Here is a 100,784-nt window from a genome sequence, read left to right as displayed (position 1 = left end):
CTACCGAGTGGATCGACTTGGATTTTGTGGAGCGAGAGCGGACACCCCGCGAGATCATTGAAAAGGGTATTCGGTACCATCTTGCGGGACTGTCACTTTCGAATACAGTTACGCTTCTTGAGGATTTGGGTGTCGAACGGAGTCGCGTCGCTGTGCACAACTGGGTGCAGAAAGCCGATCTACAGCCATCTGCTGGTGAACGTCCGGTTCGGGTTGCGGTCGATCAGAAGTCGATCCGAATCAACGACGAGCAGTATTGGCTGTACGCCGCTGTCGATCCAGAGACGAACAAGTTCCTGCATATACGGCTGTTCCCGACGTATACAATCTCGATTGCTCGTGAATTTCTGACCGAGTTAGCCGAGAAACACGACGTCAAAGACGCCGTGTTTCTCGTCGATAACGCTGACGATCTGATCGGTGGACTCCGCCGAGAAAGACTCAGTTACCGCGTCCAGCAACACGGCTTCAGAAACGCAGTCGAACGTGTTTTCAGAGAAGTAGAACGCAGAACATCTTCATTTTCAAACTGTTTCAGCCACGTCGATCCAGCAACTGCTGAAACGTGGTTACAAGCCCACGCCGTCTGGTGGAACCATGCCTAAGTTAACACGACCGCACGACCGGACTTTATGCCGATCCCGCCCGAACCCCCGATCATGTTCCAGAACCGTCACGACGCGGGCCGACAGCTCGCAGATCTGGTCGCCGAGCGCGTCCCGGACGCGGACCTCGTGCTCGGCATCCCGCGGGGTGGGCTGCCGGTAGCCCGTCCGGTCGCCGAACGGCTGAACGTACCGCTGGACATCGTCGCCGCGAAGAAGATGGGGATGCCCGGCAACCCCGAGCTCGCCATCGGCGCCGCCGCGAGCGACGGGAGCGCCTGGGTCGACGACGACGTTGTCGAGCGGTACGACATCGAATCGGAGTACCTTGAAACGGAGCGGAAGCGCGCAGCCGAAACCGCCCGCGAGAAGACCGAGACCTACCGCGACGGCCGGTCCGCCCCCGAGATGGCGGGCGAGACCGTCGTGATCGTCGACGACGGCGTCGCGACCGGCGCCACCGCGCGGGCCTGTCTCCGCCAAGTCACCGACGCGGACGCCGAGCGAGTCGTCCTCGCGGTCCCGGTCGGTCCGCCCGAGTCGCTGGCCGATCTGGCGAGCGAGGCCGACGAGGTGGTGGCCGTCGAGGAGCCGGAACGGTTCGGCGCGGTCGGCGCCCACTACCGGGAGTTCGGGCAGGTGTCCGACGAGGAGGCGGCCGACTACCTCGACTGGGAGCCAGCGGAGTAGCTAGCCGAGGTGGTCGACGAACCAGTCGGCCGCGTGGTCGGCGACCTCCTCCAGTTGCCCCGGGCCCTCGAACAGGTGGCCCGCGCCCTCGACGATTTCGAGGCGCTTCTCACAGGTCAACTCGGCCAGCGTCTCCTCGTTGAGTTCCAGCACGTCCGTGTCCTCGCTGCCGACGATGAACAGACACGGGGCGTCGATATCCATCGCCGCATCGCCGGCCATATCGACCCGGCCGCCGCGGGAGATGACGGCGTCGACGTTGGTCTCGTCCTCGCTCGCCGCCCGGAATGCTGCGGCGGCGCCGGTGCTTGCACCGAAATAGCCCACTGGGAGGTCGTCCGTCTCGGGGTGGTCAGCGACCCACTCGGTCGCCCCGGCGAGGCGCTCGGTGAGCAGCGGGATGTCGAACCGCGTCTGCCGGACCACGTCCTCCTCCTCGGTCAGCAGGTCGAACAGCAGCGTGGCCAGTCCGTCCTCGCGCAGGCGGTCGGCGACCGCGTTGTTCCGTGGGCTGTGCCGGCTGCTGCCGCTCCCGTGGGCGAACAGGACGATTCCCTCGGGCTCCTCGGGGACGATCAGTTCGCCCTCCAGGGCCACCTCGTCCAGCGGTATCTCGACGACCTGTTGGAAACGCGTCATACCGGTAGATCGGTCGGCAGCGTCGAAAAACCGACGGCCGCTGCGCGGCGTTCGCAGGGGTCAGAGCCCGTGCGGGTACAGTTCGGGGATGCGCTCGCGGTCGGGGTGGAGTTCCACCGGATGGAGCGCGCCGGTCTCGTCGACGTGGATGAACGCGTCGTACCGGTCGGGCAGTACCGTCGGCACGTAGTTACCCGCCTCGTGGTTCGGGTGGTAGACGACACCGATGGCGCGGTGGCCCCGCGGCTCCGCTAGCGGGCCGTCGTCCGGCAGGTCGTCGCTGAACAGCAGCACGTTTTCCGGGTCGCCGTGGTGGAACACGTGTTCATAGCTCCCGTCCCTGCCCGGCGGCACGTCCTTGGTCCGCATCTCCGAGCCCCAGGAGTTCGCCGCGATTACCTCGCCGCGGTGGGTGCCGAAGCCGACGACGTACGTGTCGCCGATCGTCTCCTGCTCCCGGACCAGTTGGCCGATGTTGATCCGGTCCTGCTGGGGCATATCCGTCGCCCGGGCGTCGCCGACGTGGGTGTTGTGGGCCCAGACGATGCCTTTCGCGTCGTCACCGTGGTGGTCGAACAGGCGATTCAGCGTCTCGGTCATGTGCCGATCCCGGACGTTCCAGGAGTTCTCCTCGGCGGTGACGGTCGCACGGTAGTACGCCTCCGCGTTGTGAGTCACCAGCGCGTTCTGCTCGGCGTCGAAGCGGTCGTCGGGCGTCGCCTCGCCGTACGTCGCCGCGCGCTCGCGCACGTCGAGCAGCAGGTCGATCACCTCCTCCTGACAGGACTCGGGCACCGTCCGCAGCGCGCGGGCGTACCGCTGGGCGTCGCGGCCGTACGGCTCGAAACACCGGGCGGCCTCCCGGGCCTCTTCGGCGGCCTCGGGGTCGACCTCCTCGAGGTAGTCGACGACGGCCTCCAGCGACTCGTAGAGGCCGTAGACGTCCAGTCCGTAGAACCCCGCCTGCTCGTCGACAGGGCGGCCGTCGTTGAGCGTGTGCAGCCACCGGAAGAACCCCTCCATCTCCCAGTTTCCCCACATCCACGTCGGCCAGCGGTCGAACGCCGACAGCGTCTCGCGGGCGTCGGGTGCGGCGTCGGGGTAGTCCTTCACGAACCGGTTGGCCTCGTAGCAGCTCGTCCAGTCGCCCTCGACGGCGACGAAGTCGAAGCCGTAGTCCCGGAGTAGTCGGGCCGTGAGCTGTGCGCGCCAGCGGTAGAACTCTGAGGTGCCGTGGGATGACTCCCCCAGCAGCACGCAGTCGGCGTCCGCGAGGCGGTCGACGAGCACGTCGAGGTCGCGGGGGCCGTCGACCGCGTGGGCGTGTCGGTTCACCGCGGCGACGGCGCGGTCCGCCTCTGTCGGCCCGCGGAACGAGCCGCGTTGGTCCATGTCGGTCATCGTTGCTACCCCTTGGGTTCGAGAACCGAGGCGTATTGATCCGGGAGTTGGGCCTCGGCACGCTCGTGTTCGGGCGCGGTCGTCACCTCCCCTTCGGCCTTCCAGATGTTCGCCGCGTAGTGTTCGGGCAGGTTCTTCGCGATCTCGCGGCGGTCGCCGGGGGAGACCGGCGCCCCTAGCGCCTCCAGCGTCGCGCTGATCGTTCGGTCCGCCGCCTTCGTCGACTCGCAGGCCAGGCCGAGACGTTCGGAGTCTGACATCCCGCTAGTGTTTTGACTCGCATCGTCCTTAATTGCTTCAGCCGACCCTTTCGGAACGGGGACGTTCGGCCGGCGATGCCGACGGTTCCGCGACCCAAGCGATGAACTCCCCCACGCCCAAAGACCGGGTATGGGTGAACTTCTCGTACTCAACAAGGACGAAGACACCGTCGACTACCTCGACGCCGACACCGGCGAGACGCTCGCCACCGTCGAGACCGACTTCAACCCCCACGAAGTCGCCATCTCGCCCGACTGCGAGACGGCCTACGTCACCTGCTCGCTGGGGAACTCGCTGCTCTTTCTCGACAACGAGGCCCGCGAGGTCCGGGACCGCTTCGAGCACGAGCTGTTCGAGTTCCCCCACGGGCTCGCAGTCCGCGAGTCCGCGGGCGAACTCTGGCTGGCGTCGACGTACAGCAGCCAGCTGTTCGTGTTCGACATCGAGACGGAGGAACTCCTGACGACGTTCCCGACCCACCAGGAGTACTCCCACATGGTCACGTTCGGGCCCGACGAGGCGACGGCCTACGTCGCCAACATCGGGAGCGACTCGGTGACCGTCGTCGACGCCGACGAGCGTCGCGTCGTCGCCGACCCGCCCGTCGGCGAGGGGCCGGAGGGGTTCGCGGTCGACCCGGACACGGGCGAACTGTTGGTGGCGAACCAGGACGACGACGAACTCTCCGTCCTCGACGGCGAGACCTACGAGGAGACGAGCACCGCGATGCTCGGGACGACGCCGGTCAGGCTGGTGTTCGACCCGGAGGGGCGCTACGCGCTGACGGCCAACCGCGAGGGCGACGACGTCTCCGTCGTCGACACGGAGTTCGTCCGCGACGGCGAGCGCCGACCCTGGGAGGTCAAGCGCATCCCGGTCGGGGTCTGGCCCGGCGGCACCGTCTTCGAGCCCTCGGGCGATCGGGCGTTCGTCGCGAACAACAAGACCAACGACGTCTCGGTCATCGACACGGAAGCGTTCGAGGAGGTCGAACGCTTCGACGCGGGGATCCACCCTGACGGCATCGCCTACCTGGCTGACTGACGGCGAACCCCCGGTCGCTCGGGTGCTTCGCCATGCTTTTGAGAACGCGGCACCGACGTACTGGACATGAGCGCAGACGAGGACAAGTATCCCGCCGAATCCGGGCGACGGCGGTTTGTCAAGGGCGTCGTGGGCGGCGCTGGGCTGGCCGCCGTCGGGACGACCGGCGCGGTCGGTATCAACTCCGCGACCCAGTCGCCGGGGTCGGGCGGTGGCTCGACGACGGCGATGGCCATCGAGAACACCGCGGGCCCCGCACCGCGTGGGATGCCCCAGATCCCGGTCGAGATCGACGACGAGGGCTACCTCAAGGGCGTCTGGCCCGAGGTCAAGGAGGTCGACCAGGGCGGCCGGACGATCGAGGTTGCCCAGACCGACATGGGCGGCCAGACCTACTCCTCCGAGTGGTTCCAGTACTGCGGCGTCGAGTCCTACCAGGGGATCGTCCCGAGCTACGAGTCGGATAACTACTTCCGCTCGGACTCGGGCCCCGCCTACGACTGGCAGAGCGAGGAGCTCGAAGGCGGTGACCGGCTCAACGTCGACATGTTCGAGAACTACGAGGAGTGGGGCAACGGGGTCGGGCAGGCCGGCCTCGGCAAGCCCGCGACCGGTCGCTGGCGCTCCGAGGACACCGAGAACACCATCCCGATCCAGGTGATCCGGAGTCCGATCATCGAGGACATCGCCAACGGCAACACCGACGCCGAGCAGTCGATCGTCGACTGGCTCAGCGCCAGCACGCAGAAGGGGTTCATCGCGTGGCTGAACAAGTGTACTCACTTCTGTTGTGTGCCCGGCTACAAGCAGACCCAGTCCTCCGCCTCCTTCGGCGGCGAGGACGGCGTCTACTGCGCCTGCCACCAGTCGGTGTACGACCCGTTCAGCATCGTCCAGACGCTGTTCGTCGCCCGACCGCGCCCCGACTGATTCCCGTGGTCGACGACACCCGCGAGGACGGCGACGACGAGCACGCTACTGACGCCGACCACGATGCCGGTAGCCGTGGAGACGAGGAGTTCGCCCGCCGCGTGGAGGAGGCCCGCGACCTGATCGGCGAGGACGCCACCGCCCTCTACGTCGGCGTCGTCCGCGAGGGCCGGGAGGTCGACTCCACCTTCGCCCAGCAGGCCGACGATCACCAGCAGGAGGGGATGCAGGCGCTCTCCCTGCTCGCCTCGCACATCCGCCTCGTCTCCGACGAGGCCGGCGTCGACTACACCACCGTCGCCGCCGACGCGGTGACGCTGGCCGAACAGCTGGACGAGTCCGAGTAGCCCGGTCGTCGACGCCACGCGACACGGACTGCCGGGCTGCAAACGCTCGGTCTCCGACCGCGTCGTTTGACAGGACTTTTTGTTCACACGGTACGGACAGTGTCCACGGACGACCCGCCGGCGTCGGGGGCGACTCCCAGATCATGAGCGAGTTCGACATCATCCCACCCGAGGCGATCGAGTCAGGCGACGCGACGGACGCCTACTTCGACCGAACGGCCGAGACTCTGCAGCACGCGGGGCGGAACCCCCATGTCGTCGCCGAGGTCACGGCCGACCAGTTCCCGACGGGCGAGTTCGAACTCCTCGCCGGAGTGCGAGACGCCGGCCACCTGCTCGAGGGACTGCCCATCGACGCCGACGCGCTCCCCGAGGGCACCCTCTTCGACGGCGGCCCGGTGCTCCGAATCGAGGGAAGCTACCTCGACTTCGCGCGGTACGAGACGGCGCTGCTGGGCTTTCTCTCCCACGCCTCCGCGGTCGCGACCCACGCGCTCCGGACGCGGCGGGCGGCGCCGGACTCGACGGTTCTGAGCTTCGGCACCCGACACGTCCACCCCTCGATCGGCGCGATGGTCGAGCGGTCGGCGCTGGTCGGCGGCCTCGACGGCATCTCCAACGTCGCCGCGGGCGAAGTGCTCGATCGCGAGGCCGGCGGCACGATGCCCCACGCGCTGCTCATCTGTTTCGGCCGGGGCAACCAGGCGGACGCCTGGCGCGCGTTCGACGCCGCCGCCGCCCCGGACGTGCCCCGGGTCGCGCTCTGTGACACCTACTCCGACGAGGTCGACGAGGTGCTCCGCGCCGTCGAGGCGCTGGGCGACGATCTCGACAGCGTCCGCCTCGACACGACGGGCTCCCGCCGCGGGGACTTCCGGCACATCGTCCGGGAGGTGCAGTGGGAGCTCGACGCCCGCGGGCACGCCGACGTGGACGTGTTCGTCAGCGGCGGCATCGACCCGGCGTCGATGCGCGAGCTGCGGGACGTGGCCGACGGCTTCGGCGTCGGCGGCTACGTCAGCAACGCCGACCCCGTCGACTTCGCGCTGGACATCGTCGAGGTCGACGGCGAACCCGCGGCGAAACGCGGCAAGCTCTCGGGGGCGAAGGCGGTCTACCGCACGCCCGACGGCGGCCACCATATCGGTCTGCGCGGTCGCAAGGGTCCCGACGACGCCGAGTCGCTCATGGAGCCGCTGCTGCGGGACGGCGAGCTGGTCCGGGAGTTCGACATCGACGCCGCGGCAGAGCAGGCACAGGCCGACGCCGAGCAAGCTAGCTTCCCGCGCGAGGACTAGGGCGGGACCGACGCGACGAAGAACGTGCCGTAGACCGACACCCCGAGCAGCAGGACACCCACGAGGAGGAGGACGACCCCGCCGAACCGGAACGTCCACCGCCGGTGCTCGCGGGTGTCCTCGTAGTAGTCGGGGTGTTCGGAGGGCGGTGCCCAGCTGAGCCGTTCCGCGACCCGTTTCTGGAGGGCGAGTGCGGTCTCGGTCCGGAACACGAAGGTGGCGCCGACGCCGAGCGTGGCGAGCGCGAGGAGCCAGAGTGCGACCTGTGTCGGTGCCACCATCTCGGTCCCTCCGTCGGCGAGAACCGTGTTGAAACCCCCGGCTTAGCGACCGACTCGTCGCCGGAGCGCTACCCGCCGCTGACCGGCGGGAACAGCGCCAGTTCGTCGCCGGCGGCGACGGTCGCGTCCGCGTCGACGTTCTCGCCGTTCTTGAGGAGGTTCACGTCCCCGCGGAGCTCGCCGTCCTCGTTCAGCGCCCGGTCGCGGAGCGCCGGCTTCGCGGCCAGTAGCGCCTCGAGCGCGTCGCCGACGCTCGCGTCGTCGTCGACGTCGACCGCGACGGTGCGCTCGCCGGCCGCCTCGGCGAGATCAGCGAAGAGCTTCCACTGCATACCCGCGGGTCGGCGGCGGGCGGAAAAGAGGGTTGCGCTCACCCACTACGCGCCCGCTCCTCCAGCGACCGCAGCACGTCCGGCCGGCCGATGGCGTACACCGAGTCACCCGGCTCCAGCACGCGCTCCGAACCCGGCAGCGCGTCGATCGCCCCCCGCCCGCTCCGGACCGCGACGACCGTCGAATCGAGGTCGCCGACCGTCGTGCCGCCGAGCGGGCTCCCCTCGGGGATCGGCACCACGCCCAGCGTCTCGTCGACGCCCCGCAACAGCGACGCGAACTCCTGGTCGGCCCGCGTGCTCACGGGGAGCGTCACCAGCCGATAGCGCTCGTCGGGCGACAGCGCCGCGGCGTCGGTCTCGTCGACCACCAGCGTCACCGTCTCGCCCGCGGTCGCGCGCAGTTCCGCGGTGGTTACGCGACGCGGCGACGCCGACTCGGTCGTTGCCTGCGGGCTCGCGTCGTCGGCGTCCTCGGCCGTGGAGGACGCGGCGGCGGGCGTCGTCCACACCTGCACGATGTCGCCCGGGCCGGCGTCGGTCGCGGGGTCGGCCTCGACGGCGACGGCGCAGGTGCCCGGGCCGAGCGTGGGGCCGATCCCCGACAGCCGCGAGCCGAGCGCGAGGTAGGTCACCGTCCCGTCGGCCGCGAGTTCGGCGTCGACGTAGCCGACGCCGTAGTCCTCCTTCAACCGGGTCACCAGCCGCTCCCGGAGCGCGTCGGGGCTGGACCGCGGGAACAGCAGCGTCTTGCCGCCCAGTTCCGACTTCACCTCCGCGGGGACGGGGTCGTGGCTCTGCATGTCCTCGATCGCCTCGGCCGGGGGGAGCTCCACCGCCGAGAGGCGGGCCACGCCGCGGAGCGCGCGCCCCACGCTGGCGTTGACTTCGCGAGCGCCCGCGGCGGTGGCCAGATCCGTCCGGAGCGCGTCGCCGAGCCGGCGGCCGGGGGCGGTCGCGACGAACGCCACGAGCAGCGTGAGCAGGTCGACGCCGATCCCGGCCGCGTCGAAGGGGTCCGCCCCGGGCGTGCCGATCACCCGGCCCAGGAGCCCCACGGTGTTGAGGTAGAGCGCGACGGCGGCGACGCCGAACAGCGCCGCCAGCCCCCGCGGGATCGGCTCCCGGAAGTACCAGCGGTACCCGAGCGAGGCCGTCCCCGACACCAGGAAGGCGAGCACGGAGAGCCCGAACAGCTGGCCGACCGCCGGGAGGAGGTCGATCTCCCCGAGCAGCATCTGGAGGATCACGCCGCCACCTCCGCGAACGCGTCGAGGTCGGCGGCCGTGCCGACGACGAACAGTTCCTGCCCGGCCTCGGGGACGTACCCACCACCGGGGACGAGCGTCCAGCCGCCGTCGCCGCGGGCCGCGAGCACGACGACGCCGTACTGCGAGTGGACGCCGACCTCGCCCAGCCCGTGGCCGTCGAGCGCGCCGCCCTCGCGGACCGTCACCCGGCGGAGCCGCTTGCCCGAGCGCCGCAGCAGCGCCAGCAGTTCGAACTCCCGGCGCTCGCCCCGGGAGCGAACGGTGAGGCCGGTCACCTCGCGTTCGAGCAGCGCCCCCGCGGCCTCGCGGGCCACCGCGACGGTCACGCGGTCACGCCCCCCCGCGGCGGTCTTGGCTGCGGGCGTCGAGGGTGCCTCGACTTCGGCACCCCCGTCTGTCACGGCGGGTAGCTCGCCGCTCTCTTTCGCCGGACGGACGCTGACGACGGTCCCCTCGTACGTCGATTCGGCCGTACGGATCGCCACCTCGTCGCCGGCAGCGGTGCCGGTTGGGACCATCGTCGTCAGCGACACCGCACGCTTGCCGGCAGGGACGCGCTTGGAGAGGCCGGCGGTCGGTGGCGCCGCGGCGACGCTCGCGTGTCCGCGCTCGTCGATCCGGACTGACACGTCCGCGAGGTCGAAATCGCTCCGGAGGCGGTCCTCGGCGCGGTGTTCGAGTTCGGAGATGGGCAGGTCCGCCGGCAGCGCGATCGACGCCTCCCGGATCTCCCGTCGGAGTTCGGTGGGCAGCGGCGGGTACCCCTCCACGTCTCCCACCTCGCCGGTGATCTGCAGGTTCACCTCGCCGCGGCCGCCGACGAAATCGACTACGTCGGCCGAGAGCGTGCGGTCGGCGAGCTTCTTCAGCGTGAGCCGTTTGGGCGTCGCCGCCCCCATCTGGTCGCCCTTGGCGTGGGCGTACATCGACAGCATCAGCACGACGACGATCGCGACGAGGACGGCGACGCCGTTGGCGCCGCCGACGATCGCCCGGTCGTTGAGCGCGAGCAGACCGCCGTTGACGCCCGCGATGGCGAGTGCGAGCACGATCACCCCGAAGCCGGGGATGGAGACGTTGGTGAAGTACTTGAACGTGAAACCGAGCACCCACGCCACCAGCGCGGGCACGATCCCCGTCACCAGCCCGAGATACACCCCGAGCAGGATCTGGAGCGGGAACGAGGCCATACAGCGAGGGAGCGGCGGCGAGTGTATAGACGTACCGGCGGCGGCGACCGAATCGGCTGCCCATTTAAGCCCACGGCCCGTTTCCGCCCGTGTATGCAGTGGGACCGGGATTGGATTGGCGTCCGCGCCTCCATCTGGCTGACGTTCGCGGTGGCCGCGCTCTCGGTGGCGACGGGGATCATCAACATCTCGACGACCACCGTCGCCGGCCCGCTCGCCGAGTACGTCCCGCCGATGGTGCGCCAGACGGCGGGCTTCACGGGCGTGCTGACGGGCTTTCTCACGCTCGCCGGCGCGTTCATGCTCCGGAAGCGCTACCGCGCGGGCTGGTACCTCACCGTGGCGATGTTCCCGGTCACGGCCGTCCAGGGACTGTTGCAGGCCAGCAACTACTCCTACCCGCTGGTGGCGCTGTCGCTGCTCGCGCTGCCCGTCGTCGCGCTCAACTACCGGACGTTCGACCACGAACTCGACCTGACGACCACCCAACTCGCGGCGCTGGGGGCGCTCGTGGCCGCGCAGGTGTACGGCACCGCGGGCACCTACGCGCTCCGGGAGGGGTTCCAGGGCGTCAACAGCCTCATCGACGCGTTCTACTACACCCTGGTCACCGGCAGCACCGTGGGCTACGGCGACATCTACGCCCAGACGCAGCAGGCGCGGCTGTTCGCCATGTCGGCGATCCTGCTCTCGGTGGCCTCGTTCGCGATCGCGCTCGGGGTGGTGCTGACGCCGATGATCGAGGCCCGATTCTCCGCGGCACTCGGACGCATGACCGAACAACAACTCGACACGCTCGAGAACCACGTGCTGGTTCTCGGCTACGGCGACCTGACCGAACCGATCCTCGAAGAACTCGAATCCCAGACGAAGTTCGTCGTCGTCACCGAAGACGAGACGGTGACGCGGCGACTCACCAACCACGACGTCCACGTGTTGACGGCCAACCCCAGCGACGAGGAGCCGCTGAAGAGCGCCGGCATCGATCGGGCTCGGGCGGTCATCGCCGCCACCAACAACGACGCCAACGACGCGCTCTCGATCCTCACCGCGCGCGAGCTCAACCCCGACATCCACATCGCGGTCGGGGTGACCCAGCGCGAGAACGTGAGCAAGCTCAAACGCGCCGGCGCGGACACCGTGATCAGCCCCGCGGTCATCGGCGGCCACCTGCTCGTCGAGGCGGCGATGGGCCGGGGCGACAGCGAGCGCGAGGCCAGCGATCTGTTGGGCGAGTCGGAGTGAGCACTCACCGCCCCGCCTCGCCCCGATCCACGACGGCCACGTCGCAGTCCACGTCCCGGAGCTGGCGGAACGTCGGCGGCGAGATCAGCCGGGACGCGGTCGACCGCTCCCCTGAGGAGCCGAGCATCACGAGGTCGTAGGCCTTGGCGTTCTCCTGGATGTACGCCGTGATCTCGGCGCGGGCGACCCGGGTCTCCACCGGCGCGTCGAACGCCTCGACCACGTTGGCGAGCCGGTGTTCCGCCCCCCGACGGGCGTTCTCGGTGCCGATACACGTACAGACGCTGACCCGGCCGTCGTCGCCGGCGAGCCGGGTCGCGAAGTCGACCATCGCGTGGGCGGTGTCGCCGGGGCGGGCGACGGGCACCATCACGCGCCGCCAGTCGGCCGCCCCGGTCGAGCGGTGGGCGACGGCGTCGACGGGCCCCGAGAGCACCCGCCGGACGTACGGCGAGAGCGCGCCGTCCTCGGTCTCGTAGGGCGTCACCACGAGGTCGCAGTTGGCCCGGTCGGCGGTGTCGAGCGTCGTCGATGCGGGGTCGCCGCTGGCGACGATCACCTCGCAGGAGACGCCCGTCGCCTCCCGGAGTCGGGTGGCGGTTTCGTCCAGTCGCTCCACGGCCTTCCGGACGCGTTCGGCGCCGGCCTCGTCGACGGCCGCGGGGTCGCCCTCGCCGCGGTGGGCGGCCAGCACGTCCGGGTCCACCCCCTCCAGCACGTCGAGCAGGACCACCTTGCCGGCGTCGTGGGCGGCGGCGATCCGGGCGGCCATCGTCGCCGTCTCGACGCCGTCGTCCCCGCGCATCGGGACGAGCACGTGGTCGTCGCCGTGGGTCGTGCCGTAGAGGTACGTCGCCCGGCGCTCGTAGAACGTCTTGTCCCAGACGACGAAGGCGGCGGCGACGAGCGCCGTCGAGAGCAGGACGCTGAGGACGTAGGCCGACCGGGGCGAGAGCCGGATCACCAGCAGCGAAAGCGGGCGGAGCGTGATCACGCCGGTGCCCATCTCGACGACCAGCACCAGCAGCGCCGAGGAGAACGCCGACGGCTCCTCCAGGTCGAGGGCCCAGGTCACGATCGCCGTGAGCGCGATGGCGCCGGCCGCGGCCGCCGGCGGGACGGTGAACGCCGGCGCCGCCGGGAACAGTCGCTCGGCGGCGATAAACGCGATCCAGCCACAGAGCGCGCCGAGCGTGATGCCGCCGACGAAGCGCCGGGGCGAGGCGTAGCGGCTCTCGGGGCGGACGAACAGCGTGTACGCGCCCGACGCCAGCGGCGGGAAGAGGAGGTACGGCAGCGCCTCGACCGCGTTCGAGAGCAGCGTCACCAGCCCGATCAGCAGCGGGACGAACACCAGCACCGAGAGGTGGACGAGGTTGTCGGTGTTCTCGACCCACCGGAGGAACTCGCCCACTTCGCGGCGCTCGGCGGACCGGAGTCGGCGAAGCGCGGCGCGAACTCGTTCCCGGCGCCGACCCATCCTCAGAGCGCGGCGACGGCGTCGAGGGCGATGCCGATGGCGCGCTCGACGTTGTTCTTCGCCTTCTCGGGCAGCTCCTCGCCCTCGGTCTCACCCTTCTGGGTGCCCTTCACGAGGTTGCCGTCGACGGTGCAGATGGCGCCCGCCTGCATCCCGCGGCGGCGAGCCAGCGAGAACACGGCGGCGGCCTCCATCTCGATACAGAACAGGCCGGCGTCCTCCCAGTCGGCGACGAACTCGTCGCTCTCGTTGTAGAACGCGTCGTCGGAGACGATCGGCCCCACGTGCACGTCCTCGTCGTTGGCCTCGGAGGCGTCGACAAGCCGGGAGAGCACGTCGTAGTCCGGCACGGCGGGGTAGGTCGCGGACTCGTAGCGCTTGCTCGTCCCCTCCTCCTTGGCGGCGCCGGTGGCGACGACCATGTCGCCGATCTCGATGTCCTCCTGCAGCGCGCCCGTGGTGCCGACCCGCAGGACGGTCTCGACGCCGACGTTGTGGAGCTCCTCGATCGCGATCGCAGCGGAGGGACAGCCGATCCCGGTCGAGCAGATGGTCAGGTCGGTGCCCTCGTACTCGGCGTTGACGACCTTGTACTCGCGGTTCTCGGAAACCTCCTCGACGTTCTCACACTGTTTGGCGATGCGGTCGACGCGCCCGGGGTCGCCCGGGATGAGCGCGATCTCGTTCACGTCACCCTCGCCGACGAGCAGGTGGGGCTGTTTGGCCATACTCGCGGTTGCCGGCGGCGTCGTCAAAAACACCGCGGTCCGGCCGCTCCGCCCGGGCAAGCTTTCTTGCCCCCCGCCGCCGTGCTCGGACCCATGTCGGCACGCGAGCCGCGTCGCTCCCGCGCGCTGCGGGCGTACTTCCGGCCGCGTCCGCCCGACCGCCTTGAGCGACTGCTGTTCGACTCGGGGCGGCCCGGGCGCCCGAGCCTCGGCGAACGCCTGCTCGCCCGCCTCGACGAGCTCCTGATCGTCGCCGGCCTCCGCCTGCTCGCGATCGCGCTGTTCGTCGATCTGGTCACCCAGGAGTACCTCGCACTCACCGCGTTCAACGTGGCGATCAGCCTCCCCGTGTTCGCGCTCGCGACCTACCAGTTCGTCGCGGACTCGGGCCACGGGATGCTGGAGGGCTCGGTGCGCTCCCGCCTGCGGCGCTGGGGGCGCGATCGCGAGTGGTACAGCAAGCGCCGCCGCGGTCGGCTCTAGCCCATAATCGAGAACAGCAGCAGGTTGTGCGCGGCCGGGCCGAGCCCCACGGCGGCGACGAACACGAGCAGCAGGCGACCCTGCCGGGGCACCTCACGCACTGACTCGGCCAGCAGCGCGGTGATCCCGGCGCCGAGCGCGAGTTTCACCAGCACGAACAGCCACGCGCTCCCGAGCAGGTCCGCGGTCGGCAGCGTCGCGCCGAACTCGATGATCGTCCGCGAGAGCGGCGTGCGCTCGGTCGCGCCGAGCACGTCGATCCCGATCGCGGTCGAGATCCCGTCGAGGCTGTGGGCGGTGACTGCCAGCGCGCCCGCGGCGCCCGCGTCGCCGACGCCGGGGTACGCGCGCCGGAGGCCGCGCCAGACCGCGATTCCGACGACGACGCCGAGGACGGCCGCGACGGCGGGCCACGCGGGCGAGAACGTGCCCTCGGCGACCCCCCACTGGATGCCGACCGCGAGAACCAGCGCCGCGACTCCCGTGCCGGCCGCGGCGAACGCTCGCTCGGTGGCGACGTCCCGGGCGTCGACGGCCAGCCAGACGGCGCCCGCGAGGATCGCCGTCGTGAGGTAGGCCGCGGGGGTGCCGAGCAGCGGGTCGATCCAGTCGGGTGCAGCGCCGACGACGTGGAGGACGTGGAGCCACGCGCCCGCGAGCATCCACGGCACGAGCGCGAGCACGAGGCGGTCCGGGACCGAGGGGTCCCGGCGCCACAGCGCGGCGACGACGGCGCCGCCGGCGAGCAGCAGCGCAAGCAGGTACGGCAGCGGCGGCAGCGCGAAGCCGGCGGGGAGTACCATGGTACTCGGGCGGAGCGGCCGGGCGGAAAGCGTTTCGGAGCGCGCGGAGCGGCGGTGTTTTTCACCTCGGCGGCCCCAGCGGGGGGTATGCACCGCGACGAACTCGCCGCCCGGATCGACCACACCGTCCTCGGCCCCGGGACGACGTGGGCCGACACGAAGCGCGTGCTCGACGAGGCGGCCGAACACGGCATGAACGCCTGTATCCCGCCGTGCTACGTGGCCGCCGCCGCCGAGTACGCGCCCGACGTGACGCTGGCGACGGTGATCGGCTTCCCGCACGGCCAGCACGCCCCGGCCGCCAAGCGCGAGGAGGCGGTCGTCGCCGACGCCGACGGCGCCGACGAACTCGACGTCGTGATCAACGTCGGCCGGCTGCAGGCCGGCGAGACCGACGCCGTCCAGGAGGAACTGGGGGGGATCGTCGCCGCGACGCCGCTGCCGGTGAAGGTGATCATCGAGACGGCGCTGCTCTCCGACGACGAGAAACACGCCGCCTGCGAGGCCGCCGAGGCCGCGGGCGCCGACATGGTGAAGACGTCGACGGGGTTCGCCGACGGCGGCGCCGCGGTGGCGGACGTGGAACTGATGAGCGAGTACCTGCCCGTGAAAGCCTCCGGCGGCGTCGGTAGTTACGAGGACGCGATGGCGATGCTCGACGCCGGCGCCGAGCGCATCGGTGCGAGTTCGGGCGTGGAGATCCTCAGCGGCGCGCCGGAGTAGCTACTCCAGCGCGAGCAGGCGCTCCTCCCCGCTTCCCGAGTCAGTCACGCCGGCGAACAGCGCGCCGTCGGCCGGCGTCACCCCCATCGCCGCGGCGTCCTCACCGATGCCGTACCGGAACCGCGCCGCGTTCACCCGGCTCCCGCCGACGCCGATCCCGCCCGAGAGCGGCCGTGCGATCACTGCGCCGTCGGCGCCGACGTAGAGCGTGTCGCCCGCCGCCGCGAGGGCGTAGGTGTCGTCGCCGAGCTGCCAGTCGTGGCTCCCGTCGTCGGCGTCCAGGCGGTCGACGCCCGCGAGGTCGCCGCCGAACACGGCGCCGTCGGCCAGCACGAGCGCGCCGTCGGCGACCGGCCCGTTCTCGGCGTGCCAGGCGGTTCGCCCCGCGTGGGCTCCCGTCCGGAGTTTGAGGACGCCGCCGCCGAACGTGGCCACGAACAGGTCGTTCCCGCTCTGCGCGGCGATCGCGGTCACCTGGCCCGGGACTTTCTTCCGCCAGAGCCCGCGGCCTTGGTACAGCGTGAACACCTCCCCGCCGCTGGTGGCGGCGGTGACGCCGGCGACGGTGGGCGTGACCAGGTGGGTCACCTCGCCGTAGACGGTGGCTCGCCACTCGATCTCGCCGTCGTCGCGGACCTGGAGCACCTCCCCATGGTCGCTCCCGACGTAGATGGGGTCCCAGTCGTGGCCGGGCGCCGGCGACGCGGTGACGTTGCCGTCGGTCTCGACGCGCCAGTTCTCCTCGCCGCTCGCGGCGTCGATGGCGACCAACCCGGCCTCGGTGCCGGCGTAGACGACGCCGTCGTGGGCCGCGGGCGGCGGGTAGTAGCTGGCGCCCTCGTCGCCCTCGGCCCGGTAGGTCCACAGCTTCTCGCCGCTCTTGGCGTCGATCGCCTCGATCCCCGCCCACGTGGACTGGAACACGCGGCCGCCGGCGACGATCGGTCGCCCGCGCGGCGTGCCGTCGAGGGGCGTCTCGAAGCGCTGTTCGGGCGCCGAGCGCGGTGCCGCGGCGTCGGGCACGGACGCGCTCCCGTAGCGGTCGTAGTTGCGCATCGGCCACTCGGTCGACTCGTCGGTGCCGGGCGAGGGGGCGGCGCCGTCGGCGCCGTCGAGACAGCCGGCGACGCCGAGGGCGGTGCCGCTCGCGACTGCAGCCAAGTAGGCGCGTCTGGAGGGCATCGTGATCCGTTCGTTCTGCCGGAAATTTAACCTCTTCGTGACCCAGGCGGCCTCACGCACGAACCTGCCCGCGTCGGTCTGCCGGAGGCCAAAGTAATTGTACCGGGGTCGAGATAGCCCGCGTATCCAGGCATGCGTCTCGTTCGCATCCTCGTGCGATACGAGGACCAGTACAAGCTCACGTCGGTGCTCGAGTCGAAGGACGTCGACTTCGTCCTTACCCCGACTGAGAGCCCCCAGAACTACTGCGTGGTGGAGTTCCCCGTCCCCGTCGGCGCCGTCGAGGACGTCCTCGACGAGGTGCGGGCACAGGGGATAGATGTCGGGAAGTACACCGTGGTGACCTCCCTGGAGACGGCGACGACGCGACACCTCTCAGAGCTCGAGGAGGAGTACGTCGAGGAGTCGTCGGGGGTGAAGCGTATCTCCCACGCGGAACTGCGCGTCGAAGCGCAGGAGCACAAACCCCAAATCTGGACGTTCGTCATTCTCTCCACGTTGAGCGCGATGGTCGCCGCCGCCGGACTGCTCCTCGACTCCGCTATCGTCATCACCGGGGCGATGGTGCTGGCGCCGTTTCTCAGTACCATCGTCTCGGGGAGCGTCGGGCTCACGATCGACGACCGGTCGCTCATCGTCGAGAGCATGACCCACCAACCGATGGGGCTGGGGATGGCGATCCTCGGCGGCGGCGTTGCGGGCTTTGTCTTCCGGTACATCGACGTTGTGCCCGGGACGCTGTCCCTCAGCGCGCTCGACCAGATGACGAGTTTCAGCACGCCGAACGCGATGATCGTCACCATCGCGATCATCGCCGGGGTCGCGGTCGGGCTTACGGTCGCCGCCGACATCTCCTCGGCCTTCGCCGGCATCGCCGTGGCGGCGGCGATCGTCCCGTCGGCGGCCACCATCGGTATCGGCCTCGTGTGGCGCACCCCATCCGTCGCGTTCGGCGCGCTCGTGCTACTGCTCGTCAACGTCGCGACGGTCAACGTCGTCTCGTTTCTCACGTTCTTCGCGCTCGGGTACCGATCGGAGATCCTTCGCAACATCCAACCCGGGTTGACGCTGTCACTTCGGACGACCGGGATCATCCTGGTCGTGCTCGTCATGGTGCTGGTGCTCGGTTTCACGGCGGCCGCCACGTACCAGTACGTCGCGTTCGATCGGGCGGTCAATCAGGAGGTTGAGGCGGTCCTCGAGCAGCCCGCGTACGCGGAACTGCAGCTCGTCGAGGTCAGCACTGAGAACCAGCTGGCTCTCTCCGGGGCCAACCCGGGAGTCACGGTTGTCGTTTCCACTGAGGGCGGCGGTCGGTACCCGGCGTTGCCGGCCGTCCTGCAACGGGCGGTCGAATCGAACGTCGAGCAACGTGTCCACCTCCGCGTCCGCCTGATCGAGTACCGCTCCCCCGCTCCGGCGGCGAAGGTATCCTCCCACGGGTACGCTGGCGGGGAGCTCGCTACCGTACTCTGACGCCGACCACTCGCGTGACCCGGCCCCCTGTACAGCACGCCGAAAACGCCCGTTAGCGCGACCGCGGGTCCAGCCACGCGCTCGCGAGGTCGCAGACGATGCTGCCGCCGATGCCGACCGCGACGAGCACCATCGTCGCCCCGAGGATCAGCGGGATGTCGTTCTCCTGCGTGGCTTCGTAGGTGAGCCAGCCCACGCCCTCGATCCCGATCAGCGACTCGAGCACGACCGCCGAGAGCACGAGCACGGAGAACAGTTCCGCGGCGGTCATCGAGAGCACGGGCACGACCACGTTCCGGAACACGCGGCGGTCGATGCCGCGGTCGGTGAGCCCCTTCGCCCGGAGGTAGCGCACGTAGTCGGCGTCGAACTCGTCGACGCTGCGCGAGCGCGTCAGGCTCACCTGGCCGGCCAACAGCGCCGCGGCGACGGCGCCGCCGGGGACGATCACGGTGCGGGTCAGCGGGCCGCCGCCGTCGAGGGCGACGAGCGCGACGGCCGCGAGCCAGAACCCCGGCAGCCCGAACAGGACGTACGTCGCCAGTCGGCCGAGCCGGTCGAACCGGCTCCCGCGCTCCCGGGCCGACCGGATGCCGACCGCGACGCCGGCGATCCACGCCGTCACCGCGCCGGGGACGAGATACTTCGCCGTCTCGAGGGTGGCGGCACCGACGACCTGGGTCACCGGTTCGCCCATGCTCGCGGAGAGGCCCCAGCGGAACAGGGTGATGTTGACGACCCAGTCGAGGTAGCGCCTGTACAGCGGCTGGTCTCGGCCGCGAGCCGCGATGTACGTCTCGCGCATCTGCTCCATCTCGGCGGGGGAGGCGCCGGACCACAGCGCGGTGCCGAGCATCCCGCGGAGGTTGGTGTCCGGCGTGAGCACGACGACGAGGAACGTCAGCGTGATCACGAGGTACACCGCGACGACGGCGAAGCCGAACCGGGCGAGCAGCCGTGACCGGAAACTCATCGGTCGCGGATCCGGCGGAGGGGGGACTGGCGAACGGGCACGCTCACTGCGTGGGGCGACTGGCTGTTAAACGTTACCGACCGCGAAGGTTTATCACGGGCGAACCGAACTACACCGTACCGTCAATGTCCCCGTCGCTTGACTGGCGACGCCGCCGGATCCCGCTCTCCATCGTGGTGCTGGCCGTCGTCGCCGCCTTCGCCCTCTACGACACGCAGGTGAACGACGGCTACACCGTCGGCACCTGGCTCGCGTCGCCGCTGGACTGGCTGTTCGTCCTCGCGAACGTCGTGTTGCTGTTCTACGGCGTGCTCCCGATCCTCGCGGACCGCGAGCGGGCGGCGACGCTGTGGCAGCGCTTCCGCGAGAAGCCCGAGGCCATCGCCGGCGCGGTGTGGCTCGGGGTGGTGTACCTGCTCGGCACGGTCGGCCTCATGCTCGTGCCGGCGCCGAAACTGGACTTCCTCTACGGGAACCAGCCGCCGATCTGGGGGACGATCCCGGCCGACCGGCTCCCGCACAACTGCGCCGGCCCGGTCGTCGACGGGCTCTGCCACGGGAGCTGGCAGTACCCCCTCGGGACCGACATCAACGGCTACGCGATGGAGATCCTGCTGTTGCAGGGGCTGCACGTCACGCTGTACGTCGCCGTCATCGCGCTGGCGCTGATCGTGCCGCTGGCGCTGGTGGTCGGCACCGTCGCCGGCTACCACGGCGGGCTGGTCGACAACGTGTCGATGCGCGCCGTCGAGGTGCAGGACGCGGTGCCGCCGCTGGTGATGTACCTGCTGCTGATCTGGATCACCGGCGAGTCGCTGCTGGTGATCATCCTGCTGTTCGGCTTCCTCGGCTGGGGCGGCGCCGCCCGGGTCGTCCGGAGCGAGGCCCGACGGCTGCGCGACACCGAGTTCGTCCAGGCCGCGAAGGTGCTCGGCGGCGACGACCGCCACGTCCTGCGGAAACACGTTCTCCCCGCGGTGTCGGTCGTGGCGATCCCGACCGCGACCCAGCAGGCGCCCGTGCTGCTGTTGACGGAGGCCGGGCTGGCGTTCTTGGGCTTGGAGGCGTTTGACCTCCAGTCGCTGGGGAACGTCATCGCCCGCGGGCTCACCGGCGAGGTGCCGATGACGACGAAGTGGTGGGTGTCGGTGTTCCCGGCGTTCGCGCTGGCGGCGACGGTGGTGTCGTTCAAACTCGTCGGCGACGCGCTGGTCGAGGCGCTGGATCCGCGGCTGGGCTAGCCAACGCCCCGAACGGCGGGTGGAACCGTCGCCCTTTTGCGCGCCGCTCGCCCAGTTCCGACAGGCATGGCCCGTTACCACATCGAGACGTACGGCTGTACGTCGAACCGGGGTGAGAGTCGGTCGATCGAGAGCGCGCTGCGTGACGCCGGCCACTACCGGGTGGACGGGCCCAAAGCCGCCGACGTGTCGATCCTCAACTCCTGTACGGTCGTCGAGAAGACCGAGCGGAACATGCTGCGGCGCGCCGAGGAGCTCGACGAGCAGACCGCCGACCTGATCGTCACTGGCTGCATGGCGCTGGCCCAGAGCGAGGAGTTCCAGCAGGCCGACATCGACGCGCAGGTGCTCCACTGGGACGACGTGCCCGAAGCGGTCACCAACGGCGAGTGCCCGACGCCCGGGCCGGGCGTCGAACCCGTCCTCGACGGCGTCGTCGGCATCCTCCCCATCGCCCGGGGCTGCATGAGCAACTGTTCGTACTGCATCACCAAGCAGGCAACCGGCCGGATCGACTCGCCCTCGATCGAGGAGAACCTCGAGAAGGCCCGTGCACTCGTCCACGCCGGGGCGAAGGAGCTCCGCGTCACGGGACAGGACACCGGCGTCTACGGCTGGGACGACGGCGAGCGCGACCTGCCGGAGCTACTCGACCGCATCTGCGACATCGACGGCGAGTTCCGGGTCCGCGTCGGGATGGCCAACCCCGGCGGCGTCCACGGGATCCGGGAGGAACTGGCCGAGGTGTTCGCCGCGAACGAGAAGCTCTACGACTTCCTCCACGCGCCCGTCCAGTCCGGCAGCGACGAGGTGCTCGAAGACATGCGCCGCCAGCACCGCGTGGACAAGTTCCTCGACATCGTGGAGACGTTCGACGGGACGCTCGACCACTGGACGCTCTCGACGGACTTCATCGTCGGCTTCCCCACCGAGACCGAGGCCGACCACGAGCAGTCGATGGCGCTGTTCCGCGAGGTCCGCCCGGAGAAGGTAAACGTCACCCGGTTCTCCAAGCGGCCCGGGACCGACGCCGCGGAGATGAAGGGCCTCGGCGGCCAGACGAAGAAGGACCGCTCGAAGGCGATGAGCGAACTCAAGCGGGAGGTCGTCGCCGAGGCGTACGAGGAACTGATCGGCACCACCCGCGAGGTGCTGGTCGTCGAGGAGGGCACCGGCGACTCGGTGAAGTGCCGCGACTCCGCCTACCGGCAGATCATCGTCCAGAACGCCGACGAGCACGGCCTCGAACCCGGCGACTTCGCCGAGGTCGAGGTGACGAGCCACCAGACCGTCTACGCGTTCGGGACGCCGGTCTGAGGCGCCGTCGCCGACCGACCCTGCGGGCGCCCACAAGGCTTGTTACGGTCGGCGCCCCCACTTTCGGGTGATGCCCTCCACCAGACGACGGTTCCTCGCGAGTAGCCTCGGCGTCGCCGCGGCGCTGGCGACCGCCGGCTGTATCGGCGACTCGCCCGGGACGAACACCGATTCGCCGACCGACTCGCCGAACGGGTCCCCGTCCGAGACCGAGGTCCCGCCGCCGGCGTCGTCCGATCGAACGGTCGGCGGCGACGCCGTCGCCGTGTTCGACATCGTCGCCGAGAAGGCCGTGACCTACGAGTCCATCATGGGCTCCGGCGGCGTCGTCGCTCCCGAGGGGCGGCAGTTCGTCGTCGCCTCGGTCCGCAGCGACGCCGAACTCGAGACGGACGCGTTCAGCCTCCACGCGGGCGGCGAGACGTGGGCGGCGGTCGATCCGGGCGACGAAGGCGCCCAGAACTACGCCGTCGCCGGACACGAGGGCGGGATCGTCGGGAGCCCCGACCTCGCCGGCGGCGACGCCCCGCGCTACGTCGCGTTCGAACTCGACTCGCCGCTCGATGCCGAGGACCCGCGGATCGTCCTCGAACGCGGCGGCGAGTCGGCGGAGTGGTCCCTGCCCGACGACGCCCGCGAGACGCTGGCGGCGTCGGCGCCGACGTTCGAACTCGACTCGCTGTCGGCGCCCGAGAGCGTCCAGCAGGGCGAGGCGATGACTGTCGAACTGACGGTGACCAACACCAGCGACACGGACGGCCGGTTCCTCGCGGCCGTCTACTGGCCGACCGAGCTCATCGCCGACGACGACGAGTCCCACCTCGTCGAGGAGACGGTCGCCGCCGGCGCGTCGACGACGGCGACGCTCGACATCGACACGGCCTACACCACCGACGAGGACGGCCCGATCACGCTCCGCGTCGAGGGGCACGTGAGCGCGGAACGGGAGATCACCGTCGAGGACGCCTCGACGCCGGCCTGATCGCTCAGCTTCGGAAGTACTCCCCGTGGAACCCGAACGGGACGACGTGAGGCAGCGGCGCTCGCGCCAACTCCGTCAGCTCCCCGTCACAGACCAGCAGGAACGACCGTTCGGCGTCGGCGTCGAGACAGAGCGAGAGCACGACGCCGTCCGCCTCTTCGGTGCCGTCCGGGTGGGGGACGAAGATCGGTTCACCCGAGTAGACCCCCGCTTCTTCCCACCGTTCTGCGACGCCGGCGTCGTCTCCCGTGCCGTCGCCCGCGTCCACGCGAACCAGCGCGTTGCCGCCCTCCATCTCCGTCGACTGCGCGAACACGTGCTCGTACTCCCGGGTGTGGACCTCGGGAGAGAACCGCGGCATCTCCACGTCGTCGGCGAGGTGGTCGTACGCGGGATCGCCCCCGTCGAGCGGGAGCCGGTAGCGCCGGAGTTCGCCCGAGGGGAAGCCGGCGTCCCCGCCCCGGAGCGCCGCGATCGAGAGGTCCGTGACCGCGCTGTCGTCGTCGTAGGCCACGAGATCGACGACGAGTGCCGTGGCGTCGTCGTTCTCGCCGGCCGTCTCGAACGCGTTCGCGGTGTGGAACGTGAAAAACGCCGGGACGGTCGCCTCGCGGACCAGTTCCCCCGAGTCGCGGCGGAAAACCAGGAACCGCGTCCCGCGGTCGGGGTGCCAGTCGTAGTTGTCGATGAACCCGCCCGAGCCGGGGAGCAGGAACCTCGCCGGATGGGTGGTCAGCGGCGGCTCGACCAGCACCGCGTACTCGGCGGTGAGGGCGAAGCTGTGCATGTACGCCGGGCGGTCGACGGCGACGCTCGCGACCTGCTCGCGGCGGGTGGTGCCCTCGGGGATCCGGAAGAGGACGTACTCGGTCGTCCGGCCGAACCGGGTGAAGTAGCCCCAGTGATCCCCCGTCTCGGGATCCCGTCGGAGGTGGGCGGTGACGTGGTGGGCGGTGAGGTCGTCGCCGTACGTGATCGTTCCCCGGTTTTCGAGGCTCTCGGGGTCGATCCGGAGCCAGTTCGGGGTCTCGGTCAGCGCGACGAGGTCGCCGCCGAGCCGGGCGACGTGGACGTTCGCGTTGTCGGTCGACTCGCCGGCGAGCATCGACTTCACCCGGGCGAGGTAGCCGTCGGTCGAGGAGAACTGCCCGGCGAAGCTCTCCTCCTCCATCGCGGCGCGGTAGGCGCTCGTCCGGGGGAATCGGTTGGTGTACCGCACCCCGCCGTCGTCGAACTCGAACCGGGTGAGGTGGGCGAGCCCGTCGAACCAGTGGTCGGCCTCGGCGTCGCCGACCGACCAGCGCGCCGGGCCGTTCCGGTAGAGCGCGCCGTCGAGCCAGTCCGGGATCGACCCCTCGACCGGGAGGTCGCGGTCCCGGTGCTCCTCGGTCAGGTCGCGAAAGCCCGCCTCGTAGCCGCCCATGGGGGTGCTGGGGTGCGGAAGCGAATAAGCGCTGGCCCGCGGAACCCGCGGCTCGCGAGCGCTGGCCCGCTCACTCGCGGCTCACGCGCTCGTCGCGCCAGCGGTCCTCCTCCTTCCACTCGCCGAGCTCCTTCGGGTCGACGTGGACGAACGCGTCGTCGACCTCCGGGAGCTCCCGGATCGACTGGATCACCGCCGTCTCGATGTCGTGGGCCTCCCGGAGCGTCATGTCGCCCTCGACCTCGATGTGGAGGCTCACGTCCACCTCGGGACCGACGTAGTGGGCGACCACGTCGTGGGCGCCCTGTACCTCCGGGTGCGAGAACGCGGCGTCGACGATGTCCTGTCGGAGGTCCTCCGGCGGCGCGGCGCCGACGAGGTAGCCGACGTTGTCCCGGACGATGTCGACGCCGGTGAGGAACACGCCGATCGCGACGACGATGGCGGCGATCGGGTCGAGCACCGGGTAGCCGACCGCGGCGCCGCCGGCGCCGACCAGCGCCGCGAGTGCGGTCAGTACGTCCGTCCGGTTGTCCTTCGCGGTCGCGACCAGTGCGGGCGAGTGGTGGGTCTCGCCGACGCCCAGACAGTAGCGATAGAGCGCGAACTTCGCGACGGCGCCGACGCCGAGGACGACCGCCGCGAGCGGCGGGACCGCGGAGTACGACCCCGCGAGCAGCGAACTGATGCCGGACCACGCCACCGCGACGCCGGCGCCGAGGACGCCGACGGCGACGAACAGCGAGACGAACGGCTCGATGCGCTCGTGGCCGTGTGGGTGCTCGAAGTCCGGCGGTTGGGTGGTGAGGTAGAGGCCGGCGACGACGACGGCGCTGTACAGCGCGTCGGAGCCGCTGTTGACCGCCTCGCTCACCAGCGCGAGGCTGCCGGTCTCCAGCCAGACGCCCGCCTTCAGCACTGCGAGCCCGAGGTTGGCGAGGAGGACGACGACGCCAACCCGGCGGACGACCTGCGTGCGCTCCATTCGGGTAGAGTGGGTGCGCCGTCGTACTTGAAAGGTGGCTCTGCAAACCGGCAGTAATTTGTAGCAGAGGCCTGCCTTGCGGAGACATGGCACAACGAGAAACATGGACGACGCGCGCGGGGTTCATCCTCGCTGCGGTCGGGAGCGCAGTCGGGTTGGGGAACATCTGGCAGTTCCCGTTCAAAACCGCCACGAACGGCGGGGCGGCGTTCGTGTTCGTTTATCTACTCGCGGCGGTGCTGATCGGTCTACCGACGATCCTGGGCGAGTTCGCGATCGGCCGGCGGGCGAAGATCAACGCCGTCGAGGCGTTCGAGCGGCTGGACCACCCCGCCTGGACGGTCGTCGGCGGGCTCGGACTGTTCACGGGGCTGTGGATCCTGTCGTACTACAGCGTCGTCGGCGGCTGGGTGATCCGCTACACGATCGGGAGCCTGACCGGCGGCTACTTCACCGACACCGCGGCCTACTTCGGCGCCGTCTCCACCGGCTGGGAGGCGATCGCGTTCCACGCGCTGTTCATGTCGGTTACCGCCGGCATCGTCGCCTTCGGCGTCGAGGACGGCATCGAGAAGGCGACCAAGCTGATGGTTCCGTCGGTGGTGCTGATGCTGCTCGGCCTCGCCGTCTACGCGGTCACGCTCGACGGCAGCGGCCCGGCGTACGGCTACTACCTCTCGCCGGACCTGGATTTCCTCGCGAACAACCTGGGATCGGTGGTCCCCTTCGCTGTGAGTCAGGCGTTCTTCTCGCTCTCGCTGGGGATGGGCGCGATGATCACCTACGCCTCATACATCGGTGAGGACGAGAGCCTGCCCGCCGACGGCGGGCTCGTCGTCGGTCTCAACACCGCCATCGGCGTCCTGGCGGGGCTGGTCGTGATCCCGCTCCTGTTCGTCCAGTTCGGGACGTTGCCGGAAGGCGCCGCCGCCGGCGGTCCGGGAGCGCTGTTCGTCTCGGTCGCCCAGGCCTTCGCGAACCTGGGGGTGGCGGGCCGGGTCGTCGGCGCGCTGTTCTTCTTCGTCGTGCTGATCGCGGCGCTGTCCTCGGCGATCAGCCTGCTCGAAGTGGTCACGTCCTACTGCGTCGACAAGTACGAGTGGGACCGCAAGGCGACCGCCTTCGGCTTCGGCGGCGTGTTGTTCCTGCTCGGCACGCTCTCGGCGTGGAACACCGCGTGGCTGGGCTGGTTCGACACGCTGGCCTACAGCGTGCTGCTGCCGGCGTCGGTGCTACTGGGCGTGATCTTCGTCGGCTGGGTGTACGGGCCCGAAGCGATCGACGAGGTCCAGCAGGGTTCGAACGCTAACGCGGTGTACGCCCGCCTCTGGGTCTGGTGGCTCCGAACGGTCGTGTTCGTCGGCGTGCTGACGACGCTGTACCTCGGCGTCACGTCGATCTACGCCTCGCCGGGGTTCCCGTTCCTCTAGTCGAACCGGAGCGCTAGTTGCTCTCGTCGAACCGGAGTTCGACCGCGTCCGTTTTTTCGACACCGTCCGTCGACGCCGGCAGCGCCGCGAACGCCTCGTGGAGCTTGTCGTAGCTCGCCTCCAGCGCCTCGACGATCACTTTCGTGTCCGAGACGATCGGCATGAAGTTCGTGTCCCCCTCCCAGCGCGGGATCAGGTGGGTGTGGAGGTGGTCGCCGATCGAGCCGCCGGCGGCGGCGCCGCCGAGGTTCTCGCCGGCGTTGACGCCGCTGGGGTCGAAGCCGGCCTCCAGCGCGTCGATGGCCGCGACCTTCAGCTTCGCGTGATCGAGCAGTTCGGCGTCGGCGAGGTCGGCCCACTCGCCCGTGTGGCGGTCGGGGATGACCATCACGTGCCCCGGGGCGTACGGGGCGTTGTTGAGGATCACGAAGGAGTGCTCGCTGCGGGCGACGATGCGGCTCTCCCGGTCGGCGTCGCGCTCGGGGAGGACACAGAACGGGCAGCCGTCGATCTCGTCGTCCTCCGGATCGCGCTCGACCCAGTCGATTCGCCACGGGGCGAACAGTTGGTCCATGCCCGGAGGATCGGCCGGCCGGCGGTTAGTGGTTCTGTTCGATTCCGCTCCCCCGGTCGAATCGGCGTTAAACGCGGTTAACTCGGCCCCAACCCGGCTGTAGCGCTTGCCCGGTTTATTCCCCTCCCGCCCGTGGACCGATACGCAATGAACTCGAAACTCATCGTCGGCGCCCTCGGGGCGCTCCTGCTGCTGAGCGTCGTCGCGATGCCCGCGGCAGCCGCGCCGGGGGCCGTCGACGGCCCGGCCGAACAGGTCAACGACTGCGAGAACGCCGAGAACGGCCCGGACGGTGACGGACCGCCGGGGTTCGTCGCTGATCTGGTTCCCGACTTCGTCTCGGGGCTGATGGGCGACCTGCCGGTGCCGAACTTCGTGAAGTCGGCGTTCGGTGCCGAGACCTGCTGACTGACGGTATTTTTCGACGCCAGCGGTCGTCACGCGACGCGATTCCGGAGCGACGCGTCGGACTGGTACTGGTGGAAGATTTCCTCGACGAGTACCGCGAGGTCGGAGTGGTACTGGTTCGTGGTCGACCCCTCGTGGGGGGAGACGAGCACCTCTTCGAACCCCCACAACGGCGAGTCCTCCGGGAGCGGTTCGGTCTCGAACACGTCGAGGCCCGCGCCGGCGATCGTCCCGGCCTCGAGCGCGTCGACCAGCGCGGCCTCGTCGACGACCGGCCCCCGAGCGACGTTGACGAGGTAGGCGTCGTCGCGCATCTCCTCGAACTCGGGGCGGGAGAACATTCCCTCCGTCTCCGGCGTCTGCGGCACGGCGAGGACGACGAACCGGGCGTCGTCGATGGCCGCGTGCAACTCCGCCGGCGAATACACCGTCGACACGCCGTCGACCGGCGCCCCCGACCGACGCACGCCGACCACGTCCATTCCCAGTCCCCGTGCTCGATCCGCGACGCCCCGGCCGATGGTCCCGAGGCCAACGACACACACCATCTCCCCGTCGACGGTGAACGGTTGCTCGTACGGCGGGTCGTACCACTCCCGCCGGTTCTGGTGGTCGCGGTAGACGTGCAGGCGCCGGGCGAGCGTCAGCATGTAGCCGGCGACCAGTTCGCCCACCGTCGTGTCGTGGATGCCCGTGCTGTTCGTCAGCGGCGTCCCGGCCGCCGCGTAGCGGTCCGTGTCGAACTCGTCGTAGCCGGCGCGGAGACAGTGCACCCACCCCGCGTCGACGAACCAGTCCCGCGGGCGGTAGGTGGCGACGGCGTCGCCCTCGCCGACTGCGTCGTCGTCACCGACCACCTCGACGGGGACGGGGAGATCCGAGAGGGCGTCGACGAACGCCCCGATCGGGACTTTCTCGTCGGTGCTCTCGTGGACGCAGAGTCGGTCGAGTGGCTCGCGGGGCATCTCAGATGACGTCCCGTTCGCGCAGTCGGTCGTACGTCTCGCCGTCCAGCGATAGCTCCTCGCGGAACACCTCGTCGTTGTGCTCCCCCCGTTTCGGGCCCGTGTGTCGCACCGACCCGGGCGTTCGGGAGAACTTCGGGAGCGTGGCCGCCATCCGGACGGTCCCGAGGTCCTCGTCCTCGACGGCGATTATGTCCCCACGGGCGGCGTACTGCTCGTCCTCGAAGATGTCCGAGACGTCGTGGACCGGCCCGACGACGGCGTCGGCCGCCTCCATCTCCTCGATCGCCTGCTCGGTCGACCGCTTGCGGGTCCAGGCCTCGATGACCTCGTCGAGTGCGTCGTTGTGTTCGACCCGGGCGTCGTTATCGGCGAACCGCGGGTCGTCGACGAGGTCCGGGCGGTCGATGGCGTCCATCAGGTTCTCGAAGATGCTCTGTGAGGAGGCCGACAGCGTCATGTAGCCGTCCTCGGTCTCGTAGACGTTCCGTGGGGCGGCGCTGGCGTGATGGTTCCCGGTCCGTTCCGGCACTTTCCCGAGTCGGTCGTACCCCGCGACGTCGCCGACGAACAGCCGGAACAGCGACTCGTAGAGGCTGACGTCGATGACCTGGCCCTCGCCGCTGCCGCCGCGGCCGACGTCGCGTTCGAAAATCGCGAACATAGTCGCCTGCACTGCGAACTGCGCGGCCGTCAGGTCGGCGAGGCTGATCGGCGGCAGGAGGGGTTTGCTGTCCGGGAACCCGTTGACCGCCGCCCAACCGGAGAGCCCCTCGGCGACCGTACCGAACCCGGGTTTCCGGGCCCGCGGCCCGGTCTGGCCGTAGCCCGAGAGCCGAACGACGACGAGTTCCGGGTTCTCCGCCCGCAGCGTCTCGGGGCCGACGCCCCACTCCTCCATCGTCCCCGGACGGAAGTTCTCGAACAGGACGTCGGCGTCCTCGACGAGGTCGAGGAGGAGCGCGCTCCCCTCCTCGGTACTGAGGTCCAGGGTTACGCAGCGCTTGTTCCGGGCCAGCGACTTCCACCACAGCGACTCGCCCTCGTCGAACGGCGGCCACTCGCGTATCGGGTCCGGGTGTTCGGGGTGCTCGACCATGACCACGTCGGCGCCGAAGTCGGCGAGTTGGACCGTCGCGAACCCGCCGCTGATCATGCCCGAGCAGTCGATGACGCGCAACCCGTCCAGCGGACCGCTAGCGTGTTCAGAAGACATTGAAAGAAGCGTCGGTTGGCCCCGGTCAGGCCTCCACTTGGTCGTCAGGCTGGTCGCCGCGGCGCGTGCTGTGGGCGACGGTGGTCCCCGTCGCACCGTCGAACAGGTAGGAGCGTTCGACGTCGACGGCGACGGTGTCGCCCTCCTCGATGGGGGTTCGCTCGATGTCGACGACGGCGCGGATCTCGCCGACCTCCGTGTCGATATAGAGGATGTTCTCGTCGCCGACGGCCTCGACCAGCGCGACTTCCCCGCCGAGGCCGTCTAGGTCCTCGACGGGTTCGACGTTCGTGTGTCGCGGCCGGAAGCCGAACGTCACGTTCTCCGGAACGCCCTGGCTCGCGATGCCGGTCTCGATGTTCCAGCCCGTGTCGTCGACGGTGACGGTCCCACCGGTGTCGTCCCGACACGTCGCCGAGAGGAGGTTTATCTCCGGCGAGCCGATGAACTGCGCGACGAACACGTTGTTCGGCTCGTGGTAGACCTGCTGTGGCGACCCGAACTGCTGGATCTCGCCGTCGTCCATGACGATCATCCGGTCGGACAGCGTCATCGCCTCCTCCTGGTCGTGGGTGACGTACACCATCGTCCCCCCGACCTGCTGCTGGATGCGCTGGAGTTCGACGCGCATCTCCTTTTTCAGCTTGGCGTCGAGGTCGCTCATCGGCTCGTCGAGCAGGTACGCCCGTGGCGAGCGGATGATTGACCGACCGATGGCGACCCGCTGTTGCTGGCCGCCGGAGAGATCGCCGGGGTACATGTCCAGCAGCTCCCCGATCTGGATGGTGTCCGCGACCTCCTGTGCTCGCTCGTAGCGGGTGTCGGCATCGACCCCGTCGAGCTTCAGCGGGTAGGAGATGTTCTCCCACACTTTCATGTGGGGGTAGAGGGTGATGTCCTGGAACACGAACGCCAGGTTCCGGTTCTGCGGCGGGATGTCGGTCACCTCCTCGCCGGCGAGGGTGATGCTCCCGCTCGTGGGGCGTTCGAGTCCCGCGATACACCGGAGGAGCGTCGTCTTCCCACAGCCGGACGGGCCGACGATACAGACGAACTCGCCGTCCTCGACAGTGAAGGAGACGTCGTTGACTGCAACTATCGGACCACCGTCACTCGAGAACTCCTTGCGGAGCGTATCGACCTGAATATCTGACATAGTTGTTGAATTATTTCGTTGTTACGCCGTTGCTTTGTAGCCTTCGAGCAGGTACTTCTGGAGGAAGTACACCATCAGGAACGCCGGAATGACCATCGTCAGCACGACGGCCATCACCTGGTTCCAGAACACGAAGTTCTGGACGGCGTACTGGGTGAGCCCGGTCGTGAGCGGCCGGAGCGAGTCCTGGGAGATGAGCACCTTCGGGTACGTGTAGTTGTTCCACGACGACTGGAACGCGAAGATGCCGACCGCAACCATCCCCGGGGCCGCCTGTGGGAGTGCGATGTCCTTGAAGGAGTGCCAGCGCGACCCGCCGGCCATCCAGACCGACTCCTCGTAGTCGATCGGAACCGTCTGGAAGAACAGCCACATCGTCCAGATGCCGAACGGAAGCGGCACCGACGACTCGGCGAACACCAGTCCGAGCAGCGAGTTGAGCAGCCCGAGCTGGTCCCAAATCTGGTACATGGGAATCGAGAGCAGCAGCGGCGGGAACATGTAGCCGAACAGGATGAAGCGGGCGAGCCACTTCTTGCCCCGGAACTGGACTCTCGTGAGGCCGTAGCCCGCCAGCGTCGAGGCGACGACGGTGAACACCACCACGCCGGCGGCGACGACAAGGCTGTTCCGGTAGTAGACCATGAAGTTCGACGCGAAGAACACGTCCCGCAGCGGCTGGGTCGTGAAGCTCCCGAGGATGCGCGAGAGGTTCCCGGCGAGCAGCGCGTCCAGACCGCTGAACGTGCCGATGATCACCCAGATGATGGGCAGCATCAACGCCAGCAGCGCCGCCCAGACGACGATCTGGTACGAGATCGACTTGATGCGGGCAGCCTGTCCGTACGTGATGTAGTTGCCGACGATTTGGGTCATGCGACACGCACCTCCTCTTCGGGCCGTGCGACACGGAAGTACACGATCGACCAGAGGGCGAGGAACACGAACATCAGCGCGGCGATGCCCGCGGCCTGGCCGAGGTCGTACTGGTTGAACGCGACTTCGTAGGCGTGCAGCGGGATGGTCGTCGTCTCCTCACCCGGGCCGCCACGGGTCATGATGTAGATGATGTCGAACTTGTTGAACATCCAGAGCGTCCGGAGCAAGGCGGCGATGAGGATGACGTTCTTGATTCGGGGCAGGGTGACGTCCCGGAACTTCTGGTAGGCGTTGGCGCCACACATCGTCGCCCCCTCGTAGAAGTTCTCGGGGATGGACTGGAGCCGTGCGAGCGTCAGCAGCGTCACGAACACCGCGAACTTCCAGGAACCGACGACCATCACCGTCGCCATCGCTGTTTCGGGAAGCCCGAGGAACGCGACTGGGTTGTTCAGGATCCCCACGCGGATGAGCACGAGGTTGATGATGCCGTACTGGGCGTTGAGCATGAACTGCCCGACCATCCCGATGGCGACTGCCGGGACCATGTAGGGGAGTAGCGCTACCGCGCGTGCGAGGACGGCCCCCTTGAACTCCCGGTTGACCAGCAGCGCGAGCGAGACCCCGACGACGATCTGGAAGGCGACGGAGCCGAACCCGAAGATCAGGCTCCGTCCGAACGCCGCCTGGAACGCCCCCGAGGTGAGGATGTCCACGAGCCGTCCCGGACCGGTCCACTCCCAGACGGGGTTCAGCGTCGACACCTCGTAGAGGCTGAGGTTGAACGCCCACAGCATCGGGAGGATGGCGACCAGGACGTACAGCGCGAGCGCGGGCGTCAGACACACCGCCAGCAGTCGCCTGTCGTCCTCGAAAACCCCCGACAGTATCTCGTTGCTTCGCTGCCACCACCGTGTCGGGACGAGGGCAGTGACGCGATCGCTCACTACCGACATGTCATTCCATGCCGGTGTTGTCGCGCAGGACCGACGCCGCCTCGTCGATGGCGTCGTCGATGTTCATCCCGCCTTCCGTCACGTCGTAGAACATCTGCCCGAGCTGGAAGGACGTGAACGCGGGGGAGGCGTAGGGGTTGGCCGGTTCGGTTTCGGCGGTGAACGGCTGGGTCTCGTCCGAGAACAGCGCCTGCCGCTCGCCCTGGATCGTCTCCTCGTCGAAGTTGTCGTTCAGGTAGTCCCAGCCGTCGCGGTACGCCGACCCCGGCTCGTACCAGCTTTCGTAGATGGGGATGTTGTGGAACCGCAGCGCCCGCGCGTACTCGACGAGCCGCTCGCCGGTGACCATGTACTGGATGAACTCCTTTGCCCCCTCGGGATTAGCCGAACCCTGGACGAGAGCGTACCCTGTCGCGGCCGAGTTGCCGAGCGACGCGTTGCGGTTGGAGCTGTTGTACGGGTTCGAGACCCGCTTGGTCGCGTCGGCCCACGGGCGGTCCTGCCCGATGGACTGCGTTTTCGGGCGGCCACCGGAGTAGATGGCCGTGGCCGTCGTCCCGCCGGCGTAGGACTCGTAAATCTCCCCCCAGTCCCAGTTGGTCGCCGTCGGCGAGTACTCGACCATCTGTTGGGCGCGTTCGAGCACTTCACGGACGCGGTCGCGGTTCTGGCCGCTGTCGAGCGCGACGTTGACAGTATCGCCGTCGCGGGCCGCGACCTTCGCGTCGTTCCCCCAGAGTCGCGTCCAGGCGTGGTAGGAGCCGTACACCGTCGCTGACGTGGTGTAGCCGAGCCCGTAGAGGTCGTTGTCCGCCTCCGTGATGGCCTGGGCGGCCTCCCGCTCACGCTCCCACGTCGTGGGCGGTTCCAGCCCCATCTCGTCGTAGATGTCCGAGCGGTACCAGTTGTTCGTCACCGACGCGACCGCCGGCACGAGCCGGTTGCTCCCGTCGTAAACGAACCCGAACTTCTCGGGGACCTCCTCCTCCTCCTCCTCGACGGCGTCGATCACGTCGTCGACGGGCCGGAGGATGTCCTGCGTCGCGTACGCGCCGATACGGAACTGTTCGGCGTTGATGATGTCCGGCGGGTTCCCGCCTTGAATCAGTTGGCTGACCCGCTGGCCGTAGTCGCCACCGATCTCGGTGAACTCGATGTCGACTTCGATGTCTCGCTCCTCCTCGAAGTCCTCCGCGAACCCGCGGAGCATCTCCTTGAACTGCGGGGAGTTGTTGTTGGAGATGTACTTCACCGGTTCCGAACTCCCGCTCCCACCCAGTCCGAGACAGCCCGCCAATCCGGTCGAAAGGCCGCCGACGCCCGCCGCTGCGACGACAGCCCGTCGTGATAAGTGCGGTGTGCTACCGTCCGTGTTGGGGGATTCTCCCATGGAACACGCTAATTTTCCTCTGCATCATAAAGGTTGGTTTTATTTAGAACCTGATAATTAACCGCGCGCATCAGATACACGTCAAGCCCCTACCATTAGGGCGGTTCGACGAGTAAACGTTTACTTACTTTCGAGTAATTTATCGTTCTCCTTTCATAAGCGAGCCTCGACGTCCCGGGCGACTTCGAACGTCGACGCCTCGCCGCCGAGATCCGGCGTTCGGGGGGCGGCCGGGGCCGCCAACTGTGCCCGGACGGCGTCGCGAACACCTGCCGCAGCCTCGGGTTCGCCGACGTGTTCGAGCAGCATCGCCCCCGAGAGAACCGTCGCAAGGGGGTTCGCGATCTCCCGGCCGACGATGTCCGGTGCGGAGCCGTGGACCGGTTCGAACAGCGAGGGGTACTCCCCCTCGGGATTCACGTTCGCGGAGGGCGCCAGCCCCATGCTCCCGGAGATGACGGCACCGATATCGGTGAGGATGTCGCCGAAGAGGTTGGATGCCACGAGAACGTCGAACTCCTCGGGGCGTCGCACGAGATCCATGCTCGCGGCGTCGACGAGCAGTCGCTCGACGGTCACGTCGGGGAACTCCGTGGCCACCTCCTCGACGATATCGTCCCAGAGCACCATCCCGTACGCCTGCGCGTTTGACTTGGTGACGTTCGTCAACTTGCCCCGGCGCCGGCTCGCCGCTCGGAACGCCTGCCGGACGATCCGCTCCACGCCCTGCCGGGTGAACAGCGCCGACTGGATGGCGACGTCGTTGTCGAACCCGCGGTGTTCCCGGCCGCCGATATCGGCGTACTCTCCCTCGGTGTTCTCCCGGTAAACGACGAAGTCGATGTCGCCGCCGTCATACCCCCGGAGTGGGCTCTCGACACCCTCGTAGAGCACTGTCGGCCGCTTGCAGACGTACTGGTTGAACGCCTTCCGAATCGGGAGCAGGAGGCCGTGGAGCGTCACGTGGTCCGGCACGTCCGGGTGGCCGACGGCGCCGAGCAGTATCGCGTCCCGCGGTTCCAGTTGCTCGAGCGCGTCGTCGGGCATCATCGCGCCCTCCTCGCGGTAGCGCTCGGTCCCCCAGTCGTACGCCGTCACGTCGAACTCGAACCCGTAGACGTCGCCGGCTTCCCGGAGCACCGGCAGCGCCGCCTCGACGACCGTCTGTCCGATTCCGTCGCCGGGTATCGTCGCGATGTCGTAGGTCACGGCGGACCCTATCAGACACCCGATGGAAAAGAGTGTTCATCGTTCACACGCAACCATCGGCGGGAAGTCACGGCATCGGTCCCGGGACCGCTCTCTACCGTCATCGCTGGGTTTAATCGCCGAGTCGCCCAAGCTTGACGCGTCATGACGAAAGTCAGCGTAGTCGGTGCGGCAGGAACCGTCGGCGCGGCGGCCGGGTACAACCTCGCGCTCCGCGATGTCGTCGACGAACTCGTCTACGTCGACATCCCCGAGCAGGAGGACGTGACGGTCGGCCAGGCCGCCGACGCCAACCACGGCGTCGCCTACGACTCGAACACCACCGTCCGGCAGGGCACCTACGCCGACACCGCCGGCTCGGACGTGGTCATCATCACCGCCGGCATCCCCCGGGAGCCGGGGCAGACCCGGATCGACCTCGCGGGCGACAACGCCCCGATCATGGACGACATCGGCGCCTCGCTCGCCGAGCACAACGACGACTTCGTCACCATCACCACCTCCAACCCCGTCGACCTGCTCAACCGCCACCTGTACGAGACGGGCGACCGCGACCGGTCGAAGGTGATCGGCTTCGGCGGCCGGCTGGACTCCGCGCGGTTCCGCTACGTCCTCTCCGAGCGCTTCGACACCGAGGTGGGGAACGTCGAGGCGACGATCCTGGGCGAGCACGGCGACGCGCAGGTGCCCGTGTTCTCGAAGGTGCGTGTCGACGGCCGGGACCCCGAGTTCACCGCCGACGAGCGCGAGGAGATCCTGGGCGACCTCAAGCAGTCGGCGATGGACGTGATCGAGCGCAAAGGGGCGACTGAATGGGGGCCGGCGACCGGCGTCGCCCACATGGCCGAGGCGGTCATCCGCGACACCGGCGAGGTCCTCCCCGGCAGCATCGTCCTCGACGGCGAGTTCGGCTACGAGGACACCGCCTTCGGCGTCCCGGTCAAACTCGGCGAAAACGGCGTCGAGGAGGTCGTCGAGTGGGAGCTCTCCGACTACGAGGCCGACCTGATGGACGAGGCCGCCGAGAAGCTGCGGGACCAGTACGCGAAGATCGAGTAGGCTCGGCAACGTTTTTGCTGGCCGCGGGTGCACCGACGGGGTATGAACGATCGGTTACGGGCGCCGGCGGCGCTGCAGCGCCGCCGGATCGCCGTCTTCCTCCTCGTCGCCTTCGGCGTCTCGTGGGCGACGGCGCTGGTGATCTGGGTCACGGGCGCACTCACCGACAGCCCCGAACTCGCCGAGGGGATCACGCTCGCGACCGTCCTGCTGCCGACCGCCTACATGTTCGGCCCCGCGCTCGGCAACGTCGCCGCCCGACTCGCGACGGGCGAGGGCTGGGAACGCCACCGGCTCTCCCCCGACTTCGACGGGACCGTGTGGACCTACGCCGCCGCGTGGGTCGCGCCGGCGGTGCTGACCGTCGTCGGCGGCGCGCTCTACTTCGCGGCGTTCCCCGGGCAGTTCGATCCCACGATGGCCGCGTTCCGCGCCCAAGTAGCGAGCATGGGCGTCGGGATCGACCCGTGGCTGCTGGCGGCGATCCAGATCCTGAGCGCGCTCACGATCGCGCCGATCATCAACGGGCTGTTCGCGTTCGGCGAGGAGTTCGGCTGGCGGGCGTACCTGCTGCCGAAACTCGCCCCGCTGGGGCGCCGCCGGGCGATCGTGCTGACCGGCGTGGTCTGGGGGATCTGGCACTGGCCGATCCTGGCGATGGGGTACAACTACGGCTTCGCCTACCCCGGCTTCCCGTGGACCGGGATGCTGGCCTTCCTCGCCTTCACCGTCGGCGCCGGCACGTTCCTGGCCGTCCTGACCGAGCGCGAGGGGAGCGTCTGGCCCGCGAGCGTCGGCCACGGCGCCATCAACGCGATCGCGGGCGTCGCCGTCCTGTTCGTCGCCGGCCAGCCCAACAGCCTGCTCGGGCCGACGCCGGTGGGACTGTTGGCCGCGCTCCCGTGGCTCGTCGTCGCCGCGTGGCTGCTCCGGGAGTAGCACGGGAGCTATACACTCCCGAACCGAGCCGCCGGTATACGCCGCCGTGCCCTCCTCGCGCGCACTGCCCTCCTGACCACCGCTGGCGGCCTCGCCGGCTGTGCCGGCTCCAGCGACGGGACCGAACCGACGGCGGAAAGCCGGACCGACCGCCCCACGCCGACCCCGACGCCGGCGACGGTCCGGATCCCCGATACCGGTCCCCTCGACGTGGTCGAACACGAACTGAGCCGCTCGAACGAGGGGAGCGACGGCGAACTGGTCGCCGTCGACGCCGTGATCGAGAACGGGGGCGAGTCAGCCGTGACCGACGTACGCGCCGTCGCCCGCTTCGTCGACGACGACGGGGAACTGCTCGACGAGAACGAGGCTCGCGCCGACCGCATCGCCGCGGGCGGGCGCTGGGAAGTCGAACTGGTCTCCCCCGGCAACGGCGCCGACGCCCGGGCCGTCGCCGACTACTGGTTCGTGGTCGAACTGGTCGACTGAGCCGCCGCTGGGCGGTCAGTATCGCGCCGGGAAAAACGGGGGATCGCGGTAACCGGAGCGCGGTTACTCGTCCAACTCGTCGTCGGACTCGTTTCTCGTGAGCTCGTACTGGAACCCGATCGTGTTGTCGGGCATGATCTCGGCGGTCCACTCACCCGCGTCGGGCGAATCGAGCACGTAGACGAACTCGGTCTGCCCGCTGTGGGTCGCGTAGGCGCCGTCCTCGGTCGCGCCCTGCTGGCGCTGGGCGCCCAGGTTGACGGAGCCGCGCTCGGTGACCTGCACGCGCTCGGCGTCGATGCGCTCGCCGTCGGGCGAGACGAACGTCACGTCGAAGCTCGGGTCGTCGGCGTTCTCGGCCGCGCGGTAGTTCCGGGGGTTGAGCGTCAGCGTGACGTTGTCGGTGCGCTCGCTGACCGTGAAGTCGGCCTCGTAGGGCTCCTCGGGTTGCTCCCACACGACGAAGTTCAGGTTGACTTCCTGCCAGTAGGTGTTGTCGTCACGCCGGTTGGGGTCGTCGAGCCCCAGGTCGATCGAGGTGTCGTAGCGGCCGCGGTCGGCCTCGGCGTCGGGCGAGAGGGTGATCGTCACCGTCGCGGTCTCACCCGGCGCGATCTGGTTCGGCGCGTCGATCTCGATCCAGGACTGGTCGACCTGCTGCGGGCAGTGCGTACCGTAACAGTGACCCCGCTGCTCGGCGCGCTCGGGGCTCAGCGGCACCGACTCGTCGCCGGTGTTCTCGATCACGATCTGCTTGGTGACCGAGTCGCCGGCCTCGACCTGCGTGTTGATGTACGTCTCCGAGAGGATCTCGACGGTCGGCTCCTTCCAGACCTCGACGCTCATGTGGGCCGCGTGGACCGGTCGATCCGGTCGGTTGGGCGCCGTCGCGACGGTCTGGTCCGTGAACGCGATCATGCCGGAGTAGCGCGCGATCTCGGTGTCCTCGGGGACCTCGACGCTCACTTCGTACTCGGCTTCCTCACCCGAGTCGATGCTGTCGGGGCCGTCGATCTCGACCCACGACGACTCGATCGGGCTCCGGTCGGTCGGCGAGGTGAACACGTGGGGGTTCACGTCGACCGCCTCGTCCTCGTCGTTCTCGACGGTGACGGTGAACGTCTCGCTCTCGCCCGGCTTCAGGTCGAGGTAGCTGTTCTGTGCGTCGACGTAGAGCCGCGTGAAGTTCTGTGGCTCGTCGTCGCCACCGTCGTCGCCGGTGGCGGTCGTCGTCGATACCGCGTCGTTCTGAGCGGGGATCGTCGCGCCCGTCCCACCGTCGGCCGGTGCGACTGCCGTCGCGACTGGCACGCTGGCCAGCGCGACGAGTAGCACGATCAGTATGACTCGTTTCATGGTTTGGCGTACGCCGATGACTCGCCATGGAGGGCGGAGGGCGGCGAACGGGCGGCGGTTCGTTCCCTCCTGACAAGTAGTTACTGTAGTCTAAAACGACGGTTTGTGTCACCGGGTCACAGCCGTCGCGCGATCCGCTCGGCCGTCGTCGGTCCGACGCCCTCCACGTCCCGGAGCGCCGCCTCGCCGGCCTCGCGGACGGCGTCGACCGAGCCGAACCGGCGGAGCAGCCGCCGGCGCGTCTGGGGGCCGATCCCCTCGACCTCGTCGAGCGCCGTCGACACCTCGTCACGGACGCTCTGGTGGTACTGGACCGCGAAGCGGTGGGCCTCGTCGCGCACGCGCTGGAGTAGGTGGAGGTGGGGCGCGTCGTCGTCGAAGCGCTCGACACCGTCGGGCGTGACGACCAGCTCCTCCGACTTCGCCAGCGCGATGCAGGGCACGTCCCAGCCGGTTTCGGCCAGCGCGTCCCGGGCGGCGGCCAACTGCCCCTCGCCGCCGTCGACGAGCAGGAGGTCCGGATCGGGGCGGTCGTCACGCCCCTCGACGGCGCGCTCGGCCCGCCAGCGCACCAGGTCGCGCATGTTGGCGTAGTCGTCGTTGCGGTCGGCCAGCTTCTTCCGGCGGTAGTCGGCCTTCTCGGCGCTGCCGCCGACGAAGCACACGTCGCTGCCGACGACGGCTTTCCCCTGGGCGTGGCTCACGTCGAACCCCTCGATGCGCTCGGGCCGGGGGACGTCGAGCGCCCGGCCGAGCGCCCCCACCGGGTCGTCGGCGCCGCCCACGCCGCTGCGGGCGTTCTTCAGCGCCAGTTCGACGAGCTTCCCCTCCCGTCCCGCGCCGGGAACGGACACCTCGACGCCCGCGCCCTCCAGCCAGTCGAGCACGTCCGCGTCGTCCGGGCGCTCGGAGAGCAGGATCGCGTCCGGGAGCTCCCGTTCGGCGTAGTACTGGGTCAGGAAGGCCGAGAGCAGGCCGGCGACGCGGTCCTCGCCGTCGGGCGCGTCGAGGCGGTGGCGGGAGCGATCGACCAACTGGCCGGCGTCGGCGTGGAGCCGCGCGACGGTGGCGTCGCCGCCTTCGACTACCGCCGCGAGCACGTCGACCTCGCGCCGGCTGCCGGGCGAGGAGACCGCCTCGCCGCCCTCGCCGTGGAACGACTCGACCGCTTCGAGCCGGTCGCGGGCGTTGGCCGCGCGCTCGAACTCCTCGTCCTGGGCGGCGCGCTCCATCTCCCGCCGGAGCGGGTCGGCCAGTACGCCCGTCTCGCCCTCGAAGAACCGGATCGCGCTCCCCACGTCCTCGGCGTAGCCCGCGGCGTCGATGGCGTCGACGCAGGGCGCCGAGCACAGCCCCATCTCGTGGTCCAGACAGGGCCGGTCGCGGTTCCGGAACTTGTGGTCCGAACAGCCCCGCAAGCCGTACGTTTCCCGGATCGCCTTCACGACCGTCTCGACTTCGCCCTTCCGGGTGTACGGCCCGAAGACGGTGGCGGCGTCGTCCGGGTCGCGGGTGATCTCGATGCGGGGGTACTCGTGCTCGGTGAGTTGGACCAGCGGGTAGGACTTGTCGTCCTTCAGCCGGACGTTGTACCGGGGCTGGTGGCGCTTGATGAGGTTCGCTTCCAGGAGGAGGGCCTGGGTCTCGGTGTCGGTGACGGCGGTGTCGACGGCGTCCGCCCGGCCGACCATCTTCCGGATGCGGTCGCTGCGCGGGTCCGCGTAGGAGCGCACGCGGTCGCGGATGTCGACCGCCTTCCCCACGTAGAGCACGGTGTCGGCGTCGCCGTCCCGCTCGAGGAACTGGTAGACGCCGGGCTCCCGGGGCAGGCCGGCGGCACGCTCGCGCACCTCGCTCGCGTCCATCTATCCGGGGTAGGGGGTCGGCGCGTTTCAGCGTGACGCCCGCGGTGTCGCGGCGGCGTGAACGACCGCCGGCTACAAACCGCCCGCAGCGTAAGGACTTACCATGACCCGCGTCTGGCTCGTCGACCGCGACGTCGACAGCCGCAACCTCGTGACGATGACCTACGCCACGCCGGACGGCGAGCGCGCGTTCACCCGGCAGGCCGCGCTGGACAGCCTCGCCCGCCGGGACGGCCCGACGGCCGCACTCGACGTGGAGGACGACCGGCTCGACCCCGTCGACGACCCCGAGACCGTCGCGCGCTACGCCGCCGAGGCCGAACGCGTCGCCGAGAGCCACGACCCGGACGACGAACTCTGACTCGACACCGTCCCGATTCTCCGCCGGCGTGCCGATCACGCGGCCGAAACCCTTTATCCGGAACCGAGGCAAGCCGGCCCATGACCGCCATCGAACTCGACGGGGTCACCAAGCGGTTCGGCGACGTGACCGCCGTCGAGGAACTCGACCTGACGGTACCGGAGGGCGAGGTGTTCGGCTTCCTCGGCCCCAACGGCGCCGGGAAGTCGACGACGATCAACGTCCTGCTCGACTTCGTCCGCCCGACCGCGGGGCGGGTTGAGGTACTGGGGATGGACCCGCAGGCCGACAGCGTCGCGGTCCGGGAACGGACCGGCGTGCTCCCGGAGGGGTTCTCGACCTACGACCGCCTGACGGGGCGGGAGCACGTCGAGTTCGCCATCGAGTCGAAGGGGGTCGACGCCGATCCCGACGCCGTGCTCGACCGCGTGGGGCTCGCCGGCGACGGCGACCGCAAGGCCGGCGGCTACTCGAAGGGGATGGCCCAGCGCCTCGCACTCGGGATGGCGCTCGTGGGCGACCCCGACCTGTTGATCCTCGACGAGCCTTCCTCGGGGCTCGACCCTGCGGGGGCGAAGGAGATGCGCGACATCGTACGCGAGGAGGCCGACCGCGGCGCGACCGTCTTCTTCTCCAGCCACGTGCTGGGGCAGGTCGAGGCGGTCTGTGACAGCGTGGGCATCCTGCGCGACGGGAAACTGGTCGCCCGCGACTCCATCGAGGGGCTCCGCGAGGCGGTCGGGACCGGTGCGACCCTGGAGATCACGGCCGGGGGCGTCACGGACGACGACCTCGGTGCGGTGCGTGCCCTCGACGGCGTCGACGCCGCGTCGACCGACGGCAGCACGGTCACGGTGCAGTGTGACTCCGAAGCCAAGACGGCCGTCATCGGCGCGCTCGAGGACGCGGGGGTCGCCGTCGAGGACTTCTCGACCCGGGAGTCCTCGCTCGAGGACCTGTTCCTCGCGTACACGGAGGGCGAGGCCCCGAGCGACGCGGCGGGCGATGCCGCTGAGGGGGTGGACGCATGAGCTGGGAGGCCGTCGCCCGGAAGGACTTCCAGGACGCGGTGCGCTCCCGGTGGCTCTGGGTGCTGTCGGCGCTCTCGGTGCTGGTGTTCGCCGGCGCCGCCGTCGGGCGACTCTACGTCGGCGGCGGCAACCAGCAGGAGGCAGCCGCGATCCTCCGGGGGTTCCTCTTCTACCTGAAGCAGGGGACGGCGATCATCATCCCGCTGACCGCGCTGGTGGTCACCTACGCCTCGATCACCCGCGAACGGGAGTCGGGGACGATCAAACTCCTGCTCTCGCTGCCGCACTCCCGGGACGACGTGGTGCTCGGGAAGTTCCTCGGCCGCAGCGCCGTCGTCACGCTCCCGGTGCTGATCGGCTTCGTCGTCGCCCTCCTGGCGTTGCTGCCGGCGGCGTCGGGACTGGACATCCTCGTCTACGTCCAGTTCGCGCTGCTGACGGCGCTGTTGGGCGTCGTGTTCGTCGGGATCGCCGTCGGCGTCTCGGCGGCCGCGAACACGAACCAGCAGGCGTTGGTCGGCGCCGGCGGGCTGTTCGCGATCTTCTGGTTCCTCTGGAACTTCTTCGTTACCGGCGTCAACCGCGCGGCGACCGACCTGTTCGGGCTGTCGACGCCCGACCAGTTCCGGCTCCGCCTGGCACTCAAGATCCTGAACCCGATCCAGGCGTACAAGACTCTCGTGGACAGCCTGTTCATGAGCGACCTGGAGGCCCGCATCCGCATGTTCAGCATGCTCTTCGGGATGATCCCGAACCAGCAGGCCGCACGGGCGCTCGGGCCGGAGCTCTCGCCGGCGTTCGGCGACGCCGTCGTGCTGGCGGCGATGCTGCTCTGGCTGGTGATCCCGCTGGCGGTGGGGATCGTCTGGTTCCGGGAGGCGGAGCTGTAGCGGATCGAACGTTCGACCGGGAGGCGTTTTCGAACCCGACGCCCTGTCGGCGTACGACGGAGGCGCCCGAGAGGCGGTGTACGGCCCCGTCGAGGCGCTGGCCGAACACGGGCCGACCCCAGCGAGCGCTACTGGCGCTCGATCTCGTGGCGACCGAACCCGTAGCGGAGGCGGTTCGCCAGCCGCCGGGCGAACCGCCCCTCGTCGGGCGCCCGCGAGCCGAATCGCTCGGCGAGCGCCTGGTAGATCAGCGGCACCGGAATCTCCTGCTCCAGCGCCTCCTGTACCGTCCACGTCCCCGTCGATCCGCCGGCGACGTGGTCGGCCACGTCGCCGAGGTCGTTGCCCTCCTCGCGGAACGCCTCCTCGCAGAGTTCGAGCAGCCACGAGCGGATGACGGCGCCGTTGTTCCACGTGTTGGCGACGGCTTCGAGGTCGAGGTCGTAGCGCCCGTTCGCGAGCAGTTCGAACCCCTCCCCGTAGGCCTGCATCAGCGCGTACTCGACGCCGTTGTGGACCATCTTCACGTAGTGGCCCGACCCCGCGGGCCCCATGCGGTCGTGACCCTCGTGGCCGGTCGCGACGGCGTCGAACACGGGGACCATCGCCTCGTAGGCCCACTCGGGCCCGCCGACCATCAGCGAGAAGCCGAGGTGGGCGCCCGCCGGGCCGCCCGAGGTGCCGCAGTCGAGGTACGCGGCGTCGGTCTCCTCGGCCCGGCGGACCGATTCCTCGAAGTGGGAGTTGCCGCCGTCGACCACCACGTCGTCCTCGCCGATGTGGGGTTCGAGGTCGTCGAGCGTGGCGTCGACGGGGTCGCCCGCCGGCACCATCAGCCAGATTCGCTTCTCCGCGCCGAGCCGGTTACAGAGGTCGTCGACGCCGTCCGCCGGGGTCGCGCCCGCCCCCGCGGCCTCGGCGGTGGCCTCCGCGCTCAGGTCGAACGCGACCACGTCGTGGCCCGCGTCGAGGCACCGGTCGACGACGATCTGTCCCATCCGTCCGAGTCCGATGACGCCCAGTTGCATGCGTGTGGGTGTGAGCGAAGTACGGGTAGCCGTTGCGGTTCCGTGGCCGGGGGCGGCTACTCGCCGTACCGGACCGCGCCCCAGAGGTCGGGATGTGGCTCCAGTGCGTCCGCCGCGTCGACGCGATCGAGTGCGGTCCCCGCGGCCGCCGCGGCGTCGTCGAGCACCGCTTCGACGGTCGGTGCCTCGGGGGCGACGACCGCCCCGTCACGCAGCCGGACCGCGCCGTCGGCCATCACGAACGACACGTCGCCCCCGTCGGCGTAGTTGACCAGCCTGGGGACGGTCTGTCCTGTATCGAGGTGGGGGCCGAGCTTCGCGGAGCGGCGGTCGATCGCCACCACGTCGGCACGCTTGCCGGGAGTGAGCGACCCCACTTCGTCCCCGAGACCGAGGGCGGCCGCGGCGTCGACGGTCATCGCTTCCAGCACGCGGCCGGCCGGGAGGAGGCTCGTGTCCCCGTGGTGGGCCCGCTGGAGCTGTGCCGCGATGCGGCCCTGCGAGAGCAGGTCGAACGAGCGGTCCGGCGCGCTGCCGTCGGTCGAGACGGCGACGGTGACGCCCTGCTCCATGGCTTCGACGACCGGGAACCGGTCCCACGCGTAGGCGTGCGTCAGCGGGCCGTGTGAGGCGGCCACGCCGTTCTCGGCCATGAGTGCCACCTCCTCGCTGTCGATGCCCGCACAGTGTGCGAGCGACAGGCGCTCGGTCAGGACCTCCGGGTCGGCCGCGTCGGCCGCAGCGATCTCGCCCTCGTAAGCGTGGGCGTGAATGGCCAGATCCTCCCGCTCGGCGAACTCAGTGACCCGTCGGAGTTGATCCACGCTCGCTTCGGTCGCGTTCCCGGCCTCGTCCATCTCGGGAACGAGCGAGGAGGGCGCGACCGCGACCTGAATCCGCCCGTCGGCGTTGCCGTGGAGGTCGTCGACGACGGCCCCGGTCGTCGCCATCGCCCGGTCGAGGTCGACCGTCGTTTCGGTGCCGGCCTCCGGGTCCGCGCAGTCGACGGGCAGGCCGTCCGGCGGCCCCACGGCGACGACGTGGCGCAGGCCGAACTCGCGGTAGCCAGTCGCCGCCGCGGCGGCGAACCTCGGATCGTCGACGCGGGGCATCGACCCGACGTACGACAGCGAGGTCGTCACGCCGGCGCGGAGCCGTTCGAGCGCGGCCAATCGCCCCTCCGCCCGCCAGAACGGCGTCCCGGTCGCTTCGAAGTAGATCTCCTTGACCAGATCGAGCCAGTCGTCGCCGGCGCCGTCGGCGAGGTTCTTCGTCAGGCTGTGGCCGGCGTGGCCGTGGCTGTCGACCAGGCCCGGGAGCAGGACGTGGTCGGCCAGGTCGATGCGGTCGGCGTCGGGGTGCTCGGCGAGAACCTGTTCGCGCGGGCCGACGGCGACGATGGCGTCGCCATCGACGGCGACGGCGCCGGGATCGAGCACGCGCCGGTCGGCATCGACGGTCACGACGGTGCCGCCGACGAGGACGGTTCGAGCCATGGGCGGCGTTCGGATGGTCCGTTCCTCAATCTTCCCCCCGCAGGCAGTCGGACTGGAGGCGGGGGGAGCTACCGGGTGATCCCGGCGGGTATCCCGCGGGTATTTTGCCGACCCACCCCACGCCCCGAGCATGGACGACCGCATCCGCGAACACGCCGAGACGCTCGTCGACTGGAGCGCCCGGATCGAGGCGGGCGACGACGTGGTGCTCTCCGTCTCGGAGGGCGCCCACGACCTCGCCGTCGCCGTCGCCGAGGAGTTGGGGAAGCGCGACGCCAACGTGGTGACGCTGTACGACGCCGACGAGATCGACCGCGCACACGCGCTGGCCCACAGCGGCGAGTTCGACGCGGACCCCGAGTACGAGCGCGCCCTGTACGAGCACGCCGACAGTGTGCTCCGCCTCGGCGGCGGCCGCAACACGACTGCCAGCGCCGACGTGCCGGCCGCGAAGCGCCAGGCGAAAAAGCGTGCCCGGGAGGGGATCCGCGAGGCGCGGATGGACACCGACTGGGTGTCGACGGTCCACCCGACCCGCGCGCTGGCCCAGCAGGCCGGCATGAGCTACGAGGCGTACCAGGCGTTCGTCTACGACGCCGTCATCCGGGACTGGGAGGAGCTCGCCGACGAGATGGCCCGGATGAAGGAGCTGCTCGACGAGGGGAGCGAGGTCCGCATCGTGAAGGCGGACACCGACCTCACGATGTCCATCGAGGGGCGGACGGCGGTCAACTCCGCGGCCAGCGTCGTCTACGACTCGCACAACCTCCCCTCCGGCGAGGTGTTCACCGCCCCCCACGCGACGGAGGGCGAGGTGTTCTTCGACGTGCCGATGACGATCAACAGCCAGCGCGTCCGGAACGTCCACCTCACCTTCGAGGACGGCGAGGTCGTCGACTTCGCGGCCGAACAGAACGAGGACGCCGTCGCGGAGGTGCTCGACACCGACGAGGGCGCCAAACGGCTGGGCGAACTCGGCATCGGGATGAACCGCGGTATCGACCAGTTCACCGACAGCATCCTCTTCGACGAGAAGATGGGCGACACGGTCCACCTCGCGCTCGGTCGGGCCTACGAGTCGAACCTCCCCGAGGGCAGCGAGGACGAGGCCAACGACTCCGCGGTCCACGTCGACATGATCACGGACATGAGCGAGGACTCGCGGATGGAGGTAGACGGCGAAGTCGTGCAGTGCAACGGGATGTTCCGGTGGGAAGACGGGTTCGAGGGGTAGCGATACTGCGAAAAACGACCGAGATTCAGCCGGAGTCCCCCGTCTCGACGACTACTCCGTCTCGTGGACGTGCCCACACTCGGGGCACTTGACCTCCTCGCCGCGCACCTGCGCGGAGGCTTCCCGCACCTCGCGCATCACCTGCGAGATCTCGTCTTCGGCTTCGAGTTCCTCCTCCACCGAGAGGTCGACGCCCTCGACCTCCAGCAGGAACTTCGCGATCTCGGTCACCTCGTACATGGTGTCGTCCAGTTCCTCGGCGGTGTAGAACCCCGACATCGCGCCGTAGAGGAAGGTCGCCCCCGCTTTGGTGACCTTCTCCTCGAAGGAGGCCCGGGCCTGATTCACCGCCTGCGGGCTGTAGGTGTCCGTCATGAACGGCACCAGTCGCGGGAGATTCTCGCCGATCTTGGTCATCTCGACGCCGGTCTCCGTTCGGAAGTCCGCACAGAGCCGCGCGATCGCCCACTCGCGGGCGGTGATGTACGTCCGCTCGCGGAGGAACTCGTTGACGCGGTCGTAGTCCGCGCGGTCCATCTTGGTGAAGCGTTCGTACTCCTGGACGTCCTCGGGCACGTCGGCGAGGGGGTCCGATTCGGGGCCCTGCTCCACGTCGCCCGCGCCGTTCGTGGCGGCGTCGTCGCGGTCGAACTCGTCGTCGGTCGCCCCGTCGTCGCTCGGCGCCTCGTCGCCCCCAGCGTCGCGGTCGGCCGCCTCCCCCGTCGGCGTCGGATCGTCGCTCATGCACCCACCTGACACACCCACGGACATAGGGTTGTTCACCGGCGCCGGCCCGCGGGGTTTATCAGCCGAGCGGTCGTGCGGCCGGCCATGAAGGTGCTGCTCGGGATCGGCGGAAGCGACGACTCCGTACGGGCGCTGGAACGGGTAGTCGCCCGGACGGCCGAGGTGGGCGACGACCTCACGGTCGCGATCGTCGAGAACCCGCGGTCGCCCCGCTCGCGCGAGGAGATCGCCGAGCGGACTCGGGCGGAACTCGACGACGCCGGTATCGATGCCGAGATCCGACAGGTCGAGGGCGATCCGGGGAGCGAACTGGTCGACATCGCCGAGCGCGAGGAGTTCGACGAGATCGCGCTGGGCGGCGGCCAGACCAGCCCGATGGGGAAGATCAACGTGGGCAGTATCGCGGAGTTCGTCCTGTTGAACGCCCACACGAGCGTCAAGCTGGTCCGGTGAGCATGACCGGACCAGAGCGCTATCCCGACGACCGGGCCGGCGGCTTCCCGTCGCCGCCCCGGACCGTCGAGGACGCCGAGGGTCGAACGATCGAGCTCCGGGTGTACGACGGGACCGACGCGGACCGCGAGGCGCTGCGAGCGATGTACGAGGCGTTCGACCCCGCCGACCGCGCACAGGGGATCCCGCCGAGTCGCCCCTCGAAGCTGGGGGACTGGCTCGATCGCATCCTCGACGACGACTGCTACAACGTCTTCGCGTGGGACGGCGACGACGTGGTCGGCCACGTGACGCTCGTCCCCGAGAACGGCACGGACTCGCCGTACGAGCTCGCGATCTTCGTGCTGCAGTCCCACCAGGGCGCGGGCATCGGGACGGCGCTGATCGAGACGACGCTGGGCTACGGCGCCGAGCAGGGGATCTCGGAGGTCTGGCTCACTGTCGAGCGCTGGAACCGGGCCGCCGTGGGGCTGTACGAGAAGATCGGGTTCGAGACGACCGACGCCGAGAGCTTCGAGTTGGAGATGGCGATCCGACTCGACGATCAGACCGAGAGTACGGGCTGACTCGCGTAGCAGAGCACGTACTCCGCAGTTTTCTCCAGTACCGCCGCCCGGCTGCCGGTCTGTGGTTCCCGGGGGAGGACGATGAAGTCCGCGCCGCGCTCCTCGGCGGCGTCGAGGACGACGCTGCCGGGGTGCTGGGAGAGGCGACTCTTCGAGAACCCCGAGACGGTGCTGGTCCCGATCCCGACGCCGCGCTCGTCGGCGATCTCCTCGGCGGTTTCGGCGTACCCTTCGTCCTCGTAGTTCTCCGCGACGTCCTCGCCGAGCACGTAGGCGACGTGGACCGCGGCGTCGTAGGCGTCGGCGACTTCCACGGCGTACTCAACGGCCCGAGTGGACTCCTCACTCCCGTCGACGGCCACGAGCACGAGGTCGAACGGATCCATGGGTGGGAGTCAGGCCGCCGACGCAAAACCGTTTCCGTCGGAAGCGAGGTGGGGAAACACCGCGACCGAAGGGAGCGGTGGCAAACCACCTCGAAGCGAACGGCGAACGAAGTGAGCCGTGAGCCGCGGTCAGTAGTCGCAGCAAACACCGCGACCGAAGGGAGCGGTGGCAAACCACCTCGAAGCGAACGGCGAACGAAGTGAGCCGTGAGCCGCGAGCAGCGATTCAGAGCGACTCGGCCACGTCCTCCGCGAAGTAGGTGAGGATCAGGTCCGCGCCGGCGCGCTTGATCGACAGCAGCGACTCGTGAGCGACCGCGTCGAGGTCGAGCCAGCCCTTCTCGGCGGCGGCGTGCAGCATCGCGTACTCCCCGGAGACGTTGTACGCCGCGACGGGGTGGTCGTGTTCGCGGCGCACGTCCGCGACCACGTCGAGGTACGGGAGCGCGGGCTTGACCATAAGCACGTCCGCGCCCTCCCCCACGTCCAGTTCGACCTCGCGGCGGGCCTCCCGAGCGTTGGCGGGGTCCATCTGGTAGTGCCGGCGGTCGCCGAAGGCGGGCGCGCCGTCGGCGGCGTCGCGGAACGGCCCGTAGAACGCCGACTCGTACTTGGCGGCGTAGGACATGATCGGCAGGTTCCGGAACCCCCCCTCGTCCAGCCCGTCGCGGATCGCGCCGACCATGCCGTCGAGGCTGGCCGAGGGCGCGACCATGTCCGCGCCCGCCTCGGCATGGGAGACCGCGGTCGCCGCGAGCAGGTCGACGCTCTCGTCGTTCTCGACGGTGAGGTGGGGGTCCTCCTCGGCGCCGGGTTCGACGATGCCGCAGTGGCCGTGCTCGGTGTACTCACAGAGACACACGTCGGTGATCACGTAGGCGTCGGTCTCCGCGGTGATCTGCCGGACGGCGCGCTGGACGACGCCGGTCTCGGCGTAGGCGCGGGTGCCGCGGTCGTCCTTGAACTCGGGGATCCCGAACACCATCACGGCCTCCACGCCGGTCGCGAGCACCTCCTCGACGCGGGCGACGGCGTCGTCGACGGGAACTCGCTCGTGGCCGGGCATCGAGTCGATCGGGACGCGCTCGTCGGTCGTGGCGTCGACGAACACGGGGGCGATCAGGTCCGACGCCGAGAGGCCGGTCTCCGAGACGAGCGAGCGGACGCCGTCGGCCCGCAGGCGGCGGGGCCGCCGGGCGTCGTCGCGGCCGGGACGGGGCGTGTTGTTCATGCCGCCACCAGAGCCTCCGGCGGCAAAACCGCGTCGCTCCGGCGGCCGCTACCCGCGTTCTTAACCGAGTGGGGCGTGTACCTGTGAGTATGAAGTGCCACTACTGCGAGGACGACGCCATCTACGCCGCGGAGACGGACGGCGTCAAAGTCGGCCTCTGTGAGCAGCACTTCCAGGAGCGCGTCGAGGAGTTAGCCGACGACGAGCGACTGCAAGCGCTGCGCGAGCGGACCGAGATCGACCGTGCGGAGTAAGCTACCAGAGCACGTCGACGCCGAAGACGTAGAGCCCGGCGAGTGCCGACTCGAACACTAGCGTCCCGACCGCCGACAGTGCCACGAACCGTTTCGGGTCCATCTTCGCCAGCCCCGCGGGAACCGTCAGCATCCCGCGGGTGAACAGCATCGCGTTGCTGCCGGCGACCGCGGGGGCGCCCCAGCGGTCGAACCAGCCGTCGAATCGGGTGAGCGCCCGCTCGCTCACGCGGAACCACCGCTTCTGGAGCAGGTACTCCCGGCCGGCGCGCTCGGCGACGAGAAACAGCGCGAACTGGCCGACGGTCGCACCGAGTACGGCGACGCCCAGCACCGGCAGCAGCGTCTCGGGGCTGTGCCCCAGTAGCGCGAGCGATCCGGGGACGATCAGCTCGCTGGGGACGAAGTACATCAGCATCGCGCCCTCGAGCACGAACACGCCGAACAGGACGACCAGCGCCCAGTCGGAGTTCAACAGCGACTGGAGCCACCCCGGCATCTCGGCGACGATCCCCTCGTTCACGCTCCGGCGCTACCGGAGTCGCGGGTAAATCAGTTTCTCTCCCCCGGCAGCATTCTCGCTTGCAGCGACCGCGCGATCAGACCGTTTCGACCGGCTCGGGCAGGCGATCGCGCACGCGCTCCCACGCCGTCTGCGGGAGGCCGTCGACGGCCAACTCCCCCTCGTGGGCGTCGGTGCCGCCGGTCGCCAGCAGGTCGTGGTCGGCGATGGTGGCCTCGACGGGCCGCAGGTCGAGCGCGTCCTCGCCGTCCGGTGAGACCGGCCGGTCGTAGGGGTAGTAGCGCTCGACGGCGTCGAGATCGGAAGCCAGTTCCAGTGCGGCCGCGGGGTCGTCGTACCGTAACGGGTGTGCGAGGCCGACGAACGCACAGGCCTCCTCGAGCAGTTCCCGGCCCGTCTCGAAGTCGGGCACTTCGCGGGCGACGTAACACGGGCCGTCGTCGCCGATCAGGTCCTCGAAGACGGCGCCGACGGTGTCGTAGTCGGCGTCGCTCTCGACGACTGCGCGGGCGATGTGGGGCCGGCCCAGTCCCTCGTGGGGTTCGATCCCGAGGTCGACGCCCAACTCCGCCTCGACGTGCTCGACGATCCGGCGCCCGCGGTCGATGCGGTCCTGCTGGAGGCGCTCGACCTCCGCGGTCAGCGCGTCGGTCGGTTCGAGGCCGTAGCCGAGCAGGTCGACGCGCTCCGCGGGGGTCTCGACGCGGAGTTCGATCCCCCGTACGACGAGCATGTCATCGCGGCGCTCGACGGGGACAGACAGCTCGGGGTGGTAGCGGTCGTGGTCGGTGACGGCGACGGCGTCCAGCCCCTCCGCACGGGCGGTCTCGACCAGCGCGTCCAGCGAGAACGTCCCGTCGGAGACGGTGGTGTGTGTGTGGAGGTCGGCGACGACGCTCATTGGCGGACCGTGTCGGCGCCGGGAGAAACCGCTTGCGATGCCGAGTCAGTCGTCGATCCACTCGACCGCGTCGCCCAGGTCCAGCGGGAGCCCGCCCTTCCGGTAGGCTTCGACGTGGCCTGAGGGGCGGAGGCGGAACACGACCGCCGGCCGGTGGCGCACCTCCGGCTGCTCGCCGGCGATGGCCAGCCAGTCGTCGTCGGGGAACGAGGAGCAGTCGACGAACAGCGTGACGCCGCCGCCGTGCTCCTCGAGCTGGCCCGAAGATTTCGTCTCGGCCGTCTCCCGGATCGCGGTGATCGGCGAACCCGCGGCGCGGTGCTTCGGCGGCAGGGGCCGGGTCACCTCGACCAGCGACGCCTCCTCGTCGCCGTCGCGGCTGGCGCGGTAGTCGATCGAGTGGCCCGTCGTCACCGCCGCCTCGGGGGTCACGTCGTAGCCGGCCTCGAGGAGGAGGTAGGCGGCGTTGAACTCGCCCATCGTCGCCGTCATCCGGGTGAGGTCCATCGTCTCGGAGGTGCCGAGCTTCCCGGCCATCGTCTCGCGGTAGGGGTCCAGTGCGCCCGTCGAGAGCAGGTCCTCGTAGAACGACAGCGCTTCGTCCCGGCCGGCGTCGGGGAACCCGGCGGCGTGGTCGTGGAAGAACTCCCGGGTGGTGTGTCGGCCGTCCTTCGAGAGGAAGACGGGGAGGAAGAACCACGAGACGTGGGGGTATTCGTCGAGCCACGGCGACTCCTCGGCCAGTTGGGCCAACAGTTCCCGTTCGGCCCAGCGCTGGATCGGGTGGGGAACCTCCTCGAGCCCCTGCTTGTTGGTGCGCCAGAGCACCGAGGGCGTCTCGGTGTTGCCCAGCCAGTAGCCGGCGTCGTCGTCCCAGCAGAACAGTGCCACGTCGCCGTTGTCCATCTCGAACCGGACGGCGTCGAAGCCCGTCGGCGACTGATACCACGGATCGCGCATCTCCGCCCCGATGTTGGCCTGCAGCGCCTGCAAGAGCTCGTTGCGAACGCGCGCCTCGGACCACGACCCGGGGGCGTATCGGAACCGAAGCGGCTTTGCCACACGTTCTCTCGGTGATGCGGGGGTTTACAGTTTTCGAGCCATGCCGGCTCCGTCCGGGTAACTAGCGTGCCCGTGGCGTCTGGTACCCACGTGGGTCGGGGGTGAAACTAACCGACACGTATATGCGAGGTAACCACAAAGGGACTAGTTACCATGTCATTTGGTGCCTATGACGAAGGTGAACACGAACGCCGCGAGCGACTGACCTCACAGGCGGACGCCGAGTTCGAGGAAGCCCCAGAGGAGTTCAGCGGCACCGTCAGTTACGACTCCGGCGACTCGGCCGAGGCACTGCTCGACCAGTTCGAGGAGATCAAAGAAGACTGATCAGCACTCCCCTTCCTCCGGCAGCCTCCCCCGCCCAGCCGCGGCACCGCCGTTCGCGCCGGTCGCGGCGCGAGCAGGCCCCCGCCGGAGCGCCTAACCGACTCGCGCTCGAAGCGTCGCCGATGGCCACTCAGCGCTGTGACGGCTGCGACCGGCGGACCCGAATCGGCGGGGGGATCGGCGACTTCTGGACGTTCGCGGGCGGGTCGACTGAGGGGATGGATCTGGAACTCGCCGACGGCTCGGAGTTCTTCCTCTGTTTCGACTGTATCGAACGACTGCCCGACGATCGCGACGCGACACGCGCAGACGTCGACGCGCTCTCGAGTCGGGCCGAGGAGTGAGTCGGGAGAACCGAGGGGAACGCGTCGCTTATTCGGGCTTCAGACCGCCGTCCTGGACGCGCATGACCGCCTCGCCGTCGGCGAGGTTTGGCGCGTCGACGAGGCGGACGATCCGCTTGTCACCCTTCGACTTGCGCAGGTAGATGCGGAACGTGGACTTGTGGCCGAGGATGTTCCCGCCGATGGGCTGGGTCGGGTCGCCGAAGTAGGAGTCGGGGTTGGAGGCGACCTGGTTCGTGACGAGGACGGCGACGTTGTGGAGGTTGCCGACCTTGTCGAGTTCGTGGAGGTGCTTGTTGAGCTTCTGCTGGCGCTCGGCGAGTTCGCCACGGCCGACGTACTCCGCTCGGAAGTGCGCCGTGAGGGAGTCGACACAGAGCAGGCGGACCGGCCAGTCGTCCTCCTCGTGTTCCTTCGTGAGTTCGAGGGCCTTCTCGGCCAGCAGCATCTGGTGGTTGGCGTTGAACGCCTTCGCGACGTGGATGTTGTCGAGGAACGACTCGAGCAGCTGTTCCATCGCCTCCTCGTCGCCGGGTTCGCCCTCGATCCCGCGGCGTTCGAGCTCTTCGGCGATGACCTCGTCGTCGAGCCCCCGGATCATGTCGTCGATCCGCTCGGGGCGGAACGTGTCCTCGGTGTCGATGAAGATCGCGCCGCCGTCGAGCCCGCCGTTCTCCTTCGAGAGCTGGACGTTGACGGACATCTGGTGGGTGACCTGGGACTTCCCGGTACCGAACTCGCCGTACACCTCGGTGATGGACTGGGTCTCCATCCCGCCGCCGAGCAGGTCGTCCACGTCGTCGATCAGCCAGGAGAGCTTGCCGATGCGCTCGCGGCGTTCGAGCACGGTCGCGCCGGTCTCGAAGCCGCCGACGTCGGCGGCCTCGCGGGCGGCGTTGATCACGTCGGCGGCCGTGGAGTCGCCCACGTCCGCGGAGTTCGAGAGTTCGCCGGGGCTCGCGACGGCGATGCTCTGGAAGCTGTCGAACCCAGCATCGGTGAGCTTGTCTGCGGTTGCGGGGCCGACGCCGGGTAGGCTTTCGAGGTCGTCTTCTGCCATACACCTGCGTTGTGCGTCCCCGGGGATAAACCCTCGTTAACAGCAAGGTGAAAGTGAAATAGCCGCCCGATAGAGAGGGCGGACCGATCGAGTGTGAACGTTGAAACAGGACGACGCGGCGCCATGGGCGTGACGCCGACTCGGCTGTCGGGGGAGTCGAGCGGAGCTGCAGCTCAGTGGCGGCGCCAGAGCAGGTAGGCTCCACCGACGGCCAGTATCGCGCCACCGAGTCGATCGCCGGCGGGGTGGATCGCGAGCGCGACGCCGGCGAGAAGCAGCAGGCCCGCGAGGTAGTCGGGCAGTTCGAAGCGCGGATCGGGGTCGCTCGCGGGCGTGAACGCGCGATCGAGTCGCTGGCGACTGACGTGCCGGAGGTCGCCGGTCGCTTCGCGGCTCCCGTCCCGGTCGGTGAGCCGGAGTAGCGTCACCTCGTCGACGGCCTCGGACTGCGTCCGGTCGGCAGTCGAGGTTCGGGCGTCGACGCCGACGACCCGGAAGATCGCGCCGGCGTCCTCGCCCTCGGTCGAGCGATAGTGGTCGGAAACTGCGGGCCCGTCGCCCATCCTCACTCCCAGGGGTGGCCGCCGGGCGAGTCGGGCCAGAGCGGGTACCAGTGGGACTCGTCGTCCTCGACGTCGAGTTCCCCGTCGAGCACCGAGCGGAGTTTGAACTCCGCCTTGGTGTTGCGGTCGTGGTCGCCGCTGGGGCAGAAGGGGTAGTAGGCGCCGCGGCGGAACGAGTAGATCCAGTAGGCCTGCTCGGTGCTGGCGCTGGTGGCGCTCGCGCCACACTCTCCCTGTTTCCCGCCAGCGTCGGCAGCGTCGCTGTCGCCCTTCTCGAAGCCGAAGACGGCGGCCAGCAGTCGGGAGCCGAAGCCCTGCTCGATGAACTCGTCGGCCGCGAAGTGGACGCTCGTCACGAGGTCCTCCGGGTCGTCGTCGACGAGGATGACCCAGTGGTAGCCGTGGTCGTCCTCGTGACGGCGGAACTCGGTTCCCGTCTCCGCCTCGCCCGCACGGAGGATCGTTTCCACCTCGTCGACGGCGTCGGCGAAGGCGGTGCTGTCGACCCGGGAGAAACAGAGCGCGGCCGCGCCGGCCGAGCGGTAGCCGAGTTCCGCCTCCATCGTGACGTAGGCGGTGCTCATACCGAACAGCGCCTCGGGGTCGGCCGCGCTCGACGCGTCGGCCTCCGCACGCACGCCGAGTACGGACTTCAGCGAGTCGAGAATGCCCATACCGTCCGTTCGCCCGCGGGGCCGTTAGTCCTCCGGTCACACAGGGCCGATCACTCGCCCGTCCGACTCCGGGCGACCTGCTGTTCGCCGTCCACCCCGTCGTGGGTGACCGTCGTCGTCCCCGGGAGCCCGCCGTCGAACTCGACGGTGACGGTGTAGCCGCGTTCGACGAGCTGTTGCGTGCACATCTCGTCCTCGTCGGACTCGTCGCGGGTCGCCACGCGTACCCCGAGTTCGTCCGCGTCGGCGTCGTAGGTCGCCGACGCGAGCGACGCCACCATGCAGCCGTTCTTGCCGACGATGCAGCCGTCGACGGTGACGGTGGTTCCGTCCGTGGAGACCGTGGCGCTCCCGGGCTGCTCACAGTCCTGTCGCGGTTCGAGCGACCGGGCGATGATCGTCGGCGCCGCCGGTGTCGGCGTCGGCGTGTCGGTCGCCGCGGGACCGTCGTCGGGCGTCTCCGGGGCCGACCCAACACAGCCGGCGATCGTCGCGAGCGCCCCGGCGGCGCCCGTGAGGAACGTTCTGCGTTCCATAGTGTTCCCGACGACGAGTGGTTGCATAAGCGCGCGGTATGGACAAAACCTGCTTTGTTCCTTCGCCCCACGCCGCCCGGGAACCGGAACCGACTTATGCGGGTCGGGCGTTTGTGGAGATGAGTCCGGGTAGGGTAGTGGACTATCCTCTTGGCTTGCGGAGCCAGGGACCGGAGTTCAAATCTCCGTCCGGACGTTCCTTCACTCACTTCGTTCGTTCAGTCACGACCGGACGTGCCCACGCTCGCTCCGCTCGCGTGGACTCCGTCCGGACGTTTTCGACGAACTACGACGACGAGCGACAGCGAGGAGTCCGTGAGTCGAACGGCTGTCACGTTTTCACGGAGCAACGCGACGAACGGATTGTGCAGCGACGCTATCACTCCTAACGTATCCGGTCGCCGCCACTCCGACACCGACCGACCCGACCCGCACACACTCTGTGACGCCCTGAGAGCGGAGGGGAAGCGTTTTACGCGCCACGCCCAGCGTATCGGTATGACCGTCGAGCTGCCGTTCGCCCCCGTCGACGCGATCATCCGTCGCAACGCGGACGGACTCCGCGTCAGCGCCGACGCGGCAGAGGAACTGGCGGCCCGCATCCAGGACCGCGGCGCCGAACTCGCCGTCGAAGCGGCCGAGGAAGCCACGGAGGACGGCCGGAAGACCCTCATGGCCGAGGACTTCGGCGTCGGCAAGGTCGTCGACCGCGACGCCGTCGGCCTCCCGGTCGCGCCCGTCGACCGCATCGCCCGCCTGCACATCGACGACCGGTACCGGGTGTCGATGGAGGCCCGCATCGCGCTGGCGGACATTCTGGAGGACTACGCCGACAACGTCGCCCGCGCGGCCGCGAAACTCGCCCGCCACGCGGACCGCCGAACCGTACAGGCCGAGGACATCGAGACGTACTTCGCCCTGTTCGAGTAATGCAGTTCGGCTACTCTGACCGCTGTCTCGACCACGACACCGGCCCCCGACACCCCGAGTCGCCCGACCGGATGCGGGCGATCCGCGAGACGCTGAAGGACCGTCACTGCGTCGAGTACGTCGACGCGCCCGCGGCCGACCGCGAGGCGCTCGAACGCGCCCACGACCCCGAGTACGTCGACGAGATCAGGGAGTTCTGCGAGGGCGGCGGCGGCGAGTGGGACCCGGACACCGTCGCCGGCGAGGACACCTACGACGTGGCGCGCAAGTCCGCGGGACTCGCGATCTGGGCCGCGCAGGCGGCCGTCGACGGCGCCGACGGCCGTGACACTCCCTTCGCCATCGGCCGGCCCCCGGGCCACCACGCCGAGTCAGACGAGGCGATGGGGTTCTGCTTCTTCAACAACGCGGCCGTCGCTGCGCGGGCGGCCATCGACGCCAACGAGGCGGTCGACCGCGTGGCGATCTGGGACTGGGACGTCCACCACGGCAACGGAATCCAGGAGATCTGTGCCGACGATCCGGACGTGTTCTACGCCTCGACCCACGAGGAGGGGCTCTACCCGGGCACCGGCGCGGTCGAGGAGACCGGCGACGGGGCGGGCGAGGGGGCGACGCTCAATGTGCCGCTCTCGGCCGGCTGTGGCGACGCAGAGTACCGCCACACGTTCGAGCAAGCTATCGCCCCCGCCTTCGAGCGGTTCGACCCCGACCTGGTGCTGGTCTCCGCGGGCTTCGACGCCCACCGCCACGACCCCATCTCGCGGATGCGCGTCTCCACCGAGGGGTACGCCCAGTTCACCGACGCGGTCCGGGAGCTGACCGACGATCTCGACGCCGCGCTGGCGTTCGTCCTCGAGGGCGGGTACGGCCTCGACACGCTCTCGGAGAGCGTCGCCGTCGTCCACGAGACGTTCGACGGCCGCGACCCGATCCCCGGGGACGACGAGCCGACCGACGAGGTCGTGACGCTGATCGACGAGATCCGCGATATCCACGATCTCTGAGCCGGCAGCGCGCGAACTGGTTCAGACCTCGGGCTCGACGTAGTTCCGGAGCTCCTCGCCGAACGTCCCAGCGAGGGTTGCCACGTCGTCGCCGACGAGCACCTCGTACTGGTCTTCGAGGGCGGTCTCGACGTGGGTCCCGAGCGCCACGTCGAACAGCGCGTCGCTCCGGAGGAACGCCTCGGGCGAGCGGTGGTCGCGCTCGCGCTCGACCACGTAGCGATCGTCCTCGACGAACGGGCCGTACACCGACGGATCGTCGGCGTAGGCGTCGTAGAACGAGGCCGCGTGTTCGCCGACGTGGACTGGCGGTCCCTCGTGGCGTTCGACTGCGGGAAGTTCGTCGACGACGGTTTCCACGAACAGTACCGACCGCCCGGCGGCGTCCTCGCCCACGCCGTCGGCGAACGTCGTCGCCCGCAGGGTGTCGAACCCCCGTCGGTCGAGTTCGTCGGTGACGCCGCCGAGCGAGCGCCGGAGCTGGGGGTAGAGCTGGTCCTCGACCACGTCGGGCGTGTCGAAGGCCACCGCGACCGCGTGGGTCCCGCGTCGGTCGAGATGCTCGCGGACGCTATCGGCGTCGATCGGGTCGGCGGGCTCCGGGAAGAACAGCGACTCCCGGGGCCCGTCGAGGAGCTCGCGGCAGTAGTGCTGGAACCGCGCGAGGTTGGCCGTCGAGAGCACGGCGGCCACGTTGCGGTCGGGATCCGTGGGGTCGATGACCACCAGCGGGTCGTCGAACGCGGCGGCCTCGGCCTCCTCGGGCGGGACCTCGGCCGGCCCCCCGCTCCCGCGCAGATCGAACTGAACCGGCGGGTGCCACTCGGCGGCGGCTTCGACGAGCGGGACGAACCCGCCGTACTCCAAGGTTAGGAGTTCGACCAGGTAGCCGGAGAACCCCTCGGTGCGGAGGTCGCTCCCGTAGACGCCGACGCCCTTCATGAAGCGCTTGCAGAGGCGGGCGCCCGCGGCGAGTTCGGGCGTGTATCGGGCCTGGAGGTACGCGTCGTGGAACGGCGTCCGGTCCACCGCCGACCGGATCTCCCGTGCGGAGTCGACGGCGTAGCACGGCACCAGATCCACGTCGAACCCGTCGTGCTCGCCCTTGACGTAGGGGTGTTCGGCGTACTCCTCGTGGCCGTCCGGGAGGACCGCGTGGCCCACGTCGAGGCCGTACCGCTCCAGTTCCGCGCGGTCGACCGAGGTGGGGAAGCGGACGAACAGGTCGATGTCCCGATCGCCGGCGAGCCACGTCGAGCGGGCGCTGGAGCCGACCTGGGTCACGTCGGCGTCGACGGGCAGGTCGTCGATGGCGGCCTCGGCGCGCGCGGTCAGTTCCGCGGTGACGGCGCGCAGGCGCTCGCGCTCGTCGGCGTCGGGCGTGACGCGCTCGCTCACGCGGTCGAGCACGGCGTCGAGGGCGTCGTCGGTCATGCGCGAGCGTATTCCGGGACGCGGGGAAACCGTGTCGGTCGGTCGGCGGTGTCGCGGGGAAACGAAACCCATATGAGTGAAACCGCGGTACGTGGGAATGAGCCGTCGTAGCTCAGCTGGTAGAGCACCACGCTGTTAACGTGGTTGTCCCAGGTTCGAGCCCTGGCGACGGCGTCGATCCTTTCGAAGGTACGTCTGTCCCGGCCAGATGCTTTTGTCACATCAGGAGTCGAACTACCAACATGCCCCCGTCCGGCGGCCAGTGGTCCCATCAGGCTTTGGTCGAAGTCACGCAGGATCTCGCCGAAGAACTCGGCCGCTCCCCTACGACAGCGGAAGCAGCAGCTGACGACCGGTTTCCTTCTCTTTCGACGATCTACAAATACGCGGACGGGAACTGGCTCGACGTTCTAGCGGACGCTGGATTGGAGGAAACGCAGGTACTTGCGTACGGGAATACGGAAGAGCCTCGGATGTGCAGGGATCTTGCTGGGGCGTATATGGCGGTTGAAACGCCACATTTGACGCATCGACAGTACGACGATCTCGGTGTATATCCGACGAGCGTAATAAAGAAACAGTTCGGTTCTTGGCGGGATGCCTGTAACGCCGCCGGAGTGCCCGCCGGGGAAAAGCACGGAACCAGTTGTTCGGGCCCGAAAGGAGAGGAGTTAGCGAGTACCCAAGAGGAACGTGTTGCAAAAGCGCTATTCGAGCGAGAGATCGAGTACGTTCCACATCCTCCGATCGAAGACACGGAGTGGATTGCGGACTTTCACCTTCCGGAACAGGACCTTTGGATCGAGGTGGACGGGTACGCTGATAGTACTCGACCGAACGAGGATGGGTTCGAGGACAAGATCTCACACCTCCAGGAAGCCGGGGAGGAGGTCGTGGTGATCCAACGCGGGGAGGCACCTATCGAGGCTCTACTACTGAAGAGTAGTTTGTGACGGACCGATAGCCTAAAGCGGTTCGCGGTTCGATCCGAAAGACGGGGCCCTTAGCTTAGTCTGGTCTCAGAGCACCCGGCTCATATCAGATCGTCGATACACTCGTGTCGGCACTGTGGGACACCGGGCGATCGGTGGTTCAAATCCGCCAGGGCCCATCCAGAATCTGAATGATCGTTAGCCGATGGAATTGCTTCATTCAGGCCTTCTAACGCTGCTTTGGCCATTTCACCGTGATTTCTCAGGGCCATTCTCGTTCGGAGTTCAACCATACGTTATACGCGGATACCCGCTCTCCGGGCTTCTGAGATATACGAAGGGGGGTTGTGACTAAATCAATCGGTCATTTCGGGTATTAGCTTTCTCTGACATTCTCCTACAACGGCCTGCGAAGTATCGCGCGCGAGTTCTACTGATTGGCTTTACTGAAATCCTCACTATAGGACTAGTACTCGAATCCCTAAGTACAGTCAAGCTACCTATCGTTTAATACAGGTATCCCCTATGGTTCCTCGTAAGTATCAAACGGATCACCAAGCTCACCGAACGCGTGCCAGATATGCTGCATGAACTCTTTCGTCACCTCCTTCGCATTCCTCTCGTAGGATTCTAGAGTTACAACCGGCAATGTAGCAACCTCTCGATCCAACTTCTTTGAGTCTCGATTCTTATCTGAAGTGGTTACGAACCCTTCTGCATCGACGAAGGTCAGATAGAGGAAGATAGGTGGAGAAACATCGCGCTCCGCTAAGAATCCAGTATAGTCTGGTAACCGGTCAAAGAGGATTTCATAGAGCGTCCAGAAACCGATCTTATCGTCTTCGGAAAATTCACTCCTGAAGTGGAATGAGTGAACGGCCTCGATACGACCGTCATTAAATATTTGGACGTATTCTGACTGGGGTTCATCTTCTTCCGAGGTCTTGCGGAAGTCACCAATATCCTGTGAGTTCACAATCCCATCGACATTCCGACGAGCGTGTGAATACGTCTGACCGCCCTTATCCCGGTGGAATAGCGGCAATCCATTGGACGCATTACTACCACTCGAACTGATGTCGATTTCCGCTCGCAGGTTGAACGCGGTCGCCGGGATTGCGTGCAGTACCATACATGGCCCTGGTTCGAATGGAGCAGGTGTATCCCCGCTACGAATCTTGGCGATTCGATCTGTCAGAAAGCCTTCTACCTCTTCGCGGAGACTATACTGCTCTATGAACTTCTCCCGAAGTTGTCCAGCATCGAACTGGTATTTGCCGGCGGAGTTCCGTCCGTAGAACGGTTTTTTCGAACCAAGTGTAACGCGGTGCGGTGAGACCGTACTGGCCTGGACACGAACGATGGCGACGAATCCAGTTCCATCAGGGTTGGGTAGTGTCCGTATCTCGTGAGTTCGCAGGCGGGGATCGGTACTAGTGCGAATCAAGTTTTCCCAATCCAGCTTGTATTTGTCGCGGTCGTAGTCGGTAATCCACCAGAGGTCGGCTTCGTCTTCTTCGTCAACATCTTCAGGATCCGGAATCCCGATAATTAGGTCGCCACCAGTAGTGTTAGCGAAAGAAGTGACTTCGGCCAGGAATTTTTCTTTGTGACTTTTGTTTCGTGGATCGAGTTGACGTTTGAATTCGAGCTCCTGTTTCTCCGGTACCCCTGTTTCCACAAGTTGTCGGAGATCTTCAACTGAGAGGTCGTCAAGACTGGGCGGAATCATATTGCTATGGTTATGCTTTGATATTAAATATCCTCGCCTATACAGGGGTTCAGATTAGGGAAGCTCGTAGAATACGCACACCCACTTACCGGTGTATCTGTTCTCTGAGAAAAATCTTCACGACCGGTATCCACTCAATCCGTTTCAACTCCGAGACGGTATCCGTGAAGAGCTTGGTAGTGAAATCACGTGGGCTCGGTGTAAGGCGGTAATGAAGGAAATCGGTGTTCTTGACGACCGTGACTACCATCGGGAAGAAATTTCTCTCGGTGAGGGAGATTCAAGAGAGGGGTTCACCAACGAAACAGTTGACAGGGTCGTTGAAGCGATTGAGGCTGGATTAGATCCGGATGACGCTTGGGACAAACACGGGGAGGAAGTCTGGCATTAGTCCGATTACTGCGTCAAATACGTCAGCTGGGACTCTATTCAGGACATTTGCTGAAACGTTCACGTGCTGAGAGTTTCACCAAGAGCACCAACCACTACTTTCACCGTGGTTGGGCCGTCTTTTTGCTGCTAGCTCTCCAAGTGCCGTTGGAGCCTGGAATCTAGTGTGACACGCTCCAGTGCTCCATTCCCCCTAATGTCGATCACAAGCCTCGGAAGCTGTCCGGTCTGCGGGAACGACATTCCGACAGATCTCCTGCTCATCGAATACGAAACCGGCGTCTTCGCTGAGTGCCCGCAGTGCCGAGAACCAGTGCATCCTGAATAGCCGTAAACCAGTAATTGTGGCGAGTCAGCCCGCCTCACCTAGTGGCAAGGCGAGTTAGTATCGTAGGCTCAATCAGCGATTGACCAACTACCTGCACTCCCAAGCCCATACTGCAATGCCAATTGACCTCGTAGCTAGTACCGTATCAACCGATTCGCTGGACCAGCCTGAACGAGGAAATCATGCTTGTAGCGAAAAGTAACACTCTCCAACAGGCTGTTCTCGGGACAGAGCTACACCCTGAAACCTGCGAAACGGATCGGCAACTCATCGGAGACATTCGTTGCCTAATCTGCGGTAAACCGGTGAAATACAACCACGACAGAGGTAACGATTTATTCGGTTGTTTTCGTCACGCGGACGGGTCTTCGGACTGCTTTGCATCCGATGGCAGCTCTAAGGAGCATCGATTAGCGGTGGAAGTTACAGCGAAAGACCTCTACAACCATATCCAGGAAGTTGCAGGACCTCCAGTCGAAATTGATGTTGAAAAGTGGGTTGGTGAACGACCGAGCTTCGTCATTACGGACATTCGAATTTCTCGCCCGTTGAAAATCGCTGTTGAGGTCTACTACATGATCAACGCACTCGGACTTCATCGCCGGCTTGAAACGATGTTCGATAATGATTATCGTGCTTATCTAATCTTCCACCCTGGTGGAAGGCATTCGGTTGATCGAGTAGAACGGCACATTCACAAGATCACCTCGCTTCAAGTGGGCCGTTTTGACCGCGCAACATTTGATGTGGCATTTGGCGACTTATTCACTAAAGAGCGTATTGACTTGAGTAACCTCAACGAAGAACGGTTACCAAGGTATATTGTTCGGTGATTAATAGGTTACTTCCGAAGGATGTCGTACAGTTACCACACCGCAGAGCGGGTGAACGTGGAGGTGGGGTGAGTTCAGTGACCCTGCAAGCTACTCAATCATCACCGTCTCACCGCAAGTAGGACAGGTAGGATCTTTCTGTGCTTTTTTGAGCTCGGACTGTTGTCCAGTCCATCCACAGACTGGACACTGTATTGGGTCGGATCCAGGCACAGGACAGGAGTACTATACTTTGCCAAGTCCAAAGTAGTGGTGTCTGTATCGGCCGTGAATCTTGAATATGGAGCGGGTATGAAGAGAAAATTGCCTTCTAGCCTCGTTGAGTAAACCGTGATGTTATAACGAGAGAAAGAAGACGATCGGCTATGAAGTGTGAACGGTGCGGGGATACCACCAATGTCGAGCGTTACGATATTGATGGCTTCACAGGCTATCTATGCGATGATTGCCGGGATGTGTGGGATGAAATCCGCAACGACAGCTGAATCCTTTGTACTTAGCGAAGCGACTTTGCACGACGAGAGGGATTCTCACATCTAATTCAGAGTGAAACAGCCACTCAGTAGGTGTGCGTAGTTAGCAGCCGATTCTATTTTATTCGGCCAACACAAAACTTAGATTATATATCAGTCCAACAGACAAGTCTACTGTAGCAAAATTAGTCGAAACCTTTCCATTCTACTGGATCTTGAATCTCGACGTTTTCAAGACCGCTAACAAATTCCTCGATAACCTCCAGTAACCAATTTCGATCGTGGAGTATCCGATGAAATTCTTCGCCGCTTACTGCATCGCTGTCGGTTGGCCCCTCAGAAATATTCTCCTCATCAGCAGTCACAGACCAGTGCACGAATTGGCTATCATCAATGTGGATCTCATGCTTAAATAGTGATATTTCCGAATTTCCCAGAGTTGTAAATTTGAATTTTATATCCGCCATATCAGCATCTTGTCGTCCATCTAACACTGACAAGGAGCATTTTCCACTCTCATAGTGATCAACCCAACCAATACCGTATCTCAATGCTCCATCTTCTGGTCTGATATACTCGAAATCGCGCGGGTGTTTATCAAATTCTCGAAGTGATTCTTTATGCCCTGACACTTCAGAAATTGATTCGTAGTATTCCTCATAGCTAATCTGCCCTATTTCTTCTTCAACCAGCTCAGGGATATCCTCACCGACGTTTACTGGTTCGTTGTTTTGTAGTACTTCCTCAGATTCTGGAGAGAGTCCATTTCCACCACTGAAGAAGTCATCCGGATCAATATTGACTTCTCCTGCAGGTCCATCGCTCGGCGGTGATTTCGAATCTGATTGAAGATCAACATCTGAATTCAGACGGTTGAGATCTTCAGTCAGTTCTTCTTCCTTCTCTTCTGTTAGCCGGGGATGTTTCTTAATGAATTTACGAAGTTCCACCTCCTTCTTTGGTGGTAACTCCCCACCAGAATTAGTGGGAATACTCGGGGCTTGGTCAATTTCGACATCACCCGGGGATTCTTCATTTTCAAAATGAAGGTCACCTAAGATACGGAGTGGACGACAGAGACTATGTGGAATTTCGATCTCGTCTCCCTCATTGGGAACCAGATATCCCATATCTCGCAGCAGCCGCCGTGCTCGGTTAGTGATCTGGTATGTGCTCGGACGACCATGGTCGGGGTGGGGCTTCCAACGAATGAACCATCCCGGTTTCGTCGTCGCATTCCGGAGGGTCGGCATTGTTAGGCATTTATTCTACTATCATATGAACTTCAGGTTCTTCGGTTCCAAGCCCTTGAGACCGGTTTCTACGAGGAGCCATAATCTATCCAGTAGGTCTTTGAGCTGTGTTCAACAGCGCCTTCGAAAACGCCTTGACTTCTGTCAGAATTGACGTGATCGATACAGAGGTTGTACTTACCGACACCCAAATCTGTCACAGGCTGAGGGTTTCAACCCGGTCAAACAATTCCAATTTTGCAGGATACCGAGCCGACTACGATAATACGTTAGTAAATAGTACTAACTGAATAGATCGGAGACTGAATACCTGCTTTCGTCTCATCTACGCGTCACCGATATTGTTGAGCGCGCTGTTCAGCTCGAATAGTTCTTGGACGACGTCGCTGTCCGCGACTCGATACCGGCTCGGTGATGTGTTCGGTACTTCCTCAATAAGTTCGACCTCAAGCAGGAGATCAGTATAGTTGCCAACGGTTTGGCGCGTGACGCCAGCGTGCTCTGCAAGCTCGGTTTTGTTGAACTCGCGGTTCGGCGGGAGGTCGAGCAACGCGTCTACCAGGATGGGGACTGCGTCGTGCCGCGTAAGATAGAGCCACCCGCTGGGATGCTCCTTCCGGAGTTCCTTCTTCGCCCCTCGGTCGTCTGCCTGCTCCATATTGCTCATACAGAGAATAAACTCCCCTGCGTGTATAAGTGTTTCCACTACCGTTAACTGTCATTAACAGAGTTTATATAGAACGTGGATTATCCACTTGGTATGGAGAAGCCGTCGGTGAAATGTTCCCTCTTGGCGACGATGATAGCGAAACACAGATGGGGCACACCTATCACAGAGGACGCTCTCCTGAATCTCTCAGCAATCGATGATGACTATCCGACCGCCCGTGAGGTCTACGCTGACCTGCGGAGCGAACCCTACATCACCTACCGTGGAAACCGCGGTATCGAACTCGACAAAAGCAACTTCGACAAACTCGCCGACGTCCTCTACCACGAGTGTAACTGGGAATCTTGGGAGATCAACAGCCGTTTAAAACACTACGAAGGCATCAACAATCACGACTGGGCATGAGGAGCGTAATCCTGACTCTGGAGGTCAATCCTCCTACTCTCAACATACCCTCACACCCCCATTAGTCAAATAAATTAAAAGGGTAGATGGTAATAGTCTTCACAGGACTCGGGAGTCAACTGTGAGAGAGAGCATAAACGACGAAACAGAACAAGACGACAACAGGGCAGCGGAGACTGATCAGTATCTTGTTGAGGAAACTCCAGAACAAAAGCCCTCCCGGCAACAAGAACTCGATCATTCACCTGTGAAGTACACAACGGGGTACGATGCGTTCGGTGACACTCGTGTCGGGATCGGAAGCGCTGGCGGCGATATTGATAAACTCATCCGACACAACGAAGGCCGGCATCGGTCCGACGGAAACCACAGTACTCGTGAAGCTGCTCGTGACAAAAAGCGTATTACTGAATCGTTCTGCTCTGCTCTTGATCTTCCGACCCACCAGCAACGTATGGCGGTTGCTGCGATTACAACGATGAATCTGGATCGGTTTGGTCGGCAGAAACGGCTTGGAAAAGTTGCACTAGCAACAATTAAAGTGGTTGTCGAGTGGGACCGATCTCGGCGATACCCTGACGATGTCTTGTCCGATCTTGATGCGGATGACTTGCCGACACGGATGCTTGACGATTCAGACTACCGAGATCTACTAGATGAGCGTGATGTTTCGAAAGCGGATCTATATAGTGTGTCCCAGCTCGTCAAGCGAGAATTGAAAAAAGAGGCATTTTTTGGTCCGGATGAGTGGGACGAATCAGACGCTGCCACGGACACTAGTACCAAGGGAGAAGGTGGTTGATACAGTCTGTTTGCCATATATGCGCTATAAGAATCAATACTTCATCTACTATTCCTTCAAGTAATTTCTGTTTAAGTATTCCTTGCGACAATATGCGCAGTGAGGGTCGTCGGTTCCGCCATAAGGCGGAGAGACGGCTTGGCTGCCAGTTAATGCGCGAATTGTCTCCCCAAACCATTCGGGGTCCTTCGAAAATTCTGATCCCCTCTTCGGGTTTCGAAAGAGGCTTCGATGCCCATTACGCGCGGGAGATTGATCGCTTCGCCCAGTCAGGCGAACCCCTTCGTACGTACCTTAGTCCGTACGCGCGATTCGCGCCCGCATCGTTCTCGTCGTTAGCCAGCGACACCCCATAGAGGTCCTTCGACACATCGCCGAGAGGTATCAGTCCTTGTCGAAGCGCTGTTTCGTCGGGTCTCAATCACCATAGCACATATCGACGCGGCTAGTGGCAACGCTGGCCAACGTTCGATATGTTCTACTGGCAGCCACTGGCTCCCAGACGGCGACGAACTGTTCCAAACAATCCATTCGATAGATGTCCGTACTCATCAACCTCGACCAGACGTATCTCCCGCTAATCAAACAACACGCCCGTGACCGCTGGCACGAACGAACCCCTGCAGACCAACCGCTCGCATCAGCCTGGTTCAGCGCCACACCCGTTGACGCGCCAGCAGCCGAGTGCAGCCACGCACGGCTCTACGAACCCACAGACGCACTGATGCTCGTCCGTGATGGGTGGCTACGAACCGTACTCATCAACGACGGCCGCCTCCAACACAGCGGCCTCGTGATGTGCGATGCGTGCGATGACCTCATAGACCCGATCACTCACACGCACTGTCCCACCTGCGGTAGCCCACAACCCGCCGTCCAAACCTGTGGTCAGGTCACCGTCGTTCACGGTGGTGAGAACCGATGAGTAGCCCGCCGTTCATCCACATTGACGAGTTCGACGGAACGAACGGGTTTGTCAAGACGAAAGCGTTCGTCAACTACACCATCGATCTCCGAAATCACGAACCGCACCAGAAGGTCATGCTCGGGAACAGCGACAGAGGCGATGTCCAGCGACCCTGTGTGGTGTTCAACGACGATATCACACTTGACGAAGGCTGTGGCTACATGTTCGGCGGGTTCGACAACCAGTGGGATGACGGCGAAGAAATCCAATTAAAACTTTCAGAAGGATCCTGGGTCCGGAAGATCTACGACCCGGACGAATAATAGCACGCATGCCGCACCAGCCTTCTCGCAACACCCACGACTTAGCCATTCAAATCTTATTGGTCAGACACTAGCGAAGCGGTTCGCCACATCGAGTCGGATTACACCTGGGGATTCAGTGTGAAACAGTCGGTAAGTGGGGTTGCATGTTTCCGGCAGACTATTATTTACATCTCTGATAGAATACGCTATGGCTGTCCTGTCGGCGTCGCCACTATTTGTACTCTACGTCTGTTTGTTCACCGTGGCTGCACTAGCCTGTTTTGTAAGCCTCACCCAACTTCAGCGTATCACCGACTCCGACACGCGACGTGGATTATGGGCACTCCTGCTGACGAGCGGTAGCTGGGCGACTGCCCATGTTGGATTTCTCGTGTCCCCGACGACGGAACTCAAACTCGGGTGGTATACAATTGGACTAGTGGTGGGTCTCGCAGCTGTCGGCGCATGGCTCTATTTCTGCTCTGCGTACACCGGTCGGACGTACCACCAAAATCCGACATATCGTCGCCTTGCTGTCGTTGTCTACGTCGTACTTGTCGCGGTGAAGGTCACCAACCCTCTCCACCATGCATATTTCACGACAACAGCCGTTGCCACCCCGTTCCCCCATCTATCTGTGTACACAGGTCCGCTTCACTGGACTGCAATGGGGCTCTCGTATGCACTGGCCTTTGTCGGCTACTTCATGCTACTAGAACTGTTCACCCAAATTGACCTCGACACACGTGCGCTCTTTGCGCTCGTTGGAATCACCGGGCTCCCAGTCGTGTTCGACATCGCCGGGTACACGACGCCTCTCCTCATCGACATCACTTACGAGCCGCTCGGAGTGGCCGTCTTCGCTGTCGGTGTCGCATTCGTCTACATTGATCGGTTCGACGCTGTGCAACTAGCCGGTGAACGGGACGTACCAATCATCGCGCTCGACGCGGACAACCACATCCGAGACACGAATCGTGCTGCACGGACCTTGTTTCCCGACCTCGACGGTACAGAGGGTATCCATCTGGAGACGATACTCCCCGAGGTGGCCGATTGTCTCGATAGCGATAACCCGATTCTGAAGCTGCAGCAGGAGGGTTCCATACGGTATTACCGTGTTACAGAGGCCCCCTATGGGACGGCGAAAGCTGGGCTCGGTCGGACAATCGTACTCACCGATGTGACCGACCGTGAGATGTACCGTGAGGAGGTAGAGCGGCAGAACGAACGTCTTGAACGGTTCGCTAGTTTAGTGAGCCACGACCTCCGCAACCCGCTCAATGTGGCCACTGGCCGGTTCGAGTTGCTGCGCGAGGAGGAAGGGATGGCAGCAGATAATCCCCATGCGGAGGCTGTTGATCGGGCCTTAACCCGGATGGACGACCTAATTGAGCAAATTCTCACGCTCGCCCGTGAGGGAAACCCGGTCGATCAGTGGGATGCAGTGTCACTCTCGTCGGTTGCAAGCAGCTGTTGGAAGATGGTGGAAACAAATACTGCGGAATTGCGGGTCGCTGACGACTTAGAGTTCAAAGCGGACCCGACCCGTCTGCAGCGACTGTTCGAAAACCTGTTTCGAAACGCTGTGGATCACGGTGGCCCGGATGTGACGGTCACGGTTGGTGCGTTGCCTGACCAGGAAGGATTCTACATATCCGATGATGGCCCGGGGATATCCGAGAGTGACCGTGACTCCGTGTTCGAGCCGGGATATACAACCCGCGAGGAGGGGACTGGGTTTGGGCTCGCTATCGTTGACGAAATGGTCGGTGCGCACGGGTGGGAGATTGAAGTGACTGAGAGTGATGTTGGTGGAGCTCGGTTCGAGATTACCGGTGTTGAAACCGTGGCGTGAACCCGTACTGAGTGAAGTGGACCGCTCTGCGAACTGTATCCTCTGTACTTACAGACCTTCCCCATATCTATCACGGGCTGAGGCTTTCAACAGAGCTAGATCCGGGTGCATCACCGAGAGTCATGTGCAACAAGACGTTGGAGTTCGTCAGGAATGTCGATAAGCCAGAGTCAAGCACTCTCGTCCGAACGACTTTACCAGATGCCTCGCTTCGAGAATGGCGACCGTGTTCGGGTAGACATTCCCGAGGAAACCGATCCCGATCACGATGAGCTACATGGGAAGCACGGAACTGTCGTTCGAATACTCGACGACGATGCCGGAGAAACCACGGGGAACGAACGAGACAGCCTGCTCTACCGGATCGAGATCGAGGACGATCAGATACACGACTTCCGAGAACACGATCTCCGACCGCCGATAGAGTAGTCAAAGGTCGTCTTCAGAGAACACCAGCCGAGCGCTGTTCTCGGTGAGCCACTCCGAGTGGTCTTCGTACTCGGGGTCATGCTCCGCGACGAGTGACCAGAACTCCGAGCTGTGGTTGGCCTCCCAGAGGTGGGCGAGTTCATGGACGACGACGTAATCGACGATCTCCGGCGGAGCCATCATTAGTCGCCAGTTCAGGCCGAGCGTTCCGTTCGAGGAACAACTTCCCCACTTAGTGCGCTGGTTCCGAACCTCGATCTGCTCGTACCCGACGCCCATCTGCTCCGCGAAGTAGTCCGCTCGTCGCTCGAACCGTTGTCGTGCGTTCCGTCGGTACAGCGTTTCCAGAGCGCGCTCGATGGAGGTGTCCTCGACGTGGTGTTTCGCAAGTCGAAGCGTTCCATCGACGACACTCGATGACGGGCGCTGTTCGACAACAACCTCGTGTTCCTCTCCGAGATACGGGAAGAACTCACCCTCCGCGAACCGGCGTTCTGGCACTTGCTCACGGTACTTCTCGAACCCTCTCGTCTTCTCGACGACCCACGCCGCGTTGTCGTGGAGAAGCTCGTCCGGCGTGACTGACGGAGACTCAGGAAGGACGACTGTGACGCCGTGAATATCCACGTCGATGCGGGGCTTCGAAGCGTCGGTGCTGTGGCGTACTTCGTACTTGATGGTGTTCCCCAACAGCTCGATCTCGTGGAGTTGTGCGTTAGCCATGGTTCTGGATGAGGTAGTTGCGTAGGGCGTCCACAAACTCGTCGTCCCGAATTAGGTGGCCGAGGTCGTGCTGATTAACTATCACGTCCAGCAGGATGCGTTCAATCTCCGAGATGGTCTGCTGGTTCGTCTTCCAGCCGGGGTAGTCGCGGTCAACGCGGTCATGAAACTGCGAGACGATCTCCTCAGCGATCTCCTCCGCTTGTTCCTCAGACTCGACAGCGTCGGGCGTCTCCTCGGTGAGGTGAGTGTAGATGGCGAACTCCGCGTCATCCATGCCTTCTTCCTCGGCATCTTCCTCGACGCTCATCACCGCGTCTTCGACCGACTTCAGTGCCTCAACAGCCTTCGGGTCGCTGATCTGCTCGTTCTGCCAGCGTTCGACTATGTCGGTCACGCGTTCGCTCAGGCGTTTGTACCGAGGGTTCTGGTTCTCCCGTGGATGAAGGTGTTCCCGAGTTGCGTGGGCGATCTGCGACGCCTTCACGCCGGGATTGTCGAGGTCTTCAACGTCTTCGAGGTACTCCTCCCCGAGCTTGTAGGTAGGGAATTCGTCCTTGATTTTTGTGATTTCGACGTTGTCGCTGATGATCTCCCGTGTCTTCTCCCGCATGTCCTCCTCGGGGTCGTCGTCGCCCGAGGTAGTGCGCTTGAAGGCGACATGGACTCGGCTCAGCCACTTGTAGTCGTCCTCGATACCTTCGCTCACCAAGCGACCATCCGGGGCGACAGCCTCGTAGAGGTTCTCTAGCCGACGGAAGCCCTGCTTGAACTCACGGCGTTCTGGATGAGTGCTTACCCGACTAACTGCCTCGTAAGTCGCTTCCTGCGTGTCGGCCTTCGGGATTCCGTCGAAGATCGCCATCACCGATTCGACCTGGTCAACGAGATCATCGAACAGTTCATCCTTGTCGCGGGCGGCGTACTCCTTCGTTTCAGCGTCGTAGTCCAGCGCCTCGTCGATGTTCTCGAACACGCCCTGGAAGTCCACGATCTCCCCGTTCTCCTTCCCCTCAGCAGGCCGGTTCGTCCGGGCAATAGCCTGCATGAGGTTGTGGTTCTTCAGGTTGCGGTCAAGGTACATCGTTTTGAGTATCGGCGCATCGAAGCCCGTCAGGAGCATGTTGTGGACGACGAGGAGTTCGGGATTCCCGTCCTCCTTGAATTCCTTCACGATCCTGTCGCGCTCCTCTGAGTCCGTGTGGAACTGCTCGATAATGTCGGGGTCGTCCTTCGTGGCGGTGTAGAGAACATCGACCGCATCCTCCCCACGCCGCTCGATGAGGCGTTCCCCGTACATCGCCGCCGACCGCCGACTCGGCGTGACGACCATCCCCTTCCAGCCGTTCGGGGCAACGTGCTGGTCATAGTGCTGGTCGATCTCCTCGACGGCGCGATCAACACGCGGCTCGATCTCCGCCAGCGTCGTCGCATTCACGTTGTCGCGGATGAACTCGCGCTTCTGCTCGGTAGTCATCCGCTGGAACTCCGACTCGAACTCTTCGTCCAGGCCCGTCTCGTCGATCTCCCACTCCATCTCGTGACGGAGTGTGAAGTACACCGGCAGAATCAGCCCGTCCTCGATACCCTGTTTCACGGAGTAGCGGTGCAGGTAGTCCTCACCCTCGGGAGAGAACTCCTGGAACGTGTTGCGGTCTTCGTGCTTCTCGCCCTCGCGGACGGGCGTACCGGTGAACCCGAAGTGGTAGCAGTCGGGTAAGGCCGCATCGAGGCGGCTACCGAGGTCAGCCTCCATGAAGCGGTGGGCCTCGTCGGACATGACGACGACCTCATCGTTTCCTTGGACGTCGGGGTCAACGTTCTCGAACTTCTGGATGGTCGTGAGAACCAGCTCGCTCTGCCCGCGCTCGATGAGTTCTTGCAGGTGGTCGATACTCTCCGCCTCCGTCCACCGCTCCAGCGAGAGGTTCGCCAGCTGGTCGCGCATCTGGCTATTGAGCTTGTCCGTATCGACGATGATGAACACCTGCGGGTTCTTCGCCACGTCGGAACGTTTGAGCAGGTTCTCGGCGGCGTACAGCATCGTGAACGACTTCCCCGACCCTTGGGTGTGCCAGATGAGGCCGCGTTTGTGGACACCTTCATCGACGCGGTCGAGGATTCGGTTCACCGCGTAGTACTGCATGTAGCGCGGGACGATCTTCGCGTCACCGCCAGCTCGTCGTTCGTAGAAGACGAAGTGCTTCACCAGATCGAGAAGCGTCGAAGGGTTGCACAGCGCCGTCACCGCCTGCCGCATCTCGTTATCGTCCTCGAACGTCGCCGGGGCGTCGTTCCACGGCTCGTAGAACTCCTTGGGCGCGCCGACAGCGCCGTACCGGAGTTCCATCGTGTCGGCGGCGACGTTGAACAGGCCGGGGACGAACAGCCGTGGCACGTCCTCCTGATACGCCAGCAGGTCGCTGACAGCGTCGTGCCAGTCGTTATCCTGTGCGAGACTCTTGAGTTCCATCGTCACCAGCGGAATCCCGTTGACGAACAGGTTCACGTCCGGGCGGATGGTCGTCTCGCGGGAGACGGAGAACTGATTCACCGCGTGGAAGCGATTGTCCTCAGGGTTCTCGTAGTCGATTAGGTCAACGTAGATCGTCTCGCTCGTGCCGTCGTCGCGCTGGACGGAGAAGGTCTTGCCCTTGGTGAGCAGTTGGTAGAACTCACGGTTGCCGTCCATGAGGTTCTCCGCATCGAGGTCGCGCTTCAGCGAGGAGATGAACTTCTCGACGTTCTCCTCGGTGACAGCGTCGTTGATCTCGACGACTTGCTCGGCGAGTAGGTTCCAGTAGATGACCTCGTGACTGTCGCGCCCATAGGCGTCGTCAAGGGTTTTCGCGCCTCTGTCGCCGTCTTGGCCGTGGGTTACCCATCCGACGCCGTCAAGCCACGAGAGGATGGAGCGTTCGACGCCGTACTCGGATGGGACGCTAACCATGTTGGGCGACTTCTTCGGGCACCTCTATGTTAGTGTCGGTAGTTTGGACTTTCCCCGAAAGGAGGTCTTGCATGAGACCGCGTTTGAGTCGCTGGAGATGGTTACGATATTCACGTTCAGACTCAAGGTGGTGATTAATGTCATCAAGCGAATCTACGATTGCTTGCTGTTCTTCCGGAGTTGGTACGGGGACTGGCAAGCGTTCCATCACCCCCACGTTGAAATTATCTTGTACACCTCCAGCTTTCCAAGAGTCAATGAAATCAAGCGCTTTCTCTGAATTGATGTAGTAACTATAGAACCGCTCGTTAACTTCCTCCTTTGGTCGGGAGATTATTAACGAGAAGCAGTTTGCGCCATCTAATTCAGCGGGGACGACACAGCTTGTTCCTGGTTCACCTGTCCGAACAGTAATCACATCGCCTTCGCGTAACTCTGAGCTATTCTGCTGTTCGTGAAATTCTTCAGATATGTATTTCAATGAGTCCTGTTCGATGTGATTTTCGTGAATATCTTGTGACCGTATGAACGGCACCCCTTCAGATGGTGAGACATAGGAGTCTGTCGCGCCTGTAACTACACCCACGGTAATTCCATCACACAAGTCAGCCGCCGACTCAATTTTCCACGACTCTGGTATCTTCCCAACTTGACTTTCTTGATGTGACTGGTGGTCAAAGTACCCCTTTGAAAAAACATCTTGCTTGAACCCCTTCTTGATACGACTCACTCTTCCGATAATCTCCTCAGTTTTCTCAGTTGCCCGGTCAACCGTGTAGAGGGCGGTGGCGATCTTGCGCTGTTCGGAGAGGGGTGGTATGTCGATCTCGAACTTCCGAATAATCCCCTGTCGAATGTTTTGTTGTCCAGAGCCTGCACGGAGAGAATAGAGACGGGGCTTTTCGTACTGCATCATCTGATGCAGAAATTCCGCATTGATAATATCCGTATTAGGGGATACACCACAACACGCCTGGTTAGTGGTTGCCTCTATCTCAAGTAACGCCGACTCACCCACAGTCGGCTCACCATACATTCCAATCAGGAGTGTCCCCGGCGGGAATCGTTTGGCAGTCGATTCTTCTAAACCAAGTTCTGTAATGTGCTTCTCAGTACTTCTGATATGTCTTTTTGTAAGTTCACCCGTCTGAACCCACGGAATATCTCCATCCCAATATTCATCATTTGAGGTTCTTGGTGTGCCTCCAGCATCTGTCCAAAGGCTGATTTCAGAAAGAGGCCTACGACCCCAATCATCCGGCCTTTCAGGGTTTTCCTCAGAACTCATTTCTTGAGCGGACTCGTCCAACTTAGCCTCCTCACTCATAGTTGAGAGCCTCCATGTGCCCCTTCATTGTCGCCTCAATCTCGTCACGCTCTGCCTGCAACTCACGTAGCTTCACCAGTTCTTCCTTCACGTCAATGTCCTCCTCTGGCTCGGTCGTATCGACGTACAGCGCGATATTCAGGTTGTAGTCGTTCTCTCGAATCTCGTCCAGCGACACCGTCCGACTCACGCGCTCCTCAGTCGCCCAATCGCGGAAGTTCTCGACTATGTGGTCAAGCCCGTCCTCGGTGAGTTCGTTCTGGTTCGACAGCTCCTCGTAGAAGTCCTCGTCGGCGGCGTGGATGAACTGCACTTCACCCTCACGCTCCTCCGCCTTGTCCGTATTCAGAACGAGAACCGCCGAGGGAATCGAGTTGTTCTGGAACAGGTTTTCGGGAAGGCCAACGATGGCCTCCACCATATCCTCCTCCAGCATATACTCCCGATACCGTGATTCGTGCTTGCGGAACAGCACGCCGTGCGGGGCAACGATGGCCGCTTTCCCACCAGCACCGTCCTGATCGGGACGCTTCAACTGCTTTGCCATGTGCATGATGAAGGCGTAGTCCCCTCGGTCAGCACGCGGGAGTTTCTCGTGCCAGTCGAAGCGTCCGTAGGGGTCGTCCTGAAGACTGTCCTTGTCCCAATCGGCGGAGAACGGGAAGTTCGCCAGCACGCGTTCGAAGCGCGTGAGTTCGTTCTCGTCGTCGTTTGTGAACGCGGGGGTGGAAAGTGAATCTTCGCGCTGAATATCCCCATCGAGGCCGTGGATGGAGAGGTTCATCTTCGCAATCGCGGCAATGTCGGGGTTGATCTCCTGCCCGGTGAACTTCATCTTCGACGGGTCGCCGCCCTGCTCCTCGCGGTAGTACCGCGCCGCCTCGATGAGCATCCCCCCGGAGCCGACAGTCGGGTCGTGGAACGTCATCCCGTCCTCGAACTCATCGACGAGCCGAACGCAGAGGTTGACGATGTGCGGCGGCGTGAAGAACTGCCCACCGGACTTGCCCTCCTCCTCCGCGAAGTGGCGCACCAAGTCCATGTACGCCTCCCCGAGCATGTCCGGGGGAACGCTGTCGCGGTCAAGGTCGTAGGTGTCCAGGTGTTCGATCAGCCGTCCGAGTCGGTCGTCGTCGAGGGCGTCGGCGTCAATGAAGTCAGCTCGGAAGACGCCAGAGAGTTCGGGGTTCTCCTCAACGAGCGCGTCGAAGGCCTCGTTCAGGGCTTGATCGACGTTGTCGCTGACGGCGCGGAGATCGTCCCACAGGTAGCCCTCGGGGACGACCGGAATGTCGTAGAGATTCTCTCTGCGGGCGAAGTCCTCACCGTACTCCTCGACGTTCTGTTCGTACTGCACCTCGAACTCGTCGGAGATGGATTTGTAGTAGACGAGCGGGAGGATGAACTCCTTGTAGTCGGTTGGGTCAACGGCGTCGCGGATTATGTCGGCGCATTTGAAGAGGTGAGATTCGAGTTCGTCTAAGGAGATGGCCATACACAGAGGTTCAAGCCAATCGATATATGCTCTGCGGTGAATTTGAATCGCTCTCGATTGAACCGTTCTTGAGATTCAAAACAGAATGACAAACCAGAAAGATTCAGAATCGACTGTTTAGTAAGACGTTCATTTGTTGTCGGAGTCGTTGCGAGGATCTCTCACAAGTTCGTGTAGGGCGGTCGGTTCGTGGTAGTAGCGAACCCACCCGTTTAGCCGCATCAGCTGCAGCCGATCGCGGATGTAGTTCGGGCTCTTGTCCAACTTATCAGAGAGAGAACCAGTCGTTTCACGACCCTCGCTAAGGAGGTCGATGATGGCGTGATCGGTGTCGTTCAGGTCGGCGGCGCTCTCCATCGTTATTGGCTGTGTTGGCATGGTGTTTCAACCTTGGTTTTGCATAACTACGGGTTAACAAATTGGGTAAGCAACTGTGCTTATCAGACATTTGGGTTCCCTAACAACTAAGTGGCTCCCTGAACAATCGGTAGGTGTAACCCCGTCAGGACGGAGGTAGGTTCGATCCCTACCACGGGCTTGGGGCTGTGGTGGGCCCCTCCCCTGTGAGAGTGTTCCCCTCTCCCACGATCCCCGTTATTTCCCCTGGTTGGCGCACCGCTGTTGATTCCGCGGCTAGGTTTGCGGTATGGAGAGTCGCCGACCCATACTAATTCTGTAGCATGAGAGACTACGAATTGGTCAGCAGGTCTTTTCAGAAATCGGACCAAGCATTCTGCACGGCATCCGCTCGTTCTTGTTTCCGGGTTTCCTTCACCCGCGGATCATAATGTCGTTTTATAATAGGGATTGAGACGTCGAACCGTTCGCTTGCTTTCCCGTGAGGCAAGTCTCCGTTCAAATGATTAACAATCGACCCTCGACGGACCGCATGAGGATAATACGAATACGGGCAGACGTCAGAATCGGGATCACAGGATCCATCGCACGTAACCTCTGTCGCATCTTCGTTGGCCCACCGGCAGCTCGTCGCTTGGTACGTCCATCTTCGGAGGGTTGAACGTGAAGCCCGCCCATGCTGTGTGCTGAACAAAGGTTCCCGGCCAAAATCTCCCGTCACATCTACCCTGTCTGTTGCGATGTACTCTTCCAGTGCATCCACGACTGTCGGCTTGAGTGTAATATTCCGCTCACCATCGCTATGGGAGCCGTGACTACTTGCCCCATTTTTGAGCCGTGTCCCCTCGTCTGGCCTGTGTCGGACATGTAAATCATTGCTCGCCGAAAGCAGATCCCCAACATCGAGTGAATGAACCTCCCCAATCCGTAGACCGGAATTGTAGAGTAACTCGATTAACGCGTGCTGTGCTGTCCCGTATCGTTGTGCCCGGTGCTTCTGAATGATATGCATGGCCTCTGATTCGGGCAGGGCCTCATCACGCGCATTCGGTGACAGTCCAAGTTCTTCCTTGTCGAGCAGGTCGCGTAAATTAGCCGGACAAAGATCCCGCTTGTTGAGCCAGTTCAACCATACGCGAACATTCTTCGTGTAGGTAATAATCGTAGCAGCAGCCTCGTACCTGGTAAATAACTCATCGACGAAAGCGTCGATGAGACTTTCAGATAATTCGGCTGGATACTTGACGCCCTTCTCGTCGGCGAAGTCAATGAACTCTGGAATCGTGCGTTTGTACTGGGAAATCGTTGATGGGCTCCGATCGCGTCGGCGGAGGAGGTACCGCTCGAATAACTCTTTGAGCGTACGCTGGTCAGGAACGGAATCAAAGTCATCCTCCCCCACGTCAAGTTCGTGAAGGAGTTGACTGATCGTTCCCGGATCGTCGATTTCAGCCAATGCCTCCGCCAACGCCTCCGACATTTATTCTCGTGAGAGCGCGAACCGCCGGATGTCAATCGGAGTTACAATACTATCCTGACCGTGTGATTTACTCGCCCGCTTTATCGATCGCCGGAGGGTATCGGTCGTAGCACGCCCTGCATGCGTCGTCAACAACGGTTCTGGGGTACTATCGATAGGATCACGCTCGTGATCTATATAGGTTGAAAGCGCTGTGAGAGTCTCCTCGGAGAGATTTTCGGTTCTGGTATCGGTTTGACTGCTGGGGGTCCCTCGCAGTTTTAGCGCGATGGTTCCGGCTACCCGGTCTAAGTCGTTCAGATTGAGCTGCTGAATTTGGTAAATTCTTCCATGGGTTTCAAGCAGTAGCTCGACAAGGACGTGCGCCCGGTTTCCGAATTCACAGCGCCGCAGTCTCGTTATGAATTCCTCTACCTGTTTGTGGTCGTAGTTGGGGTTCTGGACTACTGCGAGGTTTGGTCCTTGATTCGAATCATGATCTCCGTTCGTACCTTCCCGTTTAACCGCGGTTTTGATTTGAGCGGTGGCGATTTCAGGCGTAGTGTTCCAGGCTCCGGATAGGAAGCGGCCCAAGATTGCTATCTCACCTTGGACCGTTGAGGATGCTTTTGAATCCGCAGTAGTGAGGTGGAACTTAGCAGCTTGTTCGGGTGTTAGCTTCTCCTCAGTCAGGCCGTGGTTCTCGCAATACTGCCGGAAGGCTTGTAGAGTTGTTTTGTGCGACCTGACTGTGGCCTCGGTAAACGTGCGCGAGATGGAATCAAGATACTGCTCGACTGCGTCTTCCATTATTTCAGCACCTCCCCTTCTCTATTGGTACGTCCGTGCGCGCGTAGGTCGCCGCGTGACTGTTGCTCGGTACTCCGATTGTTTACCTCCCAGACGGTGGGAGACTGTTCGGCTTTATTCTGGTATCGCATCGCGTCTTAGTGTAGAGAGGCTATCATCAACCCCGCTTGCAAAACTGAGTTAGATATCAAAACATTCCGGTTGTGAGAATGTTCCTAGTTGATCTCCTCCCAATTGGTGCCAATCTGTTAGTGAGGGATGTGATGAGGAGACCGTCATGATTAATTAGTGATTGGTTCCAGCAATTGGCGATGGGAGAAGATTCAGCTGCAGGAGGAAGAGAACCGACCGTATCTGATTCTGAGTTATTAGAACTCTTTGATGATGCCGATGTGCCGGTTCTGAAAACGAGCGAACTCGCCGAGAAGATTCCCATTGGAGAACGCCAAGTTCGCTCCAGACTCGAAACTTTGAGCGAGGACGATCGAGTTGGGTCGCGGATGATTACGGCCCAGAATCGTGTTCGGTTGTGGTGGCACAGTCGAATCGGCGTAAAGCGAACATGGTCATCGACAGAGGCAGACCTCGAATCAATTGACGTCGAAGTAGTAGATTCGCTAGAGTTGCCAGGGAGGGGAGAAGCCCTTCAACAGCGGCGTCAAGCGGTTAACTCAGTATTCAAGTTCTTGTTTGATAATGAGAGCGATAGTGCAGGGAGGCTAAAATTGGTTGCGTGGGGCGCAGACCCTGATTCGTACTCATCACCCGAGAGCCTCTGGAATAACTGTGTCAAAAAAGCGCTTGATCAGTCTTGTTTTTTCAGGCTCTTTGAAACAGAGAAGGAGTGGCAGCTGACTGAGATGGCATCCTGGCTACGACAACATGGAGATTGTGCCTTATGGAACGATTGGGGCACTCATCGTGATCGCTTAGATTACGAATGTCACGACAGGTTATGGACACACGTCATTGGAAGACATGATTCTCTCGGGAAACCTTCACAGAATCATACTAGTGTACTAACTCAGGGTTTAGATTTCGAAGGTATTGATTTATATTACCTCTTAACTTCGGATGAGCCTATGTGGTCGGGTTCGTCTGCGAAACTAGGCCACGGGGTACAAATCCAAGATGATCCGGAAGTACTCCGAGAAATCGTTCAGTCAAAAGATCGTATTGAAGCAGCATTCAGTTTTACTGCGAATTGGCGTGACTTAATTGAGGAAGATTCGACTGTGTTAGTGGCCCGGACTCGTTCTCTCGACGTGGATCCAAATGAAGTATTTAAGGATGAAACTAGCCGTTCCCTCCGCAATGTGAAGAAATGGGTGGAAGAGACCCAGGACCAAGTGATTCGAGTTGTAGAGAATGAGATAACCGGATTTTGAGAGGCATTAGCTATACCTCCTATTAGAGCACGCTTCGTAGCGAATCGTATTCCCTACCCAAGTCCTGAATACGGTATTCACAGACTCTGTATGGGTTCTTAGCATCAGAATCCCAATTATTATATTCGATCGTCTACACCTCGTCTGAATGAATTTCTTACTAGCGGAAGGTTTTGATATCTCTGTCAGATTTGCCAGCGTGGTTGGTGTTCCAACCCCATCTCTCAAGTGTGGTAATCGAACCAAAGCAGCAACGTTCCGCGGGTCAAGTGCTTCGAGAGCGCCCGAAGCCGAGCCGCGTGAACACCACGGTAAAGGAACAGTTCTCTAGGCAAACCGGCAGCGAACTACGTCCGAGCAATAACCACGGCTGCGTGCGTCGGTATGATGGATCGAATCATACCTGCAAGGTGAATGGAGGTGATCATCGTGGCCGCAAGACACGATAGGTCCAATCAGTCAACAGAGATGGTGAGGCCGAACTTCACCATCACGCCGCGACACGACAACCTGCTGGATCGACTGGCAGAAGACCGGTATGCGTCTCGAAGTGAGGCGCTACGCGCTGCAATTGAGCACCTCAACAAATCTGTATCCGAAGACGGTGACACAGTTACTGAACAGCTTCTTTCCCGGATCGAACAGCTCACATCCCAGGTTCAGTCCCTCGAAGACCGGTTGGACGACATTTCAAGCATGAACCCTGGGAATAGCCAGCTCGGTGGTGCTTCTACTGGGTCTGCGAATCCTGCTGTTCAGAACTCGGTGAAGGCACGTGATACGGACGTGTCTGATGCTGTCCGAAACACCGTCTACTCAGCATTATTGGACAAGGGCGAACTGCCAGTTCAAGAACTCGCAGAAGTCTGCGATGAGTCGGTGACAGATGTTCATCAAGCAATCCAATCTCTCGTGGATGAAGGGCTCGTCACCAGTATCGACACCGACGACCAACACCGTTACGACATCAACACCCCTGATTAGGTAAATGACAGACGCTACAACGACACTCGACGACTTCACGAACAGCGAAGAATCACCACCTTCCACCACGGATAAGGATACTTCCGGTTCAGAAACCAGTACCCCTGAATCCGATTTCGATACCTGTCCGTGCTGGGCAGAAGAGAACGACAAGGATTGGCAAGATCTTATGGACGAAGCAGATCTCTACGACCCAGGTTGCGGACATGCCATTGACTACTTACGAGACAATACTAATGCGAAATTCAAAGAGAGTACTGCGAAAACATATTCGAGCCGACTCCGCTATTTCATAGAACATCTCCACGAGCACGAAACACTTCTTCAAAATGCGACTATGAAAGATGTGGGTAGATTTATGAAAAAGCTCGCTCGTTCCGGTCGTTCGGAATCAACGATCGAGATTTATCGGACTGTGATTACTGGGGTGATGAAACACATAGAACTCTACCGTCACGTGGAACCTGAAGTTCGTTGGGAAGTTGTCAGAGAGGAAATAACCCCCTCGTCATTTCAAACTCCGCCAGAAATGGAACGAGAGCCGCTTGACAAAGAGGAAGCCAAACGACTATTTAAGGAACTCAAGACATTCAGAAATCGGCTACTGGTACAAGCGGGTATTGAGTTAGGTCCCCGAAGTGAGGACCTTCGGACAATCGAGCTGGATGATATCGACATAGAAGGGCGGGAAATTGAACTGAAGAATACGAAGAGCGGAGGTCGATATACCCTTCCATTGAGTGAAGACTTGGCCCTCCGATTGCGACACTGGAGGTCCGTCGAACGACCTTCCCTTCCCGATGCAGAGGACAGTAAATACTTGTTCCCGAGTGAACAGGGAGGGGCATTGAGTGGTACACAGTTCAATGCGATTATCAAGAGAGCTGCTGAACGAGCTGGAATCCAAGAAGTAGTTGGGACGATGCCATTAACGGAGCGGCAGCAGGAAATCCTCGGGATAGGTCCTGAGAAACGATTTCACCGAGTTACCGCACATACCCTTCGTCACACCTTTTCGAACTTGTTGGCTGAAGAAGGATATGAATTGAAAGATATAAGTCTCGTCTTGTGTCATGATTCTATGGAGACGACACAAAAATATTATTTCGGAAACAATAGTGATATAAAAGAGGGTATGTCGAGTGCGTTCCCAAGCCCGGACGTGTGATACTAGATATATTTTGGTATCCTATTTAAAATTTATATAGCTCTTAGCAGGTTTTATTGACTAGTAGGGATTTGGTGGCGCTGTTTAAACCCCATTTTTCAGACACAAACTTTGGTAAATCTGTTGTATAGAGGTTTGAGCGAATCGAACATTCGCGCGAACCAGCGGTCCGAAGGACCCGGTAGTGAACGCGATTCACCGACTGCTCAGCCTTCGGCTTCGCCGTCGGCATTTGGCATGAACGGCTCTGTTGAAATCCTAAGCTGCTGATAGTTTTCAAGTGCTACTGAAGACGGAGCGTCTGTCGGCCAAGAGGTCGGAGTCAAATCGCTAAGTACAGAGCAACCGTTTACTGAATCACAACGGAGTATAAGTCAGGAACACCCTTTCATTTATTCCGTTCGATTTATAAATTGGAATATGGATTCGATGGGCCGCCGGTCAGCCATTCAGAAGTTCCCTGCTCTCGTTGTAGTCTCAATAGGAGGTTGCCTTGGAGATACCCCATCTTCTTCGACAGGCCCTCCTACCGAATCAAATCCAGTAAGGACGATTGGCCCGACTCAAACAGAGGGTAGTCTAATTGAAGTCTCTATGGGAAACACTTCTCTGGACGATATAGAGCAGGAATTGAGAAGGACTGTTTCAAACCGAACAGACTGTATCGTTGAGAAAATCCCTATCCAACCGTACGATTCGGGGATATTAGTAACCACCCGGACAATTGTACCGTCGATTGACAATGCGGATATTGAATTTCCTTCCCCCTCATATGACCTTCTGAAAAAGGTCGCGCCGAGCTCAATTATCGTCACTTCTGCAAGCGATTCACCGGATACAGAGGATGAGTATCCTGTCTATATCAAAGCCATTCTTCAGAAAGAAGAACGCGAAGAAATCATTCCTCGTATGAGTGATTCGTGTTAGGTGCGCAACCCCACTTACCGGGTGTTTCACAGCAGATGGTGTCTAACCAATAGGATTTCAACAGAGGCGCATGAACGGGTTTTCGCCGAGCGGTGCGCGAAGTGCGCCCGAGGCGAAAAGAAGTTCGTCTGTAGTTAGCGCTGTCCAGTTACCCCGTATTCCCGATCAAATGGATCTCAGAAGAACAGGTAGGTAAACCCCGTACTCAGGAGAGGCTCATGGATTATTGAGGAGCATTAGGGTGTAATAGTGGTCACTAAATGGGCATCTCAGGCCTAGAAACCCTGCTTTCAAGGGGTGAGGTGGTCATTCAATGACCATCGTTCAGTTCTGCCAGTTTCTCGCGCCTAAATTCCTGAGTTTGGGTAATATTGAGATTATAATATTTCGGTACTTGTCTTGTTGAAATATCTGTGAGTAACTCCTGTGACCAAATCGCCAGATTATCTATCAGCCGAAAAATGCTACAGTAGCTGTAAGAGAGATATAGTATATATCCTGGCAGTAAAATAGAGTATTCCAAAATCCCTCTCCGAGATGATCGAAATATCTTATTGAATAATTATCAGGTTAGAATGTACTATCAAGCAATACCTAATAGAACCTCTAGACGTGCTTCTATCTCACTCATCTTACTGGCAGAGAGTTCCCCCATCTTCCAAACATTGGGGTCCTCGCTTTGGTCCATGATTCTTCCCGGGACTGAAACAGCACTAAGTAGTCCGAGCTTTGCTATGGAGTCGTCGTCAACCTCTTCACTTGTTGAGGAAATTGCTACGTCTGCAAATTCTTCTTCTGATGACTGACTTGTGCTTAACGGAGCTACGATGGTTGTATCGTGTCTATGATTCCGGGTATCGTTCTGAACTATGATAGCTGGATGAGGATTTTCAAATTCTTCGTCGGGAATATCTTCTGGATCTGGAAAAGTTACCCAAACTACGTCCCCTCTAGATACCGTTGGCATAGACCCTATCTATCAACTTCATCAGTTCTCACGGCTAGTTTTGTCGTGATCGAATCAGCAGTAGCTTTTGTCCAAGGTTCTACATTTTGATTAGTGGTTTCGCATTTCTCTCTCTGTGGACCGTCATCTGGGCCATCTCTTGAGTACTCCGTATAGAGATTTCTTGCCACTGCTTGCCCCCTCAAACTATTGATTTCGTCATCAATGTCTCCCCGGAGCGTTTGAAGATTTCCATCGATTGCGTTCAACAGTTTGTCATCATTTTTGCCAGGGGAGAGATGAACAGTATTCTTCGAAATCAACAGGGCAGCATACTTCCAGACATCAGAGTAGAACAAATTAACGACTTTTTTAATAAACCGTTCTTGAACTGGCGTCAGGTCGTTTTTATCTGAAGCTTCTGCGATAACTCGTTTGAGGAGTTTTGAGTATTCACTATACGTATTGAACACCTCACTTAGTGCCTCAACTTTGAGCAACTCTCTATGTAATTCAGTAAGTTCGTGACTCAATGATTTGGAATAGTCCTCAGCCTCTGCATGCCATTGGTTATCTTCCTTAATATTATCAAGAATGACCTGCACCTGAACACTCTGTTTATACAAACTTCCATAGGGAGAGGGCGCATGATCTTCATAGAACTCGATCAGATACTCTTTGGTCGGGGTCTGGAGAATTCTATCGAAGTGAGTACAGTCTCTAGTGAAATAATAAGCGTACTCCTCGGGGCTGTAAAGTTCATCACCTGGATCAGGGAGACGTGACTCTTCCGATGCTTTAATTTCAGATTCTGGAGTCGCCTCAATCCGTGCAGTACTGGTATCAAATACAGGAGCTGGTCCGTATTTGTACCACCCGTAAGTAACAGGAACACCCAAATCTTGAATCGCAAAATGCGCTAACTTATTGACCTTGATTGGGTCAATAGAATCGGAAGAATATCCCTCCCAATCCATGGCGATCTGAATTCCCTCCTCAATATCCTTGAGGAGGTCATCCTCATCCCCTGGAGTGAGCATGGTTGCTAACGATAATTCTTTCCCCAGGTGTAAAATCTTTCCGTGCAGTACGAGAGGATTGTGTCCTAGATGACGGGCAACCCGTTTTACGTTGTTTGGAGCTTGAGCTTCTCTACTTCAGACTGATAGGCTAGGGAAAACCAAGCCGATGTTATCGAGGTCGAATTATTAGTTCCTACAAAGATGTCCCAATTGAACTTTACGCCGGTAAGTGAGTCCCCTGTACTTACCAGTCGATACCGTATTCGAACTATTCCATACAACCCGAAAGGAGAGAAAGATAAGCGACGTTCTCAGGGCAGATGTTTAAATAGGGGTGTTTCATTTGATTATGGGAATCATGTCTCAAGACACAGCGGTAGAGAGTATTGTTGAAAGAGTAGATGGGATAAGAGTTGATAGTGCTGATCTTTCGGGGGTCGCAGAGGTTGAAGTGACTGTTGATGAGAGTGATCTACCAGATGAGATTAAGCAGGTTAGGTCATGGGTCGAAAACGCCGTCGAAAGCTACATAGAAAAAGAATTTCGAGAGGCTGGCTATAAGGTTCGTTGTCAGGCTCGTGCGAGTGACATCACTGAAGACGACCCCGTTCTCTATTCGGACTTGGAAGCTAGTGAATCCAAATATTCTGTTTGGCTCCAGTTCGAGAAATCGAACTTCTAAACAAGAGACCCTGTTGAAATCCTCAACCAGTGATAAATTCCAACCGAATCACCGTGGTGGATCGAAACGGCTCCGAATCAGACTGAACGCCTCATTCTCTCCGTGAGTATATCCACGAGTAGTGTCTGAATCGGCATGGTTGGCGACCAACATCCGATAATTCAGATTCACCCCCGCGTCCTTTAGCAGCGTCACGAAGGAATGACGAAGAGTATGAACAGTAACCCGATGCCATTCTCGACACTCAACCTCCTTGCCATCTCCCTCCTGCTTTCGAACTTGGGACTCCCCGATTACTTCCTGAATCCCAGCTCGTTCTGCAGCAGTACGGATAATCGAGTTCAAACTCCCGTTTGCTTCTAAGCGTTCCCCACACTGACTTGGAAATAGATACGGACTTTCTGCTGCAGCGGAATAGCCAGGACGGTGGTGACGGTTCCAGTGCTGGATTTCGAACGCGAGTTCGTTACTAATGGGGACGTCGTAGGGCTTCGAGTTCTTCGGGTTTCGAACGTGAATGGTGTTCTCATCGATATCCTCAAGACGGAGATTCCGGATGTCGGAATTCCGTAGCCCAGTCTCAACACCTACGATCGCCATCAGACGGTTTCGGAAACTATCAAACGCGTCGAACAACCGCCGAATTTCATCCCGAGAAAGGGCGTCCCGTTCGATTGGCGGCGGTGTATTGAATTGATTCAGGTCGATCTCTTGGAACCGAATCGGATCCAACCCTAGCTCATCTCCAACATCCGTTCGAAGGCGGATGTACCTGTAGAGCTCACCGATTGTGGCGAGTTTTGAACTGAGGGTGCTTTTCCGGTTTCCGCGCCGAACACACCAGTCGAGATAGTCGAGGACATCTTGGAACTCCGCATTAACTACCGTTCGGTCACGCTGATCGAGAAATGAAACGTACTCCGTCAGATGCCCATCATACGTCTCGACAGATGATGAAGCGAGAGTCACCCCTTCGTTTCGACTGAGGTACTCCCGCGCATACTCGTCCGCGACTCTGTACGACTCCGAATCCTGCTGGTCACTACTCATACTTACCCTGTGTCCGATGATACCCGGCCAATTGGAACCGAGACGGGTGTTCATCTGTTCGAACGATGGTCCCTCTATCAAGTAGTGTTCCAAGTGCTGGTTGCAGTTCTGAGAGTGGCAGTTCGAGCCGTTCCTGTAAATCTTCTATCCGGACTGGTCTTTCTGCCTCTCGAATCGCATCCCGAGCTACATTGCAGGCGTATGAAGTCCCCCCATCACTCGGGTCTCGGTGGGGTTTCGCTACTTCTCTAGAATCTGCATCAGATAAGTCAAGTTCGTCGATGGCCGCTGAGAGTGAGTCCTGCCGGTCTGCCAACCGCTCCAGATCTTTCTGAATACCTCTCATCGTTTGTGCATCCCCGGTTCCGTTCAGTGTCTTCCGGTGGTCTTCGATCGCAGCACGAATACACAAGCTGATATTGCCCTGGTAGTGCTGTTGGGCGAGTTTAGCAAGAGTCTCGTCTAATGTCTCTGTGATGGTAAACTTCCGACGGGTGAAGGTAGACTCTGAATCATCTACCATCACATTTCCCCTCGCCACTGGGACTGCTGCTTAGCTGATTGTTGGGAAGTCATACTGCTTCCCCCGCGAGTTCATTTGCAGGGAGGAGTCGGAATATGTCCGTCCAGATCTCCCAGAATTCTTGGATTGTTCCTGTGCTCACGACTTCAGGGGAGTTTGTCTCGGTAAACCGGGGTGCTGTCCAGTCCTCTCGTGAGAGTTCGTAGTCTCGTAATTCGGCATCAAGGTACTCTACGAGCTGGTGTTCTAATGAGAGATGCCGAAACCCTCGGAGGCTCGCGGTAGTACTTCCGTTTGAGCACAACTCTCGTCGAAGAGTAGTAAGCATCCTGCTGGTGGGGGTGATCAGAATCGTTTCTTGGTAGCGGTAGGGTTCTAGTGCTTCTTCGAGATCTTCGATTAGTTCTGTGTTTGACTCGATTTGGCCACTGTCGAGTCGTTCAGCCTCTGTAGTGATGATTTGATCAGCGTTCCCTACTCCGAACTCCCAGTATACCGGAGCCTTTGGTTCACTTGGTTGTGCAGAATGGGCTTGGTCTCGGGATTGAATGATCAGGAAGATCCAAGTTTCTCGGAGAGTATCGACTTGGATCCAATCACGTGCCATCGGCAGCACCTCCTGTGAGTGGTTGCTGATCCACCGGTTGAGGGCCCGATAAGAATCTACGCTCACCTTGTTTCTCACATGAGGGACAGTGGGGTGGGCGGGTGTTCGAGGGACGCCATTCGATTGACTGCCATTCGTACGTCTCTCCGCATCCTCGGCAGGACCAGTCATGCACTGCGTGCTCTTCTGCTAAGTCGGAGAACGCATATGCCAGGGCTGGGGTGAGTTTTGCGTTACTGTGGGTGTCGAGGTATTCGGTGACTTTCTCACGCGGGTACTCGGTGAACAGCGGTAGTAGCCCGGTTGCTCCTTCGTCTTCGAATTCTCGTTCTCCCATCCCACAGCGCTCCGCGTAGCTACAGAATTCACACTCCCATGCGTATTCTGGATTTGCTGGCGGGAGCGTATTGTTCATTCGGTACGAAGTGTGCTGTGCCGCCCATTCAACTACTGTCTCTCGCCAAAACTCCGGGTCAAACTGGATATAGAACGGTGTGATGTCGAAGGTGGTTCGACTGCCATAGAGGAGGACAGCTTCTCGAACCTCTTCTTCGAACTTCTCGGAAAGGCCCTGCATGTACGCGTGCGCCTGGGCTTTGTGGTGTTTATTCGGTTGTTCGACGCCGTCTAGAGACCGTTTTGTCTTGATCTCCGTGAGGAGCACTGGGTCATAGTCAGGAGTGACGATTACAGGATCAGTTGCGCCCTTTATCCGGAGGTCTCCAACGTCGGTTGATACGGAGAAATCGATCCAAATCGAGTTCGTAACGTACTGGTCTGCAGTGATAACCTCTTGTTCGAGGAACGGAACGATGACATCTTCTTCGAACCTGGAGCCAGCCCAGAAAATCCCGGACGGGTCGTCCGACTCTTCTGGCGCGTTTTCCTGGCTGTAGTACACCTGCCGGCTGCATCGTAGCAATTTGTTCGGACTGTGCCGATGAGCGGGCGGGACTGGGCTTGCTCCGTTAAAATACGGTTGTCCATTACGGATGTTCCCGGCAACTTGGCGTTCCTGCCACCAATTCTTGAACGTATCCGGGTCGAGATTTCTGATCGCTTCATCAACCTCGGGAGAGGCTTCGACGGCATCTCCGGGACCGGTTTGGGTCGTCTCGCCCTTGTTCGTGAGTAGGACAAACTCGTTGTTCTCTGAGTCCATTCTGGTGGCATATTGCCTTCGAGGGTTATCATCAATCGTCGATTGTGCCGTCGAGTATCGCTTCCTCGTGGTCGGATTGGTCAACGATTGAAGAATAGAATATGAGTTCACTGACGGTGCAGCTGATTGATGCTGCCATGGCCAGCGCGACGAGGTTTTCGTCTGGCTTGACGGTCTTGCTCGTTGAATTGTAGTTCAGGGCACCTACCTCGGCTAATTTCGGGAGGTGTGTCTGTATAAGCGAATTATAGACGTTACGATATTTTTCCCCGGTTGCTTGGTCTTTTGAGATTCCTTCTTCGAGACTCGCTATCTCACGTGCGAGTTCTCGAACCGAAAGTGAGCAGGTGCCCCCATTCGAGAACTCCGTCTGGTCAGGTGCAACCCGTAATTGAGGGTGATAATGGATTAATAGGAAGATCGTATACCGGCGTCTTGAAGCGCGCAAGGTATGGTGGATTGTTGAGGCGGTTTCGTCAGTGTTCTTCGAGATGTGAGTGGGGTCGAACATTTCACGTTTCGTGCTTCCCTACAGCTGGTTGATTTCCTACTAGTGGTGACTGTCTGTGAGTTACCGATCGGTCCTGTGGGTGCACCTTTCACACCCACAAGGTCACACTAGCACCATTTAATTCCTTTGCAGGAATTAATACCTTCGAACGAGCGAATGACTTTCCCTGCGTAAAATCTCTCACCGGTAATGGCGGCTGGCCGGAAACCGACTGTATCTGATGAGGAAATTCTCGATGTCTTCCAACAATCTCCCGACCCTGTACTTACCACCCGTGATGTAGCTGAGGCCATCGATATGGGACGACGTGGAACCTACCAGCGATTAGAGGATCTTGCGGAATCAGGTACTATACAGAAGAAGAAGGTCGGTGAAACCGGGGCTGTTTGGTGGTCCGACCAAGCGCTCAAACAACGATTTTCAAACGAGTGACTCCATTTCTGTACATGGAAGTGCAGCTGGAGGGCAGTTGAATGACCCGTCTTCTTGAAAGTTTAGAGCGAGCGCAGAATGATGCCGAACAAGAGCACCATTTACGAATAGCACTTGACAACCTCCTTTCTCAAATCAAAGACGAGAGAATAGACGGAGTGGAAACCGTCGAAGACCGTCTTGGTGACCCATCAGCAGCCCCGGTATTCAAAGCCGTCCACTCCTACGCATATTGGAGGTTATCTACTGACGACGCATACGAGGAAGGGGCGAAGCCTGCAATTCAGCAGTTCCCAGTCGCGTTCGAAAATGCACGTGAGAACGAATGGAACAGCATTGCTACTCTCTGCCTTTCAGAACTCATCACCCTATACGGAGAACTCAACCACGATGACAACCTAGAACAGTGGCTCGAAAAATCAATTTCATTTCTGGAATCGGAATACACTAGTCGGAATGTCAACCTTGGGGATGTCGGCCGTCTTTTCGACACCCTGCAAGCGCATCGGTATGCTGGAACTGAAGCCACTCTGGAACGAGCCATCGACTATCTGAACGAACGAATAGATCACGCAAAACAACGGGAAGACTACAGTAATGAGCGTGAACTGTTGGAGGAGCTGATTGAGTTAAAATCGCATCTAGGGCTGGACATCACAGCAGAGCAAAAAGCAATCGCGGACTCATTCGAGGCAGAGGCAGAACAGAAAGGGAGGCGAAGCAACATGGTTCGTGCGTCGGTTCTCTCAAACGCGATTGAAAGGTGCGAAGAGTTCGTCGATGATCAACGAGTTGCAAGATGGAAACGGGAGGTACGTGAAGCAAATCGAACCGCCATTGAGGAGGAAATGCAGGAAATCACCCATGAACCAAGCGACGAGGAGCTGGAAGAACTAGAAGAAGGCGTTGAGTCGATGGTTGAGACGTACGAGCAGTGGGTAAACAAACGTGATCCGTGCTCTGCATTCAAATTAGCTCTTAGTCAGGAAGTGTTCATACCTGATTTGGAGACGTCCAGAGATATCGCAGAGGGGTCCATGATTAGTGAAATCGTGACGCGCAGTACTATCTCACCTGAGGGAGACACCGTCGCTGTTCGCAACCCCCGTGAGGAGTTCGATACTCAACCAGCAAATTACAGCGCAATGGAACAGCACACTAGTGCTATCCTTGGTTCTGTGCTATTTCGGCTGGTCACACGGGATATACTCAGAGAGCACCATTTCTATCGCTTGATTGAGGATGCACACTGGCTAACTGCTCATGATCAAGCGTTCCTCACCGACTTTGTGATCGCTTTCTTTTCTCACCGCTACGCTGAGGCACTCCATATCGGTGTTGCACGTCTTGAAGGGGTAATTGCGAGAACGCTGGAACATAATGGTGTCCCTGTAACGAACGTTGAGAATGAAGAAAGCGAGCAGCGGGCTCTCGGCGGTTTAATCCGTGAAATGAGCGGCGTTGTAGATGAGAACTTCCTCGCATATCTGAACTATCGGTACGTAGACCCTGCAGGAATGAATCTTCGAAACCGTATCTCACATGGGCAACTTCGGTACGGTATGGCGAATGTCCACCATACGTCCATCTGTCTTTTCGATATTTTCCGTTCAATCCAAAGAATTGAGACGTTTTACGAATAAAACCGCTCTTTTTCAATCCTAGGCCTTATTGAGCTCTCAATAAGTGACCGTTCTCAGAGGCTGTGCTCAATACAGGGCAAGCAGTTACCGAACCGTCGATTTCTCTATCCGAACTATTCACAAATGGGCTGCTGAGTATAGAGGGTCTATTCAGTAGGGGAAGGAGAGTCTGCTTCTCCAAAGAGACAGCGACTTCCAAGATATTTATGCATCGTCTCAAACGTTAACCTATGTCAGATAGCACGCCTCCGGTGGATTATCCTGAAGTACTGGAAGCTATCGGGGTAATAGAAGCAATACAGAAGAGGGAGGAGGATGAGTTTGTCGAAAAGTTCAATGAGATAGCGGTTAATCCCAGAGAAGATCTACCAGGAACTGACACAGAGACTCACCAACGGGTTACGACTACCGTGGGTACGACTTGTCATGAGATCTCCGTTGATGGTCTCCTGGATGAAGTCCTAGAAGCGGTTTATCTTCGAGGGCACTCATCTACGAATGAGTTAGTCCGGTGTGTTGTTTACGGGGTTGTTGACCAAGATGGATTCGCTGAGAGGCTTCAAGAGAAGCGTGAAGATGATATTGATTATATAGGCCATCAGTATCAGTCTGCGGGTGAGGTTTTGATGCAAGAGATTTCTGAGGCACTCAGCAATCTGATAGCAGATGATCTTGGAGTTGGCATATTCACAAAGAACAGAGAATCTTGGAGTTCTGGAAGAACGTCTATGCATCACCCAACCTTTTGGTCGTTCGATTTCTCGGATTCGACTCTGAACTCGTTTGAGGACTTCATGAGTGAGGAGGACCTCTTCTGGTATGGCATAGACGATATTCATGTCTCTAATCTGAACGAGGAGTTGATGCAGTACGGTGACAAGGAAAGATATGTTTTCCCTGGTCGTAGAAACTTTACAAGTTCTGTAGGCAGTTTTAGATTCAAAAGTATACTCGTGAACTTCTATCAAGAAGGAGCAGATAGTCGTTATAGTAGGGATGGTGATCCTACCGGTTCCATGTATACTCGTCGAGGATACAGCAACTTATCAATGATTTTTGAGAAGTTGCTATGGTCTCTCTATGGATATTACAAGTTCCATGCACAAGAGGACCCCGAGTATGAAGAATTATCAGACAATTCTGACGGTTATAAAGACCAATATGGTATCGTGAAGAACTTTCAGAGTAATCGTCAAGATATAAAGAAGAACTGGAGACGAGTATCGAGGCAAGTTGATAACATAAAGCACTCTTTTGAGAAGTCCAAACCGTTCGGGGAGCGTTCCGGTTTTATAGCCCAATTGGTTGATAACGCAATCGAGATCGAGACTTACGCTGAAGAGGAATATGAGGATCTGATTGAGAAATACGACGATGCTATTACGTTAGTTAGGTCTGATATCGAATTGAGCTCTACCATAGAAACGGTCGATCTTCAGAATAAGATTAAGTCCCAGAATGAGGCAGCAAAGAAATTACAGTGGATAGGTGGCATTCTCACTTTAGTGATTGCTGTGTCAAGTGCGATTTCCTTGTTGATTCAGTCTGGCTACTTGTAGATTCTGTATAAGGCTAGTGCCCATCACCGGATAGAAATGTCCAATACGCGCAGTCTATTCAGCACTCTCCCCTCAACATAAACGATATCTGGCAGAATCTGCAGTGGTAGGTCGGCAATCATACTTACCGGCTGTTTCACAGGAGATAGTATATGACAAATAGGAGTTCAATAGAGCCAACTATTCTGAAATCCGATAACGGCCTATCTCGTCGGACCCACAGTCCGGACATTCGTCAGCGCCCGGCGAAAGATTCGTCCCACACTGGCGGCACTCCCACACTACTTCCGTATTGTCACCGGGCAGTAACCGAGTGAGGACTGTGCGGACACCCATTGTCTCTCTTCCAACTAGCGGGACACATTAACCCTGGCGCACGACTCATTTTGATGGAAACCAGTGCGTTCAAGAGACAATACTACCGAAAACTTACGTTAGAGGGGGACAGAGATTCCAACGGAAGGAACCTGTGACACGCTCCTTCCACTCCCCTCTTGTATGAACGCCGACGAATCGTCACTCGGCCGGTGTCCGGACTGCAGCGAGCGTATCTCTGAAGCGTGGCTACTGGTTGAATACGAAAAGGACGACGGAACCAGCGGCGTGTGGGCTGAGTGTCCGGCGTGTGAGAGCGTAGTGGCCCCGGAGTAGGGGAAAAACAGTAGAGTCAAGTGTTCTTCGTCATCCATTCGGTATACCGTCTACAATGAAGATTTCAGAACAACTCCGCTGTCTGTTTTCTGCTACCGTCGAAAAGCGGGACGATTCCTACGTTGTCGAAGTCCCCAAGCAAGAGATTCAACTGGGCGACCTTCAGCAGGGCGAGACGTACCGTGTAGCCGTTGTTCCGTCACCCACGACCGAGGAATCCGACGATACTGACGCCGATTCACAGCCCGAGCAAGCGGCACAGTCGCCTCAGTCGCCGCAGACGCCACCCGTCGAGGAAGGCGAACAGCGAACCGTCGAAATCGAAGATATAGGGGAACAGGGCGACGGTATCACGCGTGTCGAGCGCGGTTTCGTCGTGATCATCCCCGACACCCAACAGGGCGAGCGTGTCACCGTCGAGATCACCGATGTGCGACAGAACGTTGCCTTTGGCGAGGTCATCAAGCGCTTCAACTACTACGAGTAGAGGACACCCTTACGCGGGATTCAGTCGCAGGGTTTGATAAAGCGCCGCTATGACGTGACAGAATAACATGGATAGGGACGCTGTTAGGAAGTATGTCGAACAATCTGAGGCGGTTCTTGACTCTTCGCCGCAGATGGACGAGGCCAACACGAAGGCGGCTGTCCTGCGCGACTTCTTAGAATTTCTCGACTGGCAGATTCCTCAGAACACTCAACTTGAGTACTCTGTCGAGGCGTTCGGGCAGACGTACAAGGTCGATTACGCGCTGGTTCTTGACGGAACGCCCGTCGCATTTCTCGAAGCGAAGGGCGCGGATACCTCCCTCACACACGACCACGAGGAACAGTTGTCGTCGTATATGATGAATCGGAACGTAAACTATGGTATCCTGTCGAACGGCAAGCAGTATCGCTTCTTTCAGCGTCGTGTAGACGCCTCGAACGTAGACGTCCAGCTGGTCGGTGACGTAAACCTCGAAGACCTCCCCAACCGTCTCGCCGTTCTGAAAGCCTACGAGAAGGACGCTATCAAGTCGGGCGAATCAGGGAAGATACTCGGTAGAATTAATGATCTCCGTGAAGCCCGCCGAACCCTCAAGGCGGACAAGGACGACTTAGCAGTCGAACTCTCGAACACGCTGGCTGACGAGGTTTCAAACTCTATCTCGTCACTGGCAGAAACACAGGCAAAAGAAATGATAGACCGGCTCGTGGAAGACATAGACTCGGAAATCGATGCCGACGGCGGAGGTGCTGATGAACCGGTTGGTGGCGGTAGTGGTGGTATTGAGCCAACAGGAAATCATATCGTCGGGACAATCCGACGGGCAGAGATTGACGGCAACGATGACGCGAAGGTAGCGGTGTTCCCGACGAAGGAGTCGGGTCTACCGTTTCTCAAGGAGAACAACGCGTGGGGATTCGTTCGGGTTGGAAGCGAGTTTGACTACGTTGCGATGTACGTGACCGGCGACGTGCGTCGGGTCAAATACTTCGCTAAGGTGGACGACGTTGTTCCGACTGAAGAGGCTGAATTATCTCGCCCAATCGAAGAGTACGCCGATGGCGCGAAAATCGCGGAGGACAAGATGGTTATTCGCTTCGAGCCGGAGAGCCTGTACGAGTTGGAAGACCCGGTTCCGTATGAGTCGAAGTATCCGCAGGGACTTCGTTATACCACACTCGGAGCGCTTCGGTCGGCAGAGACGACCGACGATATGTTCTAACCCTCTTTTCGGAATGGTTCTGTTGCCGAATCAGCTGCCGTGTTGAATAGCGGTGCTGACCGGAACGGCCGAAATTTGAGTCGGCTTGTCAAGGTCTGATGCTAGTGGTCTCAAGATCGGTGTCACTTCGCCGTGGCTCAGAGGACGCTATTCAACACAGCAGGAACGAAGAAAGACACAAGCCCAGCGCATCCCACTACTCAGATATGGCTGAAAAGAACGTAGGTGGCCGCGACCGACTCGTCCGTACACTACTCGCCGCCCTGTTGGCCGTTGTCGCAGTTAGTACGCTCCGAAAAGGGAAGCGCAAGACTGGCCTGCTTGCTTTCGTTGGGGCGCTTGGATTCGGGTTCAACGCCGTGACGTGTTTCTGTGGTGTGAACAAGACACTCGGTATTGACACCACGAGCGACGAATAGCATTAGTGTCTCTGTGTTACAATTGCTTGCACAGTGACCAATCCTGTGCTATGCCCAGCGTGTGGGTGGAGTGGCGAGAAAGCCGATTTAGAAGAAACCGCTGGATTCGTGTCATGTCCTGCGTGTGACACCGATATTAAGATTGGTGAGTAGTCACCATCATCCCAGTCGCAGATTCGTGAAACGACCACCCGCTCGAAGCCGCATAGTACACTTCAAACAATGGAACCTCAACCACTTGTGCGGTAACGACCGCGCTCACGATGTACTCGCGGCACTCTCACTGGGTGCTGGAAGGTAAGAGTCAGCCGTATCTGCCGAGAGTTGTACGCTGGACGGTCAATGCCATTGGATCTTAATCGATAAGAAGGTGATCCGAGGATCGCAATGACTCCCTCCACGAGGTGAACGAAAACATTAGTCGGCCAGATAGGGCACCATCCTAACTACTCATCATCTGGCAAATACTGGCGGCGTTGACGTAGTTTCTCCTCTTTCGTTCGTTCGTCGTAATGTCGGTCCAGCACATCCAAACCTAGATCCATTCGGGAACCGACGACAGGTTTCGGTGTATCCTGCTGCAGGTGATACGTGATAGATCCGCGCCGAATCGGATGGGGACTCAGTGAAGACGGGCACGAATGAGCCTGCGATGTAGGTAATGAGTCACAGGTATCCATATCCCGGTCGTGAGGGCAAGTACCGTCATACACGCAGGGGCGTGAATACTGATAGGCGATTGTCCGTCCACGATTCCGACTCAACCGATCACGGTTTGTAGCGAACAATGGGTCACGCCCATGATCATCAACGACACCAGGATGGTTCACCTCCAGCCAATCATCAAGAACGGTGCACACCCTATTATTGAGCGCGACCAATCGTTCACCGTTAGATCGATTCTTGAGTGACGTTCCTTCGTCGGGTCGGTGAACCAACTCAATGTACTGTTCTTCCGCACTGTAGTCGCCGATATCGAGTCCGATTGCTGCTCCAATTCTAAGCCCAGTATGCCAGAGCACAGTCAGAAGTGCGTGTTCAAGTGTCGCGTACCGGTACTGGTCAAGGTGCTCTAACACTTTCTGAGCCCGTTCCGGCTCTAACATCACCTCACGGGCATCATCAGCTGTAGTTGTCGGGAGGATGATTTTCTCATCGAGGCCTTGTTCGACACCATCGATACTGGCGCAGAACCGGAGGAACTTTCGAAGGGTGGCCAGTTGACCCTTCATCGTCGCGGTCGCAACGCCGTCCTCGTCCCTCCGTTTCACGCGGAAACGATGGATGTCGCGTCCGGAGAACTCGTTGAGATTTTCGATACCCTGGTCTTCGCACCATTCGACGAATTGTTTGAGTCGGTAGTGGTGGGACTGGAGCGTCGCCGAAGCGACTTCGTGGCGACGGTCGTCGAGATACATTTCCTTCGCGGTTCGCGGATCGAGGGGTTCGAGGCCGTCTGACATGGGTTGTTACCCTGAAGCCGCGAATAGCGGGTGATCTAAGCAGGCTCGTGAGAGCCTGTATTGACGTGGAACGTATGGCTGACAGTCCCGAAGGTTCTGGATTGTCCCCGCCAGGGCCCATCCGAGTGCTCCGAACGACAGTGAGGAGCCGAGGCTGTCGCCTGGCGATTTGAACCAGGGAGTGAAGCGAAGCGGAACGACTGAGGTTCAAATCCGCCAGGGCCCATCCTTCCGCGAGGGACCCGTTGTTGAGCCGTCCCATACTCAAACGCCTCTTTATCTCTGAGTGACGACTTTACCAGTCCGCCACGAACGCCCAGCCGTGTCACCGAACTCCCTCCCCCGTCGACGACTCCTCGCCGCCACAGCCGCCGGACTCACGACTGCCGTCGCCGGCTGTTCGAGTCTCCCGGGCACCGACGACAGCACGCCCGAGGACCTCCAGTTCGACGAACTCCACCAAACGCCCACCTACGTCGCCGACGGCGTCGACCTCTCGCTGCCCGACGAGGTGCCGACCGTGAGCGGGCGGAACAACGCCGACCTCCTGCTCCTGCCCGGGGACACGGGCGTCGACGCCGAGCAGGCGGCCGAGTGGCTCGCCGCCGACCGCGCGATCGGCCTGCTCGGCGACGACGCCGAACCGACGTGGCTCGACTGGGAGACCAGCGACGCCTTCAAGCAGACGTTCGAGAACGAGGGCGTCGCCGACAGCGATCCCGACCCGGACCTGCTGGTCGGCGTGACCTTCGAGAACCGCACGTCGACGTACGGCCGGACGTGGGCGGACGGCCCGCGGGAGCGGGACCTGATCCGCGCGCTGGACGAGATCGTGGCCGATATCGAAGCGCACACGCCGACCTGACCGATTCAGTACTGCCTCGACCGGAGGTGCAAAGTCCCCTGCGAACGACTTCCACGGTATGCACGACGCGGAGCGTATCACGTTGGCCCGACTCCCCTCGGGCGTCGAACTGGAGACAACGATCCACACGTACGGCGACGGCGACGGGCCGACGCTGTACGTGCAGGCGGCCCAGCACGGTCGCGAGATCAACGGGAGCGAGGTGCTCCGGCGACTCCACGCCGAACTCCTCGCTCGACGGGACGACTTCTCGGGCACGCTGGTCGCCGTCCCCGTGGCCGACCCGATCACGTTCGACCGCGTCTCCTACACCGCGCCGGAGCCGCTGGACTCGGTGAACGCGAACATGAACCGCTGCTGGCCCGGCGACGAG

107 protein-coding genes and 3 tRNA genes are annotated in these 100,784 nt (G+C 62.6%); 56 read left to right on the top strand and 54 right to left on the bottom strand.

Annotated features, from left to right (window positions below; translation table 11 throughout):
• Positions 1 to 605: IS6 family transposase (locus BMZ83_RS11835; protein ID WP_079990173.1), on the top strand; the 605-nt coding region annotated here is incomplete at its 5' end.
• A 54-nt stretch (positions 606 to 659) separates the two neighbouring features.
• Positions 660 to 1,295, top strand: a complete 636-nt coding sequence (locus tag BMZ83_RS11830) for a phosphoribosyltransferase (RefSeq protein WP_074878907.1) — start codon at positions 660 to 662, stop codon at positions 1,293 to 1,295.
• Here the strand turns inward: BMZ83_RS11830 and BMZ83_RS11825 are convergent, their stop codons facing one another.
• From BMZ83_RS11825 to BMZ83_RS11815, 3 genes are read right to left on the bottom strand one after another with little or no spacing between them, the layout of a single operon-like run.
• Positions 1,296 to 1,934 carry a dienelactone hydrolase family protein gene (locus tag BMZ83_RS11825; RefSeq protein ID WP_074878905.1) on the bottom strand — a complete coding sequence of 213 codons (639 nt, stop codon included), beginning with the start codon at positions 1,932 to 1,934 and terminating at the stop codon, positions 1,296 to 1,298.
• A gap of 60 nt (positions 1,935 to 1,994) precedes the next feature.
• On the bottom strand, positions 1,995 to 3,335 hold the full coding sequence (locus BMZ83_RS11820) for an erythromycin esterase family protein (protein WP_079990172.1): 1,341 nt from the start codon (positions 3,333 to 3,335) through the stop codon (positions 1,995 to 1,997).
• Between the two features lie 5 nt (positions 3,336 to 3,340).
• On the bottom strand, positions 3,341 to 3,595 hold the full coding sequence (locus BMZ83_RS11815; protein ID WP_074878903.1) for a hypothetical protein: 255 nt from the start codon (positions 3,593 to 3,595) through the stop codon (positions 3,341 to 3,343).
• A 130-nt stretch (positions 3,596 to 3,725) separates the two neighbouring features.
• Here BMZ83_RS11815 and BMZ83_RS11810 point away from each other — a divergent pair, with 130 nt between their 5' ends.
• From BMZ83_RS11810 to BMZ83_RS11795, 4 genes are all read left to right on the top strand, one after another.
• Positions 3,726 to 4,640, top strand: a complete 915-nt coding sequence (locus BMZ83_RS11810; protein ID WP_074878901.1) for a YncE family protein — start codon at positions 3,726 to 3,728, stop codon at positions 4,638 to 4,640.
• Between the two features lie 66 nt (positions 4,641 to 4,706).
• Complete coding sequence (locus tag BMZ83_RS11805; RefSeq protein WP_074878899.1) at positions 4,707 to 5,570, top strand: cytochrome B; 864 nt, start codon at positions 4,707 to 4,709, stop codon at positions 5,568 to 5,570.
• A gap of 5 nt (positions 5,571 to 5,575) precedes the next feature.
• Positions 5,576 to 5,917 (top strand): hypothetical protein, encoded by a 342-nt coding sequence (locus BMZ83_RS11800; RefSeq protein ID WP_074878897.1) that lies wholly within the window; start codon positions 5,576 to 5,578, stop codon positions 5,915 to 5,917.
• Between the two features lie 143 nt (positions 5,918 to 6,060).
• On the top strand, positions 6,061 to 7,215 hold the full coding sequence (locus BMZ83_RS11795) for a nicotinate phosphoribosyltransferase (RefSeq protein ID WP_074878895.1): 1,155 nt from the start codon (positions 6,061 to 6,063) through the stop codon (positions 7,213 to 7,215).
• Here the strand turns inward: BMZ83_RS11795 and BMZ83_RS11790 are convergent.
• From BMZ83_RS11790 to BMZ83_RS11775, 4 genes are all read right to left on the bottom strand, one after another.
• The gene (locus BMZ83_RS11790; protein ID WP_074878893.1) at positions 7,212 to 7,496 is read right to left on the bottom strand and encodes a hypothetical protein; all 285 of its coding nucleotides are present in this window, start codon (positions 7,494 to 7,496) and stop codon (positions 7,212 to 7,214) included. The genes BMZ83_RS11795 and BMZ83_RS11790 overlap by 4 nt on opposite strands.
• 68 nt (positions 7,497 to 7,564) lie before the next feature.
• A complete protein-coding gene (locus BMZ83_RS11785) occupies positions 7,565 to 7,828 on the bottom strand; it encodes a ubiquitin-like small modifier protein 1 (RefSeq protein WP_074878891.1) in 264 nt (87 codons plus the stop codon).
• Positions 7,829 to 7,866: 38 nt separating this feature from the next.
• A complete protein-coding gene (locus tag BMZ83_RS11780; protein WP_143076949.1) occupies positions 7,867 to 9,078 on the bottom strand; it encodes a cation:proton antiporter regulatory subunit in 1,212 nt (403 codons plus the stop codon).
• Entirely contained in the window at positions 9,075 to 10,289 is a 1,215-nt protein-coding gene (locus BMZ83_RS11775; RefSeq protein ID WP_074878887.1) for a potassium channel family protein, read from the bottom strand. Before BMZ83_RS11775 ends, BMZ83_RS11780 begins: the two co-directional genes overlap by 4 nt.
• A gap of 93 nt (positions 10,290 to 10,382) precedes the next feature.
• On the opposite strand from BMZ83_RS11775, the gene BMZ83_RS11770 reads away from it, so the two are divergent.
• Positions 10,383 to 11,534, top strand: coding sequence for an NAD-binding protein (locus tag BMZ83_RS11770; protein WP_074878885.1), 1,152 nt, complete (start codon positions 10,383 to 10,385; stop codon positions 11,532 to 11,534).
• 4 nt (positions 11,535 to 11,538) lie between these two features.
• Here the strand turns inward: BMZ83_RS11770 and BMZ83_RS11765 are convergent, their stop codons facing one another.
• On the bottom strand, positions 11,539 to 13,014 hold the full coding sequence (locus BMZ83_RS11765) for a universal stress protein (RefSeq protein ID WP_074878883.1): 1,476 nt from the start codon (positions 13,012 to 13,014) through the stop codon (positions 11,539 to 11,541).
• A 2-nt stretch (positions 13,015 to 13,016) separates the two neighbouring features.
• On the bottom strand, positions 13,017 to 13,742 hold the full coding sequence (locus BMZ83_RS11760; protein WP_074878881.1) for a nucleoside phosphorylase: 726 nt from the start codon (positions 13,740 to 13,742) through the stop codon (positions 13,017 to 13,019).
• Between the two features lie 93 nt (positions 13,743 to 13,835).
• Between BMZ83_RS11760 and BMZ83_RS11755 the strand changes: the two genes are divergently transcribed.
• On the top strand, positions 13,836 to 14,225 hold the full coding sequence (locus tag BMZ83_RS11755) for a hypothetical protein (RefSeq protein WP_074878879.1): 390 nt from the start codon (positions 13,836 to 13,838) through the stop codon (positions 14,223 to 14,225).
• Here BMZ83_RS11755 and BMZ83_RS11750 read toward each other — a convergent pair.
• Positions 14,222 to 15,028: a DUF63 family protein gene (locus BMZ83_RS11750; RefSeq protein WP_074878877.1), complete on the bottom strand. Its 807-nt coding sequence runs from the start codon at positions 15,026 to 15,028 to the stop codon at positions 14,222 to 14,224. The genes BMZ83_RS11755 and BMZ83_RS11750 overlap by 4 nt on opposite strands.
• 87 nt (positions 15,029 to 15,115) lie before the next feature.
• On the opposite strand from BMZ83_RS11750, the gene deoC reads away from it, so the two are divergent.
• Entirely contained in the window at positions 15,116 to 15,751 is a 636-nt protein-coding gene (gene deoC / locus BMZ83_RS11745; protein WP_074878875.1) for a deoxyribose-phosphate aldolase, read from the top strand.
• Here the strand turns inward: deoC and BMZ83_RS11740 are convergent, their stop codons facing one another.
• Positions 15,752 to 16,933 (bottom strand): outer membrane protein assembly factor BamB family protein, encoded by a 1,182-nt coding sequence (locus BMZ83_RS11740; RefSeq protein WP_074878873.1) that lies wholly within the window; start codon positions 16,931 to 16,933, stop codon positions 15,752 to 15,754.
• Between the two features lie 132 nt (positions 16,934 to 17,065).
• On the opposite strand from BMZ83_RS11740, the gene BMZ83_RS11735 reads away from it, so the two are divergent.
• Positions 17,066 to 18,409, top strand: a complete 1,344-nt coding sequence (locus BMZ83_RS11735) for a DUF389 domain-containing protein (protein ID WP_074878871.1) — start codon at positions 17,066 to 17,068, stop codon at positions 18,407 to 18,409.
• 52 nt (positions 18,410 to 18,461) lie between these two features.
• Here BMZ83_RS11735 and BMZ83_RS11730 read toward each other — a convergent pair whose 3' ends face one another.
• Positions 18,462 to 19,382, bottom strand: a complete 921-nt coding sequence (locus BMZ83_RS11730) for an ABC transporter permease (RefSeq protein WP_074878869.1) — start codon at positions 19,380 to 19,382, stop codon at positions 18,462 to 18,464.
• A 125-nt stretch (positions 19,383 to 19,507) separates the two neighbouring features.
• Here BMZ83_RS11730 and BMZ83_RS11725 point away from each other — a divergent pair, with 125 nt between their 5' ends.
• The 3 genes from BMZ83_RS11725 to BMZ83_RS11715 all read left to right on the top strand — a co-directional run bounded on the left by BMZ83_RS11725 (position 19,508) and on the right by BMZ83_RS11715 (position 22,922).
• Positions 19,508 to 20,623, top strand: coding sequence for an ABC transporter permease (locus BMZ83_RS11725; protein ID WP_074878868.1), 1,116 nt, complete (start codon positions 19,508 to 19,510; stop codon positions 20,621 to 20,623).
• Positions 20,624 to 20,689: 66 nt separating this feature from the next.
• On the top strand, positions 20,690 to 21,940 hold the full coding sequence (locus tag BMZ83_RS11720) for a tRNA (N(6)-L-threonylcarbamoyladenosine(37)-C(2))-methylthiotransferase (RefSeq protein ID WP_074878866.1): 1,251 nt from the start codon (positions 20,690 to 20,692) through the stop codon (positions 21,938 to 21,940).
• A 70-nt stretch (positions 21,941 to 22,010) separates the two neighbouring features.
• Positions 22,011 to 22,922, top strand: a complete 912-nt coding sequence (locus BMZ83_RS11715) for a hypothetical protein (RefSeq protein WP_074878864.1) — start codon at positions 22,011 to 22,013, stop codon at positions 22,920 to 22,922.
• Positions 22,923 to 22,926: 4 nt separating this feature from the next.
• On the opposite strand, the gene BMZ83_RS11710 is transcribed toward BMZ83_RS11715, so the two are convergent.
• Both BMZ83_RS11710 and BMZ83_RS11705 read right to left on the bottom strand, forming a co-directional pair.
• The gene (locus BMZ83_RS11710) at positions 22,927 to 24,345 is read right to left on the bottom strand and encodes a carotenoid oxygenase family protein (RefSeq protein WP_074878863.1); all 1,419 of its coding nucleotides are present in this window, start codon (positions 24,343 to 24,345) and stop codon (positions 22,927 to 22,929) included.
• Positions 24,346 to 24,415: 70 nt separating this feature from the next.
• The gene (locus BMZ83_RS11705) at positions 24,416 to 25,330 is read right to left on the bottom strand and encodes a cation diffusion facilitator family transporter (protein ID WP_074878861.1); all 915 of its coding nucleotides are present in this window, start codon (positions 25,328 to 25,330) and stop codon (positions 24,416 to 24,418) included.
• An 86-nt stretch (positions 25,331 to 25,416) separates the two neighbouring features.
• Between BMZ83_RS11705 and BMZ83_RS11700 the strand changes: the two genes are divergently transcribed.
• Entirely contained in the window at positions 25,417 to 26,760 is a 1,344-nt protein-coding gene (locus BMZ83_RS11700) for a sodium-dependent transporter (RefSeq protein ID WP_074878859.1), read from the top strand.
• 13 nt (positions 26,761 to 26,773) lie between these two features.
• Here the strand turns inward: BMZ83_RS11700 and BMZ83_RS11695 are convergent, their stop codons facing one another.
• Positions 26,774 to 27,334, bottom strand: a complete 561-nt coding sequence (locus tag BMZ83_RS11695) for an HIT family protein (protein WP_074878856.1) — start codon at positions 27,332 to 27,334, stop codon at positions 26,774 to 26,776.
• Between the two features lie 147 nt (positions 27,335 to 27,481).
• On the opposite strand from BMZ83_RS11695, the gene BMZ83_RS11690 reads away from it, so the two are divergent.
• Positions 27,482 to 27,742, top strand: a complete 261-nt coding sequence (locus BMZ83_RS11690) for a hypothetical protein (RefSeq protein WP_074878854.1) — start codon at positions 27,482 to 27,484, stop codon at positions 27,740 to 27,742.
• Positions 27,743 to 27,771: 29 nt separating this feature from the next.
• Here BMZ83_RS11690 and ddh read toward each other — a convergent pair whose 3' ends face one another.
• From ddh to BMZ83_RS11655, 7 genes are all read right to left on the bottom strand, one after another.
• Entirely contained in the window at positions 27,772 to 28,707 is a 936-nt protein-coding gene (gene ddh / locus BMZ83_RS11685; RefSeq protein ID WP_074878852.1) for a D-2-hydroxyacid dehydrogenase, read from the bottom strand.
• Between the two features lies 1 nt (position 28,708).
• Positions 28,709 to 29,923 carry a CaiB/BaiF CoA transferase family protein gene (locus BMZ83_RS11680; RefSeq protein WP_074878850.1) on the bottom strand — a complete coding sequence of 405 codons (1,215 nt, stop codon included), beginning with the start codon at positions 29,921 to 29,923 and terminating at the stop codon, positions 28,709 to 28,711.
• Positions 29,924 to 29,948: 25 nt separating this feature from the next.
• Positions 29,949 to 31,079 carry an ABC transporter ATP-binding protein gene (locus BMZ83_RS11675; RefSeq protein ID WP_074878848.1) on the bottom strand — a complete coding sequence of 377 codons (1,131 nt, stop codon included), beginning with the start codon at positions 31,077 to 31,079 and terminating at the stop codon, positions 29,949 to 29,951.
• 21 nt (positions 31,080 to 31,100) lie between these two features.
• Positions 31,101 to 31,955 (bottom strand): carbohydrate ABC transporter permease, encoded by an 855-nt coding sequence (locus BMZ83_RS11670; protein WP_074878846.1) that lies wholly within the window; start codon positions 31,953 to 31,955, stop codon positions 31,101 to 31,103.
• Positions 31,952 to 32,905 (bottom strand): carbohydrate ABC transporter permease, encoded by a 954-nt coding sequence (locus BMZ83_RS11665; protein ID WP_166623277.1) that lies wholly within the window; start codon positions 32,903 to 32,905, stop codon positions 31,952 to 31,954. The genes BMZ83_RS11670 and BMZ83_RS11665 overlap by 4 nt, the downstream gene beginning before the upstream one ends.
• 10 nt (positions 32,906 to 32,915) lie before the next feature.
• A complete protein-coding gene (locus BMZ83_RS11660) occupies positions 32,916 to 34,304 on the bottom strand; it encodes an extracellular solute-binding protein (RefSeq protein ID WP_079990170.1) in 1,389 nt (462 codons plus the stop codon).
• 153 nt (positions 34,305 to 34,457) lie between these two features.
• Positions 34,458 to 35,513, bottom strand: coding sequence for a 3-isopropylmalate dehydrogenase (locus BMZ83_RS11655; protein WP_074878842.1), 1,056 nt, complete (start codon positions 35,511 to 35,513; stop codon positions 34,458 to 34,460).
• A 144-nt stretch (positions 35,514 to 35,657) separates the two neighbouring features.
• On the opposite strand from BMZ83_RS11655, the gene mdh reads away from it, so the two are divergent.
• The 3 genes from mdh (at position 35,658) to BMZ83_RS11640 (ending at position 38,000) form a co-directional block, all read left to right on the top strand.
• Positions 35,658 to 36,572 (top strand): malate dehydrogenase, encoded by a 915-nt coding sequence (gene mdh, locus BMZ83_RS11650; RefSeq protein ID WP_074878840.1) that lies wholly within the window; start codon positions 35,658 to 35,660, stop codon positions 36,570 to 36,572.
• Between the two features lie 42 nt (positions 36,573 to 36,614).
• Positions 36,615 to 37,511 carry a CPBP family intramembrane glutamic endopeptidase gene (locus BMZ83_RS11645; RefSeq protein WP_074878839.1) on the top strand — a complete coding sequence of 299 codons (897 nt, stop codon included), beginning with the start codon at positions 36,615 to 36,617 and terminating at the stop codon, positions 37,509 to 37,511.
• Between the two features lie 210 nt (positions 37,512 to 37,721).
• Positions 37,722 to 38,000 (top strand): FxLYD domain-containing protein, encoded by a 279-nt coding sequence (locus BMZ83_RS11640; protein ID WP_074878837.1) that lies wholly within the window; start codon positions 37,722 to 37,724, stop codon positions 37,998 to 38,000.
• Between the two features lie 63 nt (positions 38,001 to 38,063).
• On the opposite strand, the gene BMZ83_RS11635 is transcribed toward BMZ83_RS11640, so the two are convergent.
• A complete protein-coding gene (locus BMZ83_RS11635) occupies positions 38,064 to 39,356 on the bottom strand; it encodes a hypothetical protein (RefSeq protein WP_074878836.1) in 1,293 nt (430 codons plus the stop codon).
• Between the two features lie 116 nt (positions 39,357 to 39,472).
• Complete coding sequence (locus BMZ83_RS11630; protein ID WP_074878834.1) at positions 39,473 to 41,221, bottom strand: excinuclease ABC subunit C; 1,749 nt, start codon at positions 41,219 to 41,221, stop codon at positions 39,473 to 39,475.
• Positions 41,222 to 41,324: 103 nt separating this feature from the next.
• Here BMZ83_RS11630 and BMZ83_RS11625 point away from each other — a divergent pair, with 103 nt between their 5' ends.
• The 3 genes from BMZ83_RS11625 (at position 41,325) to BMZ83_RS11615 (ending at position 43,503) form a co-directional block, all read left to right on the top strand.
• Positions 41,325 to 41,582 (top strand): hypothetical protein, encoded by a 258-nt coding sequence (locus BMZ83_RS11625; protein WP_074878832.1) that lies wholly within the window; start codon positions 41,325 to 41,327, stop codon positions 41,580 to 41,582.
• 80 nt (positions 41,583 to 41,662) lie between these two features.
• Complete coding sequence (locus tag BMZ83_RS11620) at positions 41,663 to 42,613, top strand: ABC transporter ATP-binding protein (RefSeq protein ID WP_074878829.1); 951 nt, start codon at positions 41,663 to 41,665, stop codon at positions 42,611 to 42,613.
• Positions 42,610 to 43,503: an ABC transporter permease gene (locus BMZ83_RS11615; protein WP_074878826.1), complete on the top strand. Its 894-nt coding sequence runs from the start codon at positions 42,610 to 42,612 to the stop codon at positions 43,501 to 43,503. Before BMZ83_RS11620 ends, BMZ83_RS11615 begins: the two co-directional genes overlap by 4 nt.
• Positions 43,504 to 43,631: 128 nt before the next feature.
• On the opposite strand, the gene gnd is transcribed toward BMZ83_RS11615, so the two are convergent.
• Both gnd and BMZ83_RS11605 read right to left on the bottom strand, forming a co-directional pair.
• Entirely contained in the window at positions 43,632 to 44,531 is a 900-nt protein-coding gene (gene gnd / locus BMZ83_RS11610) for a phosphogluconate dehydrogenase (NAD(+)-dependent, decarboxylating) (protein WP_074878824.1), read from the bottom strand.
• Between the two features lie 56 nt (positions 44,532 to 44,587).
• Positions 44,588 to 46,027 (bottom strand): amidohydrolase family protein, encoded by a 1,440-nt coding sequence (locus tag BMZ83_RS11605; protein ID WP_074878822.1) that lies wholly within the window; start codon positions 46,025 to 46,027, stop codon positions 44,588 to 44,590.
• Between the two features lie 130 nt (positions 46,028 to 46,157).
• On the opposite strand from BMZ83_RS11605, the gene BMZ83_RS11600 reads away from it, so the two are divergent.
• Positions 46,158 to 47,261: an aminopeptidase gene (locus BMZ83_RS11600; protein WP_074878820.1), complete on the top strand. Its 1,104-nt coding sequence runs from the start codon at positions 46,158 to 46,160 to the stop codon at positions 47,259 to 47,261.
• A 51-nt stretch (positions 47,262 to 47,312) separates the two neighbouring features.
• Here BMZ83_RS11600 and BMZ83_RS11595 read toward each other — a convergent pair whose 3' ends face one another.
• Entirely contained in the window at positions 47,313 to 48,005 is a 693-nt protein-coding gene (locus BMZ83_RS11595; RefSeq protein WP_074878817.1) for a DUF5806 family protein, read from the bottom strand.
• Positions 48,006 to 48,092: 87 nt separating this feature from the next.
• Here BMZ83_RS11595 and BMZ83_RS11590 point away from each other — a divergent pair, with 87 nt between their 5' ends.
• Both BMZ83_RS11590 and BMZ83_RS11585 read left to right on the top strand, forming a co-directional pair.
• A complete protein-coding gene (locus BMZ83_RS11590) occupies positions 48,093 to 48,461 on the top strand; it encodes a universal stress protein (protein ID WP_074878816.1) in 369 nt (122 codons plus the stop codon).
• Between the two features lie 2 nt (positions 48,462 to 48,463).
• Complete coding sequence (locus tag BMZ83_RS11585; RefSeq protein ID WP_074878814.1) at positions 48,464 to 49,027, top strand: GNAT family N-acetyltransferase; 564 nt, start codon at positions 48,464 to 48,466, stop codon at positions 49,025 to 49,027.
• On the opposite strand, the gene BMZ83_RS11580 is transcribed toward BMZ83_RS11585, so the two are convergent.
• Positions 49,006 to 49,413: a universal stress protein gene (locus BMZ83_RS11580; protein ID WP_074878812.1), complete on the bottom strand. Its 408-nt coding sequence runs from the start codon at positions 49,411 to 49,413 to the stop codon at positions 49,006 to 49,008. The genes BMZ83_RS11585 and BMZ83_RS11580 overlap by 22 nt on opposite strands.
• A gap of 226 nt (positions 49,414 to 49,639) precedes the next feature.
• Positions 49,640 to 50,644 carry a porphobilinogen synthase gene (gene hemB / locus BMZ83_RS11575; RefSeq protein WP_074878810.1) on the bottom strand — a complete coding sequence of 335 codons (1,005 nt, stop codon included), beginning with the start codon at positions 50,642 to 50,644 and terminating at the stop codon, positions 49,640 to 49,642.
• A gap of 89 nt (positions 50,645 to 50,733) precedes the next feature.
• Between hemB and BMZ83_RS16930 the strand changes: the two genes are divergently transcribed.
• The gene (locus BMZ83_RS16930) at positions 50,734 to 50,898 is read left to right on the top strand and encodes a DUF6757 family protein (RefSeq protein ID WP_166623276.1); all 165 of its coding nucleotides are present in this window, start codon (positions 50,734 to 50,736) and stop codon (positions 50,896 to 50,898) included.
• Position 50,899: 1 nt separating this feature from the next.
• Here BMZ83_RS16930 and BMZ83_RS11570 read toward each other — a convergent pair whose 3' ends face one another.
• The 3 genes from BMZ83_RS11570 to BMZ83_RS11560 form a co-directional block, all read right to left on the bottom strand.
• Positions 50,900 to 51,397 (bottom strand): DedA family protein, encoded by a 498-nt coding sequence (locus BMZ83_RS11570; RefSeq protein ID WP_074878913.1) that lies wholly within the window; start codon positions 51,395 to 51,397, stop codon positions 50,900 to 50,902.
• A gap of 100 nt (positions 51,398 to 51,497) precedes the next feature.
• Entirely contained in the window at positions 51,498 to 52,322 is an 825-nt protein-coding gene (locus BMZ83_RS11565) for a PHP domain-containing protein (RefSeq protein WP_074878809.1), read from the bottom strand.
• Between the two features lie 45 nt (positions 52,323 to 52,367).
• Positions 52,368 to 53,384, bottom strand: coding sequence for a DUF5784 family protein (locus BMZ83_RS11560; RefSeq protein WP_074878807.1), 1,017 nt, complete (start codon positions 53,382 to 53,384; stop codon positions 52,368 to 52,370).
• Positions 53,385 to 53,537: 153 nt separating this feature from the next.
• Here BMZ83_RS11560 and BMZ83_RS16925 point away from each other — a divergent pair, with 153 nt between their 5' ends.
• Entirely contained in the window at positions 53,538 to 53,711 is a 174-nt protein-coding gene (locus BMZ83_RS16925) for a DUF5786 family protein (protein WP_166623275.1), read from the top strand.
• 122 nt (positions 53,712 to 53,833) lie between these two features.
• Entirely contained in the window at positions 53,834 to 54,055 is a 222-nt protein-coding gene (locus BMZ83_RS11555; RefSeq protein WP_074878805.1) for a DUF7561 family protein, read from the top strand.
• A 28-nt stretch (positions 54,056 to 54,083) separates the two neighbouring features.
• Here the strand turns inward: BMZ83_RS11555 and radA are convergent, their stop codons facing one another.
• From radA to BMZ83_RS11535, 4 genes are all read right to left on the bottom strand, one after another.
• The gene (gene radA, locus BMZ83_RS11550) at positions 54,084 to 55,115 is read right to left on the bottom strand and encodes a DNA repair and recombination protein RadA (RefSeq protein ID WP_074878803.1); all 1,032 of its coding nucleotides are present in this window, start codon (positions 55,113 to 55,115) and stop codon (positions 54,084 to 54,086) included.
• Positions 55,116 to 55,288: 173 nt separating this feature from the next.
• On the bottom strand, positions 55,289 to 55,678 hold the full coding sequence (locus tag BMZ83_RS11545; RefSeq protein ID WP_074878801.1) for a hypothetical protein: 390 nt from the start codon (positions 55,676 to 55,678) through the stop codon (positions 55,289 to 55,291).
• Between the two features lie 2 nt (positions 55,679 to 55,680).
• Positions 55,681 to 56,352 carry a PspA-associated protein PspAB gene (gene pspAB, locus BMZ83_RS11540; protein ID WP_074878798.1) on the bottom strand — a complete coding sequence of 224 codons (672 nt, stop codon included), beginning with the start codon at positions 56,350 to 56,352 and terminating at the stop codon, positions 55,681 to 55,683.
• A 50-nt stretch (positions 56,353 to 56,402) separates the two neighbouring features.
• Positions 56,403 to 56,888 (bottom strand): hypothetical protein, encoded by a 486-nt coding sequence (locus tag BMZ83_RS11535; RefSeq protein WP_074878795.1) that lies wholly within the window; start codon positions 56,886 to 56,888, stop codon positions 56,403 to 56,405.
• Between the two features lie 123 nt (positions 56,889 to 57,011).
• Between BMZ83_RS11535 and BMZ83_RS11530 the strand changes: the two genes are divergently transcribed.
• The 3 genes from BMZ83_RS11530 (at position 57,012) to BMZ83_RS11520 (ending at position 58,825) form a co-directional block, all read left to right on the top strand.
• Positions 57,012 to 57,084 (top strand) — tRNA-Arg (locus tag BMZ83_RS11530).
• Between the two features lie 302 nt (positions 57,085 to 57,386).
• Complete coding sequence (locus BMZ83_RS11525) at positions 57,387 to 57,818, top strand: histone (protein ID WP_074878793.1); 432 nt, start codon at positions 57,387 to 57,389, stop codon at positions 57,816 to 57,818.
• Positions 57,818 to 58,825: a histone deacetylase family protein gene (locus BMZ83_RS11520; RefSeq protein ID WP_074878791.1), complete on the top strand. Its 1,008-nt coding sequence runs from the start codon at positions 57,818 to 57,820 to the stop codon at positions 58,823 to 58,825. The genes BMZ83_RS11525 and BMZ83_RS11520 overlap by 1 nt, the downstream gene beginning before the upstream one ends.
• A 21-nt stretch (positions 58,826 to 58,846) precedes the next feature.
• On the opposite strand, the gene cca is transcribed toward BMZ83_RS11520, so the two are convergent.
• Positions 58,847 to 60,259 carry a CCA tRNA nucleotidyltransferase gene (gene cca, locus BMZ83_RS11515; RefSeq protein ID WP_074878789.1) on the bottom strand — a complete coding sequence of 471 codons (1,413 nt, stop codon included), beginning with the start codon at positions 60,257 to 60,259 and terminating at the stop codon, positions 58,847 to 58,849.
• A 101-nt stretch (positions 60,260 to 60,360) separates the two neighbouring features.
• Here cca and BMZ83_RS11510 point away from each other — a divergent pair.
• The 3 genes from BMZ83_RS11510 to BMZ83_RS11500 all read left to right on the top strand — a co-directional run bounded on the left by BMZ83_RS11510 (position 60,361) and on the right by BMZ83_RS11500 (position 61,370).
• A tRNA-Asn gene (locus BMZ83_RS11510) sits at positions 60,361 to 60,433 on the top strand.
• A gap of 68 nt (positions 60,434 to 60,501) precedes the next feature.
• A complete protein-coding gene (locus tag BMZ83_RS11505; protein WP_074878787.1) occupies positions 60,502 to 61,212 on the top strand; it encodes a homing endonuclease associated repeat-containing protein in 711 nt (236 codons plus the stop codon).
• A gap of 44 nt (positions 61,213 to 61,256) precedes the next feature.
• Positions 61,257 to 61,370: transfer RNA gene (locus BMZ83_RS11500), tRNA-Ile, on the top strand.
• 344 nt (positions 61,371 to 61,714) lie between these two features.
• On the opposite strand, the gene BMZ83_RS11495 is transcribed toward BMZ83_RS11500, so the two are convergent.
• On the bottom strand, positions 61,715 to 62,923 hold the full coding sequence (locus BMZ83_RS11495; protein WP_074878784.1) for an AlbA family DNA-binding domain-containing protein: 1,209 nt from the start codon (positions 62,921 to 62,923) through the stop codon (positions 61,715 to 61,717).
• A gap of 211 nt (positions 62,924 to 63,134) precedes the next feature.
• Between BMZ83_RS11495 and BMZ83_RS16410 the strand changes: the two genes are divergently transcribed.
• From BMZ83_RS16410 to BMZ83_RS16405, 3 genes are all read left to right on the top strand, one after another.
• On the top strand, positions 63,135 to 63,314 hold the full coding sequence (locus BMZ83_RS16410; protein ID WP_143076948.1) for a hypothetical protein: 180 nt from the start codon (positions 63,135 to 63,137) through the stop codon (positions 63,312 to 63,314).
• 195 nt (positions 63,315 to 63,509) lie between these two features.
• Positions 63,510 to 63,641: a DUF7837 family putative zinc-binding protein gene (locus tag BMZ83_RS17520; RefSeq protein WP_449271650.1), complete on the top strand. Its 132-nt coding sequence runs from the start codon at positions 63,510 to 63,512 to the stop codon at positions 63,639 to 63,641.
• A 182-nt stretch (positions 63,642 to 63,823) separates the two neighbouring features.
• Positions 63,824 to 64,474: a hypothetical protein gene (locus BMZ83_RS16405; RefSeq protein ID WP_143076947.1), complete on the top strand. Its 651-nt coding sequence runs from the start codon at positions 63,824 to 63,826 to the stop codon at positions 64,472 to 64,474.
• Between the two features lie 658 nt (positions 64,475 to 65,132).
• Here BMZ83_RS16405 and BMZ83_RS16400 read toward each other — a convergent pair.
• Positions 65,133 to 66,077, bottom strand: a complete 945-nt coding sequence (locus BMZ83_RS16400; protein ID WP_143076946.1) for a hypothetical protein — start codon at positions 66,075 to 66,077, stop codon at positions 65,133 to 65,135.
• Positions 66,078 to 66,525: 448 nt separating this feature from the next.
• The gene (locus tag BMZ83_RS11490; protein ID WP_174955883.1) at positions 66,526 to 66,867 is read right to left on the bottom strand and encodes a hypothetical protein; all 342 of its coding nucleotides are present in this window, start codon (positions 66,865 to 66,867) and stop codon (positions 66,526 to 66,528) included.
• A 93-nt stretch (positions 66,868 to 66,960) separates the two neighbouring features.
• Here BMZ83_RS11490 and BMZ83_RS11485 point away from each other — a divergent pair, with 93 nt between their 5' ends.
• The 6 genes from BMZ83_RS11485 (at position 66,961) to BMZ83_RS11465 (ending at position 71,576) form a co-directional block, all read left to right on the top strand.
• Positions 66,961 to 67,275 carry a hypothetical protein gene (locus BMZ83_RS11485; protein ID WP_074878782.1) on the top strand — a complete coding sequence of 105 codons (315 nt, stop codon included), beginning with the start codon at positions 66,961 to 66,963 and terminating at the stop codon, positions 67,273 to 67,275.
• Positions 67,276 to 67,396: 121 nt separating this feature from the next.
• Complete coding sequence (locus BMZ83_RS11480; protein WP_174955881.1) at positions 67,397 to 68,077, top strand: DNA-directed RNA polymerase subunit epsilon; 681 nt, start codon at positions 67,397 to 67,399, stop codon at positions 68,075 to 68,077.
• A gap of 538 nt (positions 68,078 to 68,615) precedes the next feature.
• Positions 68,616 to 69,002: a hypothetical protein gene (locus tag BMZ83_RS16395; protein ID WP_143076945.1), complete on the top strand. Its 387-nt coding sequence runs from the start codon at positions 68,616 to 68,618 to the stop codon at positions 69,000 to 69,002.
• Positions 68,999 to 69,307 carry a hypothetical protein gene (locus BMZ83_RS11475; protein ID WP_074878778.1) on the top strand — a complete coding sequence of 103 codons (309 nt, stop codon included), beginning with the start codon at positions 68,999 to 69,001 and terminating at the stop codon, positions 69,305 to 69,307. The genes BMZ83_RS16395 and BMZ83_RS11475 overlap by 4 nt, the downstream gene beginning before the upstream one ends.
• 190 nt (positions 69,308 to 69,497) lie before the next feature.
• Positions 69,498 to 71,147 carry a sensor histidine kinase gene (locus tag BMZ83_RS11470; RefSeq protein WP_074878776.1) on the top strand — a complete coding sequence of 550 codons (1,650 nt, stop codon included), beginning with the start codon at positions 69,498 to 69,500 and terminating at the stop codon, positions 71,145 to 71,147.
• Between the two features lie 201 nt (positions 71,148 to 71,348).
• A complete protein-coding gene (locus BMZ83_RS11465; protein ID WP_074878774.1) occupies positions 71,349 to 71,576 on the top strand; it encodes a hypothetical protein in 228 nt (75 codons plus the stop codon).
• On the opposite strand, the gene BMZ83_RS11460 is transcribed toward BMZ83_RS11465, so the two are convergent.
• The 7 genes from BMZ83_RS11460 to BMZ83_RS11430 all read right to left on the bottom strand — a co-directional run bounded on the left by BMZ83_RS11460 (position 71,577) and on the right by BMZ83_RS11430 (position 80,697).
• Positions 71,577 to 72,299 (bottom strand): M48 family metallopeptidase, encoded by a 723-nt coding sequence (locus BMZ83_RS11460; protein WP_074878772.1) that lies wholly within the window; start codon positions 72,297 to 72,299, stop codon positions 71,577 to 71,579.
• The gene (locus tag BMZ83_RS11455; RefSeq protein WP_074878770.1) at positions 72,292 to 75,249 is read right to left on the bottom strand and encodes a type I restriction endonuclease subunit R; all 2,958 of its coding nucleotides are present in this window, start codon (positions 75,247 to 75,249) and stop codon (positions 72,292 to 72,294) included. Before BMZ83_RS11455 ends, BMZ83_RS11460 begins: the two co-directional genes overlap by 8 nt.
• Positions 75,242 to 76,576 (bottom strand): restriction endonuclease subunit S, encoded by a 1,335-nt coding sequence (locus tag BMZ83_RS11450; RefSeq protein WP_074878768.1) that lies wholly within the window; start codon positions 76,574 to 76,576, stop codon positions 75,242 to 75,244. Before BMZ83_RS11450 ends, BMZ83_RS11455 begins: the two co-directional genes overlap by 8 nt.
• A complete protein-coding gene (locus tag BMZ83_RS11445) occupies positions 76,569 to 78,071 on the bottom strand; it encodes a type I restriction-modification system subunit M (protein WP_074878765.1) in 1,503 nt (500 codons plus the stop codon). The genes BMZ83_RS11450 and BMZ83_RS11445 overlap by 8 nt, the downstream gene beginning before the upstream one ends.
• A gap of 129 nt (positions 78,072 to 78,200) precedes the next feature.
• Positions 78,201 to 78,428 carry a hypothetical protein gene (locus tag BMZ83_RS11440; protein WP_074878762.1) on the bottom strand — a complete coding sequence of 76 codons (228 nt, stop codon included), beginning with the start codon at positions 78,426 to 78,428 and terminating at the stop codon, positions 78,201 to 78,203.
• Positions 78,429 to 78,783: 355 nt separating this feature from the next.
• Complete coding sequence (locus BMZ83_RS11435) at positions 78,784 to 79,908, bottom strand: tyrosine-type recombinase/integrase (protein ID WP_074878761.1); 1,125 nt, start codon at positions 79,906 to 79,908, stop codon at positions 78,784 to 78,786.
• Positions 79,909 to 80,697 (bottom strand): tyrosine-type recombinase/integrase, encoded by a 789-nt coding sequence (locus BMZ83_RS11430; protein ID WP_074878759.1) that lies wholly within the window; start codon positions 80,695 to 80,697, stop codon positions 79,909 to 79,911. It lies immediately after the preceding gene.
• A gap of 311 nt (positions 80,698 to 81,008) precedes the next feature.
• Here BMZ83_RS11430 and BMZ83_RS16390 point away from each other — a divergent pair, with 311 nt between their 5' ends.
• The 4 genes from BMZ83_RS16390 to BMZ83_RS16380 all read left to right on the top strand — a co-directional run bounded on the left by BMZ83_RS16390 (position 81,009) and on the right by BMZ83_RS16380 (position 85,164).
• Positions 81,009 to 82,085, top strand: a complete 1,077-nt coding sequence (locus tag BMZ83_RS16390; RefSeq protein WP_143076944.1) for a hypothetical protein — start codon at positions 81,009 to 81,011, stop codon at positions 82,083 to 82,085.
• A gap of 414 nt (positions 82,086 to 82,499) precedes the next feature.
• Positions 82,500 to 83,069, top strand: a complete 570-nt coding sequence (locus tag BMZ83_RS16385; protein ID WP_074878757.1) for a helix-turn-helix domain-containing protein — start codon at positions 82,500 to 82,502, stop codon at positions 83,067 to 83,069.
• 4 nt (positions 83,070 to 83,073) lie between these two features.
• Positions 83,074 to 84,237, top strand: coding sequence for a tyrosine-type recombinase/integrase (locus tag BMZ83_RS11420; RefSeq protein WP_079990169.1), 1,164 nt, complete (start codon positions 83,074 to 83,076; stop codon positions 84,235 to 84,237).
• Between the two features lie 420 nt (positions 84,238 to 84,657).
• On the top strand, positions 84,658 to 85,164 hold the full coding sequence (locus tag BMZ83_RS16380; protein WP_143076943.1) for a hypothetical protein: 507 nt from the start codon (positions 84,658 to 84,660) through the stop codon (positions 85,162 to 85,164).
• 583 nt (positions 85,165 to 85,747) lie between these two features.
• On the opposite strand, the gene BMZ83_RS11415 is transcribed toward BMZ83_RS16380, so the two are convergent.
• Positions 85,748 to 86,131 (bottom strand): type II toxin-antitoxin system PemK/MazF family toxin, encoded by a 384-nt coding sequence (locus BMZ83_RS11415; RefSeq protein WP_074878753.1) that lies wholly within the window; start codon positions 86,129 to 86,131, stop codon positions 85,748 to 85,750.
• A gap of 5 nt (positions 86,132 to 86,136) precedes the next feature.
• A complete protein-coding gene (locus BMZ83_RS16375) occupies positions 86,137 to 87,150 on the bottom strand; it encodes a hypothetical protein (RefSeq protein WP_143076942.1) in 1,014 nt (337 codons plus the stop codon).
• Positions 87,151 to 87,490: 340 nt separating this feature from the next.
• Between BMZ83_RS16375 and BMZ83_RS16370 the strand changes: the two genes are divergently transcribed.
• Positions 87,491 to 87,814 (top strand): hypothetical protein, encoded by a 324-nt coding sequence (locus BMZ83_RS16370; protein WP_143076941.1) that lies wholly within the window; start codon positions 87,491 to 87,493, stop codon positions 87,812 to 87,814.
• A gap of 48 nt (positions 87,815 to 87,862) precedes the next feature.
• On the opposite strand, the gene BMZ83_RS11410 is transcribed toward BMZ83_RS16370, so the two are convergent.
• From BMZ83_RS11410 to BMZ83_RS16360, 4 genes are all read right to left on the bottom strand, one after another.
• Positions 87,863 to 88,864 carry a tyrosine-type recombinase/integrase gene (locus BMZ83_RS11410; protein WP_166623274.1) on the bottom strand — a complete coding sequence of 334 codons (1,002 nt, stop codon included), beginning with the start codon at positions 88,862 to 88,864 and terminating at the stop codon, positions 87,863 to 87,865.
• Complete coding sequence (locus BMZ83_RS16920) at positions 88,857 to 89,387, bottom strand: hypothetical protein (protein WP_166623273.1); 531 nt, start codon at positions 89,385 to 89,387, stop codon at positions 88,857 to 88,859. Before BMZ83_RS16920 ends, BMZ83_RS11410 begins: the two co-directional genes overlap by 8 nt.
• A 596-nt stretch (positions 89,388 to 89,983) precedes the next feature.
• The gene (locus BMZ83_RS16365) at positions 89,984 to 91,156 is read right to left on the bottom strand and encodes a CRISPR-associated protein Cas4 (RefSeq protein WP_143076940.1); all 1,173 of its coding nucleotides are present in this window, start codon (positions 91,154 to 91,156) and stop codon (positions 89,984 to 89,986) included.
• A gap of 31 nt (positions 91,157 to 91,187) precedes the next feature.
• Positions 91,188 to 91,667: a DUF7344 domain-containing protein gene (locus BMZ83_RS16360; RefSeq protein ID WP_143076939.1), complete on the bottom strand. Its 480-nt coding sequence runs from the start codon at positions 91,665 to 91,667 to the stop codon at positions 91,188 to 91,190.
• Positions 91,668 to 91,856: 189 nt separating this feature from the next.
• On the opposite strand from BMZ83_RS16360, the gene BMZ83_RS11400 reads away from it, so the two are divergent.
• The 7 genes from BMZ83_RS11400 to BMZ83_RS11375 all read left to right on the top strand — a co-directional run bounded on the left by BMZ83_RS11400 (position 91,857) and on the right by BMZ83_RS11375 (position 98,083).
• Positions 91,857 to 92,099 (top strand): winged helix-turn-helix domain-containing protein, encoded by a 243-nt coding sequence (locus tag BMZ83_RS11400; RefSeq protein WP_074878749.1) that lies wholly within the window; start codon positions 91,857 to 91,859, stop codon positions 92,097 to 92,099.
• Between the two features lie 41 nt (positions 92,100 to 92,140).
• Positions 92,141 to 93,742 carry a DUF4209 domain-containing protein gene (locus tag BMZ83_RS16355; RefSeq protein ID WP_143076938.1) on the top strand — a complete coding sequence of 534 codons (1,602 nt, stop codon included), beginning with the start codon at positions 92,141 to 92,143 and terminating at the stop codon, positions 93,740 to 93,742.
• Between the two features lie 230 nt (positions 93,743 to 93,972).
• Positions 93,973 to 95,301, top strand: coding sequence for a hypothetical protein (locus BMZ83_RS16350; RefSeq protein WP_143076937.1), 1,329 nt, complete (start codon positions 93,973 to 93,975; stop codon positions 95,299 to 95,301).
• A 498-nt stretch (positions 95,302 to 95,799) separates the two neighbouring features.
• Positions 95,800 to 95,952 carry a DUF7837 family putative zinc-binding protein gene (locus tag BMZ83_RS16915; RefSeq protein ID WP_166623272.1) on the top strand — a complete coding sequence of 51 codons (153 nt, stop codon included), beginning with the start codon at positions 95,800 to 95,802 and terminating at the stop codon, positions 95,950 to 95,952.
• 55 nt (positions 95,953 to 96,007) lie between these two features.
• Positions 96,008 to 96,439, top strand: coding sequence for a TRAM domain-containing protein (locus tag BMZ83_RS11385; protein WP_079990168.1), 432 nt, complete (start codon positions 96,008 to 96,010; stop codon positions 96,437 to 96,439).
• A gap of 67 nt (positions 96,440 to 96,506) precedes the next feature.
• Positions 96,507 to 97,664 carry a type I restriction endonuclease gene (locus BMZ83_RS11380; protein ID WP_074878742.1) on the top strand — a complete coding sequence of 386 codons (1,158 nt, stop codon included), beginning with the start codon at positions 96,507 to 96,509 and terminating at the stop codon, positions 97,662 to 97,664.
• Positions 97,665 to 97,870: 206 nt separating this feature from the next.
• Complete coding sequence (locus BMZ83_RS11375; protein WP_074878740.1) at positions 97,871 to 98,083, top strand: YgaP-like transmembrane domain; 213 nt, start codon at positions 97,871 to 97,873, stop codon at positions 98,081 to 98,083.
• Between the two features lie 446 nt (positions 98,084 to 98,529).
• On the opposite strand, the gene BMZ83_RS11370 is transcribed toward BMZ83_RS11375, so the two are convergent.
• Entirely contained in the window at positions 98,530 to 99,546 is a 1,017-nt protein-coding gene (locus BMZ83_RS11370; RefSeq protein WP_074878739.1) for a tyrosine-type recombinase/integrase, read from the bottom strand.
• Between the two features lie 322 nt (positions 99,547 to 99,868).
• On the opposite strand from BMZ83_RS11370, the gene BMZ83_RS11365 reads away from it, so the two are divergent.
• Both BMZ83_RS11365 and BMZ83_RS11360 read left to right on the top strand, forming a co-directional pair.
• The gene (locus BMZ83_RS11365) at positions 99,869 to 100,411 is read left to right on the top strand and encodes a hypothetical protein (protein WP_074878737.1); all 543 of its coding nucleotides are present in this window, start codon (positions 99,869 to 99,871) and stop codon (positions 100,409 to 100,411) included.
• A 58-nt stretch (positions 100,412 to 100,469) separates the two neighbouring features.
• On the top strand, positions 100,470 to 100,784 hold a 315-nt coding region (locus tag BMZ83_RS11360; protein ID WP_177191574.1), incomplete at its 3' end, for a succinylglutamate desuccinylase/aspartoacylase family protein.

The sequence above is a fragment of the Halolamina pelagica genome (genome assembly GCF_900115675.1).
In the GTDB taxonomy this organism is placed as follows: Archaea; Halobacteriota; Halobacteria; order Halobacteriales; family Haloferacaceae; genus Halolamina; species Halolamina pelagica.
Note: the sequence above shows the minus strand (reverse complement) of the source record. Positions and strands in the feature narration are given on the sequence as shown.

What these genes read in the sequence shown, in the direction of transcription:
- BMZ83_RS16920 (WP_166623273.1), bottom strand. Translation starts at nt 89,387, where the DNA reads ATGGTAGATGATTCAGAGTCTACCTTCACCCGTCGGAAGTTTACCATC.
- BMZ83_RS11820 (WP_079990172.1), bottom strand. Translation starts at nt 3,335, where the DNA reads ATGACCGACATGGACCAACGCGGCTCGTTCCGCGGGCCGACAGAGGCG.
- BMZ83_RS11645 (WP_074878839.1), top strand. Translation starts at nt 36,615, where the DNA reads ATGAACGATCGGTTACGGGCGCCGGCGGCGCTGCAGCGCCGCCGGATC.
- BMZ83_RS11785 (WP_074878891.1), bottom strand. Translation starts at nt 7,828, where the DNA reads ATGCAGTGGAAGCTCTTCGCTGATCTCGCCGAGGCGGCCGGCGAGCGC.
- BMZ83_RS11705 (WP_074878861.1), bottom strand. Translation starts at nt 25,330, where the DNA reads ATGGAGCGCACGCAGGTCGTCCGCCGGGTTGGCGTCGTCGTCCTCCTC.
- BMZ83_RS11675 (WP_074878848.1), bottom strand. Translation starts at nt 31,079, where the DNA reads ATGTCAGATATTCAGGTCGATACGCTCCGCAAGGAGTTCTCGAGTGAC.
- pspAB (WP_074878798.1), bottom strand. Translation starts at nt 56,352, where the DNA reads ATGGGCATTCTCGACTCGCTGAAGTCCGTACTCGGCGTGCGTGCGGAG.
- BMZ83_RS16365 (WP_143076940.1), bottom strand. Translation starts at nt 91,156, where the DNA reads ATGGACTCAGAGAACAACGAGTTTGTCCTACTCACGAACAAGGGCGAG.
- BMZ83_RS11710 (WP_074878863.1), bottom strand. Translation starts at nt 24,345, where the DNA reads ATGGGCGGCTACGAGGCGGGCTTTCGCGACCTGACCGAGGAGCACCGG.
- BMZ83_RS11795 (WP_074878895.1), top strand. Translation starts at nt 6,061, where the DNA reads ATGAGCGAGTTCGACATCATCCCACCCGAGGCGATCGAGTCAGGCGAC.
- BMZ83_RS11585 (WP_074878814.1), top strand. Translation starts at nt 48,464, where the DNA reads ATGACCGGACCAGAGCGCTATCCCGACGACCGGGCCGGCGGCTTCCCG.
- BMZ83_RS11565 (WP_074878809.1), bottom strand. Translation starts at nt 52,322, where the DNA reads ATGAGCGTCGTCGCCGACCTCCACACACACACCACCGTCTCCGACGGG.
- BMZ83_RS11735 (WP_074878871.1), top strand. Translation starts at nt 17,066, where the DNA reads ATGCGTCTCGTTCGCATCCTCGTGCGATACGAGGACCAGTACAAGCTC.
- BMZ83_RS11760 (WP_074878881.1), bottom strand. Translation starts at nt 13,742, where the DNA reads ATGGCCAAACAGCCCCACCTGCTCGTCGGCGAGGGTGACGTGAACGAG.
- mdh (WP_074878840.1), top strand. Translation starts at nt 35,658, where the DNA reads ATGACGAAAGTCAGCGTAGTCGGTGCGGCAGGAACCGTCGGCGCGGCG.
- BMZ83_RS16385 (WP_074878757.1), top strand. Translation starts at nt 82,500, where the DNA reads ATGGAGGTGATCATCGTGGCCGCAAGACACGATAGGTCCAATCAGTCA.
- BMZ83_RS11570 (WP_074878913.1), bottom strand. Translation starts at nt 51,397, where the DNA reads ATGCCGGGGTGGCTCCAGTCGCTGTTGAACTCCGACTGGGCGCTGGTC.
- BMZ83_RS11400 (WP_074878749.1), top strand. Translation starts at nt 91,857, where the DNA reads ATGGCGGCTGGCCGGAAACCGACTGTATCTGATGAGGAAATTCTCGAT.
- BMZ83_RS11625 (WP_074878832.1), top strand. Translation starts at nt 41,325, where the DNA reads ATGACCCGCGTCTGGCTCGTCGACCGCGACGTCGACAGCCGCAACCTC.
- BMZ83_RS11630 (WP_074878834.1), bottom strand. Translation starts at nt 41,221, where the DNA reads ATGGACGCGAGCGAGGTGCGCGAGCGTGCCGCCGGCCTGCCCCGGGAG.
- BMZ83_RS11725 (WP_074878868.1), top strand. Translation starts at nt 19,508, where the DNA reads ATGTCCCCGTCGCTTGACTGGCGACGCCGCCGGATCCCGCTCTCCATC.
- BMZ83_RS11740 (WP_074878873.1), bottom strand. Translation starts at nt 16,933, where the DNA reads ATGCCCTCCAGACGCGCCTACTTGGCTGCAGTCGCGAGCGGCACCGCC.
- BMZ83_RS11730 (WP_074878869.1), bottom strand. Translation starts at nt 19,382, where the DNA reads ATGAGTTTCCGGTCACGGCTGCTCGCCCGGTTCGGCTTCGCCGTCGTC.
- BMZ83_RS16355 (WP_143076938.1), top strand. Translation starts at nt 92,141, where the DNA reads ATGACCCGTCTTCTTGAAAGTTTAGAGCGAGCGCAGAATGATGCCGAA.
- BMZ83_RS11695 (WP_074878856.1), bottom strand. Translation starts at nt 27,334, where the DNA reads ATGGACCAACTGTTCGCCCCGTGGCGAATCGACTGGGTCGAGCGCGAT.
- BMZ83_RS11490 (WP_174955883.1), bottom strand. Translation starts at nt 66,867, where the DNA reads ATGAGCAATATGGAGCAGGCAGACGACCGAGGGGCGAAGAAGGAACTC.
- BMZ83_RS11505 (WP_074878787.1), top strand. Translation starts at nt 60,502, where the DNA reads ATGCCCCCGTCCGGCGGCCAGTGGTCCCATCAGGCTTTGGTCGAAGTC.
- BMZ83_RS11600 (WP_074878820.1), top strand. Translation starts at nt 46,158, where the DNA reads ATGGACGACCGCATCCGCGAACACGCCGAGACGCTCGTCGACTGGAGC.
- BMZ83_RS11715 (WP_074878864.1), top strand. Translation starts at nt 22,011, where the DNA reads ATGCCCTCCACCAGACGACGGTTCCTCGCGAGTAGCCTCGGCGTCGCC.
- BMZ83_RS11595 (WP_074878817.1), bottom strand. Translation starts at nt 48,005, where the DNA reads ATGAGCGACGATCCGACGCCGACGGGGGAGGCGGCCGACCGCGACGCT.
- BMZ83_RS11815 (WP_074878903.1), bottom strand. Translation starts at nt 3,595, where the DNA reads ATGTCAGACTCCGAACGTCTCGGCCTGGCCTGCGAGTCGACGAAGGCG.
- BMZ83_RS11430 (WP_074878759.1), bottom strand. Translation starts at nt 80,697, where the DNA reads ATGGAAGACGCAGTCGAGCAGTATCTTGATTCCATCTCGCGCACGTTT.
- gnd (WP_074878824.1), bottom strand. Translation starts at nt 44,531, where the DNA reads ATGCAACTGGGCGTCATCGGACTCGGACGGATGGGACAGATCGTCGTC.
- BMZ83_RS11435 (WP_074878761.1), bottom strand. Translation starts at nt 79,908, where the DNA reads ATGTCGGAGGCGTTGGCGGAGGCATTGGCTGAAATCGACGATCCGGGA.
- BMZ83_RS11670 (WP_074878846.1), bottom strand. Translation starts at nt 31,955, where the DNA reads ATGACCCAAATCGTCGGCAACTACATCACGTACGGACAGGCTGCCCGC.
- BMZ83_RS16915 (WP_166623272.1), top strand. Translation starts at nt 95,800, where the DNA reads ATGAACGCCGACGAATCGTCACTCGGCCGGTGTCCGGACTGCAGCGAG.
- BMZ83_RS11635 (WP_074878836.1), bottom strand. Translation starts at nt 39,356, where the DNA reads ATGAAACGAGTCATACTGATCGTGCTACTCGTCGCGCTGGCCAGCGTG.
- BMZ83_RS11680 (WP_074878850.1), bottom strand. Translation starts at nt 29,923, where the DNA reads ATGTCTTCTGAACACGCTAGCGGTCCGCTGGACGGGTTGCGCGTCATC.
- BMZ83_RS11380 (WP_074878742.1), top strand. Translation starts at nt 96,507, where the DNA reads ATGGATAGGGACGCTGTTAGGAAGTATGTCGAACAATCTGAGGCGGTT.
- BMZ83_RS16410 (WP_143076948.1), top strand. Translation starts at nt 63,135, where the DNA reads ATGAAGGAAATCGGTGTTCTTGACGACCGTGACTACCATCGGGAAGAA.
- BMZ83_RS11455 (WP_074878770.1), bottom strand. Translation starts at nt 75,249, where the DNA reads ATGGTTAGCGTCCCATCCGAGTACGGCGTCGAACGCTCCATCCTCTCG.
- BMZ83_RS11485 (WP_074878782.1), top strand. Translation starts at nt 66,961, where the DNA reads ATGGAGAAGCCGTCGGTGAAATGTTCCCTCTTGGCGACGATGATAGCG.
- BMZ83_RS11770 (WP_074878885.1), top strand. Translation starts at nt 10,383, where the DNA reads ATGCAGTGGGACCGGGATTGGATTGGCGTCCGCGCCTCCATCTGGCTG.
- BMZ83_RS11720 (WP_074878866.1), top strand. Translation starts at nt 20,690, where the DNA reads ATGGCCCGTTACCACATCGAGACGTACGGCTGTACGTCGAACCGGGGT.
- BMZ83_RS11660 (WP_079990170.1), bottom strand. Translation starts at nt 34,304, where the DNA reads ATGGGAGAATCCCCCAACACGGACGGTAGCACACCGCACTTATCACGA.
- BMZ83_RS11370 (WP_074878739.1), bottom strand. Translation starts at nt 99,546, where the DNA reads ATGTCAGACGGCCTCGAACCCCTCGATCCGCGAACCGCGAAGGAAATG.
- BMZ83_RS17520 (WP_449271650.1), top strand. Translation starts at nt 63,510, where the DNA reads ATGTCGATCACAAGCCTCGGAAGCTGTCCGGTCTGCGGGAACGACATT.
- BMZ83_RS11375 (WP_074878740.1), top strand. Translation starts at nt 97,871, where the DNA reads ATGGCTGAAAAGAACGTAGGTGGCCGCGACCGACTCGTCCGTACACTA.
- BMZ83_RS11620 (WP_074878829.1), top strand. Translation starts at nt 41,663, where the DNA reads ATGACCGCCATCGAACTCGACGGGGTCACCAAGCGGTTCGGCGACGTG.
- BMZ83_RS16405 (WP_143076947.1), top strand. Translation starts at nt 63,824, where the DNA reads ATGCTTGTAGCGAAAAGTAACACTCTCCAACAGGCTGTTCTCGGGACA.
- BMZ83_RS11385 (WP_079990168.1), top strand. Translation starts at nt 96,008, where the DNA reads ATGAAGATTTCAGAACAACTCCGCTGTCTGTTTTCTGCTACCGTCGAA.
- BMZ83_RS11440 (WP_074878762.1), bottom strand. Translation starts at nt 78,428, where the DNA reads ATGGAGAGCGCCGCCGACCTGAACGACACCGATCACGCCATCATCGAC.
- BMZ83_RS11690 (WP_074878854.1), top strand. Translation starts at nt 27,482, where the DNA reads ATGAACTCGAAACTCATCGTCGGCGCCCTCGGGGCGCTCCTGCTGCTG.
- BMZ83_RS11520 (WP_074878791.1), top strand. Translation starts at nt 57,818, where the DNA reads ATGCAGTTCGGCTACTCTGACCGCTGTCTCGACCACGACACCGGCCCC.
- BMZ83_RS11590 (WP_074878816.1), top strand. Translation starts at nt 48,093, where the DNA reads ATGAAGGTGCTGCTCGGGATCGGCGGAAGCGACGACTCCGTACGGGCG.
- BMZ83_RS11750 (WP_074878877.1), bottom strand. Translation starts at nt 15,028, where the DNA reads ATGGTACTCCCCGCCGGCTTCGCGCTGCCGCCGCTGCCGTACCTGCTT.
- BMZ83_RS11805 (WP_074878899.1), top strand. Translation starts at nt 4,707, where the DNA reads ATGAGCGCAGACGAGGACAAGTATCCCGCCGAATCCGGGCGACGGCGG.
- BMZ83_RS11825 (WP_074878905.1), bottom strand. Translation starts at nt 1,934, where the DNA reads ATGACGCGTTTCCAACAGGTCGTCGAGATACCGCTGGACGAGGTGGCC.
- BMZ83_RS11460 (WP_074878772.1), bottom strand. Translation starts at nt 72,299, where the DNA reads ATGGCTAACGCACAACTCCACGAGATCGAGCTGTTGGGGAACACCATC.
- BMZ83_RS16395 (WP_143076945.1), top strand. Translation starts at nt 68,616, where the DNA reads ATGTCCGTACTCATCAACCTCGACCAGACGTATCTCCCGCTAATCAAA.
- BMZ83_RS11555 (WP_074878805.1), top strand. Translation starts at nt 53,834, where the DNA reads ATGGCCACTCAGCGCTGTGACGGCTGCGACCGGCGGACCCGAATCGGC.
- BMZ83_RS16350 (WP_143076937.1), top strand. Translation starts at nt 93,973, where the DNA reads ATGTCAGATAGCACGCCTCCGGTGGATTATCCTGAAGTACTGGAAGCT.
- BMZ83_RS11420 (WP_079990169.1), top strand. Translation starts at nt 83,074, where the DNA reads ATGACAGACGCTACAACGACACTCGACGACTTCACGAACAGCGAAGAA.
- BMZ83_RS11545 (WP_074878801.1), bottom strand. Translation starts at nt 55,678, where the DNA reads ATGGGCGACGGGCCCGCAGTTTCCGACCACTATCGCTCGACCGAGGGC.
- deoC (WP_074878875.1), top strand. Translation starts at nt 15,116, where the DNA reads ATGCACCGCGACGAACTCGCCGCCCGGATCGACCACACCGTCCTCGGC.
- BMZ83_RS16390 (WP_143076944.1), top strand. Translation starts at nt 81,009, where the DNA reads ATGGGAGAAGATTCAGCTGCAGGAGGAAGAGAACCGACCGTATCTGAT.
- BMZ83_RS16380 (WP_143076943.1), top strand. Translation starts at nt 84,658, where the DNA reads ATGGATTCGATGGGCCGCCGGTCAGCCATTCAGAAGTTCCCTGCTCTC.
- BMZ83_RS16400 (WP_143076946.1), bottom strand. Translation starts at nt 66,077, where the DNA reads ATGGGATATCTGGTTCCCAATGAGGGAGACGAGATCGAAATTCCACAT.
- BMZ83_RS11465 (WP_074878774.1), top strand. Translation starts at nt 71,349, where the DNA reads ATGCCTCGCTTCGAGAATGGCGACCGTGTTCGGGTAGACATTCCCGAG.
- hemB (WP_074878810.1), bottom strand. Translation starts at nt 50,644, where the DNA reads ATGAACAACACGCCCCGTCCCGGCCGCGACGACGCCCGGCGGCCCCGC.
- BMZ83_RS11775 (WP_074878887.1), bottom strand. Translation starts at nt 10,289, where the DNA reads ATGGCCTCGTTCCCGCTCCAGATCCTGCTCGGGGTGTATCTCGGGCTG.
- BMZ83_RS11445 (WP_074878765.1), bottom strand. Translation starts at nt 78,071, where the DNA reads ATGGCCATCTCCTTAGACGAACTCGAATCTCACCTCTTCAAATGCGCC.
- BMZ83_RS11580 (WP_074878812.1), bottom strand. Translation starts at nt 49,413, where the DNA reads ATGGATCCGTTCGACCTCGTGCTCGTGGCCGTCGACGGGAGTGAGGAG.
- BMZ83_RS11700 (WP_074878859.1), top strand. Translation starts at nt 25,417, where the DNA reads ATGGCACAACGAGAAACATGGACGACGCGCGCGGGGTTCATCCTCGCT.
- BMZ83_RS11475 (WP_074878778.1), top strand. Translation starts at nt 68,999, where the DNA reads ATGAGTAGCCCGCCGTTCATCCACATTGACGAGTTCGACGGAACGAAC.
- BMZ83_RS11830 (WP_074878907.1), top strand. Translation starts at nt 660, where the DNA reads ATGTTCCAGAACCGTCACGACGCGGGCCGACAGCTCGCAGATCTGGTC.
- BMZ83_RS11605 (WP_074878822.1), bottom strand. Translation starts at nt 46,027, where the DNA reads ATGGCTCGAACCGTCCTCGTCGGCGGCACCGTCGTGACCGTCGATGCC.
- BMZ83_RS16370 (WP_143076941.1), top strand. Translation starts at nt 87,491, where the DNA reads ATGTCTCAAGACACAGCGGTAGAGAGTATTGTTGAAAGAGTAGATGGG.
- BMZ83_RS11790 (WP_074878893.1), bottom strand. Translation starts at nt 7,496, where the DNA reads ATGGTGGCACCGACACAGGTCGCACTCTGGCTCCTCGCGCTCGCCACG.
- cca (WP_074878789.1), bottom strand. Translation starts at nt 60,259, where the DNA reads ATGACCGACGACGCCCTCGACGCCGTGCTCGACCGCGTGAGCGAGCGC.
- BMZ83_RS16375 (WP_143076942.1), bottom strand. Translation starts at nt 87,150, where the DNA reads ATGCTCACTCCAGGGGATGAGGATGACCTCCTCAAGGATATTGAGGAG.
- BMZ83_RS11615 (WP_074878826.1), top strand. Translation starts at nt 42,610, where the DNA reads ATGAGCTGGGAGGCCGTCGCCCGGAAGGACTTCCAGGACGCGGTGCGC.
- BMZ83_RS11415 (WP_074878753.1), bottom strand. Translation starts at nt 86,131, where the DNA reads ATGCCAACGGTATCTAGAGGGGACGTAGTTTGGGTAACTTTTCCAGAT.
- BMZ83_RS11450 (WP_074878768.1), bottom strand. Translation starts at nt 76,576, where the DNA reads ATGAGTGAGGAGGCTAAGTTGGACGAGTCCGCTCAAGAAATGAGTTCT.
- BMZ83_RS11525 (WP_074878793.1), top strand. Translation starts at nt 57,387, where the DNA reads ATGACCGTCGAGCTGCCGTTCGCCCCCGTCGACGCGATCATCCGTCGC.
- BMZ83_RS11470 (WP_074878776.1), top strand. Translation starts at nt 69,498, where the DNA reads ATGGCTGTCCTGTCGGCGTCGCCACTATTTGTACTCTACGTCTGTTTG.
- ddh (WP_074878852.1), bottom strand. Translation starts at nt 28,707, where the DNA reads ATGCCCCGCGAGCCACTCGACCGACTCTGCGTCCACGAGAGCACCGAC.
- BMZ83_RS11810 (WP_074878901.1), top strand. Translation starts at nt 3,726, where the DNA reads ATGGGTGAACTTCTCGTACTCAACAAGGACGAAGACACCGTCGACTAC.
- BMZ83_RS11535 (WP_074878795.1), bottom strand. Translation starts at nt 56,888, where the DNA reads ATGGAACGCAGAACGTTCCTCACGGGCGCCGCCGGGGCGCTCGCGACG.
- BMZ83_RS11765 (WP_074878883.1), bottom strand. Translation starts at nt 13,014, where the DNA reads ATGGGTCGGCGCCGGGAACGAGTTCGCGCCGCGCTTCGCCGACTCCGG.
- BMZ83_RS16360 (WP_143076939.1), bottom strand. Translation starts at nt 91,667, where the DNA reads ATGTTCGACCCCACTCACATCTCGAAGAACACTGACGAAACCGCCTCA.
- BMZ83_RS16925 (WP_166623275.1), top strand. Translation starts at nt 53,538, where the DNA reads ATGTCATTTGGTGCCTATGACGAAGGTGAACACGAACGCCGCGAGCGA.
- BMZ83_RS11755 (WP_074878879.1), top strand. Translation starts at nt 13,836, where the DNA reads ATGTCGGCACGCGAGCCGCGTCGCTCCCGCGCGCTGCGGGCGTACTTC.
- BMZ83_RS11495 (WP_074878784.1), bottom strand. Translation starts at nt 62,923, where the DNA reads ATGATTCCGCCCAGTCTTGACGACCTCTCAGTTGAAGATCTCCGACAA.
- BMZ83_RS11410 (WP_166623274.1), bottom strand. Translation starts at nt 88,864, where the DNA reads ATGAGTAGTGACCAGCAGGATTCGGAGTCGTACAGAGTCGCGGACGAG.
- BMZ83_RS16930 (WP_166623276.1), top strand. Translation starts at nt 50,734, where the DNA reads ATGAAGTGCCACTACTGCGAGGACGACGCCATCTACGCCGCGGAGACG.
- radA (WP_074878803.1), bottom strand. Translation starts at nt 55,115, where the DNA reads ATGGCAGAAGACGACCTCGAAAGCCTACCCGGCGTCGGCCCCGCAACC.